The sequence below is a fragment of the Sphingobium estronivorans genome, from assembly GCF_008692605.1.
Lineage (GTDB): Bacteria > Pseudomonadota > Alphaproteobacteria > Sphingomonadales > Sphingomonadaceae > Sphingobium > Sphingobium estronivorans.
Genome location: NZ_LFCT01000001.1, coordinates 1 through 113,333, shown reverse-complemented (window position 1 = coordinate 113,333; position 113,333 = coordinate 1). Strand labels below are relative to the sequence as shown.

The 113,333-nt window shown below is 64.0% G+C and carries 113 protein-coding genes (1 of these 113 running past the window's edge); 70 read left to right on the top strand and 43 right to left on the bottom strand.

Annotated features, from left to right (window positions below; translation table 11 throughout):
- The 4 genes in view from F7P65_RS00560 to F7P65_RS00545 are tightly spaced (at most 55 nt apart) and all read left to right on the top strand, a layout consistent with a single transcriptional unit that may run on beyond the window.
- Positions 1 to 469, top strand: the 3' portion of a protein-coding gene (locus tag F7P65_RS00560; RefSeq protein ID WP_240334142.1) for a DUF190 domain-containing protein. Its footprint begins 1,361 nt before the window's first position; 469 of the gene's 1,830 nt are visible here — the last part of the coding sequence; its start codon lies off the left edge, out of view; its stop codon occupies positions 467 to 469.
- Between the two features lie 20 nt (positions 470 to 489).
- Positions 490 to 927, top strand: a complete 438-nt coding sequence (locus F7P65_RS00555; protein WP_150289969.1) for an EamA family transporter — start codon at positions 490 to 492, stop codon at positions 925 to 927.
- Positions 928 to 982: 55 nt separating this feature from the next.
- Positions 983 to 2,803, top strand: coding sequence for an alkaline phosphatase family protein (locus F7P65_RS00550; RefSeq protein ID WP_205451855.1), 1,821 nt, complete (start codon positions 983 to 985; stop codon positions 2,801 to 2,803).
- The gene (locus F7P65_RS00545) at positions 2,800 to 3,609 is read left to right on the top strand and encodes an undecaprenyl-diphosphate phosphatase (RefSeq protein WP_150289927.1); all 810 of its coding nucleotides are present in this window, start codon (positions 2,800 to 2,802) and stop codon (positions 3,607 to 3,609) included. The genes F7P65_RS00550 and F7P65_RS00545 overlap by 4 nt, the downstream gene beginning before the upstream one ends.
- Positions 3,610 to 3,722: 113 nt before the next feature.
- Here the strand turns inward: F7P65_RS00545 and F7P65_RS00540 are convergent, their stop codons facing one another.
- Positions 3,723 to 4,532, bottom strand: coding sequence for a universal stress protein (locus F7P65_RS00540; RefSeq protein ID WP_149524055.1), 810 nt, complete (start codon positions 4,530 to 4,532; stop codon positions 3,723 to 3,725).
- A gap of 3 nt (positions 4,533 to 4,535) precedes the next feature.
- Positions 4,536 to 4,931 carry a fluoride efflux transporter CrcB gene (gene crcB, locus F7P65_RS00535; protein ID WP_149524056.1) on the bottom strand — a complete coding sequence of 132 codons (396 nt, stop codon included), beginning with the start codon at positions 4,929 to 4,931 and terminating at the stop codon, positions 4,536 to 4,538.
- 186 nt (positions 4,932 to 5,117) lie between these two features.
- On the opposite strand from crcB, the gene F7P65_RS22550 reads away from it, so the two are divergent.
- Both F7P65_RS22550 and F7P65_RS22545 read left to right on the top strand, forming a co-directional pair.
- Positions 5,118 to 5,915: a phospholipase D-like domain-containing protein gene (locus F7P65_RS22550; RefSeq protein WP_338053868.1), complete on the top strand. Its 798-nt coding sequence runs from the start codon at positions 5,118 to 5,120 to the stop codon at positions 5,913 to 5,915.
- 27 nt (positions 5,916 to 5,942) lie between these two features.
- Positions 5,943 to 6,515: a phospholipase D-like domain-containing protein gene (locus F7P65_RS22545; RefSeq protein WP_338053867.1), complete on the top strand. Its 573-nt coding sequence runs from the start codon at positions 5,943 to 5,945 to the stop codon at positions 6,513 to 6,515.
- On the opposite strand, the gene F7P65_RS00525 is transcribed toward F7P65_RS22545, so the two are convergent.
- The 6 genes from F7P65_RS00525 to F7P65_RS00500 form a co-directional block, all read right to left on the bottom strand.
- Positions 6,499 to 7,071 (bottom strand): DedA family protein, encoded by a 573-nt coding sequence (locus tag F7P65_RS00525; protein ID WP_150289926.1) that lies wholly within the window; start codon positions 7,069 to 7,071, stop codon positions 6,499 to 6,501. The two genes, F7P65_RS22545 and F7P65_RS00525, sit on opposite strands and share 17 nt — an antisense overlap.
- A gap of 73 nt (positions 7,072 to 7,144) precedes the next feature.
- A complete protein-coding gene (locus tag F7P65_RS00520) occupies positions 7,145 to 8,581 on the bottom strand; it encodes a YncE family protein (RefSeq protein ID WP_150289925.1) in 1,437 nt (478 codons plus the stop codon).
- Complete coding sequence (gene copM / locus F7P65_RS00515) at positions 8,578 to 8,946, bottom strand: CopM family metallochaperone (protein WP_150289924.1); 369 nt, start codon at positions 8,944 to 8,946, stop codon at positions 8,578 to 8,580. The genes F7P65_RS00520 and copM overlap by 4 nt, the downstream gene beginning before the upstream one ends.
- A 187-nt stretch (positions 8,947 to 9,133) precedes the next feature.
- Positions 9,134 to 9,883, bottom strand: coding sequence for a substrate-binding domain-containing protein (locus F7P65_RS00510; RefSeq protein WP_150289923.1), 750 nt, complete (start codon positions 9,881 to 9,883; stop codon positions 9,134 to 9,136).
- Complete coding sequence (locus F7P65_RS00505) at positions 9,880 to 10,872, bottom strand: substrate-binding domain-containing protein (protein ID WP_150289922.1); 993 nt, start codon at positions 10,870 to 10,872, stop codon at positions 9,880 to 9,882. Before F7P65_RS00505 ends, F7P65_RS00510 begins: the two co-directional genes overlap by 4 nt.
- 22 nt (positions 10,873 to 10,894) lie before the next feature.
- Positions 10,895 to 11,440: a DsrE family protein gene (locus F7P65_RS00500; protein ID WP_150289968.1), complete on the bottom strand. Its 546-nt coding sequence runs from the start codon at positions 11,438 to 11,440 to the stop codon at positions 10,895 to 10,897.
- Positions 11,441 to 11,618: 178 nt separating this feature from the next.
- Between F7P65_RS00500 and F7P65_RS00495 the strand changes: the two genes are divergently transcribed.
- The 5 genes from F7P65_RS00495 to F7P65_RS00475 are packed head-to-tail and all read left to right on the top strand — an operon-like array spanning position 11,619 to position 18,097.
- Positions 11,619 to 13,172 (top strand): cbb3-type cytochrome c oxidase subunit I, encoded by a 1,554-nt coding sequence (locus F7P65_RS00495; RefSeq protein ID WP_150289921.1) that lies wholly within the window; start codon positions 11,619 to 11,621, stop codon positions 13,170 to 13,172.
- Entirely contained in the window at positions 13,169 to 13,789 is a 621-nt protein-coding gene (locus F7P65_RS00490; RefSeq protein WP_150289920.1) for a cbb3-type cytochrome c oxidase subunit II, read from the top strand. The genes F7P65_RS00495 and F7P65_RS00490 overlap by 4 nt, the downstream gene beginning before the upstream one ends.
- Positions 13,786 to 14,991: a c-type cytochrome gene (locus tag F7P65_RS00485; protein ID WP_150289919.1), complete on the top strand. Its 1,206-nt coding sequence runs from the start codon at positions 13,786 to 13,788 to the stop codon at positions 14,989 to 14,991. Before F7P65_RS00490 ends, F7P65_RS00485 begins: the two co-directional genes overlap by 4 nt.
- Positions 14,988 to 16,013, top strand: coding sequence for a c-type cytochrome (locus F7P65_RS00480; RefSeq protein ID WP_150289918.1), 1,026 nt, complete (start codon positions 14,988 to 14,990; stop codon positions 16,011 to 16,013). Before F7P65_RS00485 ends, F7P65_RS00480 begins: the two co-directional genes overlap by 4 nt.
- A 2-nt stretch (positions 16,014 to 16,015) precedes the next feature.
- Positions 16,016 to 18,097: a heavy metal translocating P-type ATPase gene (locus F7P65_RS00475; RefSeq protein ID WP_150289917.1), complete on the top strand. Its 2,082-nt coding sequence runs from the start codon at positions 16,016 to 16,018 to the stop codon at positions 18,095 to 18,097.
- A gap of 60 nt (positions 18,098 to 18,157) precedes the next feature.
- Here the strand turns inward: F7P65_RS00475 and F7P65_RS00470 are convergent, their stop codons facing one another.
- The 4 genes from F7P65_RS00470 to F7P65_RS00455 all read right to left on the bottom strand — a co-directional run bounded on the left by F7P65_RS00470 (position 18,158) and on the right by F7P65_RS00455 (position 21,301).
- Positions 18,158 to 18,280, bottom strand: a complete 123-nt coding sequence (locus F7P65_RS00470) for a DUF2474 family protein (RefSeq protein WP_240334141.1) — start codon at positions 18,278 to 18,280, stop codon at positions 18,158 to 18,160.
- Entirely contained in the window at positions 18,277 to 19,284 is a 1,008-nt protein-coding gene (gene cydB / locus F7P65_RS00465) for a cytochrome d ubiquinol oxidase subunit II (RefSeq protein WP_150289915.1), read from the bottom strand. Before cydB ends, F7P65_RS00470 begins: the two co-directional genes overlap by 4 nt.
- Positions 19,281 to 20,699 (bottom strand): cytochrome ubiquinol oxidase subunit I, encoded by a 1,419-nt coding sequence (locus tag F7P65_RS00460; protein ID WP_150289914.1) that lies wholly within the window; start codon positions 20,697 to 20,699, stop codon positions 19,281 to 19,283. Before F7P65_RS00460 ends, cydB begins: the two co-directional genes overlap by 4 nt.
- Positions 20,700 to 20,812: 113 nt before the next feature.
- A complete protein-coding gene (locus tag F7P65_RS00455; RefSeq protein ID WP_150289913.1) occupies positions 20,813 to 21,301 on the bottom strand; it encodes a hypothetical protein in 489 nt (162 codons plus the stop codon).
- A gap of 116 nt (positions 21,302 to 21,417) precedes the next feature.
- Here F7P65_RS00455 and F7P65_RS00450 point away from each other — a divergent pair, with 116 nt between their 5' ends.
- From F7P65_RS00450 to F7P65_RS00415, 8 genes are all read left to right on the top strand, one after another.
- A complete protein-coding gene (locus F7P65_RS00450) occupies positions 21,418 to 22,020 on the top strand; it encodes a uracil-DNA glycosylase (protein ID WP_150289912.1) in 603 nt (200 codons plus the stop codon).
- Positions 22,021 to 22,159: 139 nt separating this feature from the next.
- On the top strand, positions 22,160 to 22,774 hold the full coding sequence (locus F7P65_RS00445) for a DsbA family protein (RefSeq protein WP_162854505.1): 615 nt from the start codon (positions 22,160 to 22,162) through the stop codon (positions 22,772 to 22,774).
- A gap of 57 nt (positions 22,775 to 22,831) precedes the next feature.
- Entirely contained in the window at positions 22,832 to 23,704 is an 873-nt protein-coding gene (locus tag F7P65_RS00440) for a LysR substrate-binding domain-containing protein (RefSeq protein ID WP_150289910.1), read from the top strand.
- Complete coding sequence (locus tag F7P65_RS00435) at positions 23,701 to 24,852, top strand: TDT family transporter (RefSeq protein ID WP_240334140.1); 1,152 nt, start codon at positions 23,701 to 23,703, stop codon at positions 24,850 to 24,852. The genes F7P65_RS00440 and F7P65_RS00435 overlap by 4 nt, the downstream gene beginning before the upstream one ends.
- 87 nt (positions 24,853 to 24,939) lie before the next feature.
- Complete coding sequence (locus F7P65_RS00430) at positions 24,940 to 26,178, top strand: molybdopterin-dependent oxidoreductase (protein WP_150289909.1); 1,239 nt, start codon at positions 24,940 to 24,942, stop codon at positions 26,176 to 26,178.
- Positions 26,179 to 26,189: 11 nt separating this feature from the next.
- Positions 26,190 to 26,663: a hypothetical protein gene (locus F7P65_RS00425; protein ID WP_150289908.1), complete on the top strand. Its 474-nt coding sequence runs from the start codon at positions 26,190 to 26,192 to the stop codon at positions 26,661 to 26,663.
- A gap of 47 nt (positions 26,664 to 26,710) precedes the next feature.
- Positions 26,711 to 27,370 (top strand): MBL fold metallo-hydrolase, encoded by a 660-nt coding sequence (locus tag F7P65_RS00420; protein WP_150289907.1) that lies wholly within the window; start codon positions 26,711 to 26,713, stop codon positions 27,368 to 27,370.
- Positions 27,367 to 27,816 carry a YidH family protein gene (locus F7P65_RS00415; RefSeq protein WP_338053866.1) on the top strand — a complete coding sequence of 150 codons (450 nt, stop codon included), beginning with the start codon at positions 27,367 to 27,369 and terminating at the stop codon, positions 27,814 to 27,816. Before F7P65_RS00420 ends, F7P65_RS00415 begins: the two co-directional genes overlap by 4 nt.
- 10 nt (positions 27,817 to 27,826) lie before the next feature.
- Here F7P65_RS00415 and F7P65_RS00410 read toward each other — a convergent pair whose 3' ends face one another.
- The gene (locus F7P65_RS00410) at positions 27,827 to 28,729 is read right to left on the bottom strand and encodes a glycoside hydrolase family protein (protein WP_150289906.1); all 903 of its coding nucleotides are present in this window, start codon (positions 28,727 to 28,729) and stop codon (positions 27,827 to 27,829) included.
- 4 nt (positions 28,730 to 28,733) lie between these two features.
- On the bottom strand, positions 28,734 to 29,525 hold the full coding sequence (locus tag F7P65_RS00405; RefSeq protein ID WP_150289905.1) for an SDR family oxidoreductase: 792 nt from the start codon (positions 29,523 to 29,525) through the stop codon (positions 28,734 to 28,736).
- Between the two features lie 252 nt (positions 29,526 to 29,777).
- Between F7P65_RS00405 and F7P65_RS00400 the strand changes: the two genes are divergently transcribed.
- Together F7P65_RS00400 and F7P65_RS00395 are read left to right on the top strand one after the other, a co-directional pair.
- Entirely contained in the window at positions 29,778 to 31,850 is a 2,073-nt protein-coding gene (locus F7P65_RS00400; RefSeq protein WP_150289904.1) for a catalase, read from the top strand.
- Positions 31,847 to 32,491 carry a hemerythrin domain-containing protein gene (locus F7P65_RS00395; RefSeq protein WP_205451849.1) on the top strand — a complete coding sequence of 215 codons (645 nt, stop codon included), beginning with the start codon at positions 31,847 to 31,849 and terminating at the stop codon, positions 32,489 to 32,491. Before F7P65_RS00400 ends, F7P65_RS00395 begins: the two co-directional genes overlap by 4 nt.
- Before the next feature lie 274 nt (positions 32,492 to 32,765).
- On the opposite strand, the gene F7P65_RS00390 is transcribed toward F7P65_RS00395, so the two are convergent.
- On the bottom strand, positions 32,766 to 34,004 hold the full coding sequence (locus F7P65_RS00390) for an integrase (RefSeq protein ID WP_150289902.1): 1,239 nt from the start codon (positions 34,002 to 34,004) through the stop codon (positions 32,766 to 32,768).
- 191 nt (positions 34,005 to 34,195) lie between these two features.
- Here F7P65_RS00390 and F7P65_RS00385 point away from each other — a divergent pair, with 191 nt between their 5' ends.
- The 4 genes from F7P65_RS00385 (at position 34,196) to F7P65_RS00370 (ending at position 38,800) form a co-directional block, all read left to right on the top strand.
- Positions 34,196 to 35,854, top strand: coding sequence for a Mu transposase C-terminal domain-containing protein (locus F7P65_RS00385; RefSeq protein ID WP_150289901.1), 1,659 nt, complete (start codon positions 34,196 to 34,198; stop codon positions 35,852 to 35,854).
- Positions 35,851 to 36,774 (top strand): TniB family NTP-binding protein, encoded by a 924-nt coding sequence (locus F7P65_RS00380; protein WP_150289900.1) that lies wholly within the window; start codon positions 35,851 to 35,853, stop codon positions 36,772 to 36,774. Before F7P65_RS00385 ends, F7P65_RS00380 begins: the two co-directional genes overlap by 4 nt.
- Positions 36,771 to 37,898 carry a TniQ family protein gene (locus tag F7P65_RS00375; protein ID WP_150289899.1) on the top strand — a complete coding sequence of 376 codons (1,128 nt, stop codon included), beginning with the start codon at positions 36,771 to 36,773 and terminating at the stop codon, positions 37,896 to 37,898. Before F7P65_RS00380 ends, F7P65_RS00375 begins: the two co-directional genes overlap by 4 nt.
- Before the next feature lie 293 nt (positions 37,899 to 38,191).
- Positions 38,192 to 38,800 (top strand): cation diffusion facilitator family transporter, encoded by a 609-nt coding sequence (locus tag F7P65_RS00370; protein ID WP_150289898.1) that lies wholly within the window; start codon positions 38,192 to 38,194, stop codon positions 38,798 to 38,800.
- On the opposite strand, the gene F7P65_RS00365 is transcribed toward F7P65_RS00370, so the two are convergent.
- The 7 genes from F7P65_RS00365 to F7P65_RS00335 form a co-directional block, all read right to left on the bottom strand.
- The gene (locus tag F7P65_RS00365; protein WP_275897539.1) at positions 38,790 to 39,959 is read right to left on the bottom strand and encodes an MFS transporter; all 1,170 of its coding nucleotides are present in this window, start codon (positions 39,957 to 39,959) and stop codon (positions 38,790 to 38,792) included. The genes F7P65_RS00370 and F7P65_RS00365 overlap by 11 nt on opposite strands.
- A gap of 29 nt (positions 39,960 to 39,988) precedes the next feature.
- Positions 39,989 to 43,096 (bottom strand): efflux RND transporter permease subunit, encoded by a 3,108-nt coding sequence (locus F7P65_RS00360; RefSeq protein WP_150289896.1) that lies wholly within the window; start codon positions 43,094 to 43,096, stop codon positions 39,989 to 39,991.
- A 4-nt stretch (positions 43,097 to 43,100) separates the two neighbouring features.
- Positions 43,101 to 44,090, bottom strand: a complete 990-nt coding sequence (locus F7P65_RS00355) for an efflux RND transporter periplasmic adaptor subunit (protein ID WP_150289895.1) — start codon at positions 44,088 to 44,090, stop codon at positions 43,101 to 43,103.
- Positions 44,087 to 45,511 (bottom strand): TolC family protein, encoded by a 1,425-nt coding sequence (locus tag F7P65_RS00350; RefSeq protein ID WP_150289894.1) that lies wholly within the window; start codon positions 45,509 to 45,511, stop codon positions 44,087 to 44,089. The genes F7P65_RS00355 and F7P65_RS00350 overlap by 4 nt, the downstream gene beginning before the upstream one ends.
- On the bottom strand, positions 45,508 to 46,851 hold the full coding sequence (locus F7P65_RS00345) for a sensor histidine kinase (RefSeq protein ID WP_162854504.1): 1,344 nt from the start codon (positions 46,849 to 46,851) through the stop codon (positions 45,508 to 45,510). The genes F7P65_RS00350 and F7P65_RS00345 overlap by 4 nt, the downstream gene beginning before the upstream one ends.
- 2 nt (positions 46,852 to 46,853) lie before the next feature.
- Positions 46,854 to 47,528, bottom strand: a complete 675-nt coding sequence (locus tag F7P65_RS00340; RefSeq protein ID WP_150289965.1) for a response regulator transcription factor — start codon at positions 47,526 to 47,528, stop codon at positions 46,854 to 46,856.
- Between the two features lie 138 nt (positions 47,529 to 47,666).
- Entirely contained in the window at positions 47,667 to 48,557 is an 891-nt protein-coding gene (locus F7P65_RS00335) for a recombinase family protein (RefSeq protein WP_150289892.1), read from the bottom strand.
- Positions 48,558 to 49,011: 454 nt separating this feature from the next.
- Between F7P65_RS00335 and F7P65_RS00330 the strand changes: the two genes are divergently transcribed.
- Positions 49,012 to 49,962 (top strand): hypothetical protein, encoded by a 951-nt coding sequence (locus tag F7P65_RS00330; protein WP_051743944.1) that lies wholly within the window; start codon positions 49,012 to 49,014, stop codon positions 49,960 to 49,962.
- Between the two features lie 46 nt (positions 49,963 to 50,008).
- Here F7P65_RS00330 and F7P65_RS00325 read toward each other — a convergent pair whose 3' ends face one another.
- Positions 50,009 to 50,992 carry a ParB/RepB/Spo0J family partition protein gene (locus F7P65_RS00325; RefSeq protein WP_066764086.1) on the bottom strand — a complete coding sequence of 328 codons (984 nt, stop codon included), beginning with the start codon at positions 50,990 to 50,992 and terminating at the stop codon, positions 50,009 to 50,011.
- 259 nt (positions 50,993 to 51,251) lie between these two features.
- Positions 51,252 to 52,454: an AAA family ATPase gene (locus F7P65_RS00320; protein WP_062787893.1), complete on the bottom strand. Its 1,203-nt coding sequence runs from the start codon at positions 52,452 to 52,454 to the stop codon at positions 51,252 to 51,254.
- A 542-nt stretch (positions 52,455 to 52,996) separates the two neighbouring features.
- Between F7P65_RS00320 and F7P65_RS00315 the strand changes: the two genes are divergently transcribed.
- The 8 genes from F7P65_RS00315 (at position 52,997) to F7P65_RS00280 (ending at position 64,259) form a co-directional block, all read left to right on the top strand.
- Positions 52,997 to 54,301 (top strand): replication protein RepA, encoded by a 1,305-nt coding sequence (locus F7P65_RS00315; RefSeq protein ID WP_062787891.1) that lies wholly within the window; start codon positions 52,997 to 52,999, stop codon positions 54,299 to 54,301.
- 164 nt (positions 54,302 to 54,465) lie between these two features.
- Positions 54,466 to 55,311, top strand: a complete 846-nt coding sequence (locus F7P65_RS00310; RefSeq protein ID WP_030092781.1) for a DUF7146 domain-containing protein — start codon at positions 54,466 to 54,468, stop codon at positions 55,309 to 55,311.
- A 75-nt stretch (positions 55,312 to 55,386) separates the two neighbouring features.
- Positions 55,387 to 59,610, top strand: coding sequence for a strawberry notch family protein (locus tag F7P65_RS00305; RefSeq protein ID WP_070936342.1), 4,224 nt, complete (start codon positions 55,387 to 55,389; stop codon positions 59,608 to 59,610).
- A gap of 105 nt (positions 59,611 to 59,715) precedes the next feature.
- The gene (locus tag F7P65_RS00300; protein WP_037505400.1) at positions 59,716 to 61,821 is read left to right on the top strand and encodes a ParB/RepB/Spo0J family partition protein; all 2,106 of its coding nucleotides are present in this window, start codon (positions 59,716 to 59,718) and stop codon (positions 61,819 to 61,821) included.
- A gap of 101 nt (positions 61,822 to 61,922) precedes the next feature.
- Positions 61,923 to 62,864, top strand: coding sequence for an ArdC family protein (locus tag F7P65_RS00295; protein ID WP_030090556.1), 942 nt, complete (start codon positions 61,923 to 61,925; stop codon positions 62,862 to 62,864).
- Between the two features lie 43 nt (positions 62,865 to 62,907).
- Positions 62,908 to 63,516 (top strand): DUF6927 domain-containing protein, encoded by a 609-nt coding sequence (locus F7P65_RS00290; protein ID WP_062787886.1) that lies wholly within the window; start codon positions 62,908 to 62,910, stop codon positions 63,514 to 63,516.
- A 42-nt stretch (positions 63,517 to 63,558) separates the two neighbouring features.
- Positions 63,559 to 63,759, top strand: coding sequence for a hypothetical protein (locus F7P65_RS00285; protein WP_030090560.1), 201 nt, complete (start codon positions 63,559 to 63,561; stop codon positions 63,757 to 63,759).
- On the top strand, positions 63,759 to 64,259 hold the full coding sequence (locus F7P65_RS00280; RefSeq protein WP_369805560.1) for a thermonuclease family protein: 501 nt from the start codon (positions 63,759 to 63,761) through the stop codon (positions 64,257 to 64,259). Before F7P65_RS00285 ends, F7P65_RS00280 begins: the two co-directional genes overlap by 1 nt.
- A gap of 3 nt (positions 64,260 to 64,262) precedes the next feature.
- On the opposite strand, the gene F7P65_RS00275 is transcribed toward F7P65_RS00280, so the two are convergent.
- Entirely contained in the window at positions 64,263 to 64,751 is a 489-nt protein-coding gene (locus F7P65_RS00275; RefSeq protein WP_030090562.1) for a hypothetical protein, read from the bottom strand.
- A gap of 87 nt (positions 64,752 to 64,838) precedes the next feature.
- On the opposite strand from F7P65_RS00275, the gene F7P65_RS00270 reads away from it, so the two are divergent.
- On the top strand, positions 64,839 to 65,792 hold the full coding sequence (locus tag F7P65_RS00270; RefSeq protein WP_150289891.1) for a deazapurine DNA modification protein DpdA family protein: 954 nt from the start codon (positions 64,839 to 64,841) through the stop codon (positions 65,790 to 65,792).
- Between the two features lie 106 nt (positions 65,793 to 65,898).
- On the opposite strand, the gene arsH is transcribed toward F7P65_RS00270, so the two are convergent.
- From arsH to F7P65_RS00245, 5 genes are read right to left on the bottom strand one after another with little or no spacing between them, the layout of a single operon-like run.
- Positions 65,899 to 66,639 (bottom strand): arsenical resistance protein ArsH, encoded by a 741-nt coding sequence (arsH, locus tag F7P65_RS00265; protein ID WP_047100423.1) that lies wholly within the window; start codon positions 66,637 to 66,639, stop codon positions 65,899 to 65,901.
- Entirely contained in the window at positions 66,636 to 67,706 is a 1,071-nt protein-coding gene (arsB, locus tag F7P65_RS00260; protein ID WP_047100424.1) for an ACR3 family arsenite efflux transporter, read from the bottom strand. The genes arsH and arsB overlap by 4 nt, the downstream gene beginning before the upstream one ends.
- Positions 67,707 to 67,709: 3 nt before the next feature.
- Positions 67,710 to 68,135, bottom strand: a complete 426-nt coding sequence (gene arsC, locus F7P65_RS00255; protein WP_047100425.1) for an arsenate reductase (glutaredoxin) — start codon at positions 68,133 to 68,135, stop codon at positions 67,710 to 67,712.
- Complete coding sequence (locus F7P65_RS00250) at positions 68,132 to 68,662, bottom strand: arsenate reductase ArsC (protein WP_107394420.1); 531 nt, start codon at positions 68,660 to 68,662, stop codon at positions 68,132 to 68,134. Before F7P65_RS00250 ends, arsC begins: the two co-directional genes overlap by 4 nt.
- Before the next feature lie 11 nt (positions 68,663 to 68,673).
- Positions 68,674 to 69,006, bottom strand: coding sequence for an ArsR/SmtB family transcription factor (locus tag F7P65_RS00245; protein ID WP_047100427.1), 333 nt, complete (start codon positions 69,004 to 69,006; stop codon positions 68,674 to 68,676).
- A 155-nt stretch (positions 69,007 to 69,161) separates the two neighbouring features.
- On the opposite strand from F7P65_RS00245, the gene F7P65_RS00240 reads away from it, so the two are divergent.
- The 24 genes from F7P65_RS00240 (at position 69,162) to F7P65_RS00125 (ending at position 88,141) form a co-directional block, all read left to right on the top strand.
- The gene (locus F7P65_RS00240; RefSeq protein WP_047100428.1) at positions 69,162 to 70,304 is read left to right on the top strand and encodes a tyrosine-type recombinase/integrase; all 1,143 of its coding nucleotides are present in this window, start codon (positions 69,162 to 69,164) and stop codon (positions 70,302 to 70,304) included.
- Positions 70,294 to 72,090: a site-specific integrase gene (locus F7P65_RS00235; protein ID WP_126014903.1), complete on the top strand. Its 1,797-nt coding sequence runs from the start codon at positions 70,294 to 70,296 to the stop codon at positions 72,088 to 72,090. The genes F7P65_RS00240 and F7P65_RS00235 overlap by 11 nt, the downstream gene beginning before the upstream one ends.
- A complete protein-coding gene (locus F7P65_RS00230; protein ID WP_047100429.1) occupies positions 72,087 to 73,934 on the top strand; it encodes a site-specific integrase in 1,848 nt (615 codons plus the stop codon). Before F7P65_RS00235 ends, F7P65_RS00230 begins: the two co-directional genes overlap by 4 nt.
- A complete protein-coding gene (locus F7P65_RS00225) occupies positions 73,918 to 74,358 on the top strand; it encodes a hypothetical protein (RefSeq protein WP_047100430.1) in 441 nt (146 codons plus the stop codon). The genes F7P65_RS00230 and F7P65_RS00225 overlap by 17 nt, the downstream gene beginning before the upstream one ends.
- A 281-nt stretch (positions 74,359 to 74,639) precedes the next feature.
- A complete protein-coding gene (locus F7P65_RS00220; RefSeq protein WP_371421310.1) occupies positions 74,640 to 76,259 on the top strand; it encodes a PRTRC system ParB family protein in 1,620 nt (539 codons plus the stop codon).
- Between the two features lie 33 nt (positions 76,260 to 76,292).
- Entirely contained in the window at positions 76,293 to 76,724 is a 432-nt protein-coding gene (locus F7P65_RS00215; protein ID WP_062787879.1) for a PRTRC system protein E, read from the top strand.
- A gap of 45 nt (positions 76,725 to 76,769) precedes the next feature.
- On the top strand, positions 76,770 to 76,976 hold the full coding sequence (locus tag F7P65_RS00210; RefSeq protein ID WP_030090566.1) for a PRTRC system protein C: 207 nt from the start codon (positions 76,770 to 76,772) through the stop codon (positions 76,974 to 76,976).
- 1 nt (position 76,977) lies between these two features.
- Positions 76,978 to 77,202, top strand: a complete 225-nt coding sequence (locus F7P65_RS22250; RefSeq protein WP_233423706.1) for a hypothetical protein — start codon at positions 76,978 to 76,980, stop codon at positions 77,200 to 77,202.
- A gap of 43 nt (positions 77,203 to 77,245) precedes the next feature.
- A complete protein-coding gene (locus F7P65_RS00205; RefSeq protein ID WP_233423707.1) occupies positions 77,246 to 78,139 on the top strand; it encodes a hypothetical protein in 894 nt (297 codons plus the stop codon).
- A 52-nt stretch (positions 78,140 to 78,191) separates the two neighbouring features.
- A complete protein-coding gene (locus F7P65_RS00200; protein WP_338053864.1) occupies positions 78,192 to 78,980 on the top strand; it encodes a PRTRC system protein B in 789 nt (262 codons plus the stop codon).
- A complete protein-coding gene (locus tag F7P65_RS00195) occupies positions 78,977 to 79,630 on the top strand; it encodes a PRTRC system protein A (protein WP_150289889.1) in 654 nt (217 codons plus the stop codon). Before F7P65_RS00200 ends, F7P65_RS00195 begins: the two co-directional genes overlap by 4 nt.
- A complete protein-coding gene (locus F7P65_RS00190) occupies positions 79,627 to 80,385 on the top strand; it encodes a PRTRC system ThiF family protein (RefSeq protein ID WP_030090570.1) in 759 nt (252 codons plus the stop codon). The genes F7P65_RS00195 and F7P65_RS00190 overlap by 4 nt, the downstream gene beginning before the upstream one ends.
- Before the next feature lie 93 nt (positions 80,386 to 80,478).
- Positions 80,479 to 81,123, top strand: a complete 645-nt coding sequence (locus F7P65_RS00185; RefSeq protein WP_030090571.1) for a hypothetical protein — start codon at positions 80,479 to 80,481, stop codon at positions 81,121 to 81,123.
- Between the two features lie 20 nt (positions 81,124 to 81,143).
- The gene (locus F7P65_RS00180) at positions 81,144 to 82,427 is read left to right on the top strand and encodes a hypothetical protein (protein ID WP_030090572.1); all 1,284 of its coding nucleotides are present in this window, start codon (positions 81,144 to 81,146) and stop codon (positions 82,425 to 82,427) included.
- Positions 82,428 to 82,445: 18 nt separating this feature from the next.
- On the top strand, positions 82,446 to 83,282 hold the full coding sequence (locus F7P65_RS00175; protein ID WP_030090573.1) for a Mom family adenine methylcarbamoylation protein: 837 nt from the start codon (positions 82,446 to 82,448) through the stop codon (positions 83,280 to 83,282).
- Positions 83,283 to 83,338: 56 nt separating this feature from the next.
- Complete coding sequence (locus F7P65_RS00170) at positions 83,339 to 84,289, top strand: adenine nucleotide alpha hydrolase family protein (protein ID WP_062787876.1); 951 nt, start codon at positions 83,339 to 83,341, stop codon at positions 84,287 to 84,289.
- Entirely contained in the window at positions 84,286 to 84,636 is a 351-nt protein-coding gene (locus F7P65_RS00165; RefSeq protein WP_030090586.1) for a DUF3768 domain-containing protein, read from the top strand. The genes F7P65_RS00170 and F7P65_RS00165 overlap by 4 nt, the downstream gene beginning before the upstream one ends.
- A 236-nt stretch (positions 84,637 to 84,872) precedes the next feature.
- Positions 84,873 to 85,202: a hypothetical protein gene (locus F7P65_RS00155; RefSeq protein WP_062787874.1), complete on the top strand. Its 330-nt coding sequence runs from the start codon at positions 84,873 to 84,875 to the stop codon at positions 85,200 to 85,202.
- A gap of 73 nt (positions 85,203 to 85,275) precedes the next feature.
- Positions 85,276 to 85,596 carry a DUF7673 family protein gene (locus tag F7P65_RS00150; RefSeq protein ID WP_030090587.1) on the top strand — a complete coding sequence of 107 codons (321 nt, stop codon included), beginning with the start codon at positions 85,276 to 85,278 and terminating at the stop codon, positions 85,594 to 85,596.
- A gap of 163 nt (positions 85,597 to 85,759) precedes the next feature.
- Entirely contained in the window at positions 85,760 to 86,272 is a 513-nt protein-coding gene (locus tag F7P65_RS00145) for a DUF736 domain-containing protein (protein ID WP_062787872.1), read from the top strand.
- 190 nt (positions 86,273 to 86,462) lie between these two features.
- Positions 86,463 to 86,723, top strand: coding sequence for a type II toxin-antitoxin system Phd/YefM family antitoxin (locus F7P65_RS00140; protein WP_037505398.1), 261 nt, complete (start codon positions 86,463 to 86,465; stop codon positions 86,721 to 86,723).
- A gap of 3 nt (positions 86,724 to 86,726) precedes the next feature.
- A complete protein-coding gene (locus tag F7P65_RS00135) occupies positions 86,727 to 87,164 on the top strand; it encodes a hypothetical protein (RefSeq protein WP_030090590.1) in 438 nt (145 codons plus the stop codon).
- A gap of 65 nt (positions 87,165 to 87,229) precedes the next feature.
- A complete protein-coding gene (locus tag F7P65_RS00130; protein ID WP_062787870.1) occupies positions 87,230 to 87,421 on the top strand; it encodes a hypothetical protein in 192 nt (63 codons plus the stop codon).
- Between the two features lie 399 nt (positions 87,422 to 87,820).
- Positions 87,821 to 88,141 (top strand): single-stranded DNA-binding protein, encoded by a 321-nt coding sequence (locus F7P65_RS00125; protein ID WP_062787869.1) that lies wholly within the window; start codon positions 87,821 to 87,823, stop codon positions 88,139 to 88,141.
- Between the two features lie 32 nt (positions 88,142 to 88,173).
- On the opposite strand, the gene F7P65_RS00120 is transcribed toward F7P65_RS00125, so the two are convergent.
- Positions 88,174 to 88,530: a hypothetical protein gene (locus tag F7P65_RS00120; RefSeq protein WP_066703409.1), complete on the bottom strand. Its 357-nt coding sequence runs from the start codon at positions 88,528 to 88,530 to the stop codon at positions 88,174 to 88,176.
- A 512-nt stretch (positions 88,531 to 89,042) separates the two neighbouring features.
- Here F7P65_RS00120 and F7P65_RS00115 point away from each other — a divergent pair.
- On the top strand, positions 89,043 to 90,017 hold the full coding sequence (locus F7P65_RS00115; protein ID WP_150289887.1) for a DUF2493 domain-containing protein: 975 nt from the start codon (positions 89,043 to 89,045) through the stop codon (positions 90,015 to 90,017).
- A 211-nt stretch (positions 90,018 to 90,228) separates the two neighbouring features.
- Entirely contained in the window at positions 90,229 to 90,807 is a 579-nt protein-coding gene (locus F7P65_RS00110) for a hypothetical protein (protein WP_030090593.1), read from the top strand.
- 72 nt (positions 90,808 to 90,879) lie between these two features.
- Here the strand turns inward: F7P65_RS00110 and F7P65_RS21905 are convergent, their stop codons facing one another.
- Complete coding sequence (locus tag F7P65_RS21905) at positions 90,880 to 91,068, bottom strand: hypothetical protein (protein WP_126066507.1); 189 nt, start codon at positions 91,066 to 91,068, stop codon at positions 90,880 to 90,882.
- 707 nt (positions 91,069 to 91,775) lie between these two features.
- On the opposite strand from F7P65_RS21905, the gene F7P65_RS00105 reads away from it, so the two are divergent.
- Positions 91,776 to 92,003, top strand: coding sequence for a hypothetical protein (locus F7P65_RS00105; RefSeq protein ID WP_062787863.1), 228 nt, complete (start codon positions 91,776 to 91,778; stop codon positions 92,001 to 92,003).
- 113 nt (positions 92,004 to 92,116) lie between these two features.
- Here F7P65_RS00105 and F7P65_RS00100 read toward each other — a convergent pair whose 3' ends face one another.
- Entirely contained in the window at positions 92,117 to 92,335 is a 219-nt protein-coding gene (locus tag F7P65_RS00100) for a hypothetical protein (RefSeq protein ID WP_030090596.1), read from the bottom strand.
- Between the two features lie 658 nt (positions 92,336 to 92,993).
- On the opposite strand from F7P65_RS00100, the gene F7P65_RS00095 reads away from it, so the two are divergent.
- From F7P65_RS00095 to F7P65_RS00065, 7 genes are all read left to right on the top strand, one after another.
- Positions 92,994 to 93,284, top strand: coding sequence for a hypothetical protein (locus F7P65_RS00095; RefSeq protein WP_030090597.1), 291 nt, complete (start codon positions 92,994 to 92,996; stop codon positions 93,282 to 93,284).
- Positions 93,274 to 95,568, top strand: coding sequence for a type IV secretion system DNA-binding domain-containing protein (locus tag F7P65_RS00090; RefSeq protein ID WP_030090598.1), 2,295 nt, complete (start codon positions 93,274 to 93,276; stop codon positions 95,566 to 95,568). The genes F7P65_RS00095 and F7P65_RS00090 overlap by 11 nt, the downstream gene beginning before the upstream one ends.
- Positions 95,569 to 95,571: 3 nt before the next feature.
- On the top strand, positions 95,572 to 98,631 hold the full coding sequence (gene mobF, locus F7P65_RS00085) for a MobF family relaxase (RefSeq protein ID WP_150289886.1): 3,060 nt from the start codon (positions 95,572 to 95,574) through the stop codon (positions 98,629 to 98,631).
- A 46-nt stretch (positions 98,632 to 98,677) separates the two neighbouring features.
- Positions 98,678 to 98,878 carry a hypothetical protein gene (locus F7P65_RS00080; protein ID WP_066703418.1) on the top strand — a complete coding sequence of 67 codons (201 nt, stop codon included), beginning with the start codon at positions 98,678 to 98,680 and terminating at the stop codon, positions 98,876 to 98,878.
- 268 nt (positions 98,879 to 99,146) lie between these two features.
- Positions 99,147 to 99,560, top strand: a complete 414-nt coding sequence (locus F7P65_RS22245) for a hypothetical protein (protein ID WP_228227682.1) — start codon at positions 99,147 to 99,149, stop codon at positions 99,558 to 99,560.
- Positions 99,561 to 99,737: 177 nt separating this feature from the next.
- Positions 99,738 to 101,396 (top strand): hypothetical protein, encoded by a 1,659-nt coding sequence (locus F7P65_RS00070; protein WP_150289885.1) that lies wholly within the window; start codon positions 99,738 to 99,740, stop codon positions 101,394 to 101,396.
- A 109-nt stretch (positions 101,397 to 101,505) separates the two neighbouring features.
- A complete protein-coding gene (locus F7P65_RS00065) occupies positions 101,506 to 103,032 on the top strand; it encodes a hypothetical protein (RefSeq protein WP_066703424.1) in 1,527 nt (508 codons plus the stop codon).
- Here F7P65_RS00065 and F7P65_RS00060 read toward each other — a convergent pair.
- The 9 genes from F7P65_RS00060 to tnpA form a co-directional block, all read right to left on the bottom strand.
- Positions 103,029 to 103,511, bottom strand: a complete 483-nt coding sequence (locus F7P65_RS00060) for an SOS response-associated peptidase family protein (RefSeq protein ID WP_240334147.1) — start codon at positions 103,509 to 103,511, stop codon at positions 103,029 to 103,031. The genes F7P65_RS00065 and F7P65_RS00060 overlap by 4 nt on opposite strands.
- Positions 103,512 to 103,546: 35 nt before the next feature.
- Positions 103,547 to 104,916 (bottom strand): IS3 family transposase gene (locus tag F7P65_RS00055; protein ID WP_150289884.1). Its coding sequence is split into 2 segments (ribosomal slippage): positions 103,547 to 104,562 and positions 104,562 to 104,916, totalling 1,371 coding nucleotides; the frame shifts between segments, so codons are not numbered across the junction.
- A 39-nt stretch (positions 104,917 to 104,955) separates the two neighbouring features.
- Positions 104,956 to 107,052: a PHP domain-containing protein gene (locus F7P65_RS00045; RefSeq protein WP_228227681.1), complete on the bottom strand. Its 2,097-nt coding sequence runs from the start codon at positions 107,050 to 107,052 to the stop codon at positions 104,956 to 104,958.
- The gene (locus tag F7P65_RS00040; RefSeq protein WP_066701114.1) at positions 107,049 to 108,605 is read right to left on the bottom strand and encodes a DUF6504 family protein; all 1,557 of its coding nucleotides are present in this window, start codon (positions 108,603 to 108,605) and stop codon (positions 107,049 to 107,051) included. The genes F7P65_RS00045 and F7P65_RS00040 overlap by 4 nt, the downstream gene beginning before the upstream one ends.
- Positions 108,526 to 109,257, bottom strand: a complete 732-nt coding sequence (locus F7P65_RS00035; protein ID WP_066701115.1) for an ImuA family protein — start codon at positions 109,255 to 109,257, stop codon at positions 108,526 to 108,528. The genes F7P65_RS00040 and F7P65_RS00035 overlap by 80 nt, the downstream gene beginning before the upstream one ends.
- A gap of 169 nt (positions 109,258 to 109,426) precedes the next feature.
- Positions 109,427 to 109,825 carry a hypothetical protein gene (locus tag F7P65_RS00030; RefSeq protein WP_150289882.1) on the bottom strand — a complete coding sequence of 133 codons (399 nt, stop codon included), beginning with the start codon at positions 109,823 to 109,825 and terminating at the stop codon, positions 109,427 to 109,429.
- A gap of 63 nt (positions 109,826 to 109,888) precedes the next feature.
- Positions 109,889 to 111,520, bottom strand: coding sequence for an IS66 family transposase (gene tnpC, locus F7P65_RS00025; RefSeq protein ID WP_150289881.1), 1,632 nt, complete (start codon positions 111,518 to 111,520; stop codon positions 109,889 to 109,891).
- Between the two features lie 66 nt (positions 111,521 to 111,586).
- Positions 111,587 to 111,940 carry an IS66 family insertion sequence element accessory protein TnpB gene (tnpB, locus tag F7P65_RS00020; protein WP_150289880.1) on the bottom strand — a complete coding sequence of 118 codons (354 nt, stop codon included), beginning with the start codon at positions 111,938 to 111,940 and terminating at the stop codon, positions 111,587 to 111,589.
- On the bottom strand, positions 111,937 to 112,395 hold the full coding sequence (tnpA, locus tag F7P65_RS00015; protein WP_240334139.1) for an IS66-like element accessory protein TnpA: 459 nt from the start codon (positions 112,393 to 112,395) through the stop codon (positions 111,937 to 111,939). The genes tnpB and tnpA overlap by 4 nt, the downstream gene beginning before the upstream one ends.
- A 265-nt stretch (positions 112,396 to 112,660) precedes the next feature.
- Here tnpA and F7P65_RS00010 point away from each other — a divergent pair, with 265 nt between their 5' ends.
- Complete coding sequence (locus F7P65_RS00010) at positions 112,661 to 113,080, top strand: hypothetical protein (RefSeq protein ID WP_315850630.1); 420 nt, start codon at positions 112,661 to 112,663, stop codon at positions 113,078 to 113,080.
- On the opposite strand, the gene F7P65_RS00005 is transcribed toward F7P65_RS00010, so the two are convergent.
- Complete coding sequence (locus F7P65_RS00005) at positions 113,066 to 113,284, bottom strand: hypothetical protein (RefSeq protein WP_066701117.1); 219 nt, start codon at positions 113,282 to 113,284, stop codon at positions 113,066 to 113,068. The two genes, F7P65_RS00010 and F7P65_RS00005, sit on opposite strands and share 15 nt — an antisense overlap.
- Positions 113,285 to 113,333 lie beyond the last annotated feature (49 nt).

Below are 113,333 nucleotides of genomic sequence, written 5' to 3'. Positions count from 1 at the left end.
TTTTTCCAGTCTCTTCGCCCCCAGCAGCCAGGAACGCATATCCATGTCCGACATTCATCATGTGACGCCGAGCGAAATCGGCATGATCCGCATCTACCTGAAGCCCAGCGATAAAGCGCCGAAGGGTGCATCCAAATCACGCTGGGGCGCCAAACCGCTCTACCGGACGCTCGTCGCGCAGGCGAAGGCAGACGGCATCATGAACGCCGTCGCCCATCACACCCATTATGGCTATAGCAATCACGGCCCGGTGCGCGAGAACGGTGCGGAGATCGCCGACCCCCATCTGACGATGTGTGTCGAGCTGATCGGCCAGCGCGCGCAGCTCGAGGCTTTCTGCCGGGCGCATGGCGAGATGCTGACGACGAAGGTGATCGTATACAAGCATCTCGAGCATTGGAGCGTTGGCCCCGCCGGCGTCCGGCAAGATGACGCCGCACCGGAAGAACTGACAATGGAGGCGGAATGAGCAAGCGCGGGGCTCGTCCGATGGCATCCGCTGCCTCCGCATCCTGGATCGTCTGGGCTCTGCTCTCCGCCACCTTCGCGGCCATGACCGCGATCTTTGCCAAGATCGGTGTGGAGGGGATCGATTCCGATCTTGCCACATTCTTCCGCACGATCATCATCATCGTCGTTCTCGGCGCGCTGCTGGGCGTGACCGGCAAGTTCCAGCCCATCGGTGACATCGGCCCGCGATCCTGGCTTTTCCTCGGGCTCTCTGGCCTCGCGACCGGCCTGTCCTGGCTCTGCTATTTCCGCGCACTCAAGATCGGCGACGCGGCACGTGTGGCGCCGATCGACAAGCTTAGCGTCGTCTTTGTCGCGATCATCGGCGTGACAGTGCTTGGCGAGCATCTCTCGCTGCGCGGATGGCTCGGCATCGTCCTGATTGGCGGCGGTGCGGTGCTGGTCGCTACGGCCTGAAACTCTTTTCGAACATGATCACAGGGAGACCGAAATGCGATTGGTGAGATGGCTTGTGACGACGACGCTTTGTGTGGCAGCAAGCGCCGCCGGTGCCCGCCTACCAGCGCTCCAACGCCAACCGCCGCACAACGTCATCCTTGTGGTGATCGACGGTTTGCGGGGAAGGATCGTCACGCCGCAGACCGCGCCGGAAATTGCACGACTGCGCGACGCGGGGAGCTATTTCCCCAACAGCCATTCGGTCTTTCCGACCTTCACCACCGCCAACGCTTCAGTGCTCGCAACCGGCCATCAGCTCGGCGACACGGGCGATTTCAGCAACACAATCTACACCGCCAGACAGATCGCGAGCGCGGGCGGCAGCGTAACACCGTTTCTCGAAAATGACGCCGTGCTGGGCGAGCTCGACGCGGCATTCGGCGGCAATTATCTCGACGAGACGACGGTGCTGGAGGCTGCGCGCCAAGCCGGATACGGCACAGCCGCGATCGGGAAGCTCGGGCCAGCCCTGATCCAGGATCATGTCGCCCGCGATGGTGCGACGACGATCATACTGGACGATACGACCGGACAGCATGGCGGCATCCCACTTTCGTCCGACATTGCCGCGAAATTGACCGCTGCAGGCCTGCCGCTCTCTACGCCAGGTCGCGGCGCCAATGGCAAATCGGGCGACTGCCGCACTCCGGGCACGATATCGGCCAACAATGCGCAGCAGGACTTTTTTATAGATGCCACAACTAGAGTCGTCCTGCCGACATTGAAAGCGCGCAACCGGCCGTTCGCGATGGTGTTCTGGTCGCGCGATCCCGATGGCACCCAGCACAATCAGGGTGACAGCCTCAATCGGCTGACGCCCGGCATCAACGGACCGTCGACCTTCGCCGCGATCCGCAACGCCGATGGCGATCTTGGCAAGCTGCGTGCGGCGCTCGATCGGCTCGGCCTTGCGGCAACGACCGACATCATCGTCACCTCGGATCACGGCTTCTCGACCATCTCCAAGCAGAGCGGGAGCAGCCCATCGGCCAAACAAACATACACCGATGTGCCGCCCGGCCTCCTGCCGCCGGGCTTTCTCGCCCTTGATCTGGCAAACGCGCTGGATTTCCCAATCTTCGATCCCGAAGCGCATGACAGCCGGCTTGCCGAAGGTGCCCATCCAAGCCGGGGCAATGCGCTGCTTGGCCCGGACCCGGCGAATCCCTGGCTCGTTGTGGCTGAAAACGGTGGCTCCGATCTGCTCTATCTGCCGACGCATGATCGTGCTCTCGCGGCGAGGACGATCAACGCATTGCTGGCACAGGACTATGTGAGCGGCATTTTCGTCGATGATGCCCTTGGCGAATATGCGGGGACGCTGCCGCTCTCGGCAATCAACCTCAAAGGACGTGCTGCGACGCCGACGCCATCGATCGTCGTCAACTTCCGATCGACAAGTTCCGGCTGCGCGATACCGACCAATTGTCAGGTCGAAGTGGCCGACAGTAATCTGCAACAGGGCCAGGGAATGCATGGCAGTTTCGGGAGAGGCGACACTCTTAATTTTACTGCGGCGATCGGGCCGGACTTCCGCACCCGCTTTGTGGATGTTGCACCCGTCAGCAATGTGGACGTCGGTCGGACGATGCTGCACCTGCTTGGGTTAGCACCTCCGGCCAGCGGCAAACTCGTCGGGCGAGTCTTGGGCGAGGCGATGCCCGGCCAACCCATGCCGAAGACACGCTCTCGCGAAATACGATCCAAACCTGCTGCCAATGGTCTGCGCACCACGCTGAGTTTTCAGGAAGTGGGCTCCATCCGCTATCTCGACGTAGGCGGTTTTGCCGGGCGAACCCTAGGCCTCGCTTCGCGGTCGAAGGTCGGCCAATGACGGGCGCGACTTCCCTTTTTGGACCGGTCATTCTCGGCATTGTCGAGGGTCTTACCGAGTTTATCCCGGTATCTTCCACCGGCCATCTCATTCTAGCCGAGCAGTTGATTGGATATCGTGGCGCTCAGGCCGGAATCGTTGAAGTCGTAATCCAGGTCGGTGCAATCCTTGCCATATGCTGGCTCTATCGTGCTCGCCTCTGGTCCGTCGCACGCGGTCTGCCGTCGGATTCGGACGCCCGGCGCTTTGCGCGCAACGTGATGATCGCTGTCGTGCCGACCGTCATCGTGGGGGGGTTAGCACATGATTTCATCAAGACCACGCTCTTCTCACCCCATGTCGTGGCGGTCAGTTTGACCTTGGGCGGTGCAGCTATCGTCGTGATCGAACGATGGGCTGCGCGACGAACGACTGAAGCCGACGTCGAGCATTTATCTGCATCGCGCGCGCTAGGCGTAGGTTTCTGCCAGTTGCTCTCGCTCATTCCGGGCGTGTCGCGATCGGGGGCGACGATCATGGGCGGCCTCGCGATCGGCATAGATCGGAAGACAGCAACCGAATTCTCTTTCTTTCTTGCGATCCCCACGATGTTCGGAGCGGCGGCGCTCGACCTTTTCAAAAATCGCGACCTGATCTCGGCTGGCGACATGATGGCAATAGTAGTCGGAACGATCGTCTCGTTCCTGGTCGCGATAATCGTTGTAAAATGGCTCGTCGAATTTGTCGGCCGCCATGGGTTCACTATATTCGGCTGGTACCGGATCGGCGCCGGCGTTGTGGCCTTGGCACTCCTGAACTGGCACTGAGTCGCGGAGTCCCAACAGAAGGGCGGCACCGAATAACGCGCACGATCCGCTACTGGCACCAATTTTCGCGACAGTGCTTCAACGTCGCAGAGGATCGAAGGACGTTCCTCCCCTTAATGAGCCAAGAGAACCGGCATCGTCGCGTTGTCGAGCAAATGTCGGGTGGTCCCACCGAGTAGCCATTCGATGAGCTGATTATGCCGATACGCTCCGCACACCAGCAGATCGGCGCCTGCCAACCCTGCTTCTTCAGCGATCTGCGCACCGATATTCGAACCGGGCTTCTTGTCCGCCTGACGCTGATCGATCGTGAGCCCCCCCAGGCCATTCTCGGCGAGCACACCCTTCGAGTTTTGATCGCCGATATGCAGCGCAACGATGCGTCGGGCTGCTTCCAGCCAAGGCCGCGCGGCGACTAGCGCATGGTGTTCGGCACTCGTGTCGGCGATGCCGATGGCTACCGTGCCGAACCCGGTCCCGTCGCTGCCCGTAGGAGAGAGCGTATGAGGTATAAGTAGCAGCGGCTTGTCCAGACGCATCAAAGCAGCGTGAAATGCGTCGCCCGTGTCCATGTCGTGGTTTCGCACCATGACTAGCAGGTCAGCATCACGGGCAGCCTGCATCAGGCCTTCCTCCTCCTGAGCGACCAAGGTTCGCCATTGGATGGCGCTGCCGCCATGGTCGGACGACCATGCATCGAACGCGACCTTGATGGCCTTGCATTTGTCGCTCGCGGTTCCTTCGCGCGCTTCGCGCATGCGCTGGAACTCGATTTCCTCGCTGGCCGCGATGATGTGCTCGGGATCGACGACGATGTGCAGCGCCTCCAGTTCGGCGGAAGGCACCGCGATCGCCGCTCTGACGGTCGCATCCAGGCACGCTTCGACGCTGTCCGCCTGGTTGAGGATGGCTATGATCTTCATGGGTCAGTTCCGGATGAGGCGGGAAAGGGAAATCGGCGCGGAATAACCGAGCCACACGGCGAAAAGACAGAGAACAACGGAACATAGTATGTTGGCGCCCGCGCGGACCGGGTCGCCTGCCTGGAGCAGTGCCAGCGTCTGGAGGCTGAAAGACGAAAACGTCGTATAGCCACCGCAGAAACCAACGAGCATGAAGAGGCGGAATTCAGGCGAGACCGCCCAGCGCCCGTCGGGCCCGGTGAGCGAAGCCAGCAACCCGATCATGAACGAGCCGCTGATATTGACTAGCACCGTTCCCCAAGGAAACATTTCACCGGTCCGCGCCACAATTGCGATGTTGATCCAGTAGCGCGTTAGCGATCCCAGGGCGCCGCCCAGCGCGACAAGCAGAGATGCCATCACAGGCGCGATCCTGGCCGCGAATGTTGCGACTGATCAATGTTCACTGTTCACCTCGTTCACCACCATATTGATTGCGCGGCTTGGCCTGCCGCTTCGGCAACGCGATACGACTATCACAGATTGCTTCCCTTTAGGCATCAGCACGCGGTCGCTTAGGGGAGCGTGATCGGTTAATTGTGGCGCATGAATTCAGCGTCCGATCTAGCCCTAGCCTATCTCCTCTTTGAATGGACGATCCGCCTCGTCATGGTGGTCGTCATCCCGCTTCGGCGCCCACCGGAGGCCGCGCGGAGCTGGCTGCTTCTAGTCCTGTTCCTGCCGGTGCCCGCGCTGATCCTTTACCGTATGATTGGTCGAGCCGGCTTTCCGGCCTGGCGGCGCGAGCGATTCGAGCGGACGGCCAGTGAACGCGAGTCCGTATCCACCGGGCTGGACAGCTGCGGGCAGGACCTGTTCCCGCTCCTGCGCCTCGCCCGCCACCTTGGCGGATTTCCTGCATGCGATGGCAACGCCGTCGCACTGCTAACGGACTATGACGCGACGATCGACGCGATGGTCGTCGCGATCGACGAGGCTGAAACGCGCGTCCATCTCCTGACGTATATTTTCGCCGATGACCGCACCGGCACCAAGGTCGCACAGGCACTCGGACGTGCGAAGGCGCGGAGTGTCGACGTACGCGTGCTGGTCGATGCGCTGGGCTCCCGGCCTTGGGCAAAGCGGAGCATGGCGCTGCTGGCAGGCCTTGGCATCGACGCCCGGCTGGTTCTGCCGGTCCGCTTCGCCGTTTTGCGCCGCGCCCGGAGCGACCTGCGCAACCACCGCAAGCTGTGCCTGATCGACGGGCAAATAGGATTTGTAGGGTCTCAGAATATTGTCGATCGCGATTTCAAGCCGGGCATCGTCAATGATGAACTGGTCGCGCGGGTCGAGGGGCCGGTCGTCGCTGCGCTCGACGCGGTCTTCGCCAGCGACTGGTAGATGGAAACCGAGCGAGTGATCGCCCCCTTGGCAGTTCCTGGAGTCGCGGGCAGCGCAATCCTTCAGGCGATGCCCAGCGGCCCCGATTTCGGGGTGCCCGGATTCGAGCGGCTCCTGGTCGAACTGGTGCACGGCGCGGCGCAGCGTGTCGCGATCGTCTCGCCATATCTGATCCCCGACGAGGCGCTGCTGACCGCCATCAAGAATGCAACCGCACGAGGCGTCACGGTCGATCTGATCGTGTCGCAGGCCGTCGACCAGCGCCTCGTCAGCTTCGCGCAGCGATCCTATTATCAGGAGCTTCTGGAAGCCGGGGTGCGACTGCACCGATATCGCGACCATCTGCTCCACGCGAAGAATGTCTCGATCGACGGCGCGATCGGCATCATCGGTTCGAGCAATGCGGACGTGCGCTCGTTCATGCTCAATGCCGAGATCAGCCTCATTCTTCACGATCCCGACGCCAGCGCCGAACTCGCCGCGATCCAGCAGGTCTATATCGACCGCAGCGAGCTTCTCACCCTGGACGGATGGAAGCGCCGCTCCATAGGCGCGCGCCTGCTCGAAAACCTGGCGCGACTCGTTAGCCCCCTGCTCTAGCTTCGCGACGACCCCGGATGAGATGAATGGCCAAGCCGAAGATGATAGCGACAGCGACCAACGGAAGCAGGACATGCTCCACGGCGCGAACGTGGCCGAACATCGCCTCGATCGCCTGCCCGAACACATAGCCCAGACTGATGAACACAGTAGCCCAAACCAGGGCCGCGACCGCGTTGATCAGGAGGAAGCGAGAAGCTGGCAGGCTGGTCGTGCCGATCGCGAGCGGACTGATCGAGCGCAGCCCGTAGAGGAATCGGAACGCGAAAACGAACAAAGTGGGATGACGCTCGAACGCGCCTAGCGCGCGCTGGAAACCCGGACGCGCCCGGATACGTCGCACGTAGGAATGATTGCGAAAGTGGCGGCCGAGCGTGAAAAAGAGCTGGTCGGCGAGGAACGACCCAAGCGATGCCGCGAGAATAGCAGGCAGAAACGCCAGTATGTCGCGATGAACCATGATTCCGCCGAGGATCACAACGGTTTCGCCCTCAATGCCGGCACCAAGACCGACCGCCCACAGGCCGTAGTCGGCGATGAGATGCTCGAGGATCATCAGCGATACTCAAAGAGCGGCATTACATCGCAGGGCTCTTCGTCTGGTGCGCGGGCTGATCGCAACTGACTCATCAATTTGTCGTGGCCTGTCGTTGCACAACCGCGCCCGGAGCGTCGGGATCGCCGACACGGATCACAAGATAGCGCCGCTGCGCCGGCGTCGCGTCGGTCACGATCTGCCGGATCGGCCCTACGGCGTTGACGATGGCCGCTCCCGCTGGGTTGGTCATGAACTTGGCAAGCGGCTGGACCGCGCCCGTTCCATCGGGATTGGCGGCGAGGCCGAGCGTGAACGGCTGCTTGGGCGGTAGGCCGGCGACGGCCGCCTGCAGGATCTGGACCTGTCCCTGATCGAACAATGTGACCTGGCTCTGGCCCTGGCCGGATAGGGTCAACTGCACCTTGCCGTTCGCTTTTTCGAGCGGGACGAGATTGGTCATGCCATCCCCTGAAGGCACCGCGCCGGGCACATAGGCGACGCCCTGCGGCCCCTGTCCGATCGGGATCGTGGTGAGCAGGCGATTGGTAACGGTATCGATCACCGCGACGCCGTCGCCATTCTCCAACCCGACATAGATACGGCTGCCATCGCCCGATGGCCACAGGCCGTGCGGCAACGCGCCCACAGGAACGGTCGCAACCTGTTCGAAGTTATCGGTGCGGAAGACCTTGACGATATTCTGCGTGCCGACTGTCACATAAGCGAACTGGCCGCGTGGCGTGCGGGCGATGTTCACGTGATTGGTGATCGCGCCGGTGTCGATGGACTTGAGCACCGCGAACGGTGGCTTGGCATCGAACACCATGACCTTGCCGACGTCCTTGAGCGTCAGCCAGACCTGCCTGCCGTCCGGCGTCGCAGCGATGTCGGGGCAGAACGGGCTGTCCTGCTTTACACGCCCGACGATGCGCTTGGTGTGGGCGTCGATCACGACGGTCTCCGGCGAGAAGCTGGAGCAGACGTAACCGTATTTGCCGGTGGGTGAGAAGATCGTCATACCCGGCCCGTTTGGAACGGCGATCCTGCCGGTCTCCTTGAAGCTGCTGCCGTCGAGCACCGCGATATAGTCCTCGCCGCGCACGCTCACCCAGACCTCGCGGCCATCGGGACGGAAGAACGCTTCGTGCGGCGAGCGGCCGACGTAGGTCGTGTGCTTGATGGCGTTGGTGGCGGTGTCGATGAACGTCACCGAATTAGACCCGATCGAGATGACCGCAAGCGTCCTGCCGTCGGGCGAGAAGCCCATGCCGTGGACAAGCAGCTGACCCTTGTAGAGCGGGCTGAGATTGGCGGGTGTCATATCGCCGAGCTTGATCACGCCCAGCAGCCGATTGGTCGACGGATCGATGACCGAGACAGTGTTGGAGAACTGGTCCGAGGTGTAAAAGCGGTCCTGCGCGCTGATCGGGCGGTCGGGCTTTGCATTGGGAACCTGCTGCGCGAATGCCGTGCCGGTGAGCAGGCTAATCGCTGGCAGCACGGCGAGCACCATCGTGAAGGTCTTCATTGTCCGTCTCCCTGATGCTGATGCTGCGCATTCTGTGGTGCGCCTTTCTCGGCCAGGATCGCCTGCATGACGGCGATCTCCTGGCGTTGTTCGACGATAATGCCCTGCGCGAGCCGGCGCAGCCGCTCGTCCTTGCCGTAGCGAAGCTGCGCCTCCGCCATCTCTATCGCGCCCTGATGATGTGGGATCATCATCGCCGCGAAGTCTCGGTCAGGATCGCCGGACAGCGCCACCATCATTGCGTGGTGCATGCGCTCCATCGCGGCGGCCATATCGGTGGAGAGGTCCTGTGGCGCCGCCGCAAGCGCGCCTGCCGATGCCGCGAAGCTGAGGCCGGCAAGGCCCAGGATCAGTTTCAAGGGCATCTTCTTGTCAACATCACATAACCTTAGCATTCGAGGCAGATGGCGACCAAGCCAACAGAACGGCAAAGTATTGGCGAGCAGACTTCGCTGCCAATTGCGCGAACCTTCGCAGCGGCCTCGCGAAACCGTGGAAGATAAACACGCGAGGCCACGCACCATGTGACATTACACTTCTCGAGCCGCCGCACTATTGCTGCCAACCCCATTTGCGAAATATCGCAGCACCCTGCGGGCTGGACAGAAAGCGGACAAACGCCATGGCGCCCGGCTTGTCATTGCCGCGCGCGGTCAGCGCAACGCCTGCATCGCGGTAGACGCGGCGGTTGGCCTCAAGCGGCACGACGTCGGCAACGCCAGGATTGGCCTTCGCCCAGATCGGGAAGGTGACCCAGGCGTCGATGCTCGGATCCGCTTTCCAGCCTTTCAGCCCAAGTGCCGTGTTCTTGGCATAGAGCATGATATTGCCGCGAAACGTCTTGAGCGTGGCGATATCGCCATCCTTGCCGGCGATGTCTTCCCACATGCCCTGTTGGCCGGCGCCATCGACGACCGCAATCTTGATGCCCGGCTTGAGCAGATCGGCGAAACCGCGAATGTGCTTCGGATTGCCGGGACGGACGAGAATGCCAGCTGGACGCATGTAGAGCGGCGTGACCGTCGCGGGCATGATCGCACCGGCAAAGGTCGCGACGAAGTCACTCATCATGACTTCGGACCCGCTGTAGATGACGTCACCATCGGCTTTCATCGCGTCGGACCATTCCGGGGTCGGGCCGGCCGTGACGATCACCTCAACGCCATTCGCCTTGCCGAAGGTCGCAGCCGCTTCCTTCATGGCAGGCGCAGGACCGCCTGGACCGTACACATGGATGGTTTCGGCAGATGCCGGGAGCGCCATGGTTGCAGCAGCAACGGCTGCGAGCAGCAGGGATTTCATTGTGTGGTCTCCTGATAGGGCTTGAAGCCGTAGCGGCCGAAGATGGCGAGCGCCTCCGGCGACCGGATGAATTCCAGCCAGCGTTTGGCGGCTTCCGGGTGCGGCGCATCCTTGGCCATGGCGCCCGCATAGATGGCAGTCTGATTCTGTGCGGCAGGAATCTCGACGCCTTCGATCGGGTGCCCAGCCTGCATCTGGAACGCAACTTCGGACTGCCAGGTCACGCCCGCCTGCGCCTTGCCCTGCATGATCCAAAGCGGCGTCTGTCGGTGGTGAATATGGGTCAGGATCGAAGTGCCATCGGCTACCTTGGCCTTGTAGACCTTGTCGGCAAGCGGTTTGCCACCAGCGGCTTCCAGCGCGGAAGAAATCTGCCGTGCGATCCCTTCGAACTCGGGATTGGGCATCGCCAGCTTGATACTGGCGCCTCCCAGACTGGCAAGCCCGGTGACCTTGGCCGGATTGCCCTTGGGCACCATGATCGCCAGCGTGTTGGTGACATAGGGGACAACCGGCCCGACCAGCAAACCGTCATCCATCTGCTTTTGAACGGCGTTCTTGCCGGCCAAATAGACGTCCGGCTTGACCGTCCACGTCATGTTGCCAACCGTGATCGTGCCGCCCATTTTCATCTGCCGGACAAGCAGTCCCGGCGGGATCGTTTCCCAATAGAGGCGCCCCTTATATTCGGGGTAGCGCTGCTCGAACGCGGCGACGAGCGGTGCCATCGCGAAGAAGTAATTGCCGCCCACATAAAGCGACAGCATCGGATCCTGCGGGCTGCCGTGGAAGTCGGCGAGATTGTCGGCGTCCGCTATAGTGAACTCGAAGCCGCGCATGGCGGCATCATTGTTTCTCCCCCCCTGCCACGGCGGATAGACGCCGAGATCAGTTACCTTATTCGCGTCCTGCGACTGGGCGGCGGCGGGCATGGCTCCAGCCAGGCTCAGGACGGCCGCCGCAAGCGCGGCGAGCTTTGCATAGTGCATCGTTGAAACTCCCGGGCTGGCATCAAAGAGGCATGAGCACATAACCGTCATGCTCCAGCGTGGTGACGGTGGTCAGGCCGGACAGGGCTAGCGTCACGCTTTTGTCGACCCAATCATCCTGAAAATCATGCTCGGCAACCGCCTGTGCGCAGACCGAAACATCGACACCCGCCGTGCGCAATTGCTCGACAAGCGGAAGGTTCGGGTTCGCGACACCGAACTTGGCGCGATATTGCGCATCGTTGAGGACGAGCGGTGTCGCCTCGCCATAGGCCACCGCCACGAACTTCAAATTCTTGAGCGGCACGCCCGATGCGACGTACAGGTTCACCGTCCGCGCGACGCGATCGAGCGCGGGATTGACCTCACCGGGCTGCTTCGAGCCTTTGGTGAGCGCGAATATGATCTTGTAAGTTTGGTCCGCGCGCGGCTTGTAGGCGGCATCGGCCACGTAATGGATCTTGCCATATCCGTGGATCGTCGGCGTCGTCCAGAAATCCTTCGGCATATCCGCTCCCATCGCCATCCCGGCAAATCCAAGTGCAATGGCAGCGGCACCGGTCTTCATCAGCCTTCGCATCGTAATCCTCCTGTGGGCTCTGCCCGATGATCATAAGCTGGGCCTTTTCCACCGGGATAACCAACGATGAAAGCTGACCATTTCAATCTGAATCCGTGATTGGTTTTGCTGGAACGCATCACCTATCGTCACGGTTCTGTGACAGAACGAGCGGAGACGAATTCAGGTGCTGACGATCGGGCTTTTTCTTGCCATCAGCTTTCTTGTCTCGCTCGCGGGGCTGGCAGCGCTGATCTGGGCGGTATCGACCGATCAATTCTCGTTCGGACAGAAGCAGGCGCGCGTCATCTTTCATGAGGGCGAGGAAGGCCGCCTTGACGATCCGACCGCCGGGAGCGCCCCCACCGATACCGAGCGTGCCGCGATCGATGCATCGACCGCCTGGCCCGTCAGCCTGTTTCTGGGCGTTGCGGTACTGTGGCTCGTTCTGGGCTCGCTCTTCGGCCTTGTCGCCTCGCTGAAACTACACCTGCCGGACTGGCTCGATGGAAGCGCCGTGCTCACGTTTGGCCGGATTCGGACGTTGCATCTCACGCTCGTCATCTATGGCTGGCTGTCGCTCGCCGGAATCGGCACCGCAACCTGGATCGTCCCGCGGATATTCCACACCCCGCTGCGATCACCGCGCTTTGCCACCTGGGGCGCGATCATCTGGAACGCCGGCCTGACCGCCGGTTGCATCGCCATTGCCAGCGGTTGGACCGATGGCGAGGAGTGGCTGGAAATTCCGTGGCAGATCGACACACTGCTCGCGATTGGTGGCGGTCTCGCCGTCGTGCCGCTGCTGCGGACTGCCTTCGCGCGATCGGTCGAGCATATCTACGTCTCGGGTTGGTATTTCCTCGCCGCCCTGTGCTGGTTTCCGGCGTTGTTCATCGTCGCCAACATTCCGGGCATTTTCGTCGGCGCTGAACAGGCGACGGTGAACTGGTGGTTCGCCCATAATGTGCTCGGCTTGTGGCTGACCCCGCTCGGTTTGGGCGCGGCCTATTATTTCATTCCCAAGATCATCGGCAAGCCGGTCTATTCCTACTCGCTCTCGCTGATCGGCTTCTGGGCGCTGGCACTGTTCTACAGCCAGGTCGGTATCCACCACCTGATCGGTGGTCCGGTGCCGACATGGGTGGTGACGCTCTCGATCGTACAGAGCGTGATGATGTTCGTGCCCGTGCTCGCGGTTGCCATCAATCAGCATGTCGTCGTCGCGCGTAACCTCTGGGCGTTCAAGGCGTCGCTGCCGCTACGCTTCATCTCGCTCGGCGCGATCATGTACACGCTCGCCTCGTTCGAGGGATCGCTCGAGGCACTGCGCTCGATCAACACGGTGACACATTTCACCCAGTTCACGATCGGCCACGCGCATTTGGGGGCTTATGGCTTCGCCAGCTTCATCATGTTCGGCAGCATTTACTACATGCTGCCCCGCATCACCGGACGCCTCTGGCCGTGGCCAGGCCTCATCACCGCCCATTTCTGGTGCGTCGTGGTCGGTTTCGTCATCTATTTCATCGCATTGAGCGTCGGCGGCTGGTTGCAAGGCGTGGCGATGCTCGATGCCGGACGCCCTTTTGCGGACAGCGTGATCCTGCTCAAGCCCTATCTGGAAGCGCGATCGGTCGGCGGCATGGTGATGACGATCGGGCATGTCCTGCTGGCGATCAATGTCGTCAGCATTTTTGTTCTGGCCCGGCCCGGGTCGCGCAACGGAGCGCTCGCATGAACCGGTCGCTTCCCCTCGTCATTCTCGCGATGGCGATCCTGGCGTTCGCGACCGTGATGCTGGTCGTCGCACCCAAGGTCCAGATTGGCCGCGAGCCGGCTGCCGCAGGGCTGAAGCCCTATACAACCGAACAATTGCGTGGCCGGGCGCTCTACTCGTCGCTTGGCTGTGTCTATTGCCATAGTCAGCAGCCCCGCGCGCCGGATCAGGCACCGGATGCGGAACGCGGATGGGGGCGCGCATCGATCGCCGCCGATTATGCCTATGACAGCCCGCATCTGATGGGCACGATGCGTACCGGTCCCGACCTGCTGAATGTCGGCGCGCGCCTGCCAAGCGCCTCCTGGCAACTGACCCATCTTTACCAGCCAAGAGCGGTGTCGGCATGGAGCATCATGCCGGCCTATCCTTTCCTGTTCGAGGTGAAGGATCGGGCAAGTCCGGGGGATCGTGTCGTCTGGCTTCCCGAGGATCGGCGCATTCCGGGCAAGGTCGTCGTCGCCAAGCCCGAAGCCAGGGATCTGGTCGCGTACCTGCTCTCGCTTGATCGAACCTATCCCGTGCCGAGATCGGCAATCCGCGATGACGGCTACAGCCGTGGCGGAGCGACACAATGACGACCGATCGCGAATCGGTCGACGAGGCCTTCGAGCCTTACGAACCCAAGCGGCGCGTGCCCTTGCCCGTTTACTGGGTCGCGATCGCACTCGCTTTATGGGGCGCGCTTACGCTGTTGCGAGACAGTTCTGCCGATCGCACAGGGGCCAAGCAGCGCATCGCCGAAGCGACGACATTGGAACGGCGCCAGACAGCGACCGGCTCGGCGCTGTTCGCCGAACGCTGCGCCACGTGTCATCAGGCCGATGGCACAGGTGTGGACGGTGCGATCCCACCGCTGGCAGGATCACCATTCGTCGGTGCCAGCCCCGGCGTCATCGTCCAGATCCTCCTCCACGGCATTGAGGGACCGATTTCTGTAAACGGAAGCGATTTCGACGGCCATATGCCCGCATTCGGCAGCGTTCTCGACGATGATCAACTCGCGCGACTGGCGACATCGGTTCGAGGAACATGGGGACCGGGCGGAAGCATATCTCCCGGCTTTGTCGCCACTGAGCGCGCTCGCACCGCGCAACGAACATCACCGTGGCACGGCGGAGACGAAATCGCGACGACGTTGGATCGTACAATCGGCGTGCAGCCGGCCTACCTCCCAGCACCGCGTTCACCGGACGACCTTACGGCGCAATCGATCGCGTCAATCGGCAAGGCGGGCGGCTGGTCTTGTGCCTCATGCCACGGCTCACACGGCGAAGGCCGCGATGGCGTCCCTCGACTTGCCGGGTTGTCGCCAGACTATATCGCGAGACAGCTACTGGCCTTCACCGACGGCTCGCGGCCGAATGACATCATGCGACCCGTCGCGCAGCAACTCACCGCAGCGGACCGTGTCGCGCTCGGTCGCCTCTTTGCTTCTCTCGCAACGCCATCCTCCTCTCATCCTGCGTTGGAAGGTGACGTTGCCCGCGGGGCGGAACTGGCGCTTCAAGGCGATGATCGCCGAAACCTGCCGTCCTGCTTCTCTTGCCACGGCCCATCGGGTTTCGGCGTCTCGCCAAATATCCCATCAATTGCAGCACAGCGGCCAAGCTATACCGCCGGGCGCCTGGCGGCTCTTGCGCGCCTGACCAGCAGGCAGCCGGGCTCCATAATGCCAGCGATCGCCGGACGGCTCAGTGACGCTGATCGGCGGGCGGTGGCCGACTATCTGGCGACACTTCCGCCATCGCCTGCAACTTCCTCCAAGGATGCCCGATGAACGACAGGAAGCAACAGCCCGCGACCGATGAAGGTGCACGCGATCAGATTCATGGCCGCGTCGCCCGAACCAGCATCTATGCGCTGACGGGCGGGGTCCTGTTGTTCGTATTCGCGGTGCTGGTCCGTGATGAATTTCACTTCCGAGGACAGGAAAGCGCGCCGCCGGAAGCCAGTGGGCCGCTTTCCTTCACGCCGCCGCCGATGAGCAAGATTCCCGATGGACCGGCAGGCACGTCGATCCGGCACGGGATGGCGATCTTCGAGAATACCGGCACCGAGGCGAAACCGTTTGTCGGAAACCAGTTGGCGTGCCGCAGCTGCCATCTCGACGCCGGGCGGAAAGCCGACTCCGCCCCGATGTGGGCGGCCTGGGTCAGCTATCCGCAATATCGCGCGAAGAACAAAAAGATGAATACCATGGAGGACCGGCTCAATGGTTGCTTCAGCTATTCGATGAACGCGCAGGGAAGCCCAAGCGGAGGACCTCCGCCAAAGGGCGACCCGATCTACGCCGATCTCGAGGCCTATTTCCACTGGCTGGCGAGCAACGCTCCGACCGGCGCCAAGCTGAAGGGTGCCGGTTTCCTCAAGCTCAAGCTGCCGCAATCGGGATATGATCGCGATCGCGGACGCGCTGTGTATGCGCAGCACTGCGCGTCTTGCCACGGCGATGATGGCCAAGGCCGAACAGACATCAACGGGCGGCAGGTCTTTCCGCCGCTCTGGGGGCCACGCAGCTACAATTGGGGTGCCGGCATGGCGCAGCTCAACAATGCGGCAGGCTTCATCAAGGCGAACATGCCGCTCGGCGCCGGCAACACACTGACCGACCAGCAGGCCTGGGACGCGGCTGCCTGGATCGACAGCCAGGAGCGTCCGAAGGACCCGCGACAGAAAGGCACCGTCGCCGAGAATGTCGTCGCCTTCCATAGCGGTGAGAAGACCTTCTACGGCAAGACGGTAGACGGCCACCTGCTCGGCAGCGGGACCGAAGTGCCTGTCCAGGCGTCTCGCCGCTGAACATGATGGAGCGTCGGCAGCTCTTCGCCATCGACGGGCTGTTCTGCGCGGGCTGCGCGCACGGGCTTGAGCGTCGGCTATCCGGTCTCGACGGTATCATGGACGCCGGCGTCCATTTCGTGACCTCGTCGGCGCTCATCCGCTGGGACAGCGCTCGGTGCGAGGTAGCGGATATCAGTCGCAAGGTCGCCGATGCCGGCTACAGATTGGTGGAACGGCATGGGCTCGAGGAAATCGCCGCGCGGTTCGACCGCGAGGTCCGCAGACTCACGATCCGCCTCGCGGTAGCAGTCGTGTTTGGGATGTGGTCGATGGGTGCGGCCCTCATCCTCTATGCCCAACCGGATATTCCTTCCGCGATTGCCTGGTGGATCGCGCTCACATCCGGCCTGTTTGCGGTGCCGGTGCTGCTCTATTCCGGTGCCGCAGTCTTCCGCATGGCGTGGCGATCGGTCCGGCTCGGCGCGCCAGGCCTGGACCTCCTCATCGCGATCGGCGCGACCGGCGCGGTACTATTGTCGCTTGAAGCGCTGCTTCGTGGCGAGGCGCATGTCTATTTCGATACGGCAACGATGCTGGTGACCTTGTTGCTGGTCGGGCGATTGATCGAGACGCGCGTGCGACGCGGCGCAATCCTGGCCTTGTCGGCGCTTGAGAAAGTTGCGGCCGCTGAGCTTGTGACGACCGCTGAAGGGACGATTGTCTCGATATGCTCGCTGCAACTCAATGCTACGATCATGATCGACGCGGGTGCGACGGCGCTTGCTGACGGCGTCATCGTCACTGGCGAAAGCATGATCGACCGCGCGGTGATGACTGGCGAGTCGATCGCCGTTCCCGTCGGGCCGGGTGATCGCATTCAGGCAGGCGTCACCAATCTCCAGCGACGGCTGACGATCCAGGTAGATCGCGTCCATGGCGACCGGGACATCGACCGAATGGGCGGTCGGATCGCGATCGAGATCGCTTCGCGTGGCGAGCCGGCCCGCGAGCTCGATCGCTGGGTCGGGCGGCTTTTGGTCGCTGCCCCCCTTGCAGCGACAACCGCCGCAGTCCTTTGCCTTGCACATGCAGGCTCGCTCGCCGAGGCCGCAACGCGCGCACTTGCCGCATTGATCATCATTTGCCCCTGCGCGTTGGCCATCGCCGCACCGCTCGCACATATCCGGGCTGCGGTGGTGGGTGGTCACCAAGGGATTCGGATCGCCGACCCGGCCGCGCTTGAGGCGCTGGCGACGCTGCGTACCGTCGTCTTCGACAAGACCGGCACGCTGACGCAGGGTGTATTGCGAATTGACGCGGTGGAGCCAACCGCACCGTTCAACGCGGATGACCTGCTCGCCTGCGCTGCGAACGCCGAGCATGGCATCGATCATCCGATCGCACGGGCGCTGGGCGGCGACGGATCGGGTGCCGGCGGCAAGCGAATGGAACGCGGGGCGGAAGGATCGGACGCTTCGGGCAGACGTATCCGGGTCACCTCGGCCGCCACGGCCAGGACGGACGGTCGGACATGGCTCGACGTCACTCTGGACGATTTGCCGGTCGGTTCGATCGGTCTGGCCGATACGGTCGAACCGGCGGCCGCAACCATGATCGCCGCATTGCGGAACGCGGGTGTGACCGTCTTTCTTGCCACCGGCGATAGCGCGGACGCCGCTGGTGCGGTCGCGGAGACCGTCGGCATTCCCGAGGAGGCGGTGCATGCGGGCTGCTCGCCCGCCGACAAGGCACGCCTGGTGGGAACGACATTGCGCCCGGTTGTCGTCGTAGGCGATGGCGTCAACGACGCCCCGGCGATCGCTGCCGCGGACTGCGGAATTACTGTGTCCCGAGCCCATGCCGCCGCAGCGGCGACCGCCGGCCTGTTGTTCGAGCACGGCGGGATCGAGACTTTCTTGCCGGCCTGGCACCTCGCGCTTCGGACGCGCGCGGTGATCCGACAGAATTTCATGCTTGCTCTCGGCTACAATCTGATCGCGCTGCCGCTCGCGACGCTGGGCCTATTGACACCGCTGTTTGCCGCCGTCGCCATGCTGTCGAGTTCGTGCTTCGTGACGCTCAACGCCATGCGGGTTCGCTGATAGGCTTGCCGGCGACGCCGATGATCGGCTGGTCTACCGCGTGCGAGCGATGCGCGGCAATTAGCCGACTTGTCCGGTCAGCCACCAGCGGAGCATGGCGGCAATCAAACCCAACGCGGTCACACTCGCAAGCCAGATCGCGGCCATCCATGTGAGACGCTGCCAGAACGGTGGCTGCTTCAATGATAGCCGTCCGCAGCGACCTTGCCGCGAAACACCCAATAGGCCCAGCCGGTATAAGCGAGAATTACCGGTATGATCACGACCGCACCAACCAGCATGAACAGCTGGCTCGATGCAGGTGCCGCCGCATCCCAGATCGTCAGGCTGCGCGGCACGATATAGGGATAGATGGAGATCCCGAGCCCCACAAAGCCCAACAGAAATAACGCCAGCGCCAGAAGGAACGGTGCCCGCTCGCCGCCTTTGCCCAGCGAGCGAAAGAACAGGACAGCGGTGACGAGCACCAGCACCGGAACCTGCGCGGTCACGAATACGCCCGGCACGGCGAACCATCGCCGCCAGTAATCGTAGCTGAGGAAAGGTGTAGCGGCGCTGACTGCGGCAAGCGCGAGCAGCATCGCGATCGCCAGTCTGAACGCCATGCGGCGGGCGTGAGTCTGACCTGAGCCTTCGGTCTTCCAGACGAGCCAGCACGCGCCGAGCAATGCATAGCCGACGAGCAGCGACGCGCCCGTCAGCAGCGTGAACGGCGAGAGCCAGTCGAGCCATCCGCCGGCATAGGCGTCGTCACGCACGCTGATACCCTGCAGGATCGCGCCGAGGGCAATGCCCTGCGCCAGCGTGGCCACGACTGAGCCTATGGTGAAGGCGGCATCCCACAGCGCGCGGTGTGGCGCATGCCGCCAGCGGAACTCGAACGCCACGCCGCGGAACACGAGCCCCAGCAACATCGCAATCATCAACGGATAGGTAGCCGGCAGGATGATCGCATAGGCATTGGGAAATGCCGCCATGAGGCCGCCGCCGCCGAGCACCAGCCAGGTTTCGTTGCCGTCCCAAACCGGCGCGATGCTGTTCATCGCGGCATCGCGCTCGTCGCCAACCTTGAGGGTTGGAAACAGGATGCCGATGCCGAGGTCGAAACCATCCATCACCACATAGGCAAAGACGGCGAACGCGATGATGAAAGCCCAGGCGGTCGACAGATCGAGATCGTAGCTCATGCGTCTGGCTCCGTTTTCGGTCCATCGGCATCGACTGCGGGTGCCGGGGTAATCCCCGCAGCGCGCAACGGCATGGCGGCAGGCTCGGGCTCGCCAGCATGGGGCGCATGCGCCATCAGGCGAAGGATATACCAGGTGCCGGCACCAAATGCAGCGAAATAGACCAGCACGAAGGCGGTGAGCGACGCTGCGACGGCCGGCGCGGCCAGTGGGGAATGCGACTGGGCGGTGAGCAGATGGCCGTAAACCGTCCAGGGCTGTCGGCCGACCTCGGTGGTGACCCAGCCGGCAAGCACCGCGACAAAACCCGACGGCCCCATCAGGATCGCCGCGCGCTGTAGCCAGCGATCCTCAAAGAGACGTCCGCGCCAGCGCGCCCACAGGCTCCAAAATCCCAGTCCCAGCATTGCAAACCCCAGGCCGACCATGATGCGAAACGACCAGAACAGGATCGAGACCGGCGGCACGCGGTCAGCCGGATAGGCATCGAGGCCCGTCAGCGGCGCATTAAGATCATGTTTGAGGATCAGCGAAGAGAGTTTTGGCACCTCGACAACATAGTCCATGCGTCGCTTCGCTGTGTCGGGGATACCGAAGAGGATCAGTGGCGCTCCATGCGGGTGGCTGTCGAAATGCCCCTCCATCGCCGCGATCTTTGCAGGCTGATGCTCGAGCGTATTGAGCCCCTGCGTGTCGCCGGCGAAGATCTGCAACGGCGCCACCAATGCCGCCATCCACATCGCCATCGAAAACATCTTGCGCGCGTGCTGGTTACCGGTGTCGCGTAGCAGATGCCAGGCACCAACCGCACCGACCACCAGTGACGTCGTGAGGTAGGCGCCGATCACTGTATGCACGACCCGGTACGGGAAGCTGGGATTGAAGATGATCGGCCACCAGGAGCCGGCCGGCACAAACTGTCCTTTCGCGTTGATCGCGAACCCGGCTGGCGTGTGCATCCAGCTGTTGGCGCTGACGATCCACGTGGCAGAAATGAGCGTGCCGAGTGCGACCATCGCGGTTGCAAACAGGTGCAGACCGGGTCCGACCTTGCGCCTCCCAAACAGCATGACACCGAGAAAACCAGCCTCGAGGAAGAAGGCGGTCAGCACCTCATAGGCCATGATCGGGCCGATCACCGGGCCAGCCTTGGCTGAGAACACCGACCAGTTGGTCCCGAACTGGTAGGACATGACGATGCCAGAGACGACGCCCATGCCGAAGGCGACGGCAAAGATCTTCACCCAATAGCGGAAAAGATCGAGATAGAGTTGCCGCCCGGTGCGAAGCCATAACGTTTCGAGCACAAGCAGATAGCTTGCCAGCCCAATCGAGAAGGCCGGGAAAATGAAATGGAACGAAACCGTGAACGCGAATTGCGCGCGGGCGAGGATCACGGGATCGAGATGCTCCATCACAAAAAGTTCCTCTCTCAACCGGTTCAGGCGCCGACTGGAACTACCTCTCTATAAGAGATGGGTTCCTCGGTCGCCTGCCGATGTCCGTTTTGCCACCCGTGGGGTTTGCCTCAGCTCGCCTGAGACACGCGGGCGATTATCCCGATGATGGTAGCCAACATCAGCATACAGGCCGGCAGGAACAGCATCTGTATGACTGCCTGACGGCCGGTGATGACCTCGTTCAGCGTCTCAACCGGACCGTCCAGAAAGGCCGTGAAGCTGCGCCGCGGTTCGCCGGGCACCGGCGCATCCGCGACCAGGATCCCGCCGACGATCAGGCCGAAATACACGATCATCACCACTGTCACCATTGCCATGACAAGCGCGGCTTCGGTGTCACGGGCGAAGAAGGCCCAGAAGCTGACGAGCATCGCCGCATATAGGCTGACCAGCGCAATTTGCGCACCCGGATGCACGCCGCGCGAGGCAACACCGGGCGCGGTGCGCTCGATCGCGTCATAATTGTCGGCATCATGGACAAGGGTCAGCATCGGGTGCGGGATCAGGTCCACCGCCGGGACGTTATGCTCGACTTGCGGGGCAGGGATCGCCATCATCGTAACTCCATTTGCGGCGGAGCGCGGAATGCGCGGCGTCGTGTAGGGAAGATGGCCCGCTGCAACGGATCGGTCCAACCGATCGTTCTTGTGATTCCAATCCGGAAAGGAGATCGATGGATCCGGATGCCGATGATCGACAAGGGTTGCTCCGGTTTCCGCACATGGTTCCGCTCGAAAACTGGCGCAACACGGTTGCGCAGGGACGACCAGTACCGCATTTCGATCCGCGCGATGGGGGCATCGACGCGCGGCTGTTGATCCTGCTGGAAACGCCGGGGCCGGGTGACGCGCCGGTCCGCTTTGTGTCGCGGGATAATGCGGGCGGCACTCAGCGGAACCTCGCGCGATTTCTGGACGGTGCGGGCATCACGCGGACGGATATGCTGTTGTGGAACTGCGTGCCGTGGATCGTTCACGCACCTGGCGCGCGCGGCCGTCCGCTGCGTCGCGCTGAAATCCGAGAGGGGCTGGCAACGCTGCCTGGCCTGCTTGCCGTGCTGCCGCGCCTGACGACCGTCGTGCTGGCAGGCCGTGTTGCGCGCGAAGCTGCGCCGGTCATCGCCGCCGCGCGACCCAATGTTGCCCTCTTCACCATGCCGCATCCCAGCCCGGCCAATGTCTGCACCAGCCCGGCCGTCCCCGCTGCGATCCGCGATGCGCTGTCCGCAGCCGCCGCCCGGCTCGGCTCAATATATAAGGAAGGGGGTTTCGCTTAAAGGCAGCAGGCGACGGTATGCCCGGGGGCGCTGAATTTGATCGCAGGGACGAGCTCGCACCGAAAGCTGTACAAGCAGATCGAAATGATCGCCGATCCCATTTGGACCTATGTGGCGATCGGAGGCTAGGTCCGCTTCCATGCGAACCTTCACCCAGACTCTCGCCGCCTGCGCGATGATGCTCACCGGCGCGTGCAGCAATGCCGACGTCCAGCCGATCTTCTCGAACGGAGGGGATATCCCGGCCGCCGGCCCGCGCGACTCCACGACCGTCGTCAGCGTCTTTTCAGATTACCGGTGCGGGCATTGCCGCGCTTTCCATGCAGTGCTGGAGGACTTTCGCCACGACAATCCTGACGTCCGGATCGTCTACAGGGACTGGCCAGTGCTGGGCGCGCAGTCCGAGCAAGCGGCGCGGTGGGCGATCGCAAGCGCGATGCAGGGCAGGCACGCAGCTTTTCATGATGCGCTGATGACCACACCAATGGAGATGAGCGCGAACGACATGTCGCAGGCCGCGAAGCGGGCCGGGCTTGATACGGACCGCCTGCATCGTGATCTCGACACGCGCCGCGGCGCGATCTCGGCAACGTTGCGCGATACCGACGCCCTCGCGCGCTCTTATGGCCTGCAAGGTACGCCAGGCATCGTCATCGGCAAGCTGGTGATCCCAGGCGCTATCGACCGCCCGGCGCTCGACAAGGCAGTGGCTGTAGCAGTCAATCAATCGTCAAATGAGATTGGAATGAACTGATCAAGGCGTTGGATAGATTGATCGGCGAGGTGTATCGCTCGCTTCAGGAGATCAATCATGACGCTTGAGCAATTGAGAATATTCGTTGGCGTGGCAGAGCGAGAGCATGTGACGCGTGCGGCCGAAGCGCTGAATGTCACACAGTCTGCAGCATCGGGTGCGATCGCCGCCCTGGAGGGGCGCCATGGCGTGCCACTATTTCACCGCGTCGGGCGCGGTATCCAGCTGACCGAGGCTGGTGCTGCGTTTCTCGATGAAGCGCGCGCTGTGCTGGGCCGTGCCGCGCATGCGGAAATGATGCTTGCCGAATATGGTGGGCTGGAGCGCGGGACGCTCAAGCTCGTCGCCAGCCAGACGATCGCCAGCTACTGGCTGCCGTCCAAACTCGCCGCCTTTCACGAGCGCCACCCGCAGATCGCTGTCGAGCTAGCTATCGACAATACCGAGGGTGCCTCCGCGCAGGTGCTGAGCGGCGCGGCCGAACTTGGGTTCGTGGAGGGCGTGGTGGACGAGCCAGCGCTGGCGCACTGGGTGGTCGGCCGTGACACGATGGTGTTGGTTGGTAGCGAGGATACGGAACGGGTCGACGAGGACTGGCTGCGCGAGGCCCGCTGGATCGTCCGCGAGCAAGGATCGGGCACCCGATCGACCTTTGAGGAGACGCTGCGGACGCGCGGTTTCGACCCGGCACGGATGAAGATCGCGATGACGCTGCCGTCGAATGAAGCCGTCCGCACAGCGGTCGAAGCGGGCGCTGGGGTCGCCGCGCTGTCGCGATTGGTCGTAGCGCGCGCTCTGAACGCCGGCGATCTGGTCGAGCTGCCGCTCGGCTTGCCTGACCGGCCTTTCCACGCGTTACGTCACAAAGAGCGCTACCGCACCCGTGCGGCCGATGCGCTGACGGACCTTATCAAGGAGCAGGCACAGTGAATGACGATATGCCCTCCGTCCTGAATGGCCTGCGTCCACTCTCGCGCCTCGATCATCCCCGCGAGATGATCCGCCAGTTCACCCCCAACTGGTTCGCCGCGACCATGGGCACCGGCATCCTCGCGCTGGCACTGCCGCAGGTGCCGGGCATCGGCCCGGCGCTAAAGCCGGTCGGCGAGGCGTTGTGGCTTTTCAACATCGCGCTCTTTGCACTGTTCACCGGCCTCTATTCGGCGCGCTGGATAATGTTTGGCCATGAGGCGCGGCGGATCTTCGGCCACAACACGGTGTCGATGTTCATCGGCACGATCCCGATGGGCCTCGCCACGATCATCAACGGCTGCCTCGCCTTTGGGATTGCCCGGTTCGGCGACGGCATCGTCGGTGTAGCGCATGTCTTGTGGTGGATCGATGTCGCGATGGCGCTGACCTGCGGCGTGCTCATTCCCTACTTCATGTTCACTCGCCACGAGCACAGCCTCGACGGCATGACCGCCGTCTGGCTTCTGCCGGTGGTCGCGGCCGAGGTCGCGGCGGCAAGCGGTGGCCTGCTCGCACCGCATCTCGTCGATCCGCACGCGCAGCTGGTGACGCTGCTCACCTCCTACGTGCTCTGGGCCTATTCGGTGCCGGTCGCCTGCAGCATCTTGGCGCTGCTCATCCTGCGCATGGCGCTGCACAAGCTGCCGCACGAGGGCATGGCCGCGTCGAGCTGGCTTGCGCTCGGCCCGATCGGCACCGGTGCGCTGGGCATGCTGGTGTTGGGAGGCGACGCGCCCGCCATCCTTTCCGCACACGGCCTCGCGTCGATCGCCGTCGTGGCACAGGGCCTCGGCAGCATCGCCGGGCTGCTGCTCTGGGGCTTTGGCCTGTGGTGGCTGGCGCTCGCGATGCTGATCAGCTGGCGCTACTGGCGCGCTGGCATCCCGTTCAACCTCGGCTGGTGGGGCTATACCTTCCCGCTCGGCGTCTACACGGTCGCGACGTTTCGCCTCGGCACGACCTTCGACCTGGCCTTCTTCGGCATCGTCGGGACGGTGCTCACCCTTGCCCTGGCGCTGATGTGGATCGTCGTCGCGGCGAAGACACTCGCCGGTGCATGGAAGGGCCATCTGTTCGTATCGCCCTGCATCGCAACACCGAACTGATCGCCTGAGGCGATCAAAATCGACAATCCGATCGCTTGGCTCAGCGAGCCGGGTCGGCCACGCTCGCCCGAAGAAGGGAATGCGATTATGGACAAGTTCGACACCTGGCTCGCCGCTGAAAGCAGTCGTCGCCGCTTTCTGGGTCAGGCCGCGCTTGGCGGCGCCGCGCTCGCTGCCGGCCCCGCACTCGCGCAGAGTCTCGTCGACCTGCATCTTCCCGGCGGCAATGCCGGGCGGCCGATGACCAGCGCCTTTCCCGGCAAAGGCAGCATGATCCTTCAGCGCATGCACCCGCCGCTGCTCGAAACCCCGATGGAGGTATTCGACCGCGACGTTTTCACGCCCAACGACCAGTTTTTCGTGCGTTGGCACTGGGCCGACATCCCGACCTCGATCGATGTTGATACTTTCCGGCTCACGGTCCGCGGCCACGTCAATAGACCGCTTTCGATCAGCCTTGCGCAGCTGCTCCGATTGCCGCGCGTCGAGATGGCGGCGGTCAATCAGTGCTCGGGCAACAGCCGCGGCCTGTTCCAGCCGCGTGTGCCCGGCGCACAATGGGGCAATGGTGCGATGGGCAATGCCAAATGGCTCGGCGTCCGGCTGCGCGACATCCTCGATTTTGCCGGCGTGAAGCCCGGCGCGGTGCAGGTGCGTTTCGGCGCGCTCGACCAGCCCGTCGTCGCCGGCGCGCCGGATTTCGAGAAGGCGCTCGACATCGACCATGCCCGCGACGGCGAGGTGATGATCGCCTTCGGCATGAACGGCGAGCAGTTGCCCTTGCTCAACGGCTTTCCCTGCCGGCTGATCGTGCCGGGCTGGTATTCGACCTACTGGGTCAAGATGCTCAACGACATCGAGGTGCTGCCCGGCCCCGACGACGAATATTGGATGGCCAAGGCTTACAAGATCCCGGCGACCCCGGGTGCCAATGTGAAGCCCGGTGCAAAGGACTTCCCGACCGTCCCGATCAACCGGATGATCCCGCGCTCCTGGGTGACAAGTCTCGGCGAGGGCCAGGCGATCGCCTATGACCGGACGATTCCGCTCGGTGGCATCGCGATGGGCGGCGATTGCGGGGTCGCCAAGGTCGATGTCTCCACCGATGGCGGCCGCACCTGGTATCACACCCGGCTCGGTCCCGATCACGGCAAGTACAGCTTCCGCCGCTGGGATACGCAGGTGCCGCTGCCGGGCCGGGGCAATGTGCGTCTCATGTCGCGCTGCTGGAATACGGCAGGGATTGCGCAGCCGATGGCGCCGATCTGGAACCCGGGCGGGTTCATGCGCGGCAATATCGAAACTACCAACATCACCGCGTCCTGAGGAGAGCCGAGATGAAAGTCCCTTCAATCGGCACGCTCTCGTTCGGCGCGGTCGGCCTTGCAGCCGTCGTCCTTATCGCGATCGGCCCGCCCGGTAGCCATGTGCCCCCGCCGCCGCCAGCGCCCAGTGGGCCGGCCCCCTCTAACGTCGCATTCGGCGGGTTCACTCTGACCTCGGCCGCCATCGACCTGCCGATCGACGACCAGCAATATCCCGATGGCCCTCATGCCGACGTGATCAACGCGAACTGCACGTCGTGCCACTCGGCGAGCATGGCACTGACCCAGCCTGCGCTCACGTCGGACCAATGGAAGTCAACGGTCATCAAGATGAAGGAGGTTTACAAGGCGCCGGTCGCTGAAAAGGATATCCCGGCGATTGTCGAGTATCTGACGGCGCTGAGCGCGAAGCAGGGCAGCGCGGCGCCGGCCGGCAAGGAATCCGGAAGTCAGGTCGCTCCCGACGCGTCGGGCGGGACTGGCTGAGTGACTTATCGCCGCGCGCCGCGTTGATCGGATGAAGGAGGCGCCCGATGCGTATCGAGAAATTTGTCCATAGCTGCTTGAGGCTGACGCTCGAGGGCAAGCGGCTGCTGTTCGACCCGGGCAAATTCTCGTTCGTCGATGGGCGCGTCGACCCTCGCGACCTCAGCGATGTGGATTTTATCCTGTTCACCCACGGCCATCCCGATCATCTCGACTGCCAGGCGCTACGCACCATCGTCGGCGACGACGCGCCGCGAATATTTGGAGGTACGAAGGTCGCAGCCATGTTGCGCAGCCAGGGCTTTAGTGCCGACGAGGTCGGAGAAGAAAGCCTGGACCTTGGACCCTTCACGGTCGGTGCGTTGCCGGTGCGCCACGAGCCGATCCTCGCCGCAGAGATTCCGACCGTCCTAGCGTTCCTAGTCAATGATCGCTTTCTCAATCCCGGCGACAGCTTCGACGAGCGGCTCCACCAGTTCTCTGGAATTGAGGCGCTGGCGCTGCCGGTGATGGCGCCGTTCCTCACCGAGATCGGCGCCTACGAGTTCGCCAAGGCGATGCGTCCGAGCCAAGTCATCCCCGTTCACGACGGCTACGCCCGCGACTGGTTCCTGACGCAGCGCTACGATACCTATCAGCCCTATTTCGAGGAAGCTGGCATGACCTTTCACCGGCTCCTGCACCCCGGTGACGGGGTCGACCTGTGACTGACGACATTCCGCCAGAACCCGCGAAGCCCGCCCATGCGGCCAAGCAGTTGGTAAAGAGCGCCGACAAGCTCGCGACCAGCGCCGAGCAGCAAACCGACAGCGCCGATCGCCGCACTGTTCTCGCCGCCGATCGGACGGTGCTCGCGGCCGAGCGGACCTATGCCGCCTGGGTGCGCACCGGGCTTGCCGCCATGGCCGCCGGCATCGGTGCGCGCGCCTTGCTCGACAAGCTGGTTCCCGACTGGATGATCGCGGGCACCGGCTCGGTGCTGATCCTGTTCAGCGCCTTTTGCTTCATAGCCGCGATCTGGCGCGAGTTCTCGCCGGGCGTGCCGCCGCCCAAGCCAGACACGGCGAAGCTACCCGGCTGGCTATTGATCCTCGTCAACGGATTCCTGGTCATGGTGTCGATCGCGGCGCTGGCCGGGCTCTGGCTCGCTTGAAGGCGGCCGCTCACGTGTAATAGCGGACGCGTGCGCGACGCAGGATCTTGTCCTCGAGCGAGTAGTAGAGCCAGATATTTTCGCCCATCACGACGCAGGACGCCGCGAACGCGATATCGGTCGCGTCACGCACCTTGGCCGGAGGCGGCATCAGGACGGGTTCGACGCCGCGGCCGGTGACATGGCTGAAGTCGGGCGCAAAGCTCACCCAGCCGATCCGCCAGCGCGCGTCCACCGTCGCCCCATTGTAGAACATCACCGGGTCGCGGCCGTCCTCCTGCACGATGGGGCCGGTCGACAGATGCCAATTGTCCCACGCGTCCTCGCGGATCGGGAAAGGGTCATCGACCACCGTCCACGGACCTTCGACCGACTGACCGACCGCCATGCCGATCCGCGAAGCGCCGTCCTTGGCATATTCGTAGAACAGACGGTACTGGCCATCGGAACCCCGTGCCAGCGTCGCCTCCTTGATATTGCCTTCGCTTTTCGGCGCCTTGAGCATGACGCGCTGCTCGTGAAGCTCGGTCAGTTCCGGCCCCTTGGCGACGAGCAGCGACCCTTGCGACCGGGCTGCATCGACGCCGGTATAGAAGACGAGATAGTTGCCACCTTCGCCGCGCACCACGGTGGGATCCTCGCACCCGCCGGCATCGTCGGGATTGGGGCCAGGGACGATCGCTGGCACATGGCGCATGCGGAACATGACGCCGTCATCGGAATCGCCGCCCCAGATTACCCCGGTCGGATCGGTCGGGCCGAGCGGGTTGTTGAGCACACGAACGAGGAGACGGAACGTCTTTCCCTCGGTCCAGACGAACGGGCTCATCAGGTCGTGACCGGCAAGTCGGCCCTCCGGTCCGGCGATATCGAGCGTCACGTCCTGAAGCTCCTCGACGACATAGGCGACCATCGTCTCAGGCCCCCTGCGCCACGGTGAGCGACAACGCCCCGTCGATCGTCACCGTTGTTCCGGTGATATAGTCGGCCGCAGGCGACAGCAGGAAGGCGATGAGCTCGGCCACCTCTTCGGGCGTCCCCGCGCGTCCCCACGGGATCGCCGCCTCCTTACGCTTCAGCTCGTCGGGATGGTCGAGCGCACTTTGATTCATAGGCGTCAGGATCATGCCCGGCGCGACGCCGTTGACCGCGATCTTTTTCGGCGCGAGTTCGAGCGCGAGCGTTGCCGTCAACTGCGCCAGCCCACCCTTGGCGGCGTCGTAGTCGACGCCGCCTGGTCGGGGCGCTTTCTCGTGGATCGAGGAGATATTGACGATCCGACCGCCTCGTCCGGCATCCTCGAGCGCGCGCACCATCCGCCGGCAAGTCAGGAACGGGCCGTAAAGATCGGCACGCATCAGCCGGTCGAACTGCGCGAGCGCCATGTCGCGCAGCATCACGCCGGACATATTGAGTCCTGCGGAATTTACGAGCTGGTCGACAATGCCGAACTCGGCCTCGGCGCGCGCGAACAGTGCTTCCACCGCCTGCTCGTCGCCGACGTCGGTCTGCACCGCGATGCCGTGGCCTCCAGCGTTCTCGATCTCCGCGAGCACGGCATCGGCAGCGCCCCGATCAGCGAAGTAAGTGATGACGACGGGCGTGCCCCCAATCGCGATCTTCAGAGCGGCCGCCCGGCCGATACCGGACTCGCCGCCGGTAACGATCGCGACGGACTGCGGCGGTTTGGAAAAGGAAGCATCGGCCATGGTGCACGTAACTCTCGACGCAGGTTCGGGTGCCTTGACCGGCTGAAGAGAATTGCAGGCGGGGTCCATGCTAAAGACTGGTCGCGTGTCCGATCATCCTGGGAGATTGAACACCAAACGATTGATCTTGATTACACCAATATCCGGACCCTCGTATTTATTCGCAAATAGGTCAGGCCGATCCAGCCTAAATCAAGGCTCACGCGTTTAGCCTATAGCGCGGCACTGTCGCCAGCCTTTCAGGAGAGCATCATGGCGAGCGAGGACATCAAGACTTCTGCCGGCAATGGCGGTGAGACCCATCAGCAGGCAGCGAGCGGAAACATGCTGACGACCAATCATGGCATGCCGGTTTCGGACAACCAGAACAGCCTGAAGTCCGGGGCGCGGGGTCCGACTTTGCTTGAGGATTTCGTCCTTCGTGAGAAGATCTTCCACTTCGATCATGAGCGCATCCCCGAGCGGATCGTCCATGCCCGCGGTTCCGGTGCGCACGGCGTGTTCGAGGCAACCGACGATATTTCCGACCTTTCGAAGGCGGCCGTGTTCACCAAGGGCGAGAAGACCGAAGTGTTCGTGCGCTTCTCGACCGTCGCTGGTGGTGCAGGATCGGTCGACACACCGCGCGACGTGCGCGGGTTTGCCGTCAAATTCTACACGCGCGAAGGCAATTGGGATCTGGTCGGCAACAATATCCCGGTGTTCTTCATCCAGGATGCGATCAAATTTCCCGACCTCGTTCATGCCGTGAAGATGGAGGCCGATCGCGCCTATCCTCAAGCGGGCACGGCGCACGACACCTTTTGGGATTTCGCGTCGCTGATGCCCGAAACCACGCACATGCTGATGTGGGCGATGTCCGATCGGGTGTTGCCGCGATCGCTACGAATGATGGAAGGCTTCGGCGTCCACACGTTCAAGCTCGTCAATTCCAAGGACAAGGCGAGCTTCGTCAAATTCCACTGGCGGCCCAAGCTTGGCATTCAGTCGACGATCTGGGATGAGGCCCTGAAGCTCCAGGCGGCAGACAATGACTACCATCGCCGCGACCTGTTTGAGGCGATCGATACAGGAGCCTTTCCCGAGTGGGAGTTGGCGATCCAGGTATTTGATGAGGCCTTTGCCAACGCCCAGCCTTATGACGTGCTCGACGCGACTAAACTCATCCCCGAAGAGGATGTACCGCTTCGCGTGATTGGCACGCTAACGCTCAACCGCAACGTCGATAACTTCTTCGCCGAAACCGAGCAGGTCGCTTTCCTGCCGACCAACATCGTACCGGGTATCGATTTTTCGAACGATCCCCTGCTTCAAGGCCGGCTGTTCAGTTACTTGGACACGCAAAAATCGCGGCTCGGCACGACCAACTTCCATCAGATACCGATCAACGCTCCGCGTTGCCCGATGCACAATTTTCAGCGGGACGGGCTGATGCAGACCATGGTTCCCAAGGGGCGCGCCAATTACGAGCCGAACAGCCTTGCTGCCCACGGCGAGGATGGCGGCCCGCGTGAGGCGCCGGCGGGATTTGCCACCGTTGACGCCGCGACCGGCCCTGAGGAGACCGGAGATAAGCTACGGATCCGCTCTGAAACCTTCGCGGATCATTATAGCCAGGCCCGGCTATTTTATCGTTCCCAGACTGAAAGCGAGCAGGCGCATATCGCTTCATCTTTTGTGTTCGAGTTGTCCAAGGTTGGTCTGCTCGACCAAGTGCCGCCGCGGATGGTTGCTAATTTGCGCAACGTCGACGAGGACCTTGCCGCGCGCGTAGCGACAGGCCTCGGTATTCCCCTGCCGAATAAGGCCAAGGCAGCACGTGAGCCGTTCGACATGCCGGTGTCGGATGCGCTCTCCATCCACAAGAAGATGAAGAACACTCTCGAAGGGCGCGCGGTTGGCATCCTGATCGCTGACGGCACCGACGCTGGCGAACTGAAGTCGGTCGTAACCGCCGTGACTGAGGCTAAGGGCAAGGCCGTGATCGTCGCGCCCAAGGTCGGTGGTGCCAAGCTTTCCGATGGGAGCTTGCAAAAGGCCGATGGTCAGCTCGCTGGCTCTCCGAGCCAGATCTTCGATGCGGCGGCGATTATCCTCTCCGAAGCGGGCTGTGCCGCGATGATGAAAGAAGGAGCAGCTATCCAATGGGCGATGGACGCGTTCGGCCATTTGAAAGCGATCGGCGCGAACGCGGCAGCACAGCCTCTGCTTGCGAAGGCAGGTGTTGAACCTGATGATGGCGTTACCGACGTCGGCGCTGATTTCGTGAAGGCTGCCGCCAAGCGGTTTTACGACCGCGAGCCGAAGCTTCGGACTCTCGCATGAGCGGCTCGGCTCCCCCCAAAGGCAAAGGAACGAAAATGGCCCGCCCGGCGAGTCCGCTTACGCAAAGGGAAGCCAAGGCCAGTTCTGTTGCTGAAGCCCGTACGGTTGCTCCAGATGTGTCGGCGCGGCTCGGCTCAACGCCCGCAACGCGATACCGTGGCAACCCCGCAATCTTCGGGCGCCTGGTGGAAGATCACGACAAGCATCGTGCACTATTATCGATGATCGAGGCGACGAGCCCTAAGGATCCGGCGCGCAAAACGTTGTTCGACGAGTTCGTTCGCGATGTTCATGGGCATGCCGCGGCCGAAGAGCAGGCATTGTGGTCGACGGTGATGCGTAATCCGGAAACAACCCCGTTCGCGCGTCACGCCGTCGGCGATCATCATAAGCTCGACAAGCTGATGGCGGATGCCGCCGCGCGCGACATCACCGCACCGGGTTGGCTGCGCCATTTTTCGGGCCTCAAGGAAGAATATCTCGATCACATCCTCGAGGAGGAGACCGAGCAGTTCCTTGAAGCGGAAAAGACGCTGACCGAGCAGGATCAGCGCTACATGCGCAAGGTGTTCAACGCTCGCAAGAAAGCCGAAAAGGCGGCCGCGGTGATCGAGAAGAAAATCAGGTTGAAGCCGGTCTGAGAGGGCCAAATCGCGAAGCTTCCTGACAACGCCAATCGCGTTTTACTACCAGAACATGCGCCGCCTCATTATCTGCGGCGAGGCGGCCGATTGTGTCGATTACGTTAAATCGGGCTTCGCTCAGAGCCGCGCGCAAGCAGGGTTCAAGGCGGCCAAAAGGATTATCGGATTGCTGGTCGGCGGAATGATGATTTTCATAGGCCCCGAAAACCCGCGCTGACGGATTTGGCACCGATCTTGCCTTTCGAACGCGTTATCGCGCCCAAGGTCGTTTCTACCCAATCTTTGCCATCAGCCGCCCCGCTGCCCCCTGCTCCGCAGCCAAATTGCGATTGTAGGCGAGCGGCATGCGCGGCGATTTCCACCGGAGTGCGTCCATGATTCCGGCCAGATCCTCGCCGCTGGCGAACAGGTCCTGGTTGAGCCCGATCCGCGTCGAGTGCGCGCTGATCCCCTTCAGCAGCCGCGCCAGATCTTCCGCAGTCAGATCGGGCAAAGCGCCACGATCGAACGCGCGCTGGATGATCGACCGGAAGATCGGCCCGATCGACCCCGGGTGCAGCGCAACGGTGCCGACGTCATATTCGACCCGCGCTTTCACGGCAGGCTTGGACAGCGTCTTACGTAGGTCCCAGGTCTCCCGCCCCGAGATGCTGTCGATCGGCCGACCACGCACCGCTGCGCGCGCCTTGTAGCGCCGCACCTGCACCCGCCGGAACAGCGGCCCTGCCGTGATCTCGGCCGCCACAGTCCAGGCCGCGATCGCCGCGACGGTCCGAGGGCTAAGATAGGCGGTCGCCCCCTCCCCGTCTTGATCGCCCTTGCTTCGTAGGATCTGCAGCAGCCGCGCCTCGGGGTCGATCGCTTCCTCAATATGCTCAACGGTAACCGCCACCAGCTCCGAGGCGCGCAGCCCAGTATCGTAGGCAGCAGAGAGCAGCGCGCGATCGCGCAGCCCCGGCAGATCGTCTCCACAGCTCTCGAGCAAAGCGCGGATGTTGAGCCCGCGCGCCTTGTCGCGCTCGACGTCGCGCACCGGCCCCTTGAACCGCAATGGCCGCGCCTGCTTCTGCGCCGCGCCCTTCTCACGGCGCACCGCCTGCAGCCGCAGCTTGACCAGCGGCGCGGGTGTTGGGTCTTTGAGGTCGAGCAGCTGGTGGATCTTGGCGATCGACGCCTTGTACCGGGATAGCGAGGCGGGACGGCTCCCCTTCCCCGCCCGCGCATCGAGATAGTCAACCACCGTCTCGGCCGTTGCCGGCAACGCGATCCGGTTGGTGCGCCGGCACCAGGCGTCGAACGCCTCGATGTCGGATTTAAGCGCGCGGATGCTGTGGGGTGACGAGGCGGCCTGATAAGCGGCGATCAGCGCCTCGTTGACGGTGATGCGCTCGCCGGCGTGCATCTGCACGATCGTCCACGCGAGGTCGGCCGGCGCCCTGACAGCCGGCAGAACCGCCTCAGGCGGCGCCACAGCGGTTTCTGGCCCCTTCAGGGCGGTTTCGGTGGCCATGACGCGCCGCGCTCCTCAGGCGGGCTTGTAGCGCACCCTGTCAGTTGAAGAATACGGACGGACGCGCAAGCGACGGAACAGCGTGGGTCATATGTAAGAATACCTCTGGACGTTCGACCTGACCGCTCAATTTTGCTACAATACGGGCGGACCCGGCAACACGAGTCCCTGGCGAAAATCGGGGATAGGTCATGGCCGAAACGGGTACTGCCCTCACGAGGGTCGAACCAACCCAATGGCGCATAGCTTGCGAGCGCGAGCCCGCAATCCGTGCGCTTGCCGCCGAGCCTCGGTTGAGCCGCAATGCAATCATGGAAGCGGGAGCCGGGCTCGGTTTGAGCAGGTCGCGCATCTACGAACTTGTCGCCAGGTACCGGGAATGTCCGGTGACCAGTTCACTCGTCGACCAGCGCGACGGTTTCCCAAAGGGTCGGTCCCGGCTCGAACCCGAGCTCGACCGGGTCATCGATGCCAAGATCGAGAAATTCTATCTCAGCCGCCCAAAACCGAAGCTGTCGCAACTCGTTCGGGAGATCCGCTATGCGTGCCTCGAGCGGAACCTGCGGCCACCGGCCCGGCAGACCATCGTGCTTCGCGTCAATGCCGTCGAGAAAGCACGCCTGATCAAGGCCCGAGACGGCGCGAAGGCATCGGCGGATCGGTTTCGCCCAGTCACGGCCTCCTATGACGCGGACTATCCGCTCAAGGTCGTGCAGATGGATCACACCCCTGCCGACATCATCATCGTCGACGAGTACTTCAGGAGGCCGCTCGGTCGGCCAACGCTGACCCTGCAGATCGACGTCGCGACGCGGGTAATCCCCGGCTTCTACATTTCGCTGGAAAGCCCGTCGGCGACCTCGGTCGGTATGGCGATCCGCCATGCGGTTCTGCCCAAGGACGATTGGTTGGCGGATCGGGAGCTGACTTTCGCCTGGCCGGTCTTCGGCCTGCCCGTTGTCCTCCACCTCGACAATGCTTCGGAATTCCATTCGCGCGCGTTGACGCGGGGCTGCCAACAATTCGGGATCGAGCTGCATTACCGCCCCCGGCGCACCCCACATTATGGCGGGCACATAGAGCGCCTGATCGGCACCACCATCGGCGAAGTGCATCTGCTGCCGGGCACGACCTTCTCGAACGTCAAGGACAAGGGCGACTACGACGCCGAGGGCAAGGCCTGCATGACCTTAAAGGAATTCGAACGATGGTTCGCCCTGCAGGTCGGGATCTACCACGGAACCATCCACAGTGCGCTGGGCGTGCCGCCGTTGACCGCCTGGCACTACAACTTGAGCAGGCGCCCTGGCCCGCTGCGCCTGCCTGTTGACGAAGAGCGCTTCCTGCTCGACTTCCTGCCCTTCGAGATGCGCCGGGTCAGGCGCGAGGGGATCAAGCTCTTCCACGTATTCTACTGGCACGGGGCGCTCACCGCGCTGATCGCTAACAGCACGCACAAGTTCCCGATCAAATACAACCCGCTCAACCTCTCGGCCGTCTATCTCGAACTGCCGAGCGGTGAGCACGTCACCGTACCGCTGCGGGACAAGCGGCGCCCGGCGATCACCAAGTTCGAGCACGACCATGCGCTGAGGGCGCTTCGCGAACGCGGGCGCAGCGCCATCGACGAACAGATGCTGTACGAGATGGTGAGCACCCAGCGCCGGATCGTGCTCGAAGCCGTCGCCAAGACCCGGGGAGCGCGCCGCTCTGCCCAGCGTCTTGTCGATGCGCTCGGCCGGGGCGAGCCGCCGCCCGATCTCGCCGTGACCCGCAAAGCGGACGCGCAATCACCCCGTCCGACACTCGAAGGCCCAGTCGTTCCTCTCGCGATCGAGGAGCGATCATGAGCGTACTCTACGGCCACCTCTTCCCGGCTTATCGCGAGTACGCCGAGCTGACTGACGAGGCGCGGATCGACTGGCTGCGCCGCGACCGCTGGATTTCCTTGCCCCAGGCCGAAGCGGCACTCCGCCACCTGGACGACCTGGTCATTTATCCGCCACGAGGGCGGATGCCCTGTCTGCTGCTGTTTGGCTCAACCGGCATGGGCAAGACCGAGATTGTGAACCGCTTCTTCAAATTGCATGGTCCCGAGTTCGATACCGCGACCGGCCTCAGCAAGATGCCCGTGGTGCTCGTCCAGATGCCGCCCGAGCCAAGCGAGGAGGAATTCTACACCGAGCTGCTGACCGCGCTCAATTGCGTCGAGCTCGGCCGATTGTCGGTGCGCACGATGCGCGCCGAAGCCCGGCAATTGCTCGCCGAGGTCGAGATCAAGGTGCTGGTCCTCGATGAGATCGACAAGATGCTCGCCGGTACCCCGCGACAACAGCGGGTGTTCCTCAACACGATCCGCTTTCTGACCAACGACCTCAAGATCCCGATCGTCTGCGCGGGCACCGAGGATGCGCGCATGGCGGTACTGACAGATCCCAACCTTGCCGACCGGTTTGGTGCATTCGAGCTCACGGCGTGGCACAACGATCATGCACTGCGCCAATTGCTCGCAAGCTTTTCAGGGCTGCTGCCCCTCAGGCGTCTTTCTCAGCTCGACACCGCCGAAGCGCGCCAACGCGTGCTGGCCCTGACCCAGGGTGTGACGGGCCGCATCTTTCGACTGATCGAGGCGGCTGCGGTTGCGGCGATCCGCGACGGGCGTGAAATGCTCAACGCCGAGAGCTTTGACGACGATGATCTGACACTACCTCTGGTCTCAATGTATGCCTCGGCCAGCAAGCGGAAGACGGTCGGCCGACGGGCGCCATGAGCGCGTGGTTAGAACCATTCGCGGACGAACTGCTCAGTTCGTGGCTGGAGAGGCGTCGGCGCGGGCACCCACCACCGTTCGATGCCAATTTTCGTGCGTATCAGGATGCCAAAGGCCATTGGCACCATCCGGACGTCCACCCTCAGCAGGCCATGATCCATGCGATCGCCGCGCGCTACGACGCAGCGCCCGACAAGATCTCCCACCTTGCGCTTGGCTTCCGCTACCGGAAGATCAGTGATCCCTTCATCGCCTGGCACTACTTCCCACCCGATTACCCCGTCTGGGGCAGCATTCCGCAGCCAACTTTGCGACGGGCCTGGTGTAGCAGGTGTCTCGCAGAGGACTTTGCGGCAGACCGCACCGCCTACATCCGCGCTGATTGGGTCGTGGCCGCCTTGAGTTTCTGCCCGCGGCACCGATGGCCGCTGCTTGATCGCTGCATTACCTGCGGGAGTGGCAATTGGACCATCAAGCGGGCAACGCGCGGCCCGCCGCGCATGTTTTGCAACAATTGCCACCGGTCACTGGAGCGCGCCCACCCCAAGGCGCTCGAAGTCGAGGTGGTAGCGCGGCCTTTCTGGGACAAGATCGCCGCCTTCGAGGCAGCGCTACGGGGGGCACTCGGCGAAAAGGTTCCGAACCAGTTCCGCTTCAACAACACCTCGGCGCGGCAACTCTTGGAGGAGACGTCCGAAATATGCCTCCTCCTCAGCCGGTGTCATGCCCGCCTTGCCTTGCGCGACTTACTGTTCGAACGCTTCGCAAGCCCGGCTCTCACACTAAGTCAGGATTGCTACCAAGACCTACCTTACGAGATGCCATTGGCACTCGCCGAAGTTCCGCTCCGCCGCTGCGTGCTTGCAATTTGCGCCGCAATTCTCGATTCCAGCTTCGAAACGGGCAACGTCTGGGAAGAAGATGGTGAACCGGCTTTGGACCTGCTCGCACAGATAGCGTCGGACAGTGCGGTCGATCGCTTCGTTCGGGATCGACGAGCGTGCTCGTCGACGCTGGAGAGGCAAGTCAGCGCCGCGCGGCAGCGGAACGAAAGACGTGAGCGGATTTGGCAGCTGCGCCACGCCGTCAAGAGCCTGGAAAGCCTCTTCCGGAGCACGGTTTAGCGCCCTCCCGCTATCTAACATCGCTGATGTTAAAAGCCCGGCATGTGATGCGCCCATGAGGCATAAATCCCGATTTTATGCCTCATGGGTCTTCGGCTCCGAATGCATGGGATGGATCAGAAGGCCGACTTCGATTTCCTCAAGGACATACCTGTTCTTGCGTCATGGCTCGGCCTTGCAAGGAGTGGCGGCCCGGCAATGCCAACATAGGCCAGGTTCACCCTCTCAGCGCAGAGCGGAATACTGCCAGCCACCGCTTGGCAACACCCCCATCCGCAACGTAACCAGATCGCATGTCTGATTGTGCCGGTAGTTCCATAAAAGCCGACACCCTTGCCCAGCGCCGGGTGCTGCGGATTGCGCTCGGTCTTAATGTGGTGATGTTCGTAGCCGAGACCGGCGCAGGCTTGGTCGCCCACTCGACCGGCCTCATCGCCGATGGCCTCGATATGCTTGCCGATGCGACTGCCTATGGCATTGCCCTTGGCGCCATCACCCGCGGCCCGCGCTTCAAGGCAAATGCCGCCATGACGAGCGGAACGATCCTGCTGGTACTCGGGCTTGGTGTACTGATCGAGGTCGCACGCCGCTACTTTGGTGCCGAACAGCCTGAAGGACAAATGATGATCGCGGTGGGACTGGTTGCCTTGGCCGTCAATGCGGCGGTTTTGCGGATGCTCGGCAGGCAGAACCGCGATGAGGTGCACATCCGCGCCACATGGATTTTCACCCGTGCCGACGTGGTGGCCAACGCCGCTGTCATCGTGTCGGGCCTGGCGGTCCTGCTCACCGGCAATCGCTATTTCGACCTTGTCGTTGGATTGGGGATTGGCCTCTTTGTCATGCGCGAGGCGCTGGAAATCCTCGGCGATGCCGGCAAGGCCCGCAAGCTCACGCGTTAGCGCCAGAGTCCTTAGGCCTGACGAAACGCAGCATTCCGCCGGCGATCAGCGCAAACAGGGCTCCGGCAAGAAACGTTGTGTCAGGCCCCAAGCTCGACCACAGCATTCCGGCGAGGACACTGGCAAGCAGCATGGCGATCCCGGTCGCCAGGTTGAACAAGCCAAAGCCTGAACCCCGCAACTGCGCGGGTGCCGCGTCGGCGACCAGCCTTGCAAGGATGCCTTGCGTCAGCGCCATGTGCAGACCCCACATGGCTATCCCGGCAAAGGCCGCAATCAGCCCCGATCCGAATGCGAGCAGCAAATCCGCGATCACGAGGCAAACCAGACCACCAGCCATGGGCCACCTCGGATCGGCCCGGTCAGATATCGCCCCCGCCGGATAGGCTCCCAACGAATAGACCAGGTTCATCACTACCAGCACCAAGGGCGTCCATGCCAGCGGCAGCCCTTCGCCATTGGCCCTCAGCACGAGGAAGGATTCGCTGAACCGGGCCAAGGTAAAGACAACGCCCAGCGCCACGACCATCCAGAACCCCTGGTCGAACGATCGCAAGTCTGCGAGCTTGAGCGGCGGCTTGGCACTACCCACCTCCCGCCGCTCCGTCTCGCCGACGCCGAAAACCACCAGCAGGACCGAGATGACTGCCGGGACGAGCGCGATCCAGAAGATAGTACGCATGTTGTCGGCCAGCGCAAACATCAGGACGATCGCCGCCAGCGGCCCGAGGAACGCCCCGACTGTGTCGAGCGCCTGGCGCAGTCCATAGGCACGGCCTCGGATCTCGAGCGGGGTCACGTCGGCGACGAGGGCATCGCGCGGCGCGCCGCGCAGGCCTTTGCCGATCCGGTCGGCAAACCGGGCGCCGAGTACTGGCAGCGGCCCCGCCGCGATCGCGAAGAACGGTTTGGACAACGCGCCCAGCCCGTACCCCAGCAGGATGAGCGGTTTGCGGCGTCCGAACCGATCGGACAGGTAGCCCGAGAACATCTTGGTGATCGACGCAGTGGATTCGCCGATCCCGTCGATCAGCCCGACCATGGCCACGCTGGCCCCCAGCGTCCCGGTCAGGAACACTGGCAGCAGCGCGTGGATGATCTCGGACGACAGGTCCATGAACAGGCTGACGAGCCCCAACGCCCAGACTGTGCGCGGCACCCGCGCAGCCGGGCCGGGCCGGGCGCCTCTCACGAGTCGGAGCCTTGCGCGGACATTGGCAGGTCGCTCGTGGCAGTCCCATGCCTGCCAAACCGGAGAATCAGCGCGGGTAGGAACAACAGGCTCATAATGGTCGAGGTAACGAGGCCGCCGAGAATGACCAGCGCCATCGGCCCCTGGACCTCGCGGCCGGCCTGCCCGCTTTCGAGCGCCAGCGGCAGGAGTCCGAGCGCGGTGACCAGCGCGGTCATAAGGATCGGGGTCACGCGTTCCTCGGTCGCCCTGAGCACCGTGGCGATGCCGAAGCTCTCGCCTTCTTCCTGAACGAGATGATCGAGATGAGAGACCAGCAGGATCGCGTTGCGCGCGGCGATGCCGAACAGCGTGACGAACCCGACCAGTGCGCCGAGCGAAAGTACGCCGCCCGACAGACGTACCGCCACCACGCCCCCGACCAGCGCGAAGGGCGTTCCCGCAAGGATCAAAGCCGCCGAGCGCAGTCCGCCGAACGCCAGGATCAGCAAACCGACGATGGCAACAGCGGCGATCGCCACGTTGAGCATGATCTGGTGCGCGGCGGCTGCTTGCCCTTCGGCGACGCCGCTGTAGGCAAGTGTGACCCCCGCCGGCAGCCTGACCTTGGCGGCGATTGCCGTGCGTGCATCGCGAGCGAACCCGGCGACGTCGGTGCGGGTCGGGTTGAGCGTGACGACCTGGCGGCGCTGGCCACCATCGCGATTGATACTGCTTCGCCCTTCCTCGAGATAGATCGTCGCGACATCGCCCAGCCTGACCGACGAGCCATCGGCCGAGCGGACCAGCATGTCGCCAACGCTCTCCGGATCGCGGCGCAGTTCGGCGGGCAGGATGAGTGCCACGTCGGTCACTCGGTCGGCCTCGGCAACCTGCCCTGCGACATGGCCCTGGTTGGCGATCTCGATCGCGTCATTGGCATCGGCTGCGGTCACCCCGTGCGCGGCCATCCGGGCGGAATCGAGCTCGATGGTCAGCACTGGCGTTCCCGGCGGCGACTTGACCCTTACGTCGGCCGCGCCCGGTACCTGCTCGACAACGCTCGCCACCTGCATCGCGACCTTGTCGAGCGTATCGAGATCGGCGCCATAGATGCTGACCGCGAACTGCGCGGTCTCGCCCGAGAGGGACTCCCCTATCCGGTCGCCAAGGAAGGTCAGGGTCTCCGATTGAAGCGAGGGATAGTTGCCGAGCGTGCGGCGAATGGTGTCCAACGCCGCCTCTTGGCTGCGCGCGCCGCCAGGCTTGAGTTCGACGTGCAATTCGCTCTGGTTGGGCGGGAACGGATCCTCGCCCGTCTCCGCCCGGCCCATCTGCTGTTCGACCGTGGCGACGCCGGGGATCGCCATCAGATCGCGCGACAGCCGCGTGCCGGTCTCGCGCATCCAGCCAATCGACGCGCCGGGCGGCCCGTTGACCTTGAGCACGTAATGCCCTTCACGGAAGGCTGGCAACAGCTCGCCGCCAAAGGCCAGCAAGCCGACAATTCCGACCAAGCCGGTAATTGCAGTCGCCCCCACGACCATCGCCGACTTGTCGCAAACCCTGGTCAGGAAGCCGCGGTGCCACGCCTTTGCCCGGCCGAGCAGCGCCGGTTCGGCATGCGGTTCGGTACGCGACAGCAGCAGGTAGGCCAGCGCCGGGGTCAGCGTGATCGCAACGCAGAGCGAGGCCAGCACGGCCAGCAGGATCGCCAGCGCCAGCGGCGCGAAGAACGCGCCCTGCAGTCCGGTAAGGAACAGGATCGGCGCGATGGTCAGTGCGAGCACGTAGGTCGCATAGACGACCGGCGCGCGCACCTCGACACTGGCGGCGGCGATGATGGCGCGGCGGTCCCCGCCTTTAGCTCCTCGCAATCTCCGAACGATGTTCTCAACATCGACCACCGCATCGTCGACCACGACGCCCAGCGCCACGGTCAGTCCGCCCAGCGTCATGGTGTTGATCGTCTGCCCGAGAAGATCGAGCACGATCAGTGCGGCCAGCAGCGACAGCGGGATCGCCAGGAACGCGATCAGCGCCACCCGGATGTCGCGCAGGAACGCCATCAGGATGAAGCCGATCATCGCCGCACCGATCAACAGGTCGATCGACATGCCGTCGAGCGCCGTCTCGATGAAATTGGCGGGCCGGTGCAGCGCCGGATAGATCTGCACGCCTTGCGCCGCCAGTGAGGGGCGCAGGTCATCGAGCGTCGCCTCCACCGCGCGCGTGGCATCGAGGGTATTGGCGCCGTATTGGCTGAACAGCGAGACCAGCACGCCGGGGCGGCCCATGATCAGGGCGTCCCCCATCTGCGGCCCGGCAGCCAGATCGATATCGGCAACATCTCGCAAACGGATCGCCGGGCCGCCGCCGCTGGAGATCAACGCATTGCCCAGCGCTGCCGCATCGATGCGGCCATTGGTCGGGCGCACGAGAATGCGCTGGTTGGAGGTTTCGGCAAAGCCGCCGCCGCGCACCGTGGTTAGCGCCGATACCGCCGCCGAGACATCGGCCAGCGAGATCTGCCGGGCCACAAGGGCTTCGGGCCGCACGCGCACTTCGAAGCGCGATTCGGCCGAGCCATAGATCACCGCACCCGCCACGCCGCGGGTCGCCAGCAGCCGCGGCTTCAAGGTCCATTCGGCGAAGGCACGAAGCTGACGCTGATCCATCCGATTGCTGACCAGCCCGATCTTGAGCATGTCCATCGTCGAGGAGGTCAGCGGCGAAAGAGCGGGCGTCGCCACACCGATAGGCAACTGGCCGGAGACCTTGGCCAACGCTTCGGCCACGACCTGCCGGACCTTCAGTGGATCCGAGCCCTCCTTGAAGGTTATCCGGATGATCGACAGGCCCTGCGCCGATTCCGACCGCACCGTCTCGACCCCATTGGCACCGTTGACGGCGTTTTCGAGCGGCCGGGTCACCAGCGCCTCGACCTGCTCGGCGACGAGGCCGGGGGATTCGGTTTGGATCGTGACCTGCGCGGGCACGAACTCGGGAAACACGTCGTAGCGCGCGCGTTCGAGCACCACGATGCCGTAGGTGAGCAGGATCGCAGCCATACCCAGCACAACCCAGGCATTGCCCACGCACCAGCGAACGAGCCGATCGAGCATGGGCCTAGTCGTCCTCGCCAGCAGACTGCGCCGGGCGCGTCTCGAGCGCCAACAGACTGGCACCGCCATGCACGACGACCACCGTCCCTGGCGTCAGGCCGCCGCGCACCAGCCAGCCTTCGCTGACGGGGATCGGTTCGACCAGGGCTTCGCGCTCGAACTTGCCGCCCTCGCGGCGATAGACCCACATCTGCCCCTGATAGCGCACGATCGCGTCGCGCGGCACGAGCACACCGGAAACAGTGCCCGAGGCGGCGGCCTGCGCGGCCAGAACCCGCCCGGTGAGAACCTGCCGCACCACCGGCCCCGTCAGGACCACCAGCACGCCGGCGGATTGCAGCTTGCTGTCCGATGCAGCGGCCGCGCCGAGCACGCGGGCGCTCGTCTGACCCTCTCCCGCTGTTATTTGCACGATCGAGCCGCCAGTCAGCAGCACGCCCGGAATATCGATCCGGACCAGTGCAGCTTCGCCCGCGGCGATACGCGAAACGAGCTGGTGAACGCCGGTGTCCCCTAGCGTGGCAAGTCCCGGCCCATATTCGAGGGCGATCCGCTGTCGGGCAAGGCGAAGCCGGGCAATGTCCGCACTCGCCTGCGCTCGCGCCGCTTCGACCGACCGGCGCGAGGCGCTGATGTCATTGCGATAAAGCGCGTCGAGCCGGGCCGCTTGGGCTTGCGAAGCGGCGGCCGTGGCCTGCGCGCTGTCGATTTCAGCAATGATGGCGGCAAGCGGTCCGGCGTCGAGACCCCTCGCATAGCCACTGGCCTGCTGCGCCCCGGACCAGGCAGAGAGCGGCGCTTCGACTATGCCGAGGCGCTGGCGCAGCGCCGCATTGCGAACCGGGTCGGGACTGGCGGCAGCTACCGGCCTGTCGCCATCGGCGTCGCCTTCCTTTTCGCCAAGCTCACCCACCAGATAGAGCGCAAGCGCCAGCAGCGAAGCGCCCGCCGCTGCGCCCAAGGCGACCAGCGCCGCTCCCTTGCCCCCGCTCACGATCCTGTTCCTTCCAGCAATGTTTCCGGCCCCGACAGCGGACGCCGCAGGGCCTCTTCCAGCGCCGCATCAGCGGCGAGGACCCGCGCCAGCGCGTCAAGCTCGGCAAGGCGCGCCACTTCGAGCCCGGCTTGCGCCGCAGCCCAATCGTTCCGGTCGATGGCCCCTGCCGCCAGTTCGCGGTCGGCCTGTGCGGCGAGCCGAACGGCGATCGGCAGGTCGAGTTCGCGCGTCTGATTAATCGAACGCCTTGCCGCCGCCGCTTCGGCCATTGCCTGATCGATCCCGGCTACGGCCGAGGCATAAAGCGCCTCCACGTCAACGCCTGCCTGGCTGCGGCGCGCCTCAGCTGCCGCGATTGCCCGCAGGTTGAGATCGAACGGCGGCAGCGCCAGCCCAAGGTTGAAGGGAATCTTGACCAGCCCGTGGTCCCAGCTGAACCCCGGCCCGACGCTCAGCGCCGGATACTGCTTCGCGACTTCGCCGCGCAGATCGAACTCGGCCTGATCGTAGAGCACCATCGCCTTGAGCAAGTCGGGGCGTCCAAGCAAAGCCGCGGCACGATCCGCAGCCGATGGCGTGTTGGCTGACGTCGGCGATGCAAACTCCGGCCAACTGCGAGCCAGTGGCTGCACCTGTTCGGGCGGCACGCCCAGCGCAGCGGCAATCTGGACGAGGGCGGCTTCTCCCCGGGCCCGGGCCGCAGCAACGCGGGCGCGGGCATCGGCGAGGTCAGCCCGTGTGTGCTCCAGTTCGGCGCGCGAAGCCTCACCCTGCGCGACCCGTCGTTGCAGCACCGCAAAACGCCGCTCCTGCAAGGCCTGGAGGCGATCGGCGACAATCCCCTGCCGCACGGATACCAGTTGCTCGGCCAGTGCGCGGACGAGCGCCATCCGCGCAGTCCAGACCGCTTCAGCAAGATCGTAGCGCGCCGCGGTCACGCCAAGCTCGGCCGTGCCGATGCGCGCAGCCCGGCGTCCGCCCGTGTCGAGCGGAATGTCCGCGCCGATGCCCAGCAACCACGGCGGCGAATCCGCGCCGGCATATTCGCTGCTCAAGGTCATGGTTGGCCCCGTTGGTGCATGGGCGGCACGCGCTGCCGCTTCGGCGCTCGCCACCCTGGCTCGAGCAGCCGCGACGGAAGGATTGTTGGCGAGCAGCACTTCGAACAGCACCAGCTTGTCGGGATTGCCCGCATCGCACGGCGCGCGCGGCGCCGCCATCCGACAGGCGGCAGCGGCGCTGTCGAGATCGACGGTCCGCGCAGAAAACCGTGCTGCGGTGGTCGCGATGCTGACGGGCTCAGGCGTATAGTGCGTACAGCCAGCGAGTGCGAGCACGGCTGCGGCTACACAGGCACCCTGGCCCCACTGGCCGCGGCGCTTGAAGATCGCTGACTGTTTGCGGGTTTGCGCGATCACGCGGCAGTCCTTCGGGAAAAGCGGATTTCGGCGCGAAGGCCTGGCCTTGCATCGCCGAGCGCGAAGGTTGCGCCGTGCGCCTGTGCTACGGCCCGCACCAGGCTCAAACCCAGCCCGTGGCCGGGAGCGAAGCGGGCGGATTGTAGCCGAACGAAGCGTTGCTGCACGCGCTCGCGGTCGGCCTCTGGAATGCCCGGGCCGTTGTCGCTGACGGTCACCAGCGCGCCGCGATCGTCGCAGCGGACCTGAAGGCCAATCACCGATCCCGGCGGCGTATGCCGCAAGGCGTTCTCGACGAGGTTGGTGAGCGCTTGGGCGATCAATTCGCGATCGCCGTGGACCCTGATGCCGGAGCCCACGGCGACGTGAAGGATTCGCTGCTCATCCTCAGCCAGAAGTTCAAGCGTTTCGCCCAGTTCCGAGACGAGTGCCGACAGATCGACTGCCGTGAAAGCGCGGCGCAGGCTGCCTTCCTCGACTTCGGAAATGCGCAGGATCGCGTTGAACAGGGCAAGCACATTGTCTGCCTGCGCCACGGCTTCGTCAATGGACGCACTGGTGGCGGCCTGTGCCTGGCTCCCGCGCATGCGTTCGAGATGGTTGCGCAGGTGCGAAAGCGGCGTGCGCAGGTCATGCGCCAGATCGGCCGAAACTTGCCGGAGGTTGGCGATCAGGCTGGCGATCCGGTCGAGCATCGCGTTGAGCGATTGCGCCACGCGGTCGAACTCGTCACCCGCAGCGCCAACGTCGGCACGTTGCTCCAGATCGCCGCCGATGATTGCGCTGGCGGTCGCCTCGATGCTCTCAAGCCGTTTCCGCAGATAGCGCGCCAGCAACAGGGCGCCGCCCAGACCCAGCAATAACAGGGCAAGCACAGCGCTGCCGAACATCGCCAGGATCGTGTGGTCCATCGCCTCGAGCGATTCGAGATCTGCGGCAACAACCAGGCGGTAGCCGCCCGGCAGCTCAGTCACTTGCACGCGGGCCTGCTCGCGCCCTTCGCCCGGATCATCGAAACCGATTGTGTGCCAACCCGCTGGTGCGGACGGAATGGCCAGATTGCCAGCAATCCTTATCCTATTGACGTCGAACAAGGCAGTTCCAAGCCCGATCGGGCGGTTCACCCCCTGTTGGTCGAGCGCCGACTGCACTCCTCTGATTCCGTCATCGTGGTATTCGACCAAAAGCGCGTTCGTCGCCTGCTCAATGCGGGCGTCGATCTGGCGTGAGAAGGCCAGATGGGTCGCAACGTAGACGCCTACGCCCAGCAGCAGCGTCGCCGCTGCATAAGCCAGCCAGCCCCAGAGCGCGATCCGGTTGGCGGCGCTGCCGCGGCCCAAGTTCATGTTGTGCGAACCCGGTAGCCCGCGCCGCGCGCAGTTTCGATGAGATCGGGAAGGCCGCCCTCGTTGAGCTTCGCCCGCAACCGGCTCATGTGGGTCTCGACAATCTTGGTCTGCGGATCGAAATGAAAATCCCAGACCTGCTCCAGCAGCATAGTCCGGGTCACGTACTCGCCGGCCTGCCGCATCAGCACTTCCAGCAGCCGGAATTCCCGGGGCTGGAGCGTGACAACCCTGCCGCCCCGCCGCACCTCGCGGGCGATGAGGTCGATTTCCAGCGGCCCTGCCCGTAGTTTCGTGGCGATCCCGCCCTGGGCATACCTGCGGCCGAGCGCCTGCACTCGAGAGACAAGTTCAGCAGGCGCAAACGGCTTGACCAGATAGTCGTCGGCGCCTGCGTCAAGCCCGTCGACCCGGTCCTCGATCCGCCCGAGCGCGGTAAGCATCAGCACCGGGGTCATAACGCCGCGGCCGCGCAATGTCCTGAGCAGGGTCAGTCCATCGAGTTCTGGAAGCATGCGATCGAGAATGATCACGTCCCATGGCGACGAGCACGCGAGGAGCAGGGCCTGTTCGCCACAGCCGGCGGATGACACGACATGGTCCAGATCAACGAGACAAGTCTCGATGAACTCAATCGTGTCTACATCGTCTTCGGCAAGAAGGATGCGCATGCCCTGAATAGTCCCCGCTGACTGGACGCGCGGTTTGGCGGTCGTCGAATTCGCGTTCGATAGCTTTGTTACGCGGGCAATGGGGGATACAATTGTGTAACCCAACACTTTGACCGCTTTGGCATGCTGAAAAGCCAATCAGCCGTCGATCAATCGTAGTGCTTGGGCCTGCCCGATTACCCTTCTCACCCCCTCTGGCGACCACGTCAGCCCCCCTCTGGGCGTCGGCTCGCGCAAATCACGCGACAGCCACGCGGCAATCTCCCGCAGCGACGCATTTGGATGACTGTTGAGGCGATCGGCCACCAGCCTCGCAACCCGTGTATCGGGCGGAAGCCGAGGCGCGGCTTCCAGGATCGCCGGATCCGCGTATCCGGCCTGCACCATGGTGCGGCACGCCTTGACCAGCGTGCGCTCGCTGAACGAGCGGACTGGCGGCGAGATCGCCCTTACCTGCCGTAGCACCAACGCCCAGGGCAGATGGGGGCGCAAGCGCTCGACTGTCGGCAGCCACCGGTGGCGCCCGTCGAGCAGCTCATTGAGATGGCGCTGCTTCAGGCTGTAGCGAATGTCGTCGATCGCGACGGGGTCTCTGGCGCGCATCCGAGGATTGCCAGGCTGTGCGCCACGCGCAACCGCCGCTTTCAATCCGGCCCGCGTTCTTTCCCGGATCAGCGCACGCTCGAACTCGGCAAAGGCGCCCAGCATCTGCGTCATCAGCATGCCCTGAGCGCTCGACGTGTCGATCGGATCATTGATCGAGCGGAAGTACGCGCCCTTGGCCCGCAGCGTCTCGACGATTTCAAGCAGGTGCGCCAGCGACCGCGCTAGGCGGTCGATGCGGACCACCAGCAGCGTGTCCCCCTTCCCCACGCGATCCAGGGCTCTGGCGAGGCTTGGACGCTCCTTGCTCGCCCCGCTGGCTTTGTCCTCGAAGATTACGCTGCAGCCCTGCGCGCGAAGAGCATCCTGCTGGGCCGCCGTGTCCTGTTCGTCGGTCGAAACGCGGGCATAGCCGATCAGGGTCATTTGTCACATATCATATAATGAGGGCATTCGGTCGGTTGCCTCCGTATGATATAAATTTAGGCGCGCGATGACCAGCGACAATTGGCGTGATCTCGGCAACGCTGTGGAAGGCCGATTTCGAGGAAGGGGGCTATATCCAAGCCCCCGATCACTCAGCTTCCGCTGACCTGCATTTCGGACTCTGGAGCTTCGGAAAGCCGCGTGTTTCTGCCGCTTGGGCCATCAGGCGTCCGCTGGTATTCTTGCGATAATCCGGTCGTATTCTTGCAATCGGACCTTGGAAATCGCCGAAAGGCGGAGAGTCCGGTCGTATTCTGGAAACGACACACCCTATAAGGAGGGGTCAATTCCGCTTATGTGATAAGTACAATTATCGCATATGAACTTTTCGACGATAGCATGAGGCGAAACCAACTGCTGACTTTGGTTTCCTCACGCGCTAAGCGTAAGAGCGATGCAGGAGATCGTCGACCGCCGCGCAAATGACCCAATGTTGCTGCTCGGCCGGCTCGACGGCCGGCTTCATCATAGTACAAGCGCCGACATTTTCCTTGCGCGATCGCGCCTTCACGGCGCCGCGGCGTTAGCAGGTCTCGCCGGCGTGCCGATCGCTGTCGGCGACCTGCAGGATTGGATCGCGGGGCGAAGCGCCCCTCCCCGCGCCTCCGAAGGTCTCAACGATCCGATATCGGTGGCGTCCATTTTCCACCTCGCACTAAGTCGGGACGAGGATGTCAGAGACCCGGTTGGCCGCGCATCCCTCAATGCTCTCCGAACCATCCTCGACGACCGTGCAGAGGCTGAGCGCTATGGTGGAGACGATCTCGCACACTTCGGCCCGCTCTGGCGTCAGGTGAAGTCTGCGGCGGATGCACCCTTCCCCGTCGCCGATCTCCGGTCCATCGCCGAGCGCGTGTTCGCTCTTGCCGAAATGACCGAGCGTCTTCCGGTCGGCGCCTCGGAGGTTGTTGCGATCGACGGACGCTCGTTGGAGCTTCCTCCCCGCTGCCGCGATCGCAACTGGCTCGTCGCGACCGCTCTTCCTCGCATGCTCTACCGCGCTGGCTTCACGAGCCGCATCATCCCCTCACTGGTGCCGCTCCCCAAGTTCATGCCCCCTTCCCCTGCCGCGCTGACCGGGTTCCTCGCTAAGGAGATCGGGCAGATCAGCGCGGCGGGGCTCCGCGAGCTTTCCGCAATTGAGCATGACGTCGCCAAGCTCACCAATTTAGGTGCAACTCAGCGAAGTCGCCTGCCGCTTCTCGGGCGCCTATTGATCGCCTATCCAGGGCTCCAGGCATCCTCCGTTTCGAAGCTGCTGTCTGTGACACCTCAGGGTGCCCGAAAGCTCCTCGCGGCGCTGCCCACCACGCCTGCCGCGCAGCGCCGGCTGCGGGCCGAATAGCGACCGGGACGCCCTCCGTACTGAAACGCCGTCTCGCTTGTTTTGCTCAGCTCGCCGGCAACAGTTCTTCGATCGCTTTCATGAGCTCGGCCTTCGTGGCGCCGGTCCGGGGCACGATCTTGATCGTGATCCCCCCACCTCTGGCACTGGCATAGCGCAGAATCGTCTTTCCGCCTTTGCCCGTGATCTCTCGCTCGCCAGTCTCCTTCTTCTTTGCCTCAACGGTCGCACGAACAAGTCGCTTCGCCACCTCGGGTCCGGTCAGACTGGAACCACCATTCCTACGCTCGGCCTCGATGCGCTCGGCCTCGTCTCGCATTCGCTTCAGAGTTTTCGGTTCGCTGGTCAGCGGTTTGATATCGCGCGCCACTCGAACGGTAATGTCGTGGGTGTCCGAAAATGCCGCCACGATCTCCTCAGGAAGCCTCGCAACATCCAGCAGGCGGCTCAGCCATGACCGCGAGAGGTTGAGATGCTCCGCCATCTGGGACTGGGAGTTCTCGTAAAACTCCGACAGCGCTCGCGCATATTCCTTTGCACGCTCCCAGTCTGAAATGTCCTTTCGCGACCGATTTTCAACGTCCGAAACCCGGAATGCCTCTTCATCCGTGACGGTCTGGATCGTGACGAGATAATCAAATTCTGGATGATGATGTTCGCGGAGCCACTGGACGGTCCACCACCGGCGAACGCCAGCGATGATCTCATAATCGTAGTCAGGATCGTCCTTCAGACGACGCACGATCGCCGGGATGCGCTGCCGCTTCGCCGCGAGAAAGGAGTCGATCAGATCGCGACAGCTCTCTTCGGACAAATGGTCCAGGTCGCGATTGTGCATCCGCCAGGGACGGCAACGAGCCGGGTCCACCCACTCCGTTCGATCGGTAACCGTCTTGCCGCTCGCTATCCGCGCCAGGGTCTGGCTTCGGCTCGCGATGATCCCTTCCGAGGGGCTCGCATTGTCAAGCTCGGCCTCATTATCCAGGCCTTCGGTGAACATCGAGCCGAAGCCCTTATTTCCTTTTGTCATCGGCTCGCTCCTACTCGAATTTCCGGCATCTTGGAGACCCGATTTGTTGGTCTGTTGCCACGTGGCAACAAACCGAAATTCGCCTCGCCTTCGGCTCCCCTTTTCTGAGGGAAAACTGATCCTGGAATTTGGCTCATGATACTGTTTATAAACGCTTTCCTTGCTCGGTTGCCACGTGGCAACAACGCATCATTCTTAGCAGATTTCAGCCCCATAGACGGCGAACAATTGCCCGCAGTTGCCACGTGGCAACTGCTGCTCAAAGCTGCCCCCCTGCCCGGCTCGGCCAGGTCCGCAAAACGTCTTCTTCGATGTCTCGGCAAACCTCATTCAGATGCCTCATGCACCGGTTGTAAACCTCGTGCGAAGTGACGGGCTTTTCCAGTTCAAAGACCGTCTTCATCCGCGAGCTGGCATTGTCGATCTCCGCACTGGTGACCATCACCGAAGAAGACATTGAGCCTCCGAAAACGCTCCGCATCATCGAAAGTATCTCACGATGCATCGACTTGCTGTCGTCGACCCGGCTGCCGACGAGACGGATGAAATTGTAAGCCGGGCGCCCCCTCCCCGCGAGCTGCTCGAGCTGCTTCATCGTGGTCTTCGCCATGTCGATAAACGACACCGTCGATGCGAAGTCGACCAGGCTTGGCGGCACGGGGATCACCATCGCATTGGCTGCTTGAAGGACCGCCATGGAGACCATGCCGAGTGCTGGAGGCGGATCCATGATCACCACATCGTAATCTTCTACCACCGAGTCGATGGCCTCGGCGATCAGGTCGATGATGTTCAGGTTCTGATTGCGCGCGAGGTAGCCGGCGATCTCGTATTCGAGATTGTAGAGCCGCAAATTCGCAGGGATCAGATCGAGCCCATGGAAGTGGGTCTTCCGAATGATCTTTCGCACACCCAGCAATTCCGGGTTATGGAAATGCCCATAGAGCGTGTCGTCCTCCTCCAGATCGACGTCTGGTCGGTAGCCGAACATCATTGTCGATGAAGCTTGGCTGTCGCAGTCGATAAACAGCACACGATAGCCGTTGATCGCGAAGTGCTGAGCCAGGTGCAGCGCGATCGTGGACTTGCCGACACCGCCCTTGAAATTGCAGACCGAGAGAATGGCGGGTGGATCTTCCGGGCTGCGCCACGGACGCGTTCCGAACACCTCACGCATATGATCGAGTTCTTCGAGCGTATATTGGACGCGATGACCGGAAGCCGTCCGCCCACGCTCCGGCAAACGCCCGTCGCGTTCAGCTTCTCGGATCGCCGACGCGGTGCGTCCGACAAGTGATGCAGCCTTGGAGATAGGGAAGGTGGGGGCTCGCTTCTGCCCTGTCTCTGGATCGACCGCGCTGTCGCGGATCCGCTTGAGGATCGTGAGCGCTTTACGGTGAAGCACATCCAGGCCACCTTCCAGAAGGTCATCGGCGGGGACATTTGTGGGATCAGTGGCCATGAGATTCCGCTTTTGTGGGTTTGATGGCCCACAATAGCGACGTTGGCAGTTTCGAGCAACGATTTGGCCATCGAACTTACAACTTTACCGATGATCTCCGAGCCGTTTCGGATTTCAAGGTAATGCCAATGCGCCCTGGTAGAGGCGCACCGATGATCTCCGAGTCGGTGCAAGCTTTTCGAAAACTTGCTGCGTCCGGCTGCACCGAGCGATGCCCTGTGGATAAATACCGATGATCTCAGTACCTTCCGATGATCTCGGTGCGTCCTACCAATGATCTCGGTGCCAACAGACCGATGATCTCGGAGCGCATACCTATTACATGAATCCCTGAATCAATCCGATTCGCGAATCGGCTTCAAAATTTCGATTTTTGAAAGTGGGAAGGGGCGATTCGGCAAAAGCGGCACCGAGATCATCGGTCGAATTGCAACTCTCACCCCTGATTTCCCGCCAAAACTGCCAACAGGGTTGATTTCGAAACCCAAACCTGTTGAGACAGCGCCATCACAGACCCCGGAGATTCGGGGAAGGGCGGAACAATGAACGGAGATCAGCATAGGCCGATTGGGCACCAATATGCACTCGCCATGATCGATGGCGGTGCAGAGAATGTCCGGAAGCTTGCCTCCACTGCCGGAACCCAATTGACGCTCGACGCCTTCCTGCGAGTCCACGACGAAGAGCCTGTCCCGGCATTTCTCCATTCCGCGCTTTGCGCCATGTCGCTCCCGACCAAGCGCCCGAAGGACGACACGCTCCCGATTATCCGGGAAGACGGCAAGTACGCGCTGGCAATCAACCCTCGGCCGGTTCTTCAAAATATCGATGGCAAGTCGGTCATGAGAAGCCTGGGTGTTCCATATGGGGCCTATCCCAGGGTTGCGCTCATCTATCTGCTTTCACAGGCGGTAATGAAGCGTTCGCGCGACGTCTATCTCGGCCGCAACTTCACGGAATGGATGCGGCGGCTTGGCTATCAAACGGTGTCCTATGGCCCCCGTGGCACCGCAAATCTGATGCGCGAACAGGTCGACCGCTTGCTGGCGTGCGAGTGGCAGATTCGCTGGGATGGCACCGAAACGGACGACAACGCCTTTGCGGTCCGCGATGTGAAGATCTCAAATGAATATGCTGGTTCACTCGACAAGAACGGCACCTTCGCGCGGGAAATCCGTATGTCGGAGGTCTTCTACAGTCACCTTATCGAGCACGCTGTCCCATTAAACGAAGTAGCGATCCGGGAGCTTAAAGGGACGCCAACGGCGCTCGATCTCTATACCTATCTTGCCTATCGCCTCCCACGGATCGGCTCCGACAAGGGGCAGATCATTTCTTGGGATCAACTGGCAAAGCACCTCGGCAACGAGGCTGACAGCAAGCGCTTTCGTCAAACGGTGCGGGAGACGATGCAGCTCGTCTCGGCGGTTTATCCCAACGCGAACGTCGATCTCTCCGGCAGGAAGGTGGTCCTTCATCCGTCTCCAGCGCCGATGGAGCGTAAATTGGTCGGACCCCATTTGCGACTTGTTGGGGCGCCAGGCGTCGAAACGGCACCGAGATCATCGGTTCGCACCGTTCCGCAGGCAACGAAACCCGCAGCGAAATCAGACGAACCGCTTCACGCATTCCCGCCGGGAACGCTTTCCTATGGCGACCGCGAACAGGCGTTTCGGAGTGTCGGTCTCACTAAGGGCCATCCTTGGTCAGTCGACGATATGGCCAACGCATTCCGCAAGGGATTCGCCGATATCAAGAGGCCCCGGACCGACACCGAATGGATGCGGCTCTGGGAGGCCTTCGTGATCAAATATGCGGATCGGCGGAAGAACCGGCCTGACGATTGACCGATGATGTCCGAGCCGTTCGTCGCCTGCGAACGAGCCCGAGTCGTGCCCGATGAAGCGATCAACGTGAGCGCGCCGACCCTCATCGTTGATAGGTCCGGGTCACAGCGCCATGCGCTGAAAGAGGGAAGGGGGGATGTGGCTACCGAGCAGGAGGTAGTCCTATGCCACTCACGGCCAAACGACCGACCCAGGAACTTGTTGACCTCGTAGGCGCTCTTGGCGGCACCTGGACCGGCTACAGGGCTATGGCCCGTTGCCCGGCACATGGCGACAACGATCCAAGTCTTTCGATCCGCCAAGGTGACCGCGGCATTCTGGTGACGTGCTTCGCGGGTTGCGCACGCGATGATGTTCTGCGGGAATTGCGTCGGGTTCGAACCGGCCAACATTATGCAATACCGGAACAGGATCGACCGCAAGGCAGCGCCAATGTCTCGCGCATCTGGGAGCAGGCCGTTGGCGTCAAAGGGACGCTGGCCGAGCGCTATCTTGAGCGACGCAACTTGTTGCCAGCGCCTGCCGACGTGCGCTTCCATTCGCGCTGCCCATACCTCCCGAAGCCGAAAACCGTTTATCGACCGGCTTTGCTGATTGCTGTTCGCGAGATCCGGCAGCTCGTCGCGATCCAGCGCAACTTTCTCGACCCTGCGACAGCGAAGTGCCTCCGAAAAGTCATGCTCGGCGTGCCTGGGACAGGCGCATGGCGGGGCCGGGCAGGGGGCGAGACGCTGGCGATCGCCGAAGGTTTCGAGACTGCCGGCGCCTACACCCGCATCAAGGACATCCCCTGCTGGGCCTCACTTGGCGCCAGGCGGCTCGATCAACTGGTCATTCCACCCGGCATTACGACCCTGCTGATCGCAGAGGACAATGATCCAGAAGGGCGTCGCGCCGCGGCGTCCGCCGAAGCGAAATATGCCCGTCCCGGGCTCATCATCCGCCGCGACCCGCCGCCGCCGGCTTTCAAGGATTGGGCAAAGTTCCTCGACGCGCACTGCCGGACCTGATCCCGGGGCGGAGAGAGGGGAGGGGGATCGAGGGTGTGTCGCTGCGACAGATGCAGCCGCGCAGGAGATTCCCAAATGACCGACCTTTTTCAGACCGCCGAGCGCGGCGACCGTGCCGCTGCGCACATCCTTCTATCCCAACTGGCGTCAGGCGAGCCGGTCACCCGTCAACATCTCAATCGGGCGATGGTGCAGGCGTTCGGCGGAACCGATGCCGAAGGACGCTGGACGCAGCGCTCAAGCTTCGAGGTGCTAGAGCACGCACTCGCCCTTCATCTCCGTGGATCATTGGCGCCTCTGGCCAGCCTCGCCGATGTCGCCGCGCGGATTGACCTCGCGCAGCGCCTCCCCACTCAGACCGTGCGGAGCGAAGACCAGATCGAATGGCAGCAATTCTCGACTCCTGTCGACATTGCGGCCGTCGCGATTCTGCTCGCAGATGTCCGGCAGGATGATGTCATTCTCGAGCCCAGCGCCGGCAACGGTTTGCTCGTTGCACAGCTTGGGGCTCATCGATCGCTGCATCTCAACGAGCTCGATCCGATCCGCCGCGATCGCCTGCACGGCGTTTTCCCCGGCGCAACGATCACCGGCCATGATGGGGCGATTCTTGATGCTGCTCTTGGCGACGCACCGCGTCCTTCCCTGATCCTCATGAATCCGCCGTTTTCGCGGTCGCTCGGCCGCGGCGTCGATGATCTTGCGGCCGTTCGGCATCTTCAGGCTGCACTTCGCCGATTGCAGACTGGGGGCCGCCTCGTTGCCATCATGCCCGACTGGTTCGGACCGACCACCCGAATGCGCGACCACTACGAGACCGTCCTTCGCGGATCGACAGTGCAAGCCTCTGTTCGACTTGAAGGCTGCTATCTCAAACACGGCACGTCTATCGACGTGCGAATCTTCGTCATCGACAAGGTCGCCGGCAGGCTCGCACCAGAAGTCATCCAGGGTGGATCAATCGCGGAACTGCTCGACGTTCTCACCGTGACACCTCGCCTGTCCCTTGTCGCAGATCAGCCGGCACCCGCGCCGAAGCGGGGCGGAGGCATCTCGCTCTTCAGAGCGGTCAAAAGCGCCAAGCCCATGCCCCGGGCCTTTCACGCTGCCGTGCGCAACCATGTCTTGCCGGTTGCTTACACCAGGCTCGAAACCCCGGCGCCGCTGCTCGAACAGACCGGCGTCTATCTGCCCTATCGGCCAAGCCGCCTGGTTTTCGACAAAGCCGGCGAACACCCGACTGCGCTCGTCGAATCCGTTGCCATGGGATCAATCCCAGCGCCGATCCCCGATTACGTCCCTTCGCTGCCGGAGCGGACTGTCACAGAGCGTTTGCTCTCGGCCTCCCAGCTCGAAACCGTCGTTTACGCCGGCCATGCCTGGGCTCAGACGATCCCTGGGCGCTTCGCACCGGACAAGGATGGTGTCGGCCTCGTTATCTCGGAGGAGGGCCGCGGCTACCGAAAGGGTTTCTTCCTCGGGGACGGAACCGGGGCAGGCAAGGGTCGCCAAATCGCGGCCGCCATTCTTGACAACTGGCTTCAGGGGCGGCGTCGCAATATCTGGGTCACCAAGAACGCGCCCCTCCTCGAAGATGCTCGCCGTGATTGGACGGCCCTCGGCGGGCTCGCCGGTGACATTCAGCCCATATCGAACTGGAAGATCGACGAACCCATCAGGCTTGACCAGGGCGTCCTTCTGGTCACCTATCCGACCCTTCGATCGATGCGCGGGGAACATAGCCGGCTGAAGCAGATCATCGACTGGGCCGGCGCCGATTTCGACGGCGTCATCGCCTTCGACGAAGCGCACGAGATGGGCGGTGTCGCAGGAGGCGAGGGCGCACTCGGAGCCAAGGAGGGATCGCAACAGGGCATCAGCGGCGTTCGGCTCCAGAACCATCTGCCCGCCGCGCGGATCCTCTACGCCTCTGCGACGGGGGCGTCCGAGGTCAACAACCTTGCCTATGCCGTGCGGCTCGGGCTCTGGGGACCGGAGACGGCGTTCGCCAATCGCGAGCAATTCATCTCCAGCATTCGCCAGGGCGGGATCGCCGCCATGGAATTGGTCGCACGCGATCTCAAGGCGACTGGGCTCTACATGGCGCGAGCGCTGAGCTTCGCCGGTGTCGAATATGAGATCCTGCGGCACGAACTGACGCCCGCGCAGATCGAGATCTACGACACTTACGCCAATGCCTGGTCCATCATCCACCGGAACATGGAAAAAGCCCTGGAACTCACCGGCGTCGTCGATGGTCTCGAGAACACCACTTTGAATAGCGGGGCGAAGGCATCGGCCCGCTCGCGCTTCGAGTCCACCAAGCAGCGTTTCTTCGGCCAGGTGCTGCTTTCGATGAAGCTGCCAACGGTCATCGCCGCGGTCGGCGAGCATCTTATGGCGGGCCAGTCGGTGGTGCTTCAACTGGTGACGACGGCCGAGTCCATCCTCGACCGGCGATTGGGCATGCTCAGCCCGGATGAGCGCGTCGACCTCGAAATCGACCTCAGCCCTCGTGAATATGTCATCGATTATCTCGAGCGCGCTTTCCCTACTCGCCAAATGCGCGTCTTCACCGACGACACAGGCACGCAGCGCTCCGAGCCGATGACGGACGAGACGGGTAATCCCGTCTACAATCCCGAAGCCGAAGCTGCCCGCGCGCTGATGATCGAGCATCTTTGCGCATTGCCGCCGATCATGTCGGCGCTCGACGGCATCCTGGAGCATTTCGGGCATGATCGTGTCGCGGAAGTCACTGGGCGGACAAAACGCCTAATCTCGACGGGCGACGGCCGGCAGAAGCTGGAAACCCGTTCGACCCGTACCAGTCAGGCCGAGGCCGCGGCCTTCATGCAGGGGCTGAAGCGCGTCCTCATTTTCTCGGACGCCGGCGGGACGGGGCGATCCTATCACGCATCAATGGACGTGCCGAACCAGGAGCAACGCGTCCATCTGTTGCTCGAGCCGGGCTGGCGCGCGGACCGCGCCATTCAGGGCCTTGGCCGAACCCATCGGACCCATCAGGCGAGCACGCCACTGTTCCGGCCCGTCACGACCGACTGCAAAGGCGAACTCCGCTTCACCAGCACGATTGCGAGGCGGCTCGACAGCCTCGGCGCACTCACACGGGGTCAGCGCCAGACCGGCGGTCAGAATCTCTTCGACCCGGCTGATAATCTGGAGAGCGAATATGCTTGCGCTGCGCTGGTGACGTGGTTCCACTTGCTGGTCGATGGCAAGCTCAAGAGCATCTCGCATTCGGAATTCGAGGATCGGACCGGTCTCGAGCTCTGCGACAAGGACGGCGTCCTGAAAGAGGAACTGCCGCCCATCCAGCGATGGCTAAATCGCATCCTCGCGCTTCCCATCGGCCTGCAGAACAGCATCTTCGATGAGTTTCTGTCCCTGGTCGAGACACGGGTATCGGCGGCGAGGGAGGCTGGCCGGCTCGATGTCGGTGTCGAGACGATCCTCGTCGATTCCGCCACCTTGATCGACGACACACTGCTCCGGACCGACCCGGTCAGCGGGGCGACGTCGCACTTGCTGACCATCGAGATCGCGCGGCGGCGGACCCCTGTCACCTTGGAGCGCGTGCTGCGTATCGCCGACAGCGATAGCACCGCCGTATTTCTGCTCAACGCCAAGTCGGGGATGGTCGCGCTGCAGACCCGCGCCCGAGCGCTCATGGAGGAGAAGGACGGAACGCCGATCCCGCGCTTCGAGCTGACGAGGCCGACCCGGCGGGAATATATCCGCGAGCATGAGCTCTTCGAGAGCGCCTGGAAAATAGTCGATCGGGACGCCTTCTGCGCGAAATGGCAGGCCGAAGCCGATGAAGCGGCGAACAAGGTCGACACCGAGACGATCCGCCTCGCGACCGGCTTGCTTCTGCCGATCTGGTCGGCGCTGCCCAGCGATCATCTGGTGGTCAACCGCATCGCTGACAAAGCGGGAAATAGCTGGCTCGGCCGCCTCGTTTTCGACGAGCACGTTGTCCAGCTTTTCACCAAGCTCGGCATCGATCGCGCCGAGAACCTGCCGCCCTCGGACATCATCAAATCGGCCCATTCCGGTCGAAGCGTTGATGTTGCCCGCCCATTCCCCATGACGATCCGCCGCGCGATGGTGAACCGAAATCATCGCATCGAGATAGTCGGGGCGCCGTCGGATCAGCTCGCCTGGCTGAAATCCTTGGGCTGCTTCACCGAGATCATTCAGTACCGGACACGGGTGTTCCTTCCGGTGAGCATCGCCGCCGACATCCTTGGGCGCATTCTCGCCGATCCTGGGTGAGCGCGGGTCGCCCTTGGTCAAACGACCGAGGCCGCTCTTGGGAAAGAGGGAAGGGGGAACGGGGTGGTGTCCGGGAATTGCCGGACGCCAAGAGGAGTGACCCCGGTGATCCAGACCATCAAACTCGCCAAGCTGCGGCTCTCGCCGATCAACGTCCGTACCGCACCGGACGAACAGCTTCAGATTGAACCCATGGCCGCCAGTATCGAGGCCAAGGGCGTCCTTCAGAATCTGCTCGTCACGCCCGCCAAAAAGCCGCGCGGCACCTTCGAGGTCTTCGATGGCGGACGCCGTTGGCGCGCGCTTCGCCTGCTCGCCGAGCGCGGTACGATCTCGGAAGCCGATTTCGATGTCCCCGTCATGATCCTTACCGGCGACGATGCCGAATTGTCCGAAACGTCCACGGCGACCAACTTCCATCAGCTCAAGATGACCCCCGCCGAGGAATGCCGCGCCTTTCAGCACTTCATCGGCTCGACCGGCGATCTCGATGCTGTCGCAAAGCGTTTCGGCGTGACACGTCGCTTCGTCGAGGGGCGCCTGCGCCTCGCCTCGCTGGCAGCGCCGATCTTCGACGCCTTGAGCAAAAGCGAGATCACGCTCGACATCGCCAAAGCCTATGCGTCGACCGAAAGCCACGACAAGCAGCTTCTGGTCTGGAACAGCTACCAGAATGGCCACGTAACGGCCGACACCATCCGCCGCGTCATCGCCAATGAGACGCTCAAGGCCAGCGATCCGATCGCGATTCTGGTCGGCGAGGAGCGGTATCGCGCGGCAGGCGGCAAGGTCGATGGCGACCTCTTCACCGACGGCAACGACCGCTGGAACAATCCCGAGATCGCGCACCGTCTCGCCGGCGACATCATGGAGGCCGAAGCGAGACGCATCGGTGAGGAGACGGGCCTTGCCTGGATCAGGCCGATCGCCAGCAACTACGCCCACAACGCCGCCCACGGCCTCTACCGTGCCATCCTGCAGCCGCCCGCGCTCACCGAGGAGCAATCCGCCCGCCTTGGCGAGATCGAGGCGCGCCGCGCCGAGCTCGAGGCCGAAATGCAGGACGAATCCATCTCGCCCGATGCCTACAAGGCCCTGGACCAGGAGGATGACCGACTGATCGCCGAGGCCGAGGCGATCGAGCATCGCGCGCCCGTGCTGCCAGATGAGCTGCGGCCGCATGTCGGCGCGTTTCTGCTTCTGACGCCGCAGGGCGAGATGCGTCTCGACACCCAATTTTATAGCGAGCAGGAGCTCATCGTCGAAGAACCCGACGCGATCGATGATGCGGGCGGCGGAAATCCCGGCGAACCCGACGAGGGCGGGGCGGGCAGGTTTCGCGTCGGCGTGAAGGATTCGCCCGAGCCAGCTCGCCGACCCGAAGCTGTGGCACCTGGCGGCAAGCCGCTCAGCAATCGGCTCTACGACGAGCTTGCCATACAACGCCGCGATATTCTCGCATCCTGTCTGCTCGCTCAGCCGGCGCTCGCGCTCGATTACGCGCTGTTCGTCATGATCGACGCCCGGGTTTTCGCCGGCGGCGGTTCTGCCGACGAGATCGTTCAATATGGCACCACCATCTGCGCTGATGCCCCGCAGGATCCCGTCACGGCGGATTTGCCCGGCTCACGCGCCCGGTCCTACCTGGCCGAAGCGCATGATGGCCTTGATGCCGGATGGTGCGACCACGATCACGAAATCGATCGGTTCGAAGGGTTTCGCGCGCTCGATGACGACAGCAAGGCGCAGTGGCTGGCCTATATCGTTGCCATGTCGATCGAGGCCAAGCCGCGCGGGGCCAGCGGCCAGGTCGCGATCCACAATCGATTGGCCTCGATCCTCGAGATCGACGTTGCGAGCTGGTGGCGTCCGACCGCGGAAAACTTCTTCGATCGGGTCAACAAGGGCAGCATTTTGAGCCTGCTTCATGACGTCGGCGGCGGCGCGCTGACGGCTCGGCACGCCACCCTGAAGAAGGCGGAGATCTCGGAGAGCTGTGAAAAACTCTTCGCCGGGGCGGCCATTGTCGAGCCCGAGACGAAGGACGCTGTGCTCGCATGGGTGCCGGACGCGATGCGCTTTGGTGCTGCGGCCCCGTGCCCGACCGATCGTCTCGGTGGCGAGCCGGATCGCTCTGCGTTGTCGGATGATCACATGGCGGAAGGCGCTTCGGTCGCGGACGATACGGTGATCGAGCCGGTCGAAGCCTGACCCAGCAGGACAGGGGGGCGGTCGGCGCCACTTGCGCGATCGTCCCCTCCCGCACGCTTGCCTCTCCCGAACCCCATCGTCATCCCGCTGGAGCATCAGCCATGCCTGCGAAAGCCCGTCCGAGCCGCGACGTCGCGGCCGAAATCACCAACCTCATCATCAGAAAGCTGGAAGAAGGCGTCCCGCCCTGGACTCGGCCCTGGCGGGTTGCCGGCGCCGGTGGCCGTCCGCTCCGACACTGCGGCACGCCCTATACCGGGATCAACACGGTCTATCTTTGGGCGATCGCAGACGCGAACGGCTATCGCTCGCGCTACTGGATGACGTATCGCCAGGCCGAAGCGCTCGGCGGCCATGTTCGCCGGGGGGAGCACGGCTCGCTCTCGGTCTATTATTCGAGCTTCAAAAAGACCGAGTCGGACCGGGTGACCGGTGCCGAGAGCGAACGCAGCATTCGTTTCCTTCGCCATTATCTCGTGTTCAACGCCGATCAGATCGATGGGCTGCCCGCCTATTTCTATCCGGACGACGCGACCCCTGCGCCGATCGATCCATCTGCGCGGCAAGCTGCCATCGACGAGTTCTTCGATCATGTGCCGGCAGATGTTCGACATGGCGGCGATCGCGCCTTCTTCCACCCGACATTTGATTTCATCCAGATGCCGCACCGGCGGTCATTCACAACGATGGATCATTACGCCTCGGTGAGGGCACACGAGACCGTTCATTGGTCAGGCGGCAGCTCGCGCCTTGCCCGGACCTTCGGCAAGCGGTTCGGCGACAAAGCTTATAGTTTCGAGGAGCTTGTGGCTGAGATCGGAAGCGGCCTGATTTGCGCGCATTTGGATCTGCCGAACGAACTGCACGACAATCATGCGAGCTACGTCGCCCACTGGCTCGGCATTTTGCGCGCGGACAAGACCGCAATCATTCACGCCGCCTCGAAAGCTGAGCAGGCCTTCAACTACCTTCTGGCGTTTGGCGACAGCGACGACACGGCGTCATCGGCCGAGGGGGTCAGGCAGATCCTCGAGGCGGCCTGACCGCCGCTAATCCGAATTTTCCCCGACATCACAGGAGATACCGATGGGCTGGCTCACCATGTCCCGTTTCCACATGGGCGGACACAAGACCGCCAAGGATTATCTGGACGCGCAATTCACCTATAGCCGCGAGGCGGACGGGACGATCAAGGGACTGAAGGTGCTCGCCTCATCCTGCCCCCAGAATCGCACCTATTATGCTGCGGCTCAGGTGATGATCGACGGCGTCGGCAAGGAGGTTTTCGCGATCGTCTGCAAGGTGATGTGGAATCCCAAAAGCAAGTCCGGCGAGCATTTCGGCTACAAGGATATGGACGAATCTGTCGGCCCCTATGAGGATAGCTGTCCCCGCCACATTCTCGACCTTCTGACCCCGACCGACCGGGAGCACGCCCTCGACTGGCGCGCGCGGTGCCGTGCCAACCTGGCCCGCCGATCGCGCAAGATCGAGGACGGCGACCGGATCAAACTGGCCCAGGCGCTGACCTTCTCCGATGGTCATGTGGGTGACGAATTTATCGTCGTGAAGCGCGGCCGCCGCCTGAGTTTCCGCGATCCCGCGACTCGCTGCGGCTATGCGATCAGCCGGTTCATGGAGCGCGACTGGACGATCCTGCCGGTCACTAAGGTTCACAAGACGATCTTTGCATGAGTGCGTCAGCCAGTATCATTCCCGCAGCAGGGAGAAGCCATCATGTTTGCCGCGTGTCTTGAATTGTCGCCCAAGCGTCTGCAGCTTTGCAGCCGCGAGAACGCCAATCGCGTCGCAGGTCGCCTATTCGACGAGCGGCCGGGTAGGCTGTCGATCGTCCGCACTGGCGATCCGCTGCAACCATTCCGGGTCTGCACGACGCCGGCGGCCGATGATCATGTCGAGGTGGAGATGACATTTTGATCCGGATCGCGGCGGCCATCATCCTCGCGGGCGGAGCCGCTCTCACATCGCCCTCATGGTCTCAGAGTTTCGACGCGAAGGCGCGGGCGCTCGATGGCGATACCGTGGCCGTCGATTTCCGGTTGCTTGGGGTCGACGCATTCGAGCGCGGGCAGCTCTGTCGGCGCGCCTCGGGATGTTGGCAGTGTGGGAAGGCCGCACAGGATTTCGCCGCGAACGCCCTGCGTTCCAAGGCCGCGACGATCCGGCTCGTGTCTTCGTCTTCTTATGGCCGCCCCGTTGCGGTCGTTACAGTCGACGGCGCGGATTTGGGAGAGCGTCTTATCCGCGCGGGTCTCGCGACCCCGCAGGCGAGTTATCTCAGAGACGATCCCGCTCGCCTGCGCGCATATAATGCGGCCTTCGCTTCGGCCAGGAGGCAAAGGGCAGGGGCCTTTGCCGGAGACTGGATCGAACCGTCGCGCTGGCGGCACGGGAACCGCCTGAGCTGCGAGCGCTGATGGTCAGGCCGACAAAGTCGGGTCGGCCCACCAAGATGGTCCCTGCTCGAAATTTCCGTCCATCCTGACCAACGGCCCATCGGGCGCGTCGGCCACATAGGGGTTCACGAGCGGCATCACCGTCTCCTTCAGGCGCTTCTGTTCGCCTGCGATGCGCCCGCGCCGCTCCAGCAGATCCTCCAGCCATTCAAGATCGTCGAGCATCGACACCACGCCGCGGCCGGCGAGGCAGAAATAGATGCAGCGCTGAAAATCGTCGGCACCATCATTGCCCAGGATCTCCGCCAGCTTCAGCTTGCCCGCCGAAACCCCTTCATGCACCCAGCTTACCGCCTCGCGCAGCTCCCGCACCGAATAGTAGGCGTCCTCGACATGAATGCCGATCGCCGCATTGGCGATCATCCGACGGGTCGGCCGGTTCTCCATATCCAGCGCCGCATCCCGCAGCGTTATGTCGAGATCGAACAGGTGTCGGATGCTGGGCGTCGTCATGGCAAATCTCCTACTCATTAGAACGTAACGTGAACATGCGCGACCGTCAATTGTCCGCGTGCTTCCGTTGCGAGCGGAGCGCGCATCATGCCCATCAACGTCATCGTCGGCCTTCCGCACCTGAACGATGGGCCGATCCTTCAGCGGGCACGCGCGCTTGGCCGGACCGCGCTCATCTCGGCGAACGCGCTTTCACGTTGGTCCGAAAAGCGCGGCTGGCGGGAATGGACCGGATGGCGCCTGGGGCAACTCCAGAATGCACGGGGTTTGTCCGGCCTCTGCCTGGACTCCGCAGGCTTCGTCGCGACTGCGCGCTATGGTGGCTTCCCGTGGTCCCTGTCGGACTATGTATCGCTCGCGGCGGCCTATCCATTCCAATGGTGGGCAAGTGCCGATTACTGCGTCGAGGCTGAGATCGCGCGAGATCGCGACGAAGTCTTCGACCGCCTGTCGCGCACCATCCGCGCCAATCGCGACTGCCGCATCCTGGGCGAGGATGCCGGAATAGCCGACAGACTGATGCCTGTGATCCAGGGCCGGCGACCATCCGACTATGAGCGCTGTGTCGATGCGCTCTGGGGTTCGCTCCGCCCCGGCGCATTGATCGGTGTCGGAAGCATGTGCCGGCGCGATATTCACGGACCGGAAGGCCTGATCGCGGTCATCGACCATCTCGATCAGATTCTTCCGGCCGGTGTTCTGCTCCACGCATTCGGCGTCAAGGGCACGGCACTGCCCTTCCTTCTGCCTTTCGCACACCGGGTCGCGTCGATCGACAGCCAGGCCTATGGCGTCGGTGCGCGTCGGGCAGCCCTGAAGGCGGGGATCTCCAAGACCGATCGCGTCGTGGCCGATTACATGGAGCAATGGCTCGCCGGTCAGTACCACCGACTAACCGAGCGGCCGCGCCGCCTTCCGCAGCAACGGCCTGCTGACGCAGATCCTCCGCCGATCGATCCCTGGGAGGCCGCAATCGCGCAGGCCCGTACCGAAATCCGCGATCTCATCGAGTCCGGCGATCTTTTAGGTCCGGTCCTCTGATCTGTCTCATTAGGAACGGATGCGGAGAGGGATCAGGCCGACCGCCGCGCTAACCCAAAGAGCTGGCGGTGGTCGGCCTGATCCCTCGCTTGGCGAGGCGCTCGACTTAAGCGATCGACTGCGATGCCAGATCGGGGGCGGCATCCTGCTTTGCCGCCTCCGCCTTCCGCTCCGAATAGCGGTCGACGAGCTGCACGGCGTGCCCACGGGTGAGCACGGTAAAGCGCACCAGCTCCTCCATCACATCGACGATGCGGTCATAGTAACTGGAGGGCTTCATGCGACCGGCTTCGTCGAACTCCTTGTAGGCCATCGCCACGCTTGACTGGTTGGGGATGGTGAACATCCGCATCCAGCGGCCGAGCAGCCGGAGCGTGTTGACCGCGTTGAACGACTGCGATCCGCCCGACACCTGCATCACCGCCAGCGTGCGGCCCTGGGTCGGGCGCATCCCCTTCATCTCCAGCGGCAGATGGTCGATCTGCGCTTTCATGATACCGGTGATCTGGCCGTGACGCTCCGGGCTGCACCACACCATGCCCTCCGACCACATGGCATGGTCGCGCAGTTCATGGACGGCGGGATGATCGTCGCCCTTCACCTGATCGGGCAACGGCAGGTCGGTCGGATCGAAGATGCGCGTCTCCGCCCCGAAGAACTGGAGCAACCGTGCCGCCTCCTCGACTGCGAAACGCGAGAAGGACCGTTCGCGCAATGAACCATAGAGCAGCAGGATACGCGGCGGTGGATCGCCCGCACCAAGCCCGAACGCGGGCCGCTCATGGACATAGCGGAGATCGAGCGCCGGCAGATGATCCGGGTCGGTCAACTCGCTGATACGGGTCAAGCAGCGGCTCCCTTCTCATACCAGCCGCGTGTCCGCTTCACGATCGCCACGACCGACAGCATCACCGGCACCTCGACCAGCACGCCAACCACCGTGGCGAGCGCGGCGCCGGACTTGAGGCCGAACAGGCTTATTGCGGCGGCCACCGCCAGCTCGAAGAAATTGGACGCGCCGATCAGCGCGGCGGGCGCCGCCACGCACCATGCGACGCCAAAACGGCGGCTCAGCCAATAGGCCAGCCCGGCATTGAAATAGACCTGTACCAGAATCGGCACGGCGATGAGCGCGATCACAAAGGGCTGCGCGACGATTGCCTCGCCCTGGAAGCCGAACAGCAACATCAGCGTCGCCAGCAGGGCGGTGAGCGACACCGGCCCGAGCCGGGCCAGCAGCCGGTCAAGCGCGGCCTGTCCGCCTGATGCCAGCACGGCGCGACGGACGAGCTGCGCGACGATCACCGGCACGACAATGTAGAGGCCGACCGAGAGCAACAGCGTATCCCACGGCACCGTCACCGAGGCGACGCCGAGCAGCAGCCCGACCAGCGGTGCGAAGGCGAACACCATGATGAGGTCGTTCAGCGCCACCTGGCTCAACGTGTAATTGGGTTCGCCGTCGCAGAGGTTCGACCACACGAACACCATTGCCGTGCAGGGCGCAGCCGCCAGCAGGATCAGCCCGGCGATATAGGACGGCGCTTCGCCCGCCGGCAGCAACGGCGCGAACATCCAGCCCAGGAACAGCGTGCCGAGCAGCGCCATCGAGAAAGGCTTGACCGCCCAATTGATGAACAGCGTGACACCGACGCCCTTCCAATGCTGGCGCACCGATCCCAGCGCGCCGAAGTCGATCTTGAGCAGCATCGGCACGATCATCAGCCAGATCAGCACCGCGACGACGAGATTGACCCGCGCCACCTCGGCGGAGGCAATCGCGCCGAACAGGCCGGGCAACATATGGCCGAGCGCGATCCCAGCAACGATGCAGAGCGCCACCCACAGGGTCAGATAGCGCTCGAAGAAGGAGATGCCGGGACGAGCCGGCGTGGCGTCGAGAACGGTCGCCATGCCTCAGATCACCCGCGCGCCGGCCGCATCGACGACCTGTTGGCCGTCCTCCTTGGCGAATGCGCCCTGTTGCGGTGCGGGTAGCAGGTCCAGTACCGCCTCCGAAGGGCGACACAGTTTCACGCCGAGCGGCGAGACGACCAGCGGCCGGTTGATGAGGATCGGGTGTGCCATCATTGCGTCGATCAGGGCTTCATCTGACAGCGAGGGATCGCCCAGGCCTAGTTCGGCATAGGGCGTGCCCTTCTCGCGCAGCAGCTCGCGCGGCGTGATCCCGGCGCGCGCGATGAGCTGGACCAGCAATGGCCGCGACGGTGGGGTCTTCAGATATTCGATGACATGCGGCTCGATCCCGGCATTGCGGATCAGGCCCACCACGTTGCGCGACGTGCCGCACTCCGGGTTGTGATAGACGATGATGTCGGTCACGCCGCATCTCCCCGGCGAGTGGTCGAGCCTTCGGTATGGCCGATCTCGCGCAGCTTGGCGGTCAGCGCCGTGGCTTCGAGCTTGTCGATCGGCAGCGAGATGAACAGCCGGATACGGTTTTCCAGATAGTTCAGCGCCATCACGAAAGCGCGTTCGCGCTCTATGTCACCGCCCTGGACATGGCTTGGATCTTCGATGCCCCAATGGGCCGTCATTGGATGGCCGGGCCATACCGGGCAGACTTCACCGGCTGCGTCGTCGCAGACGGTGAACACGAAATCCATGACCGGCGCACCGGGCCGGGAAAACTCCTCCCAGCTTTTCGAGCGCAGGCCCTCGGTCGGATAGTCGAGCCGTTCCAGCAGTGCGAGCGCGTCGGGGTTAACCGCGCCCTTGGGATAGCTCCCGGCCGAGAAGGCATGGAAGCGACCTTGGCCGAGCTTGTTCATGGCGCTCTCGGCGAGGATCGAGCGTGCCGAATTGCCGGTGCAGAGGAACAGGACGTTGAACACGCGATCGGTGGACATGGCAGTCTCCGTCAGCAGCAGGGGACGAGTTCGGCGACGAGCGGTGCACACAGTTCCGGTTTTCCGGCGCAGCAGTCCTTCACCAGAAAGAGGGTCAGCGCGCGCAGCGCATCGAGGTCGGCGCAGTAGATGATCGACCGGCTTTGCCGCTCGGACTTCAGCAGGCCCGCGCGCGTCAACGCGGCGAGGTGCGCGGACATCGTGTTCTGAGGAACGTCGAGCGCTTTTGCGATCTCGCCGGCGGGCAATCCTTCGGGCTCGTGGCGCACCAGCAACCGAAATGCGTCAAGGCGTGTGCCCTGCGCGAGAGCGGCCAGGGCCGTGATAGCCGAATCAGTATCCATATATCCGAGATAGTGGATATATGGATGAATTGGAACAGGCGTCGTGTCGCCCGGCCCAAAAAGTGCTCGCTCAGCCGACTGTCCGAACTGGAAAGGCCGGGATGATGCTAGAATAACCGCCCTGATCCCGCGTGCGTGAGGCGGAGGTGTGATCCATGGTGACGATCATCCGTGCCGTTCCAGGTGAGCCCGGCATTCCCGCCGGGTTCCCCATCCTGTTCGACGCGAACATGGCCATCATCGAGCCGGCCTTTGCCTATCTGCTCGAACATGCCGAGGTTCATGGCCACTCCCAGGCCTCGGAGACGGTACGGACCTATGGCGAGCACCTGTATGAGTGGTTCGATGCGCTCGAGCAGTCCAACATCAAATGGGATGTCGCTGACGAGCATATACTCGCAGCTTATCGATCCCGAATGCTCGAAGGGCCGAGCCAGCATACCGGGCGGCCGTTTGCCCGCTCCACCATCAATGCCCGGGTTGCCACCGTCTATCGCTTCTATTCCTGGGCCCTCGATCACGACTTCATCCGGCATCGTGCGTTCCCGCGACCGTTGCAGACACGGCAGGGCAGGGGACCGCGTGTTGGGCCACAGATCAGACGCCGTTCGACCGGGAGCCTCACGGTCTCGGTCCCGGAGCAACTGCCACGACCAATGCGCCCCGATGAGCTGGCAAGGCTGTTCGCGCAGCTTGCGCCGACCGCGCGCCTTGCAGGGGAGTGGGCGCTGTGCGCAGGCCTTCGACGCAAGGAACTATGTGCTCTGGCGGTCGATCAGATACCGGATAGCTGGTCGCTTCACCCGGAAGAGACGCCGCTTGTAGGCGTGCCGCTCAGCATCACCAAGGGCGACCGGCCGCGAACGGTCTATCCGCCGGTTCGCCTGCTTGATCGCACGCACTGGTATATCGGAGAGGACCGGGCCCGGATCGTGCGGCGCGCGCGCAATGCCGATCCCCGCTACAGGGCGCCGCCCAATCTTCTCCTGAATGAACATGGCCGTGCGATGACGCGCAAACGCCTGACGGCGCTTCTGTCCGAGGCGTTCGCGGCCGCTGGGTTGCCCGGCACGCTGCATTGGCTCCGTCACACCTTCGCGATGGTGATGCTCACGCGGCTTCAGATCCAGGCTCGTGCCAATCCGGCGCTGAATCCGCTGAAGATCGTCCAGGTTCTGTTGGGCCATGCCTCGATCGCGACGACCGCCATCTACCTGCGCTGCGTCGAGCTGTACGAACCCGATATCAACGAGAGCCTTGCCTGGCTCTACGGCGAAGCGATCAACGATGCTGGCTGAGGGACGGATCGACCGCCGTATCGCGATCGATCGAGCATCGACCGCGCAAGCGCCAGATGATCGACGCTTCTCCTTTCGTGATGAATGGGGACAGGTCGTGCAGACGTTCGATCCGGTCGCCCTCGACATGCCACATGACCTCACCTGCGCCTTTGTCGAGGCGTTCAGGGTTCATGATGCCGGATCTTCGATCTCCACACGACGCGGACGCTGGAGAGTGATCCGGCGCTTCGGTCGCTTCCTACGCACAGAAGGCGTAAGCTGTGCTGCTGATGTGAACGCCGGCACGATCCGGCGCTACATTGATGCGCTGGCACCCTCGATAGAAGGCCGCCAGCTCAGCCGAGCCACGATGGCTCAACGCTTCGCCAGCCTGAAACCATTGCTCGAGCGCATCGAGCAGACCGATCCGGATCTGTTCGGGAGCGCGCTCGCCATCCCCTACAGCCCGTTCCCCAGCACGGGGTGGGCGCCAGAACCCAAAGCCCGGCTCACGGCAGCGGAAATGAAAACGATCCTCGCGGCCGCCTATGAAGAGATCGACATCGCATGGGCGCGGTTCCAGCGCGGCCAGAAGATCATCGCCTCTCCCCAACCCCCGGAGGGAACTGGTCCGAGAGAGGCGCTCGCGCGCTGGGTGTGGAAACTCCACCGGATCGGCGGCGGCATCGCTCCGAGCGGCGAGGCAATCCGCGCTGCCGGGATCAACCCGAACTCGCTCGAGCATCATGGACGTCAGGAGGCGATCGCTCAGCATTATCACCTGACCTCGCACACGATGGGGCCGTTCTTTGTCGCGCTGGCGATCCAGCTTGCCGCCAATCCCCAGCCTCTTCGGGCGATCCGCCGCGACTGCCTCGTGCCCCATCCACTCGATGATCATCGGGTCATGGTGGAATGGCTCAAGCAGCGGGGCGGTCGAACTCCGAAAATGCAGCGTCGGTCCTTCGACCGCCGTAAAATGCGATCCGCACCGCGTCTGATCGAAATGCTGCTGGCGATGACCGAGCCGCTGATCGAGCATGCTCCGCCTGAAGAACGGGAATGTCTGTTCCTGATCCGCTATCTGTCGCGGGCCTATTATCGCAGGCACGACTATCCTGCCGGCCTGATCGCGCCCGACAGCATCCCCGGGTTCATCAATCGCTTCATCGGCCGCACCAACAGGCGGATCGAACGCTGGAACACCGCACATCCGGAGCAACCGAAACCACTGGTGCCCAAGTTCACGGCCTCGCAACTACGCGGCAGCGTCGCCACGGAGCATTATCTGGCTTCTGGCGGCGACCTGCGCGCGGCAGGGACGGTTCTCAATCACGCCAGCCTCGTCACGACCGATCGCTACGTCGAGGGACCGGCCGCACGGAAGCTCGAGCAGGAGACGATCGCGCGCCTTCAGAAGCTCATGGTAGCCTGGGTCTGCGGACCCGACCGGAAGGAGCCCGCCCGCCACGGCCCGGTAACGGCATTGTTCGGGCATCGTTGTCTGGCGCCTGTCGAACAGGGCGCTGACGGAAATCCGCATCTCTGTCCGAGACTGCGAGGTTGCCTTGCCTGTCCGGGGCTGATCGTTCCGCTTGATGTCGAGCGGTTCGCGCGCGTGCTGCAAGCTCGCCGGCATCTTCTCGACGCCCGCGATCAGATCGATCCGGCTCGCTGGGCGTTGTTCTATGCGCCCAGCTTGCAGGTGCTCGAACATGATCTTCTTCCGGCGTTCCCGCCCGACTTGAGGGAGGAGGCAGAACAACGGGCCGCGATGCTCCCCGATCTCCCGGAACTGGAATGAGCGTTCCGCTCCTCGCCTTGCCGCAGGCCTCGCTGCGCGTCTCTCCGCACTCGATGTTCGGCGACGACCATTGGCAGATGGCGACAGGCGTCGTGGGTCAGCGGGACACCACCTTCCGCGTCGACTGGGGGTTCACACTGCCCGACGGAAGCCGGTTCAACGAGCCGCATTGGCGGACGCTGCGCGAGGCGAGCAAGCATCTGCTCTGGTCGTTGCACAGCGATCCACCTCCCGGTCGATCCGCGCTCTCGTTACGTTCGCTTGGAACGCAGGGAACGCTCCAGCGGGTCGTGCTGGAATGGATGGCGGGCCGCGGCCTGGCTCGATGGTCGGAACTGGATGACGAGGCCATCCGGCATCTATTCGATGATCTCGCCCAGCGCCCGAGAGACAATGGCACGATGGCGCTATCGACCGCGAGCAACTACCGCACGCTGCTGCGGGCGTTTTACCAACAGCGTGAGAAGCTTCCCGACACCCCGAAATCCGCGCCGCCTGCGCTCAATGAGCTGGGCCGTTGGCGCCCGGTCGAGCGGTGGCCCTATACGCCTGATGAAATCGCAATGCCGCTCGTTGCGGGAGCGCTCCATCTCATCGGCGAGCCAGCCGATACCATCCTTCATATGCGTGACGACATACAGGCGCTGCACGATGCGGCTTCCGCAAAAGGGCATGCAAAACCGGGGCGTTCCAGGCGCATACGCCGATACCTGCACGCTGCTCCACCGATCGAGTTTGTTCCTGGGCAGGCTCAGCCGCTGACGGTCCAGCCGATGCTCACCTTCAATGGCATGGTGGCCCGTCTCTACGAGGCTTGCTTCATTGTCCTCGCCTATCTCGTTGGGCCGCGCGCTTCGGAAATCCTATCGCTGGAAGCCGGTTGCATCGAGCGGGTGCAGGGCGAGCAGCAGGAGATGTTCGCCTATCTGACCGGCACGATCCGAAAGGACGCTCCAGGAGACGGAGTGCCGCATCGCTGGATCGCCCCCGAACCCGCCGTTCGCGCCATCGAAGTTCTTGAGCGCCTATCGGCACCATGGCGAGCGATCGACGGCCGACAATATCTCTGGCTGCTCCAGGTCCGCCCGGGGAGCGCGATCCGAACCTCGGCATTGCCGATCGAGCCGCTCACCAGTTCGGCTATGAATATACGCCTGAATGACGGCATTGGGGCCGCGCTTCGCCTTCCCGAAATCAACGGTGAAAGCTGGAGGCTTGCCACCCACCAGGGCCGCAAGACCTTCGCGCGGTTCGTGGGCCGGCGCGACAGGACCGGTCTCGCGGCATTGGCCAAGCATCTCGGGCATGTGACCCGCGCCATGACCGACCGCGCCTATGTCGGCACGGACTTCGAGCTGGTTGAACTGGTCGACGCCCAGGCGGCACGAGAAACCCGCGCCGCGCTCGAAGAGTTGCTGGTCGCGCCTCGCCTGGGCGGCAAGGCGGGGCGCGATCTTGCGGCGCGATCGCCGTTCCGCGGTCGCACGCACGATGGCGACCTCGATGCCTACATCACCCGCCTGTTGGCCGATACCGACATCAGGCTCGGCGTCTGCGACTGGGGCTACTGTCTCTACCGTCGGGAGACGTCTGCCTGCCTCGGGTCCGACAAAGAGCCCAATCCCGTTCTCCGCACGCAGGGCACATGCGTCACTTGCGCGAACTTCGCGGTGAGCGAACGTCACAAGCCGGTCTGGGAAGCCCGCCTGAAACGAAACCTGGCTCTCCTGGAAAGAACCGACCTTGACCCTGAAAGCCGAAATCTGGCGATCACGCGGGTCGAGGAGAGCCGCCGCGTGATCGACGATCTCGATTTGCAGCCCGCCGATGGCAACCTCGGCTGATACGCCCCAAGGGCGTCGCCGCGAGCGGGTCGCTACCCGCCTGCGGGAAGCTCTCGCCGTGTTGCGCGCCGATCCTGAATCCGAAATCTCCGTTGCGGCGCTGGCCCGGCACGCCGGCATCGGACGCAATGCGCTCTACACCAATCATCGCGCTGTGCTTGAAGATCTCCGTGCCCTTCAGGCTGAACGATCTCCGGCTTCGGGTCAGGATGAGGTTCCAAAGCTGGATGGAGGAAAGGGGGAGGCGGAGGTGCGGATCCGGGTGCTGGCCACCGAGAATGCCTCTCTCTTGCGGCGCGCGTTGATCGCGGAGAGCCGCGCGAAGCGGTTGGAGGAGCGCAATGCCGACCTTGTCCGCGAGCTTCGGGACCGACGCAATGTTGCTATGCTGCCGATCGCCCCGCCGAATGCGTCCGAAGAATAGCCGCGCGCGGGGCTAACCAGACGTCCGGTTAGCGAGCGCGCCCGAAAACCCTTCAAGGTCAGCCAACTGGACCTAATCGGACAGGCCGAACCAGACCTAAGATCTTGATCATGATGAGATGTTCGAGCCGTGGCTCGAGCAATGGGCGGCCGACATCTTCCATGACCAGACGGCGGAGCGGTGAAAGGGGAGGGGGAGTGGAAGGGTGAGCATCAGGCTCACCGAAAGGGTGCGCGTCGCGAGCAAGCGCGTGCACCGCCATTCTCACTAGGAGAACCGCCTTGACCGCATCGCACCCTGTCGGGACCGCCATGGTCCCGCTCGCCCGGATTGCCGTGGGCTATAATCCGCGCCGCTATTTCGACCGGAAGAAGCATGACGAACTCGTCGCCTCCCTGCGTTTGCGAGGCATGCTGCAGCCGATGCTGGTTCGGCCCGCTGCCGACCTGCCGGAGCATTTCACGATCGTCGCGGGCGGTCGCCGCTACCGGGCCGCAATGGAAGCCTTCGGCGAAAACGCCGAGGTGCCGGTCCTGATCCGGGAGATGACCGACCAGGAGGCGCTCGACGCGGCGATTGCCGAAAACGACGATCGCGATGATCCTTCCGAGACCGAGCAGGCGGACGCGGCCGTTCGCTATCTCGCGGCGTGCCAAGGCGACCGGGCTGAAGCTGCACGGCGGCTTGGCTGGTCCCGCGCAAAGCTGGACCGCCGGCTCGCGCTCGCCGACCTTTCCGAGACCGTCAAAACCGCGCTCGACGAGCGCCGGATCAAGGTCGGACACGCCGAATTGCTCGCCGCCGTTCCCGCCGACAAGCAGGACAAGGCGCTCGAGACGATCATCGCGGCCGGCCTTGACATCGCAAAGACCCGCGATCTTCTCATGAAGGTCACGCAGCGCCTCGCCGATGCCCTGTTCGACAAAACGGAATGCACCACCTGTCCGTTCAATTCAGGGACGCAGCGCGCCCTGTTCGACACCCATGTCGACGATGGCCACTGCACCAACGCTACCTGCTTCCAGCTAAAGACCGAGGCGGTCGAAGCTGCACGCCGTGATGCGGAGGCGGCCGCCGAGGCCGAGGACGCCGCCGCAGCGATCGAACACGATGACGGCGATGATGACGCTCTCGCCGACGATGGCGACGAAAACGAGGACGGCGGTGAGATCGGCGGTCTGACCGATGACGCAGCGCCTTCAGCACCTCTGGTCGGTCGCGGAACCGTCGTGCGCAAGGTTTCCACCAGCACCGGGCCCAGTGTTACCGCAAAGTCCATCGCAGGCCGCACGACCGACCTGCGGGAGGCGACATGGCGCACGGCGCTCGCCCGCGGGCTGGCCGACGATCCTTTGAACGCCCAGGCGGCGATCCTCGTGGCAGCGCTGACCGGCACGCTTTCGCACATCAAGTCAGGCACTTTGACCTCGCGCGCTGCACTGCTGGTCGACGCCGCGTTCCCCGATCGCGGTTTCAAGGAAAAGATCGCAGAGATCCGCGAGCTATCGGAGGTTCAGGCCACCACGGTGCTGGCTGCGATCGGGGCAGCATATGCCCGGGACGTCCAGTCGTTCGCGCACGTCGCCGATCTCGCCGGCGCCTTCGGCATCGACATCCGGACAGTCTGGCAGGTCGATCGCGCTTTTCTCGAACGATACACGAAGGACGAGCTCAAGTTCATTGCCGCCGAGAGCGGCCTGGTCGCGCACATGGGCGAGAAGGCATTCGCAAAGTTGCTCGGCGCCAAGAAGGGCGACCTGATCTCCGGCATGTTGAATGCTGTCGGGTTCGATTGGGCTGGCCGGGTGCCAAGCGCGATGGCCCTCGATGGCCGCTATGCGCCGCCCAATTCGCTTCCGCCCGCCAAGGCCGACGAGGTTGTCACCGAACTGGCCGCCTGACCTCGCCCAACTTTCCAATCAAGGAATCCCACAATGCTGATCACCAATCTTCTGCCCATGCTGGGCAACTATTCGCTCGCCTTCGATCTTGTCGCCGGCGATGACGGTGTCGTTACCCTCATCATCATACCCCGCGTCGCCGAAGGCAAAACGCACAAGGCCGAGGCCGGCGAGCTGCGTCCGATCTCGATCACAGCGACGGCCGCCGAGATCGATGCAGAGCTTGCGAAGGGCGCCGAGGGGGCGCTCGGTGGGCTGATTGCCACACGCATGGCGCTTGCCGATCAGATCGCGACCCAGCGGGACGCGGCCGAGGCCGCGCGCGCGGCGTCTGCGGAGGCGGCGAAGGCAAAGGCGGCATCGGCACCCGCCAAGCCGGTAGTCGCAGCGAGCACGCCGGCCGCGCCAGCGGCGGGCGCCCTGCCGGCCGATGCAAAATCGGAGGAGCCCGCCAGCCTCTGGTGATCGGAAGCAACCGACACCCTTTGCAATTCCAACAAGGACATTCCGATGCAGATCGACCATCTTGCCCGCGTCTACCGCTATGACGGTATCGACCTCCCGCAGCCGCCGCACCTTGCCAATGACCCGCAGGGGCTGCGCGCCTACCACGCCACCCTCTACCCGGCGATCCTCAATGCCGACCTGGTCGATGCCGGGGTTACTGGCGGTGTCCACGTCACCGAATATCGCCGAGCTGTCGGCACCAAGGGCTGACATGGCGCGCGTTCAAATGGCGGCCATCCCCGCCGCACCGCGCTGCACGCTGCTCCATTGGATCGAGAACGACCATGGCAACACTTCCGAACTCTCCCGGCCTGCCTGCAGCAAACAAGCCCAGGCCCTCCATGCGAAGATCATCCTCGACGCGGGCACGCGCGAGGATGGTCCTGCCGATCCTATCCCGCCACCCACAGGACTCTCCCTTCCTCCGCTCGGCTGATCTGGCAGGACGGACCGTCCATATCTCCCCTGATATTCCGGTGATGTTCGATCGACCTTTGGCGGCCCACCATAAGCTCGTCGGCAGTTGGGTCGCCTCGAAAGAGCAGGAGACAGTGCACCGCACGCGCCCTGAGGCGCGCCGACATATCGAACGGGTCTTCCAGACCGAGGTCCTCGAAAGCTTGCGGAGCTGCACGATCGCGGACCTGCGCGTCGTCGTGCTCAACGGCGAATCCTGCGGGGCGCCGGCGGTCGCGATCGTCTGCGACAGTGTCGGGCAGCTCGATCTCGGATGGATCGAGGACAGCAAGCGGCCGATCCCGTGGCGCGCGGCTGCGTATCGGGTGCTCGAGCGCACGCTCGGAAGTGCTCTCCCGATCTTCTGCTACGATGACCTCTTCGACAACATCTCGATGTACTATTGGGACGGCGAGACCGAGGACGCCGCTGCGCGCGAGGCCCTCGTTGCGCTCCATGGGGCTGACGACAGCGAGATCGCGGCCCAGACCATGCCGTCCGAAATGAACGCCAGGCGGCCAGAATGGATGCTCGCCGCGAGGGCAGCGCCCACGTCGAAGTTACCGACTGCCCTTCGTCGGGCTCTGCGCGAATTGCGGGATGCCCACGCGGCGCTCACCAATTTGCCTGACGAACATCACGCCTGGCGCCTCGAGATGGATGTTCTCTACGAATATGTCCCCGGTATCGAGGAATGTTCGCCGCTTCCGCCGCTGACACTCGTTCCCGTCGAACAGTTCGCGGTCGAGGTCGACGACGTCGGGCGTCACGGCATGGAATATGGTTTCATGGACGTGACGGGCCTTTGCCCAATGACGCACTCCACCGCGATCGATGTCTGGCATGCGTCACTCGCCGCCGGCGCGCGGCTGCTGCGGGCCGCCAAACATCTCATCGAACTCTATCCTCCCGAATAACGAGGCCGACATGACTGACCATTGCGTGCAGTTCGAGCGAACCGCAGGCGGCATGATGCTGACCAACGCCATCCTGCTCTACAGAAGCGACGGGGCTCGCGGCCTCGGCTCGCATCTTACCCCTGGCGAAGATGCCGAGGCATTCGCCAGCATCCATCAGATCGAGCACGACGCTATCGGCGCGCCGACCATCGCCGCTGGAACGCCTTTGACCCGGGCGCATCTGCGGCATTGGTCGCAGGCGCTCGGCCGCGTCGCCCCGCCGCAAATTCTCCCCGAAACGGTGCTTGTCGCCCATCCCGACCTGCTGGTCTGGTGGGTGCCCGCACAGGTGAGGACGGCCTATTTCGACCTCTCGGCGAAACTGGCTGGACTGCGTGCGCTTGGCGGCCGCGCGATCGTCCCGGTTGCCTATCCGGCACACGTCCTTGTCGCCACACGGCGCCGGCTTGGAGTCTTTGGGCTTGAGCGGAACGAGCGGCCCGCGGCCGAAACCGCCTTGCTTCATTCGCCGATCCTCAACGTCTTCCTCAACGGTTCCCTCTGCTGGGGTAACATTCCGAAGCCGACATCGCTGGATGTGTCCGCCATTCCCGAGTTCGAGCGCGCGCTTTTCGACTCCTGGTCGACCCATCCGAATCCGGGTCAGGAGCTGACGATCACGGGGAAGGGCGGTCTCGTGCGTCTCTGGGACACCCTCGCAGCGACCCGCGCGACCCGCTTCCCGGTCAAACGCTTGAGGCCGTTCCTCGGAGATCGTCGCCAGACCGCCCCGCGAGGCGCCGCCAAGGCCGACCCAGTGACGCTCGGCGACCTCATCTACGGAAGGTCCGGCCGATGACTGCCCTCGCCGAAGACCCGACCGCCGCCGCGGTACTGGCGGAGGCGCCTTGCTATCCCGTGCCGCCGGATGGGCGATCACCCGCGATCGAGGCCGTTCGCGAAGCCCGAGCAGGCAGCTGCCTCGCAATCGGCCGCGATGGTGTCTGCCTGATCTTGCGCCGGGCCTGGCTGGCTCTGGATCTGCCCGTGACACCGCCGATCCCGGCCTACCTGCCCTACGGGAGCATTGGAGTTCGCCGCGCGGACCTGCGTTGCGGCTTGATACCGGCGGAGCTGCTGCGGCAAGTCCTCGAGCACTTTCGCGCCGCGCTGCCCAACGAGGCCGCCGCCTTCATCCTCTGGGATGAGGCTAATCGGCGATTCTGGGTCGACTTCCCCCAGATCGACCGCGCGACGCCGTCACACCTCACTTATCGTCCGCCTGCGCTGCCGCCGCACCATCACCTCATCTGCGACATTCACAGCCATGGGCACGGCGCGGCCTTCTTCAGCGCAACCGACGACGCGGACGACGCGCACGCGACCAAGATCGCCCTGGTTGTCGGACGTCTGGGTCATACGGACGGCCCCGCATTTGCCTCGCGACTGTGCGCCGCAGGGATGTTCCTCCCGCTGCCGCGAAGCCCTTTTTTCAGGAGACGATCATGACCTCTGAGACGCCCCTTCGCCACTATCTGCCTGCGGCGCTCGGCAACCGCGCGATCAAAATCGTGCTTGTGGGATGCGGCGGCAACGGCGCGCAGATGCTGATGGGGCTCGCCTCGCTGGATACGGCGCTGCGGGCGATTTCGTCGCGTTCGCTCGATGTAACCGTCGTCGACGACGATATCGTCAGCGAGGCCAATCTTGGCCGGCAGCCCTTCTTCAGGTGCGACATCGGCAACTCGAAGGCCCGGACGTTAACCGAGCGGATCAATCTCGCCCACGGTCTGGCCTGGACGGCGGTGCATGGCCGGGCACCCGAGGCCGCGAAGCTCGACGGCACCGACATCGTCATCACTTGTGTCGATACCGCATCGGCGCGCCGGAGCGTCGGTGCGGCCATCGCCTCGGCCAGGAACGCGCCGGCCTATTGGCTGGATCTCGGCAACCGCGCTGGCGACGGGCAATATATCATCGGTTGCCCGAACGCTGAGCCCGAGGCCGGGCACCAGATCCTCCCGACAGTCCTCGAATATTTCCCCGAGGTCGCGAACGAGAGCCTGCCTGACGACGACGCGCCGTCGTGCTCGATGGCCGAAGCCCTCGAGCGCCAGTCGCTTTTCGTGAACCGGGTGGTGGCGAGCCACGCGCTGGCCCTTCTCTTCGATCTCGTTGGCCGCGGATCGATCGGCCACGCGGGCGCGTTCATCAATATCGCCACCGGGCAGGCCGTGCCGATCCCGCTACCGATCGCTGCTTGAATCTTCGGTCGAGCCCGAGGCCGGCCACGGGAGAAAGGGGAGGGGGAGAGGGCCGTTTGAGCGGATTTTCGCTCAAGACCGGAGGGCCATCCCATGACTTACGACGTCGCCATGCGCCACCAGCAGGCGCTCGACCCCAGCGCGCTGATCACCGTCGGCACCACCCTCCACGCGATCGGAGCCGCGATCAAGGATTGCCGCAACGCCGGCAAAGACGCCGAAACCGATCCCGCCGTGATCCTGCTCGTTCGCCACCTCAGCGCAGTGTGCGAAGATCGTCCGTCCAATCTCGAGCTTCGGCGCACCTGCATGGACCAGATCGCCGAAATCCGCCGAACGCCGGTCCTGCGCAACCTCGCCTATCGGGGCGTGAGCCATGACGAGGCCGCCAAGCGGCTCTTCCATTCGGAGGGCCGCACCGCAATGCGGCGCCTCGCCGACGCGCTGGGCCTATGCGACGGAACCTATGACATCCGCTCCAGCAAGGGCGGCCCTGCGGTTTCCGGCGAAATCACGCTCCATGGCGAGGAAGCATGGGTGCAGCTCTCGCTTGGCTGTTCGGGCCCGGGCCGGGAAGTCCTCTATCGCCGGGTTCGTGGCCGCGATGATCACTGCGGCGCGCGCAATCACTGGGCATCGGTCAATGATCTCATGGCGCCCGACCGTTTCGCCGACCGTCTGCGGCGCGACCTTCGTCTCACGCCGCCGGTCGAACAGCCGATGCGCCTCTTCGCCTGATCTCGACCGAGGCCGACCACATGATCCATGTCGAAAAAATCCCGCAGTTCGACCCCTGTTCGACTGCCACCTGGCTGGCCCGGGGCCGCGCACCGGAACATGCCGAAGCGATCGCGAAAGCCTGGCGCGACTTTCCGGACCTGGCGCCGACGGCTTCACCTGAAGATCGCATGGCGCGCACCCGCGCGCGCGTCCAGGCGATGAAGCCCGTCAACGACGCGATTGCCGCGCATAGCGAGGCCGAGCGCCAGGCGCGCAATTTCAGCTTCACCGAGGAGCGCGCCGTCTCAGGACGCGGTGATGAGCGCGATGCGGCGATCCTGCGTGGACGCGATCGTTATGGTTATGACTGGAATCTCGCGATCCGCTATGCCGATGGCTGGTACGCGGCCCATGTAGGTTGGAACCATTGTTCGCCGTCCAAGGCCGCAGAACGCCCGGCCTATGACTGCGGGTTCGCCGACGGCGGCGGCGACGTTGACGATCTCTTCGACGCGGCGCGCCGGGCCAATCGCGCTGCCGAACGAGCGCCCATCTCGATGCAGTCGCGGGGTGCGGTGCGATCGCTACCCTCGGACTGGCCGAAACCCAGCGACCGGCCCCGACCGACACCATGGTCGCGGCGGGTTATCATCCTGGGCGATCATCCGGCGGCGGCGCTCGGCCGAGGCGATATTTTGGAGCGCTATCGTAAGACAGGCGGCCGCTGCGGCGGTCACGCCATCATTCTCACCGCCACCAAGGGCTTCATATCCGGTGTGACCGCGCAGCCCGAGGCCGAGGAACTGACGGCGGAGCGGGCCGACGAGCTCATTGCCAGTCCCGAGCAGGAGGACCGGCTTCGCGCGCTCCTCGCCGGCATCGACATCGAGGATATCCTTGTCGCGCTGCACGGCGAATATCTGCGGGTTCTCGATACCCATTCGGCCGCATTGCCAACCTGTCGGAATCGCGAACGCACGCGCAACACGCCGCTGCAGGTCAAGGCGCACGCGAAACTCTGGATGGATCGAGGCCGCGAGGCCGGGAGCAATGTCGGCGCTGGCCACATCCGTTGGTCCAAGGCGACCAAGGGCCTGACTGCGAAGCTAGGCGAGCTGACGGCGCGCTATCAGGGGCCGGCGCCCGGCAAGGGGCATCTCGTCTCGATCGAACAGGACGGCACCCTCGCGCACGGCTTCATCGACCCCGGCGGGAAACCCCTCGCGCCGACGCTCATCGTCGGCAGCAAGGCCCGGTTGCGCGACGAGATGGCACGCGCGCTCCGCCTGTTCGGCGGGGCGACGAGATTTGCCGCCCGCTAACATTCGAGGATCCAAAACATGGAAACGAGCCGCAGCCAGCGCTGGCGCGAGCGCCGGGCGCTCTGGGCCCGCGATCTCACGGTCATCGATCCCAAATCCTATTCCGTCGAGATCATCGGACACGATGCCGCGCGCGCTTTCATTGCCCGCCATCATTATCTGCCGACCTATCCTGCGGCGCAGCTCGCGGTCGGGCTCTATGGCGCCGGGGCAGTCCTGGAAGGCGTCGCCGTCTTCGCCGTTCCGGCCACCGGAGCCGTAATCACGCGGCACACCGGCTTTGCCGATCCGCTACGCGGCTGCGTGCTCGCCCGCCTGATCCTGACAGACGCCGTGCCCCAGAACGGGGAGAGCTTCTTCGTCGCGCGGGCCTTTCGCCATCTGCGCCGCGAGAAGCCCGGAATCGAGGCCGTGGTTTCGTACAGCGACCCAAGCGCCGGACATATAGGCCGCGTCTATTGCGCGCTCTCGGCGGCGCACCGCGCCATTACGAGGCCGCGAACCGTCCTGCGCGCCGGCGACACAACGATCGCGGGGCGCACGCTCTCGAAGATCCGCCTTGGCGAGCGAGGCCATGCCGGCGCCATCGATCAGCTCGTTTCGCTTGGCCTGCCCAGGCCGGAGTTCGGGGAGATGCCTGCGACATGGCTTTGGCGGCTGCAACGCGAACGCCATCTCGTGCGCCATCAGCAGCCGGGTCTCTACGCCTATTGCTTCGAGCTCACCCGCGAAGCCCGCCGGCACGGCCGCGCACTGCCGCGACTTCCCTATCCAAAGGCCCTGCCGTTGGCGCACCCCACCTTTCAGTTCGATCTTCGCATCGAGGCCGAGAACCGCACAGCCGGCCGAGAATGAGGGGAGGGGGATCTTGAGGGTTGCGGCGATGGGCCGCGATCGAGGCCGGGAACTCCATGCACATCCCAAGCAACAGACGAGCGGTCGATACCATTCTGGTCGCCGCCCCGCCGCCCGTGGTCCTGGCCTATGGGATCGGTGTCGATTCCACGGCGCTGCTGATCGAACTCGAGGCGCGCGGCGAGGCGCCAGACCTGGTGCTGAGCGCCGATCCGGGCGCGGAGAAGCCCGAGACCTACGAATATCAGCGGATGATCGCCGCGTGGATGCACGCGCGCGGGATTCCCTATGAGATCGTCCGCTACGTGCCCAGGCGCTTCAAGCACTGGCCGCCCTATTATTCGATCCTCGCCAATGTCCTGACCAATGCGACTTTGCCGAGCATCAGCCTGGGACGGCATAGTTGCAGCCTCAAATGGAAGGTGGCGCCGCAAGACGCTTTCCTGAAGCAATGGGCACCGGCTCGCGCCGCATGGGCGAATGGGCAGAAGGTCGAGCGGCTGATCGGCTACGACACGTCGCCCTCCGATTCCCGGCGTCATGCCCATGCTGCCGGGCTGGACGATCCGCTGTTCCAGTGCCGCTATCCGCTGCGCGAATGGAACTGGACGCGCGATCGCTGCATCGCCCGGATCGAGGCCGCCGGTCTCCCGGTGCCGCCCAAGTCGAGCTGCTTCTTCTGCGGCGCCATCCGGCCCGATGAAGTACGCGCCCTGCCGGCGTGGTGCCTTCGCTTGATTGTCCTGATTGAGGCCCGCGCCGAACCGCGCCTGCGCACCGTCGAGGGATTGTGGCGCCGATCGACCAGGACCCGGCCCGGCAGGATCACCGATTTCATCCGCGCCGAGCGGCTGCTCCCCGAGGCCGAGATCGACGCGATCCGTCGCGATGCGCCGACCGATCTCATCCGTTTCCAGGACGCCGCCAGCATCGTGCCGATCGCCGAGCGGCCGACGATGGAAGAATGGATCGCGAGTTTCAACGCCGGCTTGATGGAGGCAGCATGACCAGCACCATATCCCGGATCGCCGAGCTCAATGACCGCGTGCGGCTCGGCCTCGATCGAAACGCGCGGATCGTGATGACGGCGACCTGTCTCGCCACATTGGCAGGCGGCGACCGCATCGTCAGCGAAGCCGTCGCCCAGGCCGCGGTACTCGCGGCCGTCCGGCGCTACGAATTCAAGCCTGATGACGGCCCGGAACGCAACTACGGGCAGTTCGAGCTCGAGGGTCACATCGTCTGCTTTCGCATCGATTATTACGATCCCTCGCTCGAATGGGGCTCGGAAGATCCTGCCGACGCCGCGGTGACCGTCCGTGTCCTGACGATCATGCTCCCCTGCGACGATTGAGCCGATCAGTCGCCTCGCCAATTTCCAACCAAAATGGAGGTAATCTTGCGCCGCATCACACCCGCGACGTCCGAGGACGGACAAGCCATTGCGATTGCCGTTGAACGCCTGGGCGAAGCCCGTAACCTGCTGCGCAGGGCGGGCGCGCGCCGCGCGGCATCGGCAGCAGGTCAGGCCATCAACAGCGCCGAAGGCGCCGCGCGGCACGTCGCGCACAGAATGCGGAGGACACACGCATGAGCAGGCACATTCTCCCGCCCAAGGCCGGCCATCCCGACGTCATCTGCGCGGCGGTAGGCTGGGACCGACCGCTCCAGACCTATTATGCTCAGGTGTGCTTTCGCACCGATGATGAGCCCGATGAAGGGGAAGCGCTGATCTGGCGGGGCACGGAACCGGGCGAGCTTCCCACGCCCGAGGCCGCGATCGCCGTTATCACGCCCTATGCGGAAATCCCGCCGAGGCTTGCCGAACAGCTCCTCGCCGACATGACCGCGACGATCGGCGAGAAGGATGGCCGGCACCAGGCCGAGGTCAAGCGGCGGCTGTTCGGCTCGATTCATTAGGATCGGGCCGTTCGAGGCAGAAACGCTTGCGCCCGGGTGTCGCCTCGATACCCTCTGCGCGCGGAGAAAACCGATGACGTCCGTACCGACAGATTATGATTCCGCCCGTGCGGCGCTGACACGGCTTATCCCGCTCGCCATGGGCGACACCGGGCAGGCGCGCCGCGTCGCGAACTTTCTGATGGCCTGGTGGAATGGCCCGGAGCTTGGTCATTTCGAGATCGCCGACATGTTCGGCCTCGACATCGACGTGGCAAACGACATCACGAGCGTGATCGGCTTTCTCGGCCAGAACGACCGCGGCGCCGTCTATATCGACGGTCTCGGTTTCGCCGAAGAGATGCAGGATGTCATTGCCCTGTGGCGGCCATCGGCAAGCGCTCCCCAGACTTGACACGCATCGCGTGATTGCGAGGCCCTGAAGTACCCGACGGCGCCGAAGTGGCGCGTCGGAGCGGCGCTGGCGCGCCTTACTCGGCCGAACGGCCGAGGAGAGGAGCGGGTGAGAGAAGGTGTTCGGACAAGGGGTTCGAGCGCACTTTCTCAGGAGACTTCCCATGAACATCGGCACCATCACCCAGAACGCCAGCGGCACCTACACCGGCAAAATCTCGACGCTCACGGTCGCGATCGTCATCGCCCTTCGCACCGTCCATTCCGCCAATCCGCGTGCGCCCAAGTTCGAGATCCTCGCGCTCTCGGCGGCACGCCAGTGGGTCCAGGTCGGCTCACTGTTCGAGCTGGCGTCCAATGCGACCGGCGAAATGTTCCTCAACGGCAAGATCGAGGATCCCAGCCTCGACAAGCCGCTCTACATCTCGGCGTTCCGTCAGGACGACGGCTCGTACAACATCGTCTGGTCGCGTCCCAACCGCCGCCGCGATGCGCCGACCGACACCGCCCCGGCCGACGACAGCCTGCCGCCGCTGCCCGGTGCGGACGAGCCGGCCAAGCCGAACGGCCTCGCCGGTACGGATGGCCTGGGTGAATCCTCGGCAGAGGGCGCGTTCGGCGGCGAGCCCGCGCAGGGCAATGGCCGCCGTCGCCGCACGCCCGAGATGGCCGACTGACGATCCTCTCTCCCTGCCGCGCGCGTCCCTCCGGCGCGCGGCAACCCCGCAGGGCTCGTTTGCCTCACGGCAAGCGGGCCCTGCCTTCGTTTCCCTGTGACCGTGTCCTCAGCTATCGTCCTCGCGCGCGCGACAGAGAGGACTTGAAATTTATCCGGAAACTCCGTACTTTCCGGACAGGAGAATCACCATGCCCCAGACTGTCAGTTCCGTTGAGGCGTCAAAGGCCTTCGGCCGCATCAGCCGCCAGGCGCTGGTTGCGCCCCTTACCATCACGCATCATGGCCACGATAGCCTCGTGTTGATGTCGGCCGCCGAATATCAGCGGCTCAAGCGGCGCGATCGCGAGGTCTTCACGTTGACTGACGTGCCGGAGGAAATCGTGGAGGGGGTTCGAGCGGCGCGAGCGCCGGCAGAAGCCGCTGCCTTCGATCACGAGGTCGAGTCCTGACGAGTGCAAATTCCCGATCCAGTTCCCGGCCTCGTAATTCGCTACTCGTATCTCTGGAGCCATGAAGCAAAGGCAGGTCACGAAGAAGGCAGCAAAGACCGTCCCTGCGCCGTGCTGCTCGCGACGACAAATAAGGCAGGCGCCAAGATGGTGACCATCCTGCCAGTGACCCATACGCCGCCGTCCGACACGAGCCTTGCCGTTGAAATTCCGCACGCGACGAAGGTTCGTCTCGGGCTCGATGATGATCGCTCGTGGGTCGTCCTCACGGAGCTCAACTATTTTCAATGGCCCGGGCCCGATCTTCGGACGGTGCCCGGCGATCCATTGGGCGAGGTTGCATACGGTCAGCTTCCAACCGCCTTCTACGAAACCATCCGCACCCGCTGGCTCGCCGCCTACGACGCCGGCAAGGTCACGCAGGTCAAGCGTACCTCCTGACCAGTATCGGCCGCGCCCGCATTTGCCACGCGGCGCGGATCATCGCGACTTCGGAGTGAGAACACATGGGAACGAACCAGCGGCACGGCAATCGGGCGGTGAGCACGGCCGAGACCTTGAGCGACAAGCAGCGGGCCGATCTCGCGGGCGCGCGACCTACGGACGAAGAGATCGCCGCCGACCGATGGGCTGATGAGCATGATACCGCGCGCGAAAGGTCCCGCCGCGCGAAACTCCGTCTGCCATTTCGCGCCTGAGGCCGCCGAGGCCGAGCAATACGAGGCTCTGCCCTCAATCCCGATCGCTGCGTCTAGCGGGCCTCGCCGAACGGGCTTGCCCGTGACCGATTGCTGAGCACGAACTCCTGAGGGCGCTCCGCCGCCGGCGCCGGGGTCAAGAGCAGCGCGCCGCGCGATCGTCCATCGGGTAGAGCCCCGCCGCGGCCAGCAGCCTTCCTTCGCCTGTTCCTGACACCTGCGGCGAGACGAAGACGTCCCGCAACCCCATCCGGTCGCCCGTGTTGCCGCTTCGCGGCTGCCCGCGCCAACTCCCTCCAGGGGTTCCCCTCCGCTGACGCTACGGTGCGGACCCTCTCCGCACGCCGCTCTTCGGTGTCACCGGCGGGAAGGCCGCTGGACCCAACGAGGAGCACTACCATGAACAACGTCAATCTCGCCGGCCGCGTCGCCAAGGACCCCGAGACCCGCGGCGCCGTCACCACCCTCATTGTCGCGACCGATCGCGTGAAGCTCAGGGACGGCAAGACCTATGTCGACGACGCCACCGGCTACACCGCCAAAGAGACAGAGTTCCACAAGGTCACCTGCTTCAACGGCCTCGGCAAGGCCGGCGCCTCGCGCAAGAAGGGCGATGTCGTCGCCATCACCGGCCGGCTGCACTATTCGAGTTGGGAGGATCGCGACGGAGTCACCCGGTACGGCTGCGAGATCATCGCCGACAAGATCGACTTCTTCTGACCCGGTAGAGCGGCGCCTGCGGGCGCCGCCCTTCAGCTCAACTGGCCCGGGAAGTTCGCGCGTCGCCCCGTCTCGAGGTTGTGGACCATGTTCTCGACGCCGATCGCGTAGAACTCGCCGACATGGAAGCTCGCCCCATCCCGGAGCTTCCACTCCTGATCGGTGACGACCTTGATCACGCTGTTCACCAGCGCGATCACGTCCTGCTCCGCCAGCGGATAGAGGATCGGCTCGATCTGCCACAGGCGGTCGCCATGAATATCACGTTGCCGCAGGAGCTGCTGATAGACGGCGAGTTTCGCCACCAGCCCCGGTGGCTCATTGCCATGCAACAGTGCAGCATATCGCGATAGACGCTCCTCATAGTTCGCCTGAATCTGGGCCTTCACTCTTCATTCCTTCAACATTGCCTGCGGCGTCGGTGCTCGATCATTTGGCGCATCCCGGCCCTTCGACAGGCTCAGGCCGGGACCGGCGCTCTACTCGCCTGCGGCTCCCGGAGCCACGGCCTTGCCGCGTCTCCGCCCTGCCGGGTTACGATCACCTTGCGGGGGTGATGGGGAGGGGGTTTCTCCTGGGACAGTATGGAGCGATTTGCTGTTAACCCGGCCGCCGCGCGGCCGGGGCAAATCCAATTCTCTCTCTAACATCTCGGTATCAGACAAGCTTCATCGCCGTAGTGTGATGTGCCTTGGGGGGCTTTCTCAAGGATGCGCGGTCCCCCCAATTTTCCCGGGACCGTCGCTGCGCTCTGGCCCCAAGAAAATCGGTTCCCCCACGCCCCGCCGAGGCGGCGCGGGGACTTGTCCCCGCGTCCCTGACAAAGCCCCGTCGGCCCATCCGATGAGATTTCATCTTTCATCCAATCCCGGATGAGAGATCGACTTGTTCGGAGGCTTTTATGACTTCTTTCAACAATTTCGCCGACCTTGCCAGCTTCGTCGCCGCGTCGCGTGAAAATGACGGACTGACCCAGACCTACGAGGGCGCGTTCATCGAACATAGCGAGATGGCCAAGCTCAGCATCGTCGAAGCGCCCGAAGCACTTGACATGCCCGATCCCGAGCAGGTGCGGGCCGCCACCGAGATGATGATGCAGACCATGTTCGACGTGCTGCGCGACACCCGCATGGAGCCGTTTGCGGCCGATCTGGCGTGGGGTTTCGCCAACAGCTTCCATGTCGTGGCGAAGCGTATCGAGGGCCGCGAGGATGACGCCGCCAAGAAGCTCGGCGATCTCGCACGCAGCTATGATCCGTCCGAGATCTACGCGACCGAACTCGAAGACACCCAGCTCCTCTGCCAGACCCTCCAGGGTTGCCGCGAGGCGATGGAATGCATGCGCGACCATGCCGCCGAGGTCTATCGGGTCGAAACCGGCAAGCCCTTCTCGCCGGTGCGGGGAAGCCGGGTTTCCAGCGCGCTTACCGCATCGATGATCGAGGCCCGCGACTATCTTGCCTCGAAAGCCCGGGAGCGCCGCGAGCAGTTCGCCCCCGAAGGCCCGGTCGTGGCGTTCTCCGGTGGTCAGGTGTGGGAGGACGTGGACCTGCTCTGGAACGGTCTCGACAGCATCAAGGCACGCATCCCGGAGCTGATCCTCGCGACCACCGCGCAAGCGAAGGGCTGCGATGCCGTGGCGCACGCATGGGCGGCATCGCGCGGCGTCAAGGTCATCCAGTTCCGCCTCGATCGCAGTCAGGGCAACCGCGCCGCCTTCGTCCGCAATGACCGCATTCTCGGTCTCAAGCCGGTGGAAGCCGTCATCTGCGAAGGCTCGGGCATCCAGCAGAACCTCGCCCAGAAGCTGCGGCAGGCGGGGGTGCCGCTGCACATCGTCCGCCTCGCGCACCAGCGCACCCAGCGCAGCGCGTGAGTGCTCGCTTGGAGGGGCTCCGGCTTCGGCCGGGGCCTCTCCATCTTTTTCTGCGTGGACATGCGGCGCTCAGGGGCATCGAGCCCCTTCGCGCCGCGGGGGACTGAGCGCTGGCGCGCTCGCGCAATGGCCACCATTCGCACCGACTTCGCCCCGCCAGGCGGCCAGAGGGGAGAAGGGACGGGTGCTGCGTTCAGCAAGGGAGGACGAGATGTCCATTGTGTTTCGCATCACCACATCGGCCGACCATCAGGAACGCCAGACCGCCGTCATCAACGCCCGCCAGCTCGCCGCCTTCCGGGAATTTCTGCGCGGCCAAGGCGAGCGTCTCGACATGACCCTGCTGGATCCGGATTTCGCGGAGGACGACTATCTCTCCTATCGGTTCGAGGCGCGTGTCTGCCCGCTGGCGCTCGCCAGCATCGCACGCATCTTCGACTATCAGACCGATGTCATCACGGTGCTGGATGAGGCCCAGTTTCGCGGCCGCCGGGTCAGCGTCTATCGCGAGGGCGACACTGGCCCGATCACCCTGTCGGTCGGGCTGACCTCCGATCTCGGCCTCGAACTCGATCTGGCCTATCAGAATGCGTTCGCGCTGCTCGAAGGGCTTGGACTGCGACCGGAGAGCGTCGGCGAAATCCCGGTCGACAATGTCCGTGCCCGCCTCGCTGATCCCGCGATCCGGCGCAGCGTCGAAGCGCAGGGTGCAGCCCCATACCTGTCCCGGCTCGACCGCCTGATCGCGACCGGAGATCTTGACGACAGTTCCCGTCTGGAATGGGCATAGCCTCCGCCCGGACCAGACGTCGCGAAGGGGCGCGTCGCCGCGCGCGGCGCGCCCCGCAATGCCGCTGCGAGCCTATGCCGCGACCGGCGTTCGCGGTGTCAGCAGGGTATCGATCGCGCGCTGCAATTGGTCGGCGGCATCGACATCGTTTGTCGCCGCCAGATACTCTTTGGCCTGCCGCATCAATGCCAGCGCAAGCGCCCGTGTCACCGTCGGGTCCGTCTCCGAGAGGTCCATATCGCTACCTCGAGCGCGGTCCATCCTCGCGAGCTTCCGGGCCGTCGCTCCTCCCCGGAGAGCTCCCGCGCCGTGCGCGGGAGCCGGGGCTGGTAACACGTCGAGACATGCGCCTACGCTTTTAGTGCCAAGGCACCTGGACATGTGCGCAGGCACCCCGGCGTGAGATCACACCGAGCTGCCTTTCTCGACGGGATTACCAGTCCCGGCGCCGCAGCCTTCGCAGCGCAATCCGGCGCCTAACACAGACCTCCTGTGACACCAAGGCGAAGTCGTTTCGGCCCTGTCCAGCACCCTCCCGGATCAGTGGATTGTCCATCCGCTCCGCCCGCTGGCCGAGATCGGTGAAGGGTCCGTGCACGCCGTTCTCATAATTCGCAAAAGCCATGATGGGGCGGCGTTTCATCGTGACGACACCGGCTCGCTCGCGTGCCGCACGGACCCGTCGGTCCGCGCGCCGCTACGCCTTGCCGGAGGCGCTTCCCCGAGAGGAAAAATCTCTCACAGTCTTCCCATTCTGTCGGGCGGACGAGACCGTCTCAAGCCCGGCGGGGCCCCACCATTTTCTTCGGCGGATCGGGCGCTGCGCATCAATCTCGAACGACGGTGGCCGCCGAAGAAAATCGTGACCCCCACCGCCGCTTTGCGGTCGCCGGCAAGCCGGCGAGGCCTGACACGGTCCCGCCCGCCCGACGCCATTCCCCTGTCATTCAAGACGACAGGAGACGAACATGCAGACGATCACGAACATCGCCGCCGCCGATCAGCACGCCGCCTACTTCGCCGCCGTCGCCAATGCCGAGCGCCGCGCGATGCACAGCTACTTCGACCAGCATGTGGTCGAGGACGATGAGCTGGGGTTCCTCGCCATTGACGAGGGCGACTACGGCGCGCTCGGACAGGCGATGATCGACCGGATCGTCTACACCGCGCCGGGCGGCATCATCGACGAATTCTGAACGATAGGGGAGGGGCTGCGGCCTCTCCCCTTTTTTTGCTGGGAGAGGAACGGTCACGGGGGGCATCGAGCCCCCCATGACCGTGCCGCGGCGTTGCCGCGGCGGGGGATGATTCAGGCCTTGAGCCGCTTTTCGACTTCCTCGAAACCCAGTGTCTTGATGCGGGCCGTCAGATCGGCGAGCCGCTTAGGTTCAAGCTTCAGCAGTCCGGATTTCTCGATCGTCGCGATCGCCTGCTCGCGCTCTTTCTCTTCGAGCTTCCTGCGCCGCTCTTCCAGCCGGCGCTGATCCTCTTCGAGAGCCTGTCTCTCCTGTTCCAGTGTCTTTGCCATAGGTGCCTCTTGTGAAGGCTAATCGGGCTATGAACTGGCTGAACATAGCGCTGGTTGGTGAGGGCAGGAAGAAGAAGATTCATGGGGCTGGGCGCATCGGGCCTGCGCCCGACGACGGCTCTATTCGCTAGGGCTCCCGATGCCCTTCAGGCAACGAGAGCCCAACCTCACGGAGCCAAGGCATGCGCCTTGTCTCCGCCCTTCGGGTCACGATCCTCGCCTTTCCAACGCGGCCCTTTGGCCGACGTTGATGCTGCGCATCGGGGCTTTTCGCGCCCTGATCGGATCGGTGACACCGGCCTCGCGCGTTCCGCCTCACGGCGGCGCGTACCTCGCCGGTCCCGGCAACCGGCTCCTCTCCGACGACATCGTAACAGGCCCAGGGACAGGGGATCGGGCTCTTGGGATTAGCACACCCTACGCACCTGAAGGTGCATGAGTTCCGTTGTTTCACAACGGGTTAGCGCGGAAGGAAAGGAGACTACGTTGTAGTACGAGCTGGTGGGCGGGCAAAAACGGCGGAAATCAGCCATTCGCGCGTAGTCTGTGAGACTACGGCCTGCTGGTCCATGACGATCAACTTGCCGGAACCGGGTCGCTCGGCTATAAATAGAGCCATTCTTCAGTCCCCACCAGCCTCCCTGCTAGGAGGTTGGTCTTGGCTACCAGTTACCGGCATTACAACGTCCGCCTGGAGCGCGCCCAATGGGACCGCCTCAGCGTGATCGCCGCCGAACAGAAATTGAGCGTCGCCGACGTCATCCGGTCGGCCCTCAATGTCTTCCTTTCATCCTCCGACGTGCTGACCGCGAGCCAGCGCCGCCTGGCCCGGATCAGCGAGTTCCAGCAGCTCGTGCTCGACGTCATTCTGCGCGAGCAATATCCTGAGCTTCGCGACCGCCTCGTTGCCGAAACCGACAAGCGCCTGGTGCAATATCATGGCGCGTGAGGACATCCGCTCGAACGGGAAAAACATCCCGCTGACCCACCACTCTGCGCGCGGCCGCGTGCAGCGAAACTCGGGCAATTTCACCCGCGGCTCACAGCTTCTCACCCACGAGATGCTGATGTGGTTTTCGGGCGCGCGGCTGCCCATCATGGTCTGGTTCTTCGCCTTCCTCGCGGCCTGGTTCGTCATCCTCTCGATCCGCCTCGACGAGCACGGATTCCAGCTCGTCTGCATGAAGATCTATTCGGCGCTCTGGAACTGGGTCGACCTCAATCCCAACAAGCGCGTCAACGTCACCCTGCCCAATGGCGAGATCTACAAAACGGTCATGCCCGTGGTGCCCTATATCCCGGCCGTGCAGCAGGCCTGGGAGACCACCATCCGGGCGCTGATCGGCTCGATCCTCGTCTCGGTTTTCGTGGTCGCGCCACTCACCATCTGGTTCGTCGACATCTCGCGCAGGCGTGGGCGTTCGATCCTTCAGGAACGCCATGAGCGCGGCGCCATGCTGGTCGATCGCGCCGTGCTGGTCTCCGAAATCGCGCAGCACAATGCGGAAAAATTCGCGGAGGACGCGCGCGAGTTCTTCCCCGGCCGCTCGTCCGCCGCCGTGCTCAAATTGCCGTTCGCGACACGGAAGGCGGGCGGCATCCACCATCCCTATACGCTCGCCGGCATCCCCTATCCGCACCGCCTCGAGCAGTCCCATTCCATGCTGATCGGCACCACCGGCGCGGGCAAGACCACCGAGCTCAGGAGTCTGGTCAGCCAGATGCGCCAGCGCCAGGACAGCGCCGTGATCTTCGATCTCACCGGCGCCTATGTCGAAGCCTTCTACGATCCCATGCGCGACACGATCCTGAACCCGATGGACCAGCGCTGCCCGGCCTGGTCGATCTTCAACGACTGCTCGACCTACAGCCATTTCACGTCGGCCGCCGCGGCGCTCATTCCCTCCGATGGCGGCTCGTCCGAGCCCTTCTGGGCGCTCGCGGCCCGCACCCTGTTCATCGAGATGTGCGTCCGGCTTCAGGAGCGCGGCCAGACCACCAACCTGGCGCTCGCCGAGAACCTGATGACCGCCGATTTGAAGCGGGTGCATCGCTTCCTCGCGAACACCATCGCCGACCCGCTGACCGCCCCGGAAGCGGCCCGCATGGCGGAATCGATCCGCGCCGTCTTCAACACCAATGCGCAGGTCCTGCGTTTCCTGCCCGACGAAGGAGAGCCGTTCTCGATCCGGCACTGGATGACCACCGAGCGCGCGCCCGGATCGATCCTGTTCGTCACCTCCGACTACGACGATCTGGAGATGAACCGGCCGCTGCTGACGCTCTGGATGAACATCGCCATCACCAGCCTCATGACGCTGCCGCGCACGCGCAGCTTGCGGACCTGGTTCATGTTCGATGAGGTCGGCGCGCTGCACCGCCTGCCTGCGATCGAGAAGGGCCTGCAGACCGCGCGGAACTTCGGCGGCGCAATGATCCTGGGGCTCCACAGCTTCCAGAAGCTCGTCGAGGTCTATGGCGAGGAAGGCGCGCGAAATCTCGCCTCGCTCGCCCGCTCCAAGCTCATCCTCGCGACCAGCGAGTTCAAGACCGCCGAGGAGTGCTCGCAGTACATCGGCAACCGCGAAGTGCGGCAGATGGATGAGGCCTATAGCTACGGCTACAACAACAATCGCGACGCCTCGACCCTGACTCCGCGCAAGCAGGTCGAGCCCCTCGTGATCCCCGACGACATCACCAACCTGCCCTCGATGCACGGGTTCGTGAAATTCCCCGACGGTTTCCCGGCCGCGCGCATCCTTCTCGAATGGAAGAACTACCCCATCGTGGCGCCGGGCTTCCTGAAGCGTCCCGTGATGCAGCCCGTCCGGTCCAAGCGCGGGGAGGAGATTTTCGACGAGGAGGGCGGTGAGGCCGGCGGCAGGGACGGCGCCGTCCAGATCGTGGATGAGGTGGTCGAGCCAACCAATCTTGCGAAGGAAATGGCGGCGCGGATCCTGCAGTCGCCGAGCGAGGACCAGGCCGCCGAAACCCATCGTACCGCCCCGCGTAGCGATGACCGGCCGGTGCCCCCGCAGGCGAAGGGAGCGGGCGGCGGCAAGGAGGACGGCGCGCGCGGCAGGGACGCCCAGCAGGAGACCGGCCAGCGGCCCGCCGACGACCGGCGCGGACCGTCACCGCAGGCGCCGCAAGTCGAGGATCAGACCCTCATCGAACTGCGTCAGGGCTTCGCCGCGGGCCGTGACCAGGACGATCTCGACATGGGGATCTGATCCATGCTCTCGGTCGCCGCCGTCCGTTCCGCATCAGGCGCCGCGAACTATTTCGCGAAGGACGACTTCAAGGACAATTACTACACGGCCGATGGCTCCTCCGAGGTCAGTGCCTGGGGCGGGGCAGGGGCCGAAGCCCTCGCGCTTGAAGGCGAAGTCAGCCGCGAAAGCTTCGAGCAGATTCTGAGCGGCGTCCTGCCGAGCGGAGAGGGCGTCGCCCAGGTCGAAAACCGGCGCAACGGTGTCGACCTCACCTTCTCCGCGCCCAAGTCCGTGTCGGTCATGGCCTATGTCGCCGGCGACAAGCGGGTGCTCGCCGCCAACATGGTCGCGGTCCAGAAAACCATGGCCTGGGTCGAGAAGAATCTCGCCGAAGGGCGCAAGGACGTCGAGGGTCGCAAGGTGCCGGTGCCGACCGGCAAGCTCGTCTATGCGCTGTTCCAGCACGACACCAGTCGCGCGCTCGATCCGCAGGCCCATGTCCACTCCGTCATCGCCAATCTGACCCAGATGCCCGACGGCAAATGGCAGGCGCTGCACGCCGACAAGATCTGGTCGAATAACGCGGTCGTCGGGGCGATCTACCACGCCTACCTGCGCGCCGGGCTGGAGAAGCTCGGCTACCAGGTCGAGCTCAAGGGCAAGCACGGCACGTTCGAGATCATGGGCGTGCCCAAGGCGATCATCGATGCCTTCAGCCAACGGCGCGAGGCGATCCTCGAGAAGGCGGCCGAGCTCGGCATCGTCTCGGCCAAGGGGCGCGACGGCGTGACCACCACCACCCGCGATCCCAAGCTCAATGTCGAGGACCGCGACGGGCTCCTCAAAGGATGGATCGACAAGGCGGCGGAGCTCGGGTTCGACGGCAAAGGACTGCTCGCCTCGGCGCTGGCCCGGGCAGGGCAGGGCGCCGCCGACAACAAGCTGGAGCGGGGCTTCCGGGCGGTCACCGACGCGATCGCCGGCGCGCGCGATCTCATCGGCGGCTTCCTTCGCTCGCCCGATCCGCTGATCGACAGCGGCCTTGCCCGCGCCACCAAATCGCCGGCCGTCGCCCGGACGCAATTGGCGGTAGCCTCGGCCGTCCGCATCCTCGCCGAACGCGAGGCGGCGTTCGACGTCAACAAGCTCTCCAAGACCGCGCTGGACCTCGGCCTGAAGGGCGTCACCATCGAGACGGTCGAGCACCGGATCGAGCAGCTCTACGACAACCGCCAGCTAATCCCCGGTGTCGCCCGCGCCGGCGACAAGGGCGTCCGGATGGTGACCACCCAGGAGGCGCTGCGCACCGAGGAAGCCGTTCTCAAGGCGGTCGATGCGGGCGTGGGCAAGGCGGTGCCGATACTCCCCGCGCAGGATGGGCCCGCCCGCCTGCAGGAGGTCGCCGATCGCCCGCTCAATGCGGGGCAGCTCGCAGCCGCGACCCTGATCCTCTCCTCCGAAGATCGGACCGTGACTGTCCAGGGCGTCGCCGGCGCCGGGAAGTCGACCATGCTGCAGGCGGTTGCCCGGATCGCGGAAGGCGAAGGCAAGGATGTGCTGGGCCTGGCCTTCCAGAACAAGATGGTCGCCGACCTCGCCGAAGGGGCCGGGATCAAGAGCCAGACGATCGCCTCGTTCGTGCTCGCCAACGAGCGCTACCTGACCGAGCGCGATACGCCGCGCTACGAGGAGGCGCGCGAGCGGCTCGGCGGCGCGATGCTGGTCGTGGACGAGACCTCGATGGTCTCCAGCGCCGACATGCTGAAGCTTCACAGCATCGTCGAGGCGCTCGGCATCGACAAGCTCGTGCTGGTTGGCGATCGCCAGCAGCTCTCCTCGATCGACGCCGGCAAGTCCTTCGCGATGATCCAGGCCGCCGGCGGCACGATGGCCCGAATGGACGAGAATATCCGTCAGCGGACCGACACGCTGCGCACCGTCGCCGCGCTCGCCAATGTCGGTAAGGCGGGCGAGGCGATGAAGGTGCTGGGCGATAACGTCCACGAAAGCGCGAACCCGCCCGAAGAGGCCGCCGACAGGTGGCTCGCGCTGGGGGCGGACGACCGTGCCGCGACCCAGGTGTTTGCGTCTGGCCGGGAGTCCCGCGCCATCATCAACCAGCGCATCCAGGACGGCCTTGCCGCCGAGGGCACCGTGCGGGGCGAGGGCATCCATCTCATCGTCTATGACCGCGTGAACCTGACCCGCGAGGAGCTTCGCTACGCCGCCAGCTATCGGCCCGGCCTCACCCTCGATGTCGGCCGCGGCGGCGCGCAGGACGTCGGGCTCGCGCAGGGACGCTATGACGTCTCCAGGGTGCTGCCCTCGGGCAAGGTCGAACTGGTCGATGGGCGCCGCAAGATTCGCTTCGACCCGCAGCGCCTCTCGCCCACCGAAAAGCGGGACCGGCTCGAACTCACCGAGAAGAAGGATCTGCATGTCCGCGAGGGGGATCGCATCCGCTGGACCGCGAACGACAAGCCGCGCGACCTGCACAACGCGGCGCTCGCCCGGATCATCTCGGCCGATGCCTCGGGCATCACCGTCGAGACGGCGGGCAATCAGACCCTGACATTGGCGCCGGGCGATCCGATGCTCTCGCGTTTGGACCTCGCCTACGCGCTCAACATGCACATGGCGCAGGGCATCACCACCGACAAGGCGATCACGGTCATGGACAGCCATGAGCGCAACCTGTCGAACCAGCGCCTGTTCAATGTGGGCGTGACGCGGGTGCGCGACGAACTCACCATGATCGTGGACGATAAGGAAAAGCTCGAACGCCAGCTCGACCACAATGCCGGCAACAAGACCTCGGCCCTAGAGACGGTCGGCCGCCTCGATATCGACGGCAAGAAGGGCGGCGCCAAGCCGGTGAAGTTCGATCCCGGCCCGATCGACGGGATCAACCTCGCGGATCAGCCGGACATCCTCGCCGATCTTCCCCCCCTTCCGGACGGGCCGCTTGAGCCCGCAGCACCGATCAAGGGCGACGGCCTCAAGGCGCCCCCGGATCTCAAGCCCGAAAAGGCAGACCTGCTGCCGCCGCTGCCCGAGCGCAGCCTGGGCCTTGATCTTTGATGACGAACGGTCGGCGCGGTGCCGGCTGAAAGCAAGGAGAGTGACGATGGCATGGGATTTTGACGAAGGCGGCAAGTTCGGCAGCGAGAAGGCCGCCGAGGACTATGCCCGGCGCAACGGCCTCAGCAATGCGGACTTCCGCACCCGGCGCAAGGGTGATGAGGTCGAGCTGGAGATCCGCCGCTCCGCCATCGACGGCCGAAACCTTCGTGACGCGGGCGAAGGCCGCAAGGGCGGTTGGTTTTGATCCGGACGTCGGCGGCCCGGACATTCGGCAGGAGGCGGCTGTCCAATGGGCATCGATGATCGCGACTATATGCGAGCGCGCCACAGACAGCGCGCCAACCGGACGAGATGGAACGAGGGTAGGGGGCGGATCGAGGCGGCCTGGCTTGATCCGCGCCACCAGCGATATCGCCGACAACCGTCTGCGGCGGCGATCGCTGTCCGTTTCGCCCTGCCGGTGCTGAGCCTGCTGCTGATCCTGATCCCATTCTATGGGGACGCGCAGCGTCATGGCTGGATTCCTGATCTCGAGCCGGCGCAGCCGTTTCCGGAGCGGGTCGGTTACGGTTGGGGCCAATGTTATCGGTCTGATCAAACGCAGCAATCTCACGATCGAGGCAGCCGATTCCAACACGGTGGTGCAATTGGTGGACCCGGATACGAACGCCCATGCACTGTCGATCTATGTTGCCGCCAATGACCGGGTGTCCCTGCCGGTGCCTGCGGGTACGTACCGGGTCCGCCTGATCGAGGGGCGGAAGTGGCACGGCGCGAGGCGCTATTTCGGGCCGAACACATCCTACGAGACGGTGGCCAGTCTGATAGAGTTCACGCCGACGATGGGTCACGTCATCGACCTGCATCGTCGGCCCGGCGGCAATCTGGAGACGCGGATGATGGGCTCTCGACCAGCGCCGCTTTGACCGGGGCGGCCCGCCCCACCAGAACCTAAGATGCCATCAATGACACTTTACCCCGAAACGCCTGGTAGAGTGTCATTGATGACAATCATTCGACGAGGGAAAGTGCGTCCATGATGCTTGGGCCAGGCAGGCATGTTAGCGAGGGCGACCACCATAACGACGAGAATCGCTACCTGAATGCCGCACCAAATCTTCTATTCCTGGCAAAGCGACACGGAGAACCGGATCGGTCGCGGCTTGATTCAGTGGGCGCTGGACCGCGCCATTCGAACCGTCAATGCGGACGCCGACGTTGATCCCGCCGATCGTGAGCTTCGCGCCGATCGCGACACTGTGAATGTGCCGGGCATGCCGCCGCTCGCGGACACCATCTTCGGAAAGATCGACCGGGCGGTCGCCTTCCTGTCCGACCTCACGCACGTTGCCACGCGCGCCAAGGGCCAGCTCTCGCCCAACCCCAATGTCCTGCTCGAGCATGGCTGGGCGCTAAAATCGCGCGGGTGGGGCAGGATGATCGGCGTCATGAACACAGCGATGGGCCATCCCGACGAGCATCCTCTTCCGTTCGACCTCACCCATTTCAAACGGCCGATCCTCTTCCACTGTCCGGCCGACGCGACCGACGAGGAGCGCCAGGCGGCGCGGGCAGGGCTTCAGAAGGATCTGGAGAGCGCTCTTCGCCTGATTCTCGACGACGAGGTTCTTATGGCGGCTGCGCCGCCGGCCGAACCTCACCCTCATGATGTTGAGCTGTTGCAGCGGTATCGCCAGCAAATCCCGGAGCTGCTGCGCCAGTTCCTGCGCGAGCATAATTTCGGGACGCCCTATCCGCGCAAGGCACTCGATCCCCTCGATGATATGGCTGCTACCTGGGCGGGCGCTGCCTTCGATTTCGAGGACACCGCGCTACAGGAGGCCGCCATGGCGCTTCGCGCGGCGAACACCTCTCTCATGGAGCTGGTCTATGAGCGCATCCATGTGATGGACCGGAACCCCAACATGGTCTGGCCGAAGACCGACTATGACGTGCGGCACGGCACGCAGCAGGTCACCCTGGATGCGATCCGGGAACTCAATGCGCGCGCCGGAACGCTGATCGGCGCGATAGATGCGTTCGAGAAGGTTGGGCGCTCCCGAATTCGTGTCGCGCCGCCGGCGCCAACGGCGCCGCAGGTGGATCCCCGCTGGGAGGCCGCGCGGACCGCGATTTCAGAGCTGGCGGCGGACCGGATGCGAGGAGGGCTTCCCGAGATCGTCGCCATGCCCAGCATGACGCTGCGCATTGTGCCGCTCGCTGCGATGGATCGGCCGGCTCTCGATCCAAAGACCGTCCTCGCTGCGGCGCTCCGCTTTCCGCCTGACAGCCAGGTCCGGGTTCAGTCAGATTCGGATGAGCGCCAATGGTGGAGCTATGGCCTGCCGCTCATTCAGACCGAAAATAACCCGGAGACCCGGTGGCGCACGCGCCTTGTTCGACCCGGCCTGATTGAATTCGAGGCGATGATCGGCGCCCGGATCGACGATGATCCCGAGATCCTGGTGAATGGTCGCGAGCTGGAAGCATCGATCGCCGCCCATCTCGAGCGTCTTGCCGCCGTGCTCGCCGACGTGGGCCTGGCCGGTTCCGGCCTCGTTTCCATCGCATTCCGGGGAGTGGAAGACGTCCAGTTGACGCGCGCCCGCGGTGGCGGTCGCAAGATCCGAAAGCCCGAGCTGTTCCTGCCTGAGCTTCAGGTGACCGATCTTGCCGCGCCGATGCAGCCGCAGCTGCAGGAGCAATTCAATATCCTCTGGCAGGCGTCGGGCTGGGCCGACGGCTCGCCGTCGTTCGACTGACCGGGTGCGCGCTGTGGAGCTCAAGCCCCCGTCACCGGAAGAGGGAGATGCCGGTCTTCAGGCGTTCCGTGAGGCAGCCAAGCTCCATGAGGATACGTTGCGCAGCCGGATGTCCCGCGAATTCTATCGAAAGGACCTGGCAAAGTGGCAGAAACTCTACGCGACGCTCGCAGGGAAACGCGCGGCAGGCTCGGCAACGGCCGTTCATTTCACTCGACTATCGGCGCTCTGCGGTGAGCTGCTGACAGAATATGGACCGGAGGCGCCGCCCAAGAAGCGGGTGCCCAAGGCGGTGGAGCCGGTGCCGTTGAGCTATCCCGACTTCCCCGACGACATTACCCATCGCATTCACTTCCTCGAAGGGCCGGGGATCCGGCGGCAACGCGCCGTTAAGCTTTCCGTCCATGCGCCGGGCATCTTCCGGCAGATCTCGGCGCGTGGCCGCGTCCTGCTCTCGATCGGGGTCCGTCAGGATCAGGTCCGGCTGTTCGAGCGCATCGTTGAAGCTATCGGCGATCTCGCCATGGCTGATTACGCCGCCGCGGGATTCGACATCGGCTATGTGATGCGGCCCGATGGAATCGCCCAAGGTCAGTCCTGGACGCCCAATCCCCTCGATCCAGCCTTGCCGACTGCCCGCGTATGGGAAGACAATCAACGGGCCCGGAGTTACGGATTGCAGGCACGCCTGCTTGGCGACCAATGGCGTGGCGCTGACGGCACCGGCCTCCCAGGTGATCTTCCGGATGTCGATGGCGAACCTTGGGATCCCGATCCGCATTGGCAGCGCGTTCTTGAACTCACACAGGCTGATCGGCTCGACGAGGCACTTACGCTGGTCGAGGCGGTGCCCGGCCGCGATCGTGAGCCTCTGTTCGACGAGGTCATCTATCTCAGATTCCTGACAGGATCGCCGCTGCGCGCGCAGGATATTCGCGTACTGGCGCGCAAACATGCGGAATCATCGCTCATTGCGGGGCGTCTGCTGGAGGAATTCGAGGCATTCCTGGGCCATCTCGATGCGCAATTCACGCTGGAGCCGCCTGTCCTGGAGGAAATGATCAGGCTTCGGCCGGATTTCGGGTCGACCATGATACCGCCCATGCCGCCCGCTTCGGATTGGGCCGCCTATCGGCGTCATATGGCGCAGTTCACGAACCACGGTGCGCGGCGCGGCCGGATTTTCTCCATCAACATCGGGGCCGCCGACACCGGGGCATCCGCGTTCTTTGCGACCGCCATGGTCGCTGCCGAAGAGGCGTTCCGCCGCGAGAGGTCGATTCCCGAGATCGGACGGGGCTGGGTGTCCGAGGTGGCGCTGCTCGATCTGGTTCGAACCCTATGGCCCTCCGCGGTCCATCAATGGCGCCCGGCGTTCCTCGGCATGCAGTCCGTCGATATCCATGTGCCGGAGCTGGGCCTCGCCATCGAGTATCAGGGGCAGCAGCACTACGCGCCCGTGACGCTCTTCGGCGGCGAAGAGGGGTTCAAGCTCACGCAATTCCGCGACGAGAAAAAGCGCGCGCTGCTGGCTCGCCACGGTGTGCGGCTCCTTGAATGGCGCTTTGATGTTCGGATCACCAGGGCAGAGCTGATCGCTCAGATGGCGGCGATGGAAATCCAGATCCCGGACTAGACGGCAAGCCTCTTCTGCCTCGGGCCGCCGTTTATTTCCTCGACGATGAAGGTGCGGGCCGGCGGTGTTTCGAGAAGGTCGATCTCTGGGAGCAGGTGGTCGAGCCATTGCATGCGTTGCCGGCGCAGGATGATGGCATCGTGTCGATCCTGATAGTGGCTGACTTCAGGATTGGCCGCGACGGTGATGACCCGGAAGGACAGGGGCCACTCTGCCATGGCCGGCTCCCAGATCGCCGCGAGATAGAAGAAATTGCCGTCTTCGAGCCGCACCCGATACTGCTTGCCGCCGCTAACGGTCATGTGGAATTCCGAGGCGGGCACCAGACAGCGCTGGCTGGGGAAGATCTGGCCCTCCGAGCGCACGAAGCGGAAGGAGGCCCCGCCGCTGAAGCGTGGATTGGAGCCCCACCGGGCCTCGACCATTTCCATTTCTTGCATTGTCCGTCGTCGGGACATTTGGCGCAGATGGTTGCGCAGAGAAGAGGAGATCGGGCCTCGTCTGGGGTTGATGTTTAGGCGGCGAGCTTGCGGTGAAGCAAGCGTCGCTGTTCGATGGTCTTTCGCTTGATGCGTTTCCTCCGTTCGATAATGGCGGCGGCCCTGCCGAAATAGGCGTCGGCCGGTGTCACGTTGTCGAGGCTCTCGTGATAGCGGCGATGGTTATAATGCTCGACGAAGGCCTCGACCTGCCGTTCGAGATCGCCAGGCAGGAAGTAGTGCTCCAGCAGGATGCGGTTTTTCAGGGTCTGGTGCCAGCGCTCGATCTTGCCCTGGGTCTGGGGATGTAGCGGAGCGCCGCGAACATGGCTCATGTCATGGGCTTTGATCCAGTCGGCGAGTTCGCCGGCGATGTAGCTCGGTCCGTTGTCGCTGAGCAGCTTTGGTTTGTGCCTGACGGTGGCGTGGTCGCAGCCTGAGGCTTCGAGCGCGAGTTGCAGCGTGTCGGTCACGTCCTCGGCCCGCATCGTGGTGCACAGCTTCCAGGCGATGATGTAGCGCGAGAAATCGTCGAGCACGGTGGAGAGGTACATCCATCCCCAGCCGATGATCTTGAAGTAGGTGAAATCGGTCTGCCACATCTCGTTCGGGCGGCTGGTCTTGCGATGGAACTCGTCGGCCGCCTTGACCACGACGAAGGCCGGGCTGGTGATCAGGTCATGCGCCTTGAGCAGGCGGTAGACCGTTGATTCCGAGACGAAATAGTCCTTCTCATCGGTGAAGCGCACCGCCAGTTCGCGGGGCGACAGATCGGACTGCTCCAGTGCCATCTCGACGATCTGGTCCTGAATGGCGCCGGGGAGGCGGTTCCAGACCCGGCTCGGCGCGGAAGGACGATCCTCCAGCGCCTCGGGGCCGCCTTCGAGATAGCGATCATACCATCGGTAGAAGGTCCGCCGCGCGACGCCCAACTGGTCGAGGGTCCGCTTCGCCGGCAGGTGCGACTGCTCGACGATGCGGATGATCTCCAGCTTCTCGGATCCCGGATACCTCATTCGGGGTCTCCCCCATCCGCGATCATGCTTTTTTTCAGCAGCCGGTTTTCGAGCGTGAGGTCGGCGACGGCCTCCTTCAGGGCACGCGCCTCACGGCGCAGATCCTGTACCTCGCCGCTCGTCGCGGCACGGGCGGTGTCGCCCGCCAGCCGACGCTTCCCGGCCTCCATGAACTCCTTTGACCAAGTATAATACAAGCCCTGGGCAATGCCCTCCTTGCGGCACAGCTCCGCGATGCTGTCATCGCCGCGCAAGCCCTCCAGAACCACGCGGATCTTGTCCTCCGCCGAGAAATGCCGGCGTGTCGCGCGCCGGATATCCTTCACCACCTGTTCGGCCGACGCCTTGGGTTTGCGGGCCGATTTTACGCTTGAGGATTTGGGCTTCATCTTCGTTCCTTCGTCACTACGACGAAGCCCAAATCCTCCTTACATCACAACCTCAAATCTGTGCCATTGGCGCTGACGGCGGACAAGCTTGAACGTCGCCATCGCGCGCCGAAGCAGATCCGCTTCGCTCGGTGTGAAGCCAGCGCATTCGATGGCCACGCGCATCGCCTGCTCCTGAAACAGCGGCACCCCCAAGGTCTTCTCGAGCACGCGCCGCAGTTCCTCGGTCGGATAGGTGACGGCCTCCTCGCCGTTGCGCCGGCGACGATAAGGGTGGACCATATCGCCCTGGATCGGCCCGGGGCGCACGATCGCCACCTGAATGACCAGATCATAGAAGGTGCGCGGCGCCATCAACGGAATGGACGCCATCTGTGCGCGGCTCTCGATCTGGAAGACACCCAAGGTATCGGCCTTGCGGATCATCGCGTAGGTCGCCGGATCCTCGGCGGGGATGGTCGCGAGATCGAGCTTCAGGCCCTTGTCATTCTCCATGAACTCGAACGCCCGCCGCATGCACGACAACATGCCCAGCGCCAGGACATCGACCTTCATGAAGCCCAGGAGATCGATATCGTCTTTGTCCCATTCGATCACCTGTCGATCTTCCATCGCAGCCGGCTCGATGGGCACCAGTTCGTCAAGCCGATCGCGCGTCAGCACGAATCCGCCAGGATGCTGCGACAAATGGCGCGGCGTATTGATGAGCTGACGGGCCAATTCCAGGGTCAGCACCAGGCGCCGGTCGGCGAGGTCCAGATTGAGCTCTTCCGCGTGTTTTTCCTCGACGCCATCCTGGCTCCATCCCCAGACGGACCCGGCCAGACCCGCCGTCATGTCCTCGCTCAGGCCGAGCGCCTTGCCGACTTCGCGGACCGCGCCCCGCGCGCGATAGCGGGTCACGACGGCCGTCAGCGCCGAGTGCGTCCGCCCATAAGTCTCATAAATCCACTGGATCACTTCCTCCCGGCGCTCATGCTCGAAATCGACGTCGATATCGGGCGGCTCGCGCCGCTCGGCCGACACGAAACGCTCGAACAGCAATTCCGAGCGCACCGGATCGATCGAGGTGATGCCCAGCACGTAGCAAACGGCACTGTTCGCGGCCGACCCACGTCCCTGGCAGATAATCTCGCGCCGCCGCGCTTCGGTCACGATGGAATGGACGGTCAGGAAATAGGGCGCATACTCAAGGTCCGCGATGAGCTTCAGTTCGTGCACCAGTTGCGAGCGCACCTTGTCATCGACCCCCTCGGGATAGCGGTCGGGGGCTTTCTCCCAGGTCAGCCGCTCCAGCTCCTCCTGCGGCGTCCGGCCGGGCACATTGATCTCATCCGGATATTGGTAACGGAGCTCCTCAAGGCTGAAACTGCACCGCGCTGCGATCTCGAGCGTGCGAGAGACGGGCGACGCATCCTTGAGATAGCGACGGAACAGCCGCTCCATTTCCTGGCCGGTCTTGAGATGCCGATCGGCGAACCGCTCGCGCCGAGCGCCCAATTCGTCGATCGTGCATTTCTCCCGGATGCAAGTGACAACATCCTGCAGCATGTGGCGCTCCGCCGCGTGGTAGAGCACGTCATTGGTCGCGACCGTAGGAACGCGAGCCGCAGCCGCCAGGTTCGCGAGATCACGCAGCCGGATCGCATCTTTCGGTCGCCGCCGGATCGTCAGAGCCAGATAGGCACGGTCGGCGAAAATCCGTTTCGTCCGCGCAAGGGCGGCCTCGGTGCCGACGTCTGCCCGGTCAGGACTCAGGATCGCGATGAGCCCGTCATTCCATTGTTCGACATCCGACCAGTCGAGATGACAGGCTCCCTTGCCGCCGCGTTCTTTGCCGATGCTGAGCAGTCGGCACATTCGGCCATAGGCTGCGCGATCCGTCGGATAGAGCAGTAGCGCCGTGCCGTCGCTCAGATCGATCCTGCATCCGATGATGGCACGAACGCCGGTGGTCCGTTCGGCATCCCAGGCCCGGACGATGCCGGCGACCGATCCTCGATCAACGACGCCGAGAGCAGGCAATCCGAGCAATGCGGCCGCGGCGAACAGCTCCTCGGGGGATGATGCGCCCCTCAGGAAGCTGAAGTGCGTCGTAACCTGCAGCTCGACATAGTTGGCGTCGACCTCGCTCATGCGAACGCACCGTGGATGAACCAGCGCATGGTGCCCGTAGCCGGATTTACGCCGTCACCGAGCCGGAACAGCCAGTACCGACCGCCTGTCTCGGTCTCGACCTGATAATAATCCCGGACGATCAGCGCCTTGTCGGCCTCATTGCCGCTCTCGCGCCACCATTCGCCGTGCAAGCGTTCCGGACCATCGCCTCGGGTCACCCGATAGCGCTTTCGACGCCACACGAAGAGGCGAGGGGCATCGTCTGGCAGCAGGGCGACCACGTCGATTGGCTCGGGTCGATCCAACATGCGGGCGGGGCGAGGGAGGTCATCGTCCCACTGGGCGCCGCTATCTTTCGCAAGGGCGGGCATCGTGGTGATCGAGCGCTCAGGCATACTGCTCGCGTGCGGTGCCGCCCGATGCAGGCTCCGTGGACCAAAACGGTTGGCGAGCGCATCGACCAGAGAGGCGAGGTTCGGCCCGCGTCGCGGGCTTTCCAACCCTTCATCCTGTTGGGCCGCGAGCGCGTCAGCCAGCGGCGTCACGAGGGTCATTGCCTCAATGCCAAGCCCTGGCTCGACCGTCTCGATCTTAGCGCACAGCAATTTCGCGAGATGGCCTGCGTCGCGGGATGCGGTTGCGGTCCCGATGCGGATCGCCTGATTGTGGCCGTCCACACGGTGGAAATAGCAATCCAATCGGCGAGCACCCTTGCCGATACAGGTGAGCTGCCCCACCACATCGGCAACGAGATCGCCGATCACCTGGGCGAAGGCTTCAGGTGTCGCGATCGGCTCCATGAAACCTCGACGGGCCCGCGGCAGATGTTCAGGGTAGATCGGCTCGATCGGCTCGGGCACGAAGCCGAGCGCCTGATCCAGCCGCCGATGCAATTCGCGGCCGAACCGTTTGGCGAGAGGGCCGCGCGGCGCACCGATGAGCTGTTCGATCCGCTCAAATCCGAGCTTGCGCAAACCTTCGACCTCGCGTCCTGGCAATCGCAACGCCGATATCGGCAGGATGGAAATGGCAGTGCGGTGTCCGCCCGGCTCGATCGTGACCGGCCGGCCGGCGGGTACATGCCGCGCAACGGCATGGGCGCAGCCTGCAGTGTCGGCCACAGCGATCTGCAGAGCCAGCCCCGACGCGGCAACACGGCGATGGAGATCCTTGAGCAGCGCCTTCTCGGTGCCAAAGAGACCCGCGCAGCCGGTGATGTCGAGCCAGATTCCGTCGGGCGCATCCGGTGATACGAAGGGTGAGTATCGGCGGCCCGCCCATAGCGCGAGATCGCGAAGTCCCTGCAGGTCGCCCTCCGGGTCGGCATCGACGACCTGCAATTCAGGGGCAAACGCTCGGGCCTTCGTCACGGTCATGCCGACGCGGACACCGAGCGCCTTAGCCTCGGCATCGACGGCAGCAATGACTTTCCTGCCGTGATCGGGCACCGCGGTCACCAGCGGAAGATCAAGGACCAGGCCGTCACGGCACTCAGGCGACAATTTTGCGATCTTCCGCCGCAGCCGGTCGGTCGACCAGTGCGGCAGGAAGAGCGATACGACCCGTCGCATCGCACGCCTCCACGATCCAGGCGTGCGGATTACCACCGCGCACACGTTCCAAATCCACATGCCAGCGAGGGCGACCCAGGCTCGGCAGACCGAGATCTTCGCTTGGTGAAGCGGTGATCCGCCAGCGTGTCATCGCTGCCGTCCCTTCGGCGACCTGTTCGGCCTTCGCCGCGCGACGAAACACGAAGGCCGCTACACCCGAGCTTTCCGCCGCCAATTGCAGGCGCTTCGATGCAGTAGTCGAATATTTCCCGACTTCGCCAACCACACCGGCGATGCCAGGGTGATGCAGGCACTCCTCCATCGCGAGCAGGACATTGGTGTCGCTGCCGGCCTCGACATAGATGACCCGATCTGGATGAAGACCGGCGAGATGAAGGGCAGGGGCAAACAGGTCGCGCCAGCGCAGGCACCAGAAGACGGGACCTTCCATTCGCGCCAGGATTCCCGCCAGAAAGACCGTCGCACTCGCCTCGTCCGCGAGATCGGGACTGCCCATCATTTCATGGAGAGCACCTGCAGCAATGCCTCCGCCCGGCAATCGCTGATCCAGTTCGTCGATGCCGAACGGGATCGCTTCGCGCTGAACGCCTACGCCCTCGATACGCGCGATGCGCGCTCGCAAATCTTCAAGGACGGTTGATTGACGCATGGCATTCAGGAGACTCGGGACTCGTTGATTCGTTCCTTATTTGTTCCTGTTCCCGGCGATGAGTCAAGCAGCTCAAATGCACCGCTTCCGAAGCCTGTGGAATCCGCCAGAAAAAAAGCGCCTTCGGTCCTTTGTGGGTAAGCGTCCGAGCTGAACCGTAGTCGACGGCTCAGACGCGTGCAGTCTCTGCGTCAGTCCACCATCGGACATCGTACGTGCTGGGTTCAGTGCGCACCACATTTTCCAAGGCCGTTGCGAGCCGCTCAACCTGTTCCGAAGTGGGGATGCGCTTCAACCAGCGGCGCACGTAGGGCTTTGAAGGTTCAATGAAGCAGAGGTGGCCGTCGGCGTATTCTTCGTAATGGCCGCATCCAATCCAGAGCGGGAAGGCATCGTTCGCGACCTGAACCCTCCACCCCCAGTCTTCAGGTTCGACACGCTGCACGTCGAAACCTTGCCCGCAAAGGTGCTCGGCGAGCAAGCGAGCGACCTTCTCTCCACGAGGTACGTGGTTGTCGGTCGTGGCGTCGAGAAGACTGTCGGACCGGAACTCAAGGTAAGAATGCATTGTCGAAGGCTACTGCCAGCAAAGCCCATTTTCCAGCCGTTGCTCATTGCCCCACGATTCAGATCAGGATGCCGGCATCCAGTTCCACGGCAGCAACTCATCAAGCCGGTTGATCGGGTGACCCCGCCCGATCCGGTCGAGCACGTCGGCGAGCCAGTGCTGCGGATTGACGCCGTTGAGCTTGGCGGTTTCGAGCAGGCTGTACATGGCGGCCGCGCGCTCGCCGCCGCAGTCGGCGCCGGCGAACATCCAGTTCTTCCTGCCCACCGCAATGCCGCGCAGGGCGTTCTCGGCCAGGTTGTTGTCGATCTCGAGCCGCCCATCCTCGGTATAGGCGAGCAGCGCCGGCTTGAGCCGGACCGCGTAGCGTAGCGCCTCGGCCAATGGCGTGCGCGCCGACACCTGGCCCAGCACGCCATCGGCCCAGGCGAAGAAGTCGAGCGCGGTCAGCTTCGACAGCTTGCGCGCCTTGCGGCGGTCGTCATGCGGGTCCTGCGCGATGCCACGCTCGACCTCGTACAGGCCGCGGATCATGCGTAGCCCTTCGGCCGCGACCGAGCTCGGGTCGGCCTGGTAGACGTCGTGCAGCTTGCGCCGGGCATGCGCCCAGCAAGCGACCGGCGTGATGGGGCCAGGCTTGCGGTCCAGGTCGTAGAGCCGCTCGAACCCGGTATAGGCGTCGGCCTGCAGGAAGCCGGTGAACGCCTTGAGGTGCTCGCGCGGTCGCTCGCCCTTGCGGTCGGGGCTGTAGCGGAACAGCGCAGCGGGCTTGTCGCTCGGCCGCCATCGTCGGTTGTCGCGCAGGTACACCCATAGCCGCCCCGTCGCGGTCTTGCCGGTGCCGGGTGCCAGTACCGGGACGGGCGTGTCATCGGCGTGAAGCTTGGCGCTTGCCGTGACGTGGGTAGCGATGCGGTCGACCAGCGGCTGGAGCAGCCAGCTGACCTGGCCCAGCCAGTCGGCCAGCGTCGAGCGGCTGAGGTTCACGCCTTCGCGCGCGTAGATCTGCGACTGGCGGTAGAGCGGCAGGTGGTCCGCGAACTTGGACACAACCACATGCGCCAGCAGCCCCGGCCCGGCACGTCCGCGCGGGACCGGCAGCGCCGGTGCCGGCGCCTGCGAGATTGCGTCACAGCGCTGGCAGGCGAGCTTGGGACGGACGTGGTGCACGACCTGGAAGCGGGCGGGTATATACTCCAGCACCTCGGTCACGTCTTCGCCGAGCGCCGACATTGTGCCGCCACAGGCGGTGCAGCCGTCCGCCTGCGGCGCAGGGTGGATGACCTCGTGGCGCGGCAGGTGGGCAGGCAGTGGCTCGCGCCGGGGCTTTCGGCCGGGTGCTTGAGGCGCCTCGGGCGGCACACCGTCCGCGACCACGCATGCGGTATGGGCGTGCTCGGCCTCCAAGTCTTCCAGCGTCAACTCAAGCTGGTCGGCCAACAGCGTCAGCCGCTCGGATGATTGGCCGAACTTCATGCGGCGCAGGCGCGCCAGCTGGGCCTTGAGCTTCTCGATCTGGAGCGTGGTCAGCTTGACCGCGTTCTTCGCCGCGTCGAGCTGTTCGCGGGTGGTCTGATGAGCGGTGCGCTCGGCTTCCAGCGCCTGCTCCGAGGCCACGAGCCGGGCCTGCATGGCGGCCAAGAGCGCTCGCACATCGTCAGGATTTTCCGGTATGTCTATCCCGCCCCGCGACATGGTTCTGTGTACCAGACGCGCGACTCGCGCCCAAGCAGAATGCACGCTTTTCTGCCAATTTCGCGCCTACATCTGCACCGGCAGGCGGGGGGCTGGAGGTGCCACGGTGCGGCGCCAGTCCATCGCTTCTACAAGCAGCGCGAACTGCGCCGGCGTCAGCACCACGCCCCCGTCCACCAGCGGTGGCCAGACGAAGCGGTGCCGCTCCAGCCGCTTGGCGAACAGGCACAGGCCGGTGCCGTCCCAATGCAGCGCCTTGAGGTAGCTGCCGCTCCGGCTGCGGAACAGAAAGACGTGGCCGGCATAGGGTTCGACCGCGAACAGCGGCCGCACCAAGGCCGCCAGCCCGTCGAAGCCCAGCCGCATGCTGACCGGCTTGCTGGCGAGATAGACCTTGGTGCCGGGTGCCAGCGAGATCACGATGCTTCCCGCAACGCCCGCAGCACGCGGGCCAGCGCCTTCTCGTTGACGTAGCTGTCCACCGACAGGCGAACGCCGGTCGGCAGGTCGATGTCGATGCCGCCCGGCCGGCCGCCTGGATGCGGACGGACCAGGTCATCCGGGGCTGGCGTGGCCTCGCGGGCAGGCGCGACGGAATTGCGTTGGGCCGGTGTTGCCGGGGCGAGCGCCACGACCGGTTCAGGCGGGACCGCGTCCGCGACCACGCCGTAAGTGATGAACTGCAACGGCTCGCTGGCGATGCGCTCGGCCTCGCGGCGCGTCTTGCGCCAACCGTGGATGAGGCTGGCCGAGATGCCCAGCCGGCGCGATACGCCGACCACCGTGGCACCCGGCTCGTCGCACTGCGCCAGCACCGCCGCGCGCTCCTCGTCCGAGTATCGCCGGCGACGCTCGACCCGGGTGATGACCTCCATGCGCCCCATCGCACTCTCCTTACGAAGTGCGAAAGGACACTCCCGAGAGCCGACCGCCTCGCGCAGCAGCGCCGTGACAGCAACACGCGTCAGGCCGGGCGCTTACCTTTGTGGGATTCACATCCACCAAAGTGCATAGTAGATTCATGCTATGTTCCATCAGGCAGACCTATTCGAAGCATCCGTCGAACCCGCGCGAGGGATGGACACGCCGGGGCTTTTGGCGGCGATCGCCGCAGCTTCGCCGCGGCCAAAATTCTCCTACATGCTCCTCCAGCTCCTGGAGGAAGTCGCTGACGAAAAGGGCAGGGCTGGACCGAGCGTGATGGTGAACGGCGACGCCGTGCCTGTCCGCGACTGGCTGTGCGATGCGCTGGCTCCGATCGCGCAGCGTACACCCTGGCGCCGTTCGACGATCGAAACCGTGCGGTCGGCACTTGAGCAGGCTGACGAACTACCGGCCGATCCGACACAGGCTGACCGTGTCATTGAAGAAAGGGTCCGTGAGCGGGTTCGCCAATCGGGCCGCTGCAATGTCAGCCGCGCAGTGTCGGATCTATGTCGGGGCGGCCTCCTGCGACGCCACTATCAGGGCTATCGGGTGGATCATCAAAATCGCGGCGCCCAGCGCGAGGCAGTCTACACGATCATGCCGGACACCTTGGCGGCGCTACGCCGGCGATGAGCTGCCGCTGATCGCAAGATCGGCTTCTACTGCGGTCGCGCGCATCAGGCGATCGGGCATCTCCAACAACTTCACGGCCGCCGCGGTGATCGCTTCGGCTTCGGTGGGATAGGATTCGGCCGAGCTGATCGATACCCCATCGGGCAATGCGACCGTTGCCTGAAATCCGTTGCCTTTAGGTGTCGCGCTCAATCGGACTTCCATGAAAGGTCTCCGCGTTGTATCGGGTGTCGATTCCCTAGTTCGGTGAACA

Bases quoted from the DNA above. Each gene is read 5' to 3' on its own strand.
- F7P65_RS00555 (WP_150289969.1), top strand. From the start codon at position 490: ATGGCATCCGCTGCCTCCGCATCCTGGATCGTCTGGGCTCTGCTCTCC.
- F7P65_RS00545 (WP_150289927.1), top strand. From the start codon at position 2,800: ATGACGGGCGCGACTTCCCTTTTTGGACCGGTCATTCTCGGCATTGTC.
- F7P65_RS00540 (WP_149524055.1), bottom strand. From the start codon at position 4,532: ATGAAGATCATAGCCATCCTCAACCAGGCGGACAGCGTCGAAGCGTGC.
- crcB (WP_149524056.1), bottom strand. From the start codon at position 4,931: ATGGCATCTCTGCTTGTCGCGCTGGGCGGCGCCCTGGGATCGCTAACG.
- F7P65_RS22550 (WP_338053868.1), top strand. From the start codon at position 5,118: ATGAATTCAGCGTCCGATCTAGCCCTAGCCTATCTCCTCTTTGAATGG.
- F7P65_RS00525 (WP_150289926.1), bottom strand. From the start codon at position 7,071: ATGATCCTCGAGCATCTCATCGCCGACTACGGCCTGTGGGCGGTCGGT.
- F7P65_RS00520 (WP_150289925.1), bottom strand. From the start codon at position 8,581: ATGAAGACCTTCACGATGGTGCTCGCCGTGCTGCCAGCGATTAGCCTG.
- copM (WP_150289924.1), bottom strand. From the start codon at position 8,946: ATGCCCTTGAAACTGATCCTGGGCCTTGCCGGCCTCAGCTTCGCGGCA.
- F7P65_RS00510 (WP_150289923.1), bottom strand. From the start codon at position 9,883: ATGAAATCCCTGCTGCTCGCAGCCGTTGCTGCTGCAACCATGGCGCTC.
- F7P65_RS00505 (WP_150289922.1), bottom strand. From the start codon at position 10,872: ATGCACTATGCAAAGCTCGCCGCGCTTGCGGCGGCCGTCCTGAGCCTG.
- F7P65_RS00500 (WP_150289968.1), bottom strand. From the start codon at position 11,440: ATGAAGACCGGTGCCGCTGCCATTGCACTTGGATTTGCCGGGATGGCG.
- F7P65_RS00490 (WP_150289920.1), top strand. From the start codon at position 13,169: ATGAACCGGTCGCTTCCCCTCGTCATTCTCGCGATGGCGATCCTGGCG.
- F7P65_RS00485 (WP_150289919.1), top strand. From the start codon at position 13,786: ATGACGACCGATCGCGAATCGGTCGACGAGGCCTTCGAGCCTTACGAA.
- F7P65_RS00480 (WP_150289918.1), top strand. From the start codon at position 14,988: ATGAACGACAGGAAGCAACAGCCCGCGACCGATGAAGGTGCACGCGAT.
- F7P65_RS00475 (WP_150289917.1), top strand. From the start codon at position 16,016: ATGATGGAGCGTCGGCAGCTCTTCGCCATCGACGGGCTGTTCTGCGCG.
- cydB (WP_150289915.1), bottom strand. From the start codon at position 19,284: ATGAGCTACGATCTCGATCTGTCGACCGCCTGGGCTTTCATCATCGCG.
- F7P65_RS00460 (WP_150289914.1), bottom strand. From the start codon at position 20,699: ATGGAGCATCTCGATCCCGTGATCCTCGCCCGCGCGCAATTCGCGTTC.
- F7P65_RS00455 (WP_150289913.1), bottom strand. From the start codon at position 21,301: ATGATGGCGATCCCTGCCCCGCAAGTCGAGCATAACGTCCCGGCGGTG.
- F7P65_RS00450 (WP_150289912.1), top strand. From the start codon at position 21,418: ATGGATCCGGATGCCGATGATCGACAAGGGTTGCTCCGGTTTCCGCAC.
- F7P65_RS00445 (WP_162854505.1), top strand. From the start codon at position 22,160: ATGCGAACCTTCACCCAGACTCTCGCCGCCTGCGCGATGATGCTCACC.
- F7P65_RS00440 (WP_150289910.1), top strand. From the start codon at position 22,832: ATGACGCTTGAGCAATTGAGAATATTCGTTGGCGTGGCAGAGCGAGAG.
- F7P65_RS00430 (WP_150289909.1), top strand. From the start codon at position 24,940: ATGGACAAGTTCGACACCTGGCTCGCCGCTGAAAGCAGTCGTCGCCGC.
- F7P65_RS00425 (WP_150289908.1), top strand. From the start codon at position 26,190: ATGAAAGTCCCTTCAATCGGCACGCTCTCGTTCGGCGCGGTCGGCCTT.
- F7P65_RS00420 (WP_150289907.1), top strand. From the start codon at position 26,711: ATGCGTATCGAGAAATTTGTCCATAGCTGCTTGAGGCTGACGCTCGAG.
- F7P65_RS00410 (WP_150289906.1), bottom strand. From the start codon at position 28,729: ATGGTCGCCTATGTCGTCGAGGAGCTTCAGGACGTGACGCTCGATATC.
- F7P65_RS00405 (WP_150289905.1), bottom strand. From the start codon at position 29,525: ATGGCCGATGCTTCCTTTTCCAAACCGCCGCAGTCCGTCGCGATCGTT.
- F7P65_RS00400 (WP_150289904.1), top strand. From the start codon at position 29,778: ATGGCGAGCGAGGACATCAAGACTTCTGCCGGCAATGGCGGTGAGACC.
- F7P65_RS00395 (WP_205451849.1), top strand. From the start codon at position 31,847: ATGAGCGGCTCGGCTCCCCCCAAAGGCAAAGGAACGAAAATGGCCCGC.
- F7P65_RS00390 (WP_150289902.1), bottom strand. From the start codon at position 34,004: ATGGCCACCGAAACCGCCCTGAAGGGGCCAGAAACCGCTGTGGCGCCG.
- F7P65_RS00385 (WP_150289901.1), top strand. From the start codon at position 34,196: ATGGCCGAAACGGGTACTGCCCTCACGAGGGTCGAACCAACCCAATGG.
- F7P65_RS00380 (WP_150289900.1), top strand. From the start codon at position 35,851: ATGAGCGTACTCTACGGCCACCTCTTCCCGGCTTATCGCGAGTACGCC.
- F7P65_RS00375 (WP_150289899.1), top strand. From the start codon at position 36,771: ATGAGCGCGTGGTTAGAACCATTCGCGGACGAACTGCTCAGTTCGTGG.
- F7P65_RS00370 (WP_150289898.1), top strand. From the start codon at position 38,192: ATGTCTGATTGTGCCGGTAGTTCCATAAAAGCCGACACCCTTGCCCAG.
- F7P65_RS00360 (WP_150289896.1), bottom strand. From the start codon at position 43,096: ATGCTCGATCGGCTCGTTCGCTGGTGCGTGGGCAATGCCTGGGTTGTG.
- F7P65_RS00340 (WP_150289965.1), bottom strand. From the start codon at position 47,528: ATGCGCATCCTTCTTGCCGAAGACGATGTAGACACGATTGAGTTCATC.
- F7P65_RS00335 (WP_150289892.1), bottom strand. From the start codon at position 48,557: ATGACCCTGATCGGCTATGCCCGCGTTTCGACCGACGAACAGGACACG.
- F7P65_RS00330 (WP_051743944.1), top strand. From the start codon at position 49,012: ATGCAGGAGATCGTCGACCGCCGCGCAAATGACCCAATGTTGCTGCTC.
- F7P65_RS00325 (WP_066764086.1), bottom strand. From the start codon at position 50,992: ATGACAAAAGGAAATAAGGGCTTCGGCTCGATGTTCACCGAAGGCCTG.
- F7P65_RS00320 (WP_062787893.1), bottom strand. From the start codon at position 52,454: ATGGCCACTGATCCCACAAATGTCCCCGCCGATGACCTTCTGGAAGGT.
- F7P65_RS00315 (WP_062787891.1), top strand. From the start codon at position 52,997: ATGAACGGAGATCAGCATAGGCCGATTGGGCACCAATATGCACTCGCC.
- F7P65_RS00310 (WP_030092781.1), top strand. From the start codon at position 54,466: ATGCCACTCACGGCCAAACGACCGACCCAGGAACTTGTTGACCTCGTA.
- F7P65_RS00305 (WP_070936342.1), top strand. From the start codon at position 55,387: ATGACCGACCTTTTTCAGACCGCCGAGCGCGGCGACCGTGCCGCTGCG.
- F7P65_RS00295 (WP_030090556.1), top strand. From the start codon at position 61,923: ATGCCTGCGAAAGCCCGTCCGAGCCGCGACGTCGCGGCCGAAATCACC.
- F7P65_RS00290 (WP_062787886.1), top strand. From the start codon at position 62,908: ATGGGCTGGCTCACCATGTCCCGTTTCCACATGGGCGGACACAAGACC.
- F7P65_RS00285 (WP_030090560.1), top strand. From the start codon at position 63,559: ATGTTTGCCGCGTGTCTTGAATTGTCGCCCAAGCGTCTGCAGCTTTGC.
- F7P65_RS00275 (WP_030090562.1), bottom strand. From the start codon at position 64,751: ATGACGACGCCCAGCATCCGACACCTGTTCGATCTCGACATAACGCTG.
- F7P65_RS00270 (WP_150289891.1), top strand. From the start codon at position 64,839: ATGCCCATCAACGTCATCGTCGGCCTTCCGCACCTGAACGATGGGCCG.
- arsB (WP_047100424.1), bottom strand. From the start codon at position 67,706: ATGGCGACCGTTCTCGACGCCACGCCGGCTCGTCCCGGCATCTCCTTC.
- F7P65_RS00250 (WP_107394420.1), bottom strand. From the start codon at position 68,662: ATGTCCACCGATCGCGTGTTCAACGTCCTGTTCCTCTGCACCGGCAAT.
- F7P65_RS00245 (WP_047100427.1), bottom strand. From the start codon at position 69,006: ATGGATACTGATTCGGCTATCACGGCCCTGGCCGCTCTCGCGCAGGGC.
- F7P65_RS00240 (WP_047100428.1), top strand. From the start codon at position 69,162: ATGGTGACGATCATCCGTGCCGTTCCAGGTGAGCCCGGCATTCCCGCC.
- F7P65_RS00235 (WP_126014903.1), top strand. From the start codon at position 70,294: ATGCTGGCTGAGGGACGGATCGACCGCCGTATCGCGATCGATCGAGCA.
- F7P65_RS00230 (WP_047100429.1), top strand. From the start codon at position 72,087: ATGAGCGTTCCGCTCCTCGCCTTGCCGCAGGCCTCGCTGCGCGTCTCT.
- F7P65_RS00225 (WP_047100430.1), top strand. From the start codon at position 73,918: ATGGCAACCTCGGCTGATACGCCCCAAGGGCGTCGCCGCGAGCGGGTC.
- F7P65_RS00215 (WP_062787879.1), top strand. From the start codon at position 76,293: ATGCTGATCACCAATCTTCTGCCCATGCTGGGCAACTATTCGCTCGCC.
- F7P65_RS00210 (WP_030090566.1), top strand. From the start codon at position 76,770: ATGCAGATCGACCATCTTGCCCGCGTCTACCGCTATGACGGTATCGAC.
- F7P65_RS22250 (WP_233423706.1), top strand. From the start codon at position 76,978: ATGGCGCGCGTTCAAATGGCGGCCATCCCCGCCGCACCGCGCTGCACG.
- F7P65_RS00205 (WP_233423707.1), top strand. From the start codon at position 77,246: ATGTTCGATCGACCTTTGGCGGCCCACCATAAGCTCGTCGGCAGTTGG.
- F7P65_RS00200 (WP_338053864.1), top strand. From the start codon at position 78,192: ATGATGCTGACCAACGCCATCCTGCTCTACAGAAGCGACGGGGCTCGC.
- F7P65_RS00195 (WP_150289889.1), top strand. From the start codon at position 78,977: ATGACTGCCCTCGCCGAAGACCCGACCGCCGCCGCGGTACTGGCGGAG.
- F7P65_RS00190 (WP_030090570.1), top strand. From the start codon at position 79,627: ATGACCTCTGAGACGCCCCTTCGCCACTATCTGCCTGCGGCGCTCGGC.
- F7P65_RS00185 (WP_030090571.1), top strand. From the start codon at position 80,479: ATGACTTACGACGTCGCCATGCGCCACCAGCAGGCGCTCGACCCCAGC.
- F7P65_RS00180 (WP_030090572.1), top strand. From the start codon at position 81,144: ATGATCCATGTCGAAAAAATCCCGCAGTTCGACCCCTGTTCGACTGCC.
- F7P65_RS00175 (WP_030090573.1), top strand. From the start codon at position 82,446: ATGGAAACGAGCCGCAGCCAGCGCTGGCGCGAGCGCCGGGCGCTCTGG.
- F7P65_RS00170 (WP_062787876.1), top strand. From the start codon at position 83,339: ATGCACATCCCAAGCAACAGACGAGCGGTCGATACCATTCTGGTCGCC.
- F7P65_RS00165 (WP_030090586.1), top strand. From the start codon at position 84,286: ATGACCAGCACCATATCCCGGATCGCCGAGCTCAATGACCGCGTGCGG.
- F7P65_RS00155 (WP_062787874.1), top strand. From the start codon at position 84,873: ATGAGCAGGCACATTCTCCCGCCCAAGGCCGGCCATCCCGACGTCATC.
- F7P65_RS00150 (WP_030090587.1), top strand. From the start codon at position 85,276: ATGACGTCCGTACCGACAGATTATGATTCCGCCCGTGCGGCGCTGACA.
- F7P65_RS00145 (WP_062787872.1), top strand. From the start codon at position 85,760: ATGAACATCGGCACCATCACCCAGAACGCCAGCGGCACCTACACCGGC.
- F7P65_RS00140 (WP_037505398.1), top strand. From the start codon at position 86,463: ATGCCCCAGACTGTCAGTTCCGTTGAGGCGTCAAAGGCCTTCGGCCGC.
- F7P65_RS00130 (WP_062787870.1), top strand. From the start codon at position 87,230: ATGGGAACGAACCAGCGGCACGGCAATCGGGCGGTGAGCACGGCCGAG.
- F7P65_RS00125 (WP_062787869.1), top strand. From the start codon at position 87,821: ATGAACAACGTCAATCTCGCCGGCCGCGTCGCCAAGGACCCCGAGACC.
- F7P65_RS00115 (WP_150289887.1), top strand. From the start codon at position 89,043: ATGACTTCTTTCAACAATTTCGCCGACCTTGCCAGCTTCGTCGCCGCG.
- F7P65_RS00110 (WP_030090593.1), top strand. From the start codon at position 90,229: ATGTCCATTGTGTTTCGCATCACCACATCGGCCGACCATCAGGAACGC.
- F7P65_RS21905 (WP_126066507.1), bottom strand. From the start codon at position 91,068: ATGGACCGCGCTCGAGGTAGCGATATGGACCTCTCGGAGACGGACCCG.
- F7P65_RS00105 (WP_062787863.1), top strand. From the start codon at position 91,776: ATGCAGACGATCACGAACATCGCCGCCGCCGATCAGCACGCCGCCTAC.
- F7P65_RS00100 (WP_030090596.1), bottom strand. From the start codon at position 92,335: ATGGCAAAGACACTGGAACAGGAGAGACAGGCTCTCGAAGAGGATCAG.
- F7P65_RS00090 (WP_030090598.1), top strand. From the start codon at position 93,274: ATGGCGCGTGAGGACATCCGCTCGAACGGGAAAAACATCCCGCTGACC.
- mobF (WP_150289886.1), top strand. From the start codon at position 95,572: ATGCTCTCGGTCGCCGCCGTCCGTTCCGCATCAGGCGCCGCGAACTAT.
- F7P65_RS00080 (WP_066703418.1), top strand. From the start codon at position 98,678: ATGGCATGGGATTTTGACGAAGGCGGCAAGTTCGGCAGCGAGAAGGCC.
- F7P65_RS22245 (WP_228227682.1), top strand. From the start codon at position 99,147: ATGGCTGGATTCCTGATCTCGAGCCGGCGCAGCCGTTTCCGGAGCGGG.
- F7P65_RS00070 (WP_150289885.1), top strand. From the start codon at position 99,738: ATGCCGCACCAAATCTTCTATTCCTGGCAAAGCGACACGGAGAACCGG.
- F7P65_RS00065 (WP_066703424.1), top strand. From the start codon at position 101,506: ATGTCCCGCGAATTCTATCGAAAGGACCTGGCAAAGTGGCAGAAACTC.
- F7P65_RS00045 (WP_228227681.1), bottom strand. From the start codon at position 107,052: ATGAGCGAGGTCGACGCCAACTATGTCGAGCTGCAGGTTACGACGCAC.
- F7P65_RS00040 (WP_066701114.1), bottom strand. From the start codon at position 108,605: ATGCGACGGGTCGTATCGCTCTTCCTGCCGCACTGGTCGACCGACCGG.
- F7P65_RS00035 (WP_066701115.1), bottom strand. From the start codon at position 109,257: ATGCGTCAATCAACCGTCCTTGAAGATTTGCGAGCGCGCATCGCGCGT.
- F7P65_RS00030 (WP_150289882.1), bottom strand. From the start codon at position 109,825: ATGCATTCTTACCTTGAGTTCCGGTCCGACAGTCTTCTCGACGCCACG.
- tnpC (WP_150289881.1), bottom strand. From the start codon at position 111,520: ATGTCGCGGGGCGGGATAGACATACCGGAAAATCCTGACGATGTGCGA.
- tnpA (WP_240334139.1), bottom strand. From the start codon at position 112,395: ATGGAGGTCATCACCCGGGTCGAGCGTCGCCGGCGATACTCGGACGAG.
- F7P65_RS00010 (WP_315850630.1), top strand. From the start codon at position 112,661: ATGCTCCTCCAGCTCCTGGAGGAAGTCGCTGACGAAAAGGGCAGGGCT.
- F7P65_RS00005 (WP_066701117.1), bottom strand. From the start codon at position 113,284: ATGGAAGTCCGATTGAGCGCGACACCTAAAGGCAACGGATTTCAGGCA.